Below are 113,904 nucleotides of genomic sequence, written 5' to 3'. Positions count from 1 at the left end.
ATCGTCGGCCCGAACAAGCTGGTGCTGAAGGTGGAGATCGACGTCGCGGCCGAACGCGAGCGCCTGTCGAAGGAAATCACGCGCCTGACGGGCGAGATCGCCAAATGCAACGCGAAGCTCGGCAACGAGGCGTTCGTCGCGAAAGCGCCGCCGGCCGTGGTCGAACAGGAGCAGAAACGCGTCGCGGAATTCCAGAGCACGCTCGACAAACTGCGTGCGCAGCTCGATCGGTTGCCTGCGTAACAAACGGTAAGGTCATTTGCGTTCAATATAATGCGAACGTGAACATAGACCGTCTGACAAGTCGATTACAGGAATAAAGGTTCGATCATGTTGAAAGTCACCAAGGCGGTATTCCCCGTGGCCGGCCTCGGCACGCGGTTCCTGCCGGCAACGAAGGCGAGCCCGAAGGAAATGCTGCCCGTCGTCGACAAGCCGCTGATCCAGTACGCGGTCGAGGAAGCGATCGCGGCGGGCATCACCGAGATGATCTTCGTCACCGGGCGCAGCAAGCGCGCGATCGAGGATCACTTCGACAAGTCGTACGAGGTCGAGGCCGAACTCGAGGCGCGCGGCAAGGAAAAGCTGCTCGAACTCGTGCGCAGCATCAAGCCGAGCCATGTCGACTGCTTCTACGTGCGCCAGCCGGAAGCGCTCGGCCTCGGCCACGCGGTGCTGTGTGCGGAAAAGCTGGTCGCCGACAACCCGTTCGCGGTGATCCTCGCGGACGACCTGCTCGACGGCAACCCGCCGGTGATGAAGCAGATGGTCGACGTGTTCGACCACTATCACAGCTCGGTGATCGGCGTCGAAGAGATCCCGCCGTCGGAGACGAAGTCGTACGGGATCGTCGACGGCAAGGAATGGGAAGAGTCGATCGTCAAGATGTCGGCGATCGTCGAGAAGCCGGCGCCGGAAGTCGCGCCGTCGAACCTCGGCGTGGTCGGCCGCTACATCCTGAAGCCGCGGATCTTCGAGCATCTGCGTGCGCTGAAGCCGGGCGCGGGCGGCGAACTGCAGCTCACCGACGCGATCCAGGCGCTGCTCGCCGACGAACAGGTGCTGGCCTACAAGTATCAGGGCACGCGCTACGACTGCGGCAGCAAGCTCGGCTACCTGAAGGCGACGGTCGAATTCGCGCTGCGCCACCCGGAAGTCGGTGCGGAGTTCGAAACGTACCTGCGCACGCGCGACGGCGGACAACCGACCGTCTGAACGCGGCAAGGGCCCGCCCCGGCGGGCCCGCCCTCACCTCGCGGCCAGCGCTGTCAGTGCGCGTCGGCCGGCTTCACCGAGACGACGCCCGGCATGCCGCCCGCGTCGTCTTTTTTCGTCTTGACGAGCCAGCCGCTGCCGTCGCCGAACGGCACCTTCGCCAGCGCGCTCTTCACGAGCGCCGGCGCGGCCTGCTGCGTGCCCGGATCGCGGTCGCGCAGCGACGCCGACACGCGATAGACGTCGGCGCCCGATTTCGCATCGACGAAGCGCAGCGTCAGCACGTGACGGTACACGCGGCCCATGAACGGCAGCGCGAACGGCGCGGGCCCGTCGACCGTCACGCATGCGCTGCTCGCCGCGCCGCAGCCGGCGGCGCTCGCCGCGACCGCCGCCGGCTGCGTCGCATACGCGATCGACAACCGGTAGCGCGCGTCCTTGAGCGGCTGCGCATCGAAGCCGCGGCGCGCGAGTTCGTCGCGCACGAGCGTCTCGATCTGCCGATACTCGGCGTCGCCCGCCTGCGCAGCCGTCCGCACGAAATCGTAGCCGTGCGCCCCCGATGCAAATGCATTCGGCTGCCCGAGCGCACTCACGCCGCTCGTCACGCCCGCGCAACCCGTCAACAGCGACGCCGCCAGCACGGTCGCCGCCCATTGCTTTCTCATGGCTTTCCCCAAATACCTGCCGTCGCGCCCGGCCCTGTCAGGCGGACGGCTCGTCGATCGCGGGCAGCGACACCGTCACCGCGGTGCCGACACCCACTTCGCTGTCGACCGACACGCTGCCCCCATGGCGCGTGACGACCGTCTTCACGAATGCCATGCCGAGCCCGGAGCCCGAGATTTCGGGCCGCTCGCCGGCATGGAATCGCTTGAAACGCTCGAACAGATGCCGCTGATCTTCCGGCGCAATGCCGTATCCCTGATCGCGAATCGTACAGAACATCCGCTTCGATGCGTGCTCGACCGTCAGCGTACACGTGATCACCGTGTCGGACGGACTGTATTTGACCGCGTTGTTCAGCAGGTTCACGAATGCGCGCGTGATCAGCGAGCGGTCCGCGCGCACCCAGCACATGTCGGCGCCCACGTCGGTCTCGACGCGGATGTGCTTCGCCTGCGCCTGCGGCCACACCTCGTCGCTCGCGTCGATCAGCACGTCGACGAGGCTCGTCACCTCGAGCTGGTACGCCTGCGACTCCGCGCGCGCCAGTTGCACGAACTCGTCGGCGAGCGACAGCGCGCGGTGCGCATAGCGCTCGATCCGCGCGAGCAACCCGCGCATCGCGTCGCTGTCGACGCGGTCGCGCTCGATCTCGACCAGCGCGAGAATCGACGACTGCGGCGAGCGCATGTCGTGCGACAGCAGGTGCAGCGCTTCCTCGCGATGCCGTTCGGCCGCGTGCAGCTCGGTCACGTCGACGAGGCCGGCGATCCAGCCCGTCACGCGCCCTTGCGCGTTCGTACACGCCGCGTAGCGTAGCAGATGGTCGAGCCCGTCGCGATCGCGCACCTCGATACCGCGCGCCATCGCGTCGTGCTCGGCCTCGAGCGTCGGGTCGAGCGCGGCCGGCCAGCGCTCGCGGATCGCCGCGTCGTGCTCGGCGTTGCCGTCGACGGTCTTCATGAACGTCAGCTCGCCGAGCGCCGTGCGCAGCGGCCGCCCTTCCGGCAGCGGCAGCGCGAGCCGCGACCCGTAGCGTTTCGCCGCGTGGTTCGCGATCAGCACGGTGCCGGCGAGATCGGTCACGAAGATCGGCTCGGGCATACTGTCGAGGCTGTCCCACACGAAGCGTTTCATATCCTGCACGCGCTGCGCGGCCTGCGCCATCAGCGCCATCTGCCGCTCCAGCACGTCGCCGCCGACGCTGCGCGTACGCGGCGCCTCGGGCAGCAGGTGCGGCTCGTCGGCGAGCTTCTGCAGCTCGCGGCGCAGGTACGACATCGTCATTTCCAGCCGCCGCCAGTTCCAGATCGGGTAGACGGCGATCAGCCCGAAGATCGCGGGCGCCGGCGTCAGCCAGATGCGCGCCTCAAACAGCAGCGCCAGGCTCGCGACGACGGCGAGCGCGGCGAGGCTCAGCGTCAGCAGCAGCGCACGCCACGGCGACAGCATCAGGAAGCCGCCCAGCAACACGGCGAGCGGCAGCAGCGACGCGACGAACAGCCCCAGGGGCGACGCGGGCGAGATCGCACTGCCGGTCGCCAGCATGTCGAGCACGTTCGCATGGATGTACACGCCGGCGAGCGGGCCGAATTCGCCGGACACCGGCGTCGCGAAGCGATCGTACAGCCCGGACGCCGTCACGCCGACGACGACGATCTTGCCGCGCAGCGCGTCGGGCTTCACGCGCCCTTCGAGCACGTCGTCGAACGACAGCGTCGGATACGCGGGCGTGTTGCGGCTGAACGGAATCAGGTAGCGGCCGTCGCCCGCCGCATCGCGCGACAGGTCGTGCGCGTTCGCGCCGGGCACGCCGCCGACCGGATGCAGCCGGCCGGCCTGGATCGCACGATAGACGGGCACCATCAATTGCGGCCAGCGCACGCGGCCGTCGCTTTCGAACAGCGCGACGCTGCGCACGATGCCGTCGCGATCGACTTCGAGATTGATATGGCCGAGCCCCGTCGCGCGCGCCGCGAGCGCGGCGACCGGCGGATCGACGGAACGCGTGCCGTCCGCCTGCTCGGGGCTCAGCAGCACCGGCAGGAAGGTCGGCACGCGGCTCATCGCGTCCGCGAACGCGCGATCCTCGGGCGACGGTTCGGTAAACAGCACGTCGTAGACGACGGCGGCCGGCTGCGCGCGCGCGAGCGTGTCGAGCAGCCGCGCATGCACGTCGCGCGGCCACGGCCAGCGGCCGAGCGCGGACACGCTCTGGTTGTCGATGTCGACGACCACCACGTCGGGCGACAGCGGCAGGCTGCGCAGCATCAGCAGCCGGTCGTAGATCAGCCCGTCGACGCTCGACGACAGGCGGCCGAGCGCGCACGCGAGGATCACCGCGACCCCGAGGCAGCCGATCGCGATCCATTCGATCAGGAAGCGGCGGCCGAGGTGCCGCCGTGTGGAAACGGAATCGGGTTTCATGCGCCGCGGGTCAGCGCGACAACGTGAACGCGCTGACCGGACTGGTCTTCTCGTAGAACTTGCCGCCTTCGAATTCCTCGACGGTCACCGCCCAGAAATAGTCGCCCGGCGGCAGGTGCGCGACGGTGATCTGGCGCGCGTGCAGGCCGACCTGATCGACGACCGGCGCGCTCAGGTCCTTCGAGCGCGACAGCACGAACCGGTAACGCGCGTTCTTGCCCGCCCCGTTCGGCGACCAGCGGAACTCGTAACCGCCGGCGCCCGGCGACGCGCTCGCGTCGAGCCCCATCACGCGGCGTTCGAACGCATAGGTGCGCGGCAGCCCCTCGAGGCCGTTCGCATCGATCGCGGCGATCCGCACGAAGTAGTTGCCGTTCGGCACGTCGCGGAACACCGCGCGCGGCGAATCGGTGCGTGTCTCGCGGAACAGGTCCATCAGCCCCGCATCGTGCGCGAGCTGCACGCGGTACGCATGCGCTTGCTCGAGCGGCGCGATGTCGAACGCGACGCCGGGCTCGTCCTGCACCTTGTCGGGATGCTCGAGCGCGGGTGCGCCCAGCAGCGCGATCGGCGCGCCGACCGCACCCGACGACGTCGCGACGCTGCCGAAGTTCGCATGCACGAGCGTCGCGCCGGCCGGCTTGCGGCCGCCCGCGACGCCGACGGTGCCGTCGAGCACTTCGACGCGCGTCGACGCCGTGCCGGCCGCGTCGTAGTTCACGCGAAAGCGCGTGCCGCGCACGCCGGCGACGACCGACGGCGAGCGGATCTGGAAGCGGTCGTCGCGTTTCTTCAGGTGGGTGACTTCGCTGTCGACCGAGCCGCGCGTGAGTTCGAACTCGCGATCGAGCGTGCCGGTCAGCACCGTGCGGCGCAGCGACTTCAGGTCGAGCTGGCTGTCGGGCGGCAGGCTCATGTGCGTGCCGTCGGTCAGTTCGATCGTCACGAAGCCGTTCGGACCGGTACGCACGCGGTCGCCTTCGGCGAGCGTCGCATCGTTCGCGAGCGGCGCGAAGGCGGCGCCGGACGCGCGCTCGGCCGTGCCCTGCACCGCGATCACGCGTGCGGTGAGCTTTTCCTTGCGCAGGCGCGCGACCGGCAGCTTCAGCGCGATGCCGGGCTGCAGGCGCTTCGGCGCCGGCACGCCGTTGATCTGCTGGAGCAGTTGCCAGTCGTCCACGCCCTGCAGGTAGCGCGCGGCGACGTCGTACAGCGTGTCGCCCGCCTGCGTGCGATAGACGACCGTCTTGCCCGCGGCGGCGGGCGGCTGCGCCGCGGCCTGCTGCGCGGCGAACGCGAATGCGACCGCGCAGGCCGCGCGCAGCGCCGCCGTGCACAGGCCCGCCGTGCGCCGCGTGATGCGCGCGGTCACTCCGGTTCCCCCTGGCCGACCCGTTCGAGCCGGTAGCCGTATCCGTAGATCGGCGCGAGACGGTAGCCGTTTTCGGGCCGCAGGCCGAGCTTGGTGCGCAGCATCGAAATGTGCGTATCCATCGTGCGCGACGGAATGTCGGTCGCCTGCTTCCATACGAGGTCGAGAATGTGCGCGCGCGACAGCGGCCGGTCGAGATGCTGGAACAGCAGCAGCGCGAGCTCGAATTCCTTTTGCGTGAGGCTCACGGCCTTGTCGCCGACGTACGCCTGCTTCAGGTTCACGTCGAAACGGAACTGGTCGAACTCGCGGACGGTGGCCTCGGCATTGACCGGATACGCGCGGCGCAGCAGCGAACCGATACGTGCGCGCAGGATCGGGCCCGACACGGGCTTGACCACGTAATCGTCGGCGCCGGCGTTGAGGATCTGCGTGATTCCCGCCTCGTCGTCGCGGCTCGTCATGAAGATGATCGGCAGGCTGTGCTCGGTCTGGTTCGCCCGCACCCACTTGAGCACTTCCTCGCCGGACATGTCGGGCACGTTCCAGTCGAGCACCAGCAGGTCGAACGTCTCGCGCTGCAGGCGCTTCTTCAGGGCCTTGCCTTCCTTGAACGCATAGCACGTATGGCCGACGGCCGTCAGCGTTTGACTGACGAAATCCGTCTGGGCCGGATCGTCATCCAGTACAGCAATTCTCATAGCACCCCGCAAATCGAAGTCGACTCGTCCACTCGGCTCCCGCGCCTGCCCCGGCCGCGCCGCCTGTGCGCGGCGTCCGGATACCGGCCGGCGAGCCGTCGTTCGCCGCTCGCGCCTCCTGCGCAAGCCGGCGACCCCGGCTAAATATCTCAAAAACGGGGCACGGACGAACCGGCGATTTCATCATAGTAGTATGAAATTCGCCAAGAAATTGCGCGGACTATCGCCCTTTCTTCGAATAATCCTTTCTCTTGCGCAACCGGACGCCTATTCGGCGCCCGCGATGCCGGCCACCGGCTCGGCGAAATCATCCGTCGGCATGCGCGGCGACGGCCGCTGCGGCGACGGCGGTTGCGCCAACACGGGCTGCCCCAGCACGGGCTGCCCCAGCATCCGCTGCAACTGGTCGCGCACGCGCTCCCACGCGCCAGCCGCGTAGTCGGGCTGGCCCGCCGCCCATGCCTGCGCCAGATCGAACACGCGTTCGATCGTCGCACCGCAGTAGGTCGGGCCCGCGCCGTCGTCCCGCGCGGCGTCGCGCAGCCGTTCGTCCAGCCATTCGGCCAGCCACGGCATCTCGGCCGCGGCCGAATCCGCATAGGCCTCCAGCGCGGCACGCGCGTGGCGGTCCTGTTGCGGATCGAGCTCGATCCGGCTCAATTCCGAGGTGCGCACGGGCGCGATGCTTTCCGCTCCGGACGGACTTCGAAGGGTCCCTGGTCTGAAGGACATGTCCTCTCCCCGTTGTACGACGGTAGCGTCAGGCATGGCCCCCGAGCCCGCCGTGCGACGTACCGTGGCCGGCGCCTCCGCTGGGAGCGGACGACCGGCCGGGTCAGTATACGCAGCCGGTCGCGCAACGAGGTTTAAGAATTGTCAGAGAAGTGTGGCCAGCGCTTTCCAATGGAACAGGCGCCTGGGCAAGGGCACCGGGCCAGGGACAGCCGGCGAGGCGCCCGGCGCGGCGGGACACGTGATGCGCGCCTTCAGCGGCGGCGCATCAGGAATACGAAGGTCTTGTCCTGGGTCGTCGATTCGACGATCTCGTTGCCCGTCTGCTTCGCGAACGCGGCGAAATCGCGCTGCGAGCCCGGATCGGTCGCGAGCACCTTGAGGATCTGCCCGCTTTCCATATCGGCAAGCGCTTTCTTGGCACGCAGGATCGGCAACGGGCAATTGAGCCCGCGCGCGTCCACTTCCTTGTGAATCTGCATCGGCTGTCGACCTTCGAATGACGCGCCATACGTGGCGCGGGAGGAAGCGGCGATTTTACCGCAGCGCCGCCGCGCTTGCCCGGGCCGCCCACGGCCAGGCGCCCGCCGGCACCCGACTCACGCGCCGGAGAAGCCGCCCGCGAGCCGTTCGCGCAGGTGCCGCACGAGCGCGCGCACCGCACTCGGGACGACCGGGCTGTACGGGCGGATCGCGAAAATGTGGTCGCCGAACGCGCCCGACGGCCGCCAGCCGTCGAGCAGCGCGACGAGCCGGCCGGCGTCGAGATCGCGCCGCGCGCTGAAATCGGGCAGCAGCGCGATGCCGAGCCCGCCGAGCGCGGCCTCGCGCATCGCCTCGCTGTTGTTCGCCGCGAAACTGCCGCGCACCGGCACGCTCACGCGCTCGCGGCGGCGGCCGTCCGGCTCGAAGCTCCACGCGGCCGGCTCGTGCTCGCGCAGATAGCACAGGCAGCTGTGATCGACGAGCTCGCTCGGGTGGCGCGGCGCGCCGCGCGCGTCGAGATAGTCGCGGCTCGCGACCAGCAGCGAACGCGTGTCGCACAGCTTCCACGCGACGTGGGTCTGCGGCGCGGTGGTCGTATGGCGGATCGCGAGATCGAAGCCCTCCTGCGTCAGCGAATGCAGGCGGTCCGACAGGTCGAGCTCGATCTGCACGCCCGGATGCTGGCGCAGGAAATCGGGCAGGTGCGGCACGACCTGCTGGCGCCCGAGCGCGACCGGCACCGTCAGGCGCAGCAGCCCGCGCGGCTCGCCGGCGAGATCCTTCACGCGCGCGAAATGCTGGCCGATCGACTCGAACGCATCGCGCGTGCTGTCGACGAGCGTCTGGCCCGCATCGGTGAGCCGCACGCTGCGCGTGGTGCGGCGCACGAGCGGCACGCCGGCCGCCTTTTCGAGATCGGCGATGCGCTGGCTCATCGCGGCCTTGCTGATGCCGAGCCGCTGCGCGGCGGCCGTGAAACTGCCGGCCGCGGCCAGCACCGTCAGCGAATGGATATGCGGCCAGAGCGCCTGGACATTTTGCTGATTCATCCAGTGATTATTCAGAATTCTGAACAGTGAATCAAGCTGCGCGGTCTTCTCCCGCCCCGCCGCTTTGCCTAGACTTGGTTCCGTTCACCCCCTACTCCCAGGAGACACGCATGACCACGGTTCCCGCGTATACGTCCGACGCCGACGTCGGCCACTACATCGACGGCGCGCCCGTCGCCGGCCGCAGCGGCCGCTTCCAGGACGTGCTCAACCCGTCGCTCGGCCGCGCGGTGCGCCGCGCCGCGCTCGCCGGCAACGACGAAGTCGAGCGGGCCGTCGCGTCCGCCCACGCCGCGTTCCCGGACTGGGCCGCGACGCCGCCGATCCGCCGCGCGCGCGTGCTGCACCGCTTCCTGCAACTGATGAACGAGCACCGCGACACGCTGGCTGCGATCATCACGGCCGAGCACGGCAAGGTGTTCTCCGACGCGCAGGGCGAAGTCGCGCGCGGCATCGACATCGTCGAATTCGCGTGCGGCGTGCCGCAACTGCTGAAGGGCGACTTCACCGACCAGGTCAGCACCGGCATCGACAACTGGACGATGCGCCAGCCGCTCGGCGTCGTCGCGGGCATCACGCCGTTCAACTTCCCGTGCATGGTGCCGTGCTGGATGTTCCCGGTCGCGATCGCGACGGGCAACACGTTCGTGCTGAAGCCGAGCGAGCGCGACCCGTCGGCCGCGCTGTTCATCGCCGACCTGCTCACGCAGGCCGGCCTCCCGGCCGGCGTGTTCAACGTCGTGCAGGGCGACAAGGGCGCGGTCGATGCGCTGCTCGACCACCCGGACGTGCAGGCCGTCAGCTTCGTCGGCTCGACGCCGATCGCGGCCTACGTGCAGCAGCGCGCGGTGCAGTCGGGCAAGCGCGTGCAAGCGCTGGGCGGCGCGAAGAACCATCTCGTCGTGATGCCCGACGCGAACATCGAGCAGGCGGTCGATGCGCTGATTGGCGCCGCGTACGGCTCGGCCGGCGAGCGCTGCATGGCGATCAGCATCGCGGTACTGGTCGGCGACGTGGCCGACAGGATCGTGCCGGCGGTCGCCGAGCGCGCGCGCAAGCTGGTGATCGGCGACGGGATGTCGCCGGAAGTCGAGATGGGCCCGATCGTCACCGGCGAAGCGCTCAAGCGCATCGAAGGCTATATCGAGCAAGGCGTGAACGAAGGCGCGCAACTGGTGGTCGACGGCCGCGGGCTGCGCGTGCCGGGCCGCGAGGCCGGCTTCTTCACCGGCGGCACGCTGTTCGATCACGTCACGCCCGACATGCGGATCTACAAGGAAGAAATCTTCGGGCCGGTGCTCGGCTGCGTGCGCGTGAAGGATTTCGGCGAAGCGGTCGACCTGATCAATGCGCACGAGTTCGGCAACGGCGTGTCGTGCTTCACGAGCGACGGCGGGATCGCGCGCGAATTCGCGCGGCGCATCCAGGTCGGGATGGTCGGCATCAACGTGCCGATCCCGGTACCGATGGCATGGCACGGCTTCGGCGGCTGGAAGAAGAGCCTGTTCGGCGACATGCACGCGTACGGCGAGGAAGGCGTGCGCTTCTACACGCGCCAGAAGTCTGTGATGCAGCGCTGGTCGTCGAGCATCGGCAAGGGCGCCGAATTCGCGATGCCGACCGCGAAGTAAGCCGGCCGGTGCGCCGCCCGTCGATCCGTTCGGCGGGCGGCGCACCGGTAGCCGAGATCAACCGGCCTTCGTGCCGTGCGCGCCGTCGGCGGTCGGCAGGTACGACAGCTCGAGCCGGTACGCGAGCGCGACGAACAGGCTCTGCGCAAGGCCCATCGTCGCCGTCAGCGCGCGAAAGCCGAACGTCGCGCTGTCCTGCACCATCAGCGTCACTTCCGCCTCCCGCGCGAGCGGGCTCATCCGGCTGTCGGTGATCGCGATCAGCCGCGCACCGCGCTGCGCGGCCTGCTGCGCGACCTGTACCGTCTCGTCCGCGTACGGCATGAACGAGATCACGATCATCACGTCGCCTTCGCGCACCGATCGGATCTGCCCGAGATGCATGCTGCCGAGCGCGCTGAACAGCCCGATGCGCTTGTCGGTGTGCTGCAGCGCATAGTCCAGATACACGGCGATCGGAAACGCGCGCCGCGACCCGGCGATCCAGATCGCCTGCGTATCGGCGAGCAGGTCGACCGCCTGCGCGAGCGCCTGCGAGTCGAGCGTCTGCCGCAACTGCTGCATCCCGGCAATGCTGCCCTTGATGAATTCGTCGGCGATCTGTTCGGGTTGCAGGCTCGACGAACCCGATTCGATCACGTCGCGCACGCGCAGGTTGTACGCACGGCCCGGCGCGATCTGCTGCGCGAGCCCTTCGCGGAACAGCCGCTGCATCTCGGAGAACCCGGAGAAGCCGAAGTGCTTCGCGAAGCGCACGACGGCCGACGGCTGGACGCCGCAGGCTTCCGCGAGCGACTGGATGCCCTCCAGCCCAAGCTGGTCCCGATGCGTTTCCACGTGGCGCGCGATCACCTTCAGGCGATTGCTGAGGCCGTCGTACTCCTGCGTCAGGTGCTGCAGGAACGCCTCGACGGTGGCGGGAGGTTTCTCGGATGAACTCATCGGATAGCGCGAAGTTGACGGCCCCGGTGCGCGCGCGTGGCTGGCCGGCGCGGCCCGGGGCTCGACTGGATACATGCATGAAGGGCGAATTTAATCACGTTTGCGGCACGGCCCGCGCCGCCTGCTCGCTCCCACGCGCTCGATCATCGCTTGCATACGCTCCACGGCAAGACTGGGAGCGATTGTCCAACGCGTTCGCGGCGGCGTAAAGATCAGGGTGTGTACCGAGGCCGGCCGTCGCGACGAAGCGCGGCGCAGCCGGCCCGCCTCCGTTCAGCGATAGTCGACCCACACGCCGCCCGCGTCGGCCGAACGCACGCAGTTCTCGACCCAGCGCACGCCTTCGACGCCCGCGTGCACGTCCGGAATACGGATCGCCTTCACCGCCACGGCGTCGCCGCGATCGGCCGCGTCCATCGCGAGCGCGAAGCGCGCGTAGAGATTCGACCATGCGTCGAACAGCCCTTCCGGATGCCCGGCGCCGATGCGGTCCTCGCGCAATGCGTGCGGATGCAGGTACGGCATTCCGCGATCGAGCACCTGTGCCGGCTGCCCCTGGACTTCGTAGCGCAACTGGTTCGGGTGTTCATCCCACCATTCGATGCTCGCCTTCGAACCGATCACGCGCACCTTCTGCCCGTGCATCGAGCCGGCGTTCACCGCGCTCGACCACACGTAGCCGATCGCGCCGGTGTCGTATTCCATGATCGTGAACGCGTTGTCCTCGAGCGGCGCGCGGCTCTTCACGAAACTCTGCCGCGAACACATCAGCCGCTTGATCTTCAGTTCCGGCGCCATCACCTCGGAGATGTACAGCGGATGCGTGCCGATGTCGCCGAGCACGTAGCTCGGGCCCGCGAACTTCGGATCGACGCGCCAGCGCGCGGCCGCGCTCGCGGCCTCGACGCCCTCGCTGTGAAAGCCGTGCGCGAACTGCATCTGCACGATGCGGATCTCGCCGAGGTCGCCGCGCGCGATCATCTCGCGCGCCTGCTCGATCATCTGGTGTCCGGAATAACCGTACGCGACGCCGACGATCCGGTTCTTCTCGACCGACAGCCGCTGCAGCGCCTCGGCTTCCTCGGTCGTGAAGCACAGCGGCTTCTCGCAGACCACGTGCAGCCCCGCGTTCAGCGCGGCGCGGCAGATCTCGAAGTGCGTGTTGTTCGGCGTCGCGATCGATACCGCGCGGATGCCGTCCGGCCGCCGCGCCTCCGCGTCGAACATCGCCGCGTAATCGGGATAGCAGCGCTCGGCCGCGACGCCGAGCTTCACGCCGAACTGCCGGCCGCGTTCGGGATCGATATCGAATGCGCCCGCAACCAGCTGGAAGCTGCCGTCGCGCAGCGCGGCCGACCGGTGGCTGTAGCCGATCTGGCTGCCGAGCCCGCCGCCGACCATGCCCCAGCGAATCGAATGTCCAAGCAGAATCTGTCCGTCAATCATGATGGTGTTCCTGGTGCGGGTTCAGAGGGTCATGCAAAACCGGCCGACGCGAGAAACGCGCGGCTCGCGGCGACGTCGCGCAGGCTCGTGCCGGCGTTGCGCGGGTCGCGTTCCTGTTCGATCGTGATGGTGCCGGCGTAGCCGATGTCGGCGAGCGCGTGGCGGATCGCCGGGTAGTCGAGCACGCCGGTGCCGATCGGGCACATCACGCCGCGCGCGCAAGCCGCGAAAAACGCGATGTGCTCGCCCATCACCGCGTCGTACACGGCCGCGTCGATATCCTTGAAATGCACGTAGTCGAGCCGCGCTGCGTGGCGGCGCAACCACGTTTCGGGGTCCATGCCCGAGTAATGCAGGTGGCCGGTGTCGAGGCACAGGCCCGCCGTGTCGGCCGGAATATCGGCGACGATCCGGTCGATCTCGTCCGCGAACTCGATGTACCCGCCCGCATGCGGATGGATCACCGCGCGCACGCCGAACTCGTCGCGCGCGATCGTCGCGATCTGCCGGATATGGCCGACCATCCGCGCCCAGCGCGCGTCGGACAGCCGCGGCGCGCGATCGCCGTGGCCGGCCGCGTAGTCGCGCTCCTCGTGGCCCCAGTCCATCACGACCAGGTACGGCGCCGCGTAACGCTGGCCGTCCTGCGTCGGCAGCCTCGGCAGCCGCGTGATCAGCGCGCAGATGTCGCGGGTCTGGCGCAGCAGGTTCGGCAGTTTCTCCGGCGACACGAGATCGTCGAAGATCGTGCCGGCCGTGATGCTCAGGCGCTGTCGCTCGAGCTCGGCGCTCACCACGTCGAGGTCGAGTGGGATGTAGCCGTACGGCCCGAGCTCGATGCCGGAGTAGCCGGCCTGCGCGGCCTCGGCCAGCACGTGCCGCCATGGCGGCAGATGCGGGTTCTTCACGTCGTCGACGCCCCAGCAGCACGGCGCGCAGCCAATCTTCATCGTCATGTCGGTCGGTCCGGCAAGCAGGCGGCGAACGGCCGCGGGTCAGCCGCGATAGAACGCGGGACGGTCGGCCATCGCGATCGGCTCGACCGCGCCGCTCTGCTGCGCCCGCACGCACGCGTCGGCCCCGACCGCCGCCGCGTAGCCGTCCCATGCGGACGGGCCAGTGAGCGCGCCCTGCCGCACGCCGTCGATGAATGCCTGCAGCTCGACGTCGTACGACGCGATGAAGCGCTCCTTCCAGTCGGTCATGATCTCGACCGACTGCCGCGCCGCATGCTTGAGCCCGACGGCCGGCGGATCGGGCAGCTTCGCGATGCCCTGCTCGCCGACCACCTCGCACTGGATGTCGTAGCCGTACTGGCAGTTCACGAAGATCTCGACGTCGATGCGCACGCCGCTCGCGGTTTCGAGCAGCACGATCTGCGGATCGGCGAGATGCGCGCCCGCATGGCGCGTCTTCTTCGGATAGACGACCTGCGCGCTCGTGTAATCCTCGCCGAGCAGCCAGCGCAGCACGTCGAGTTCGTGGATCAGCGTGTCGGTGATCGCCATGTCGGTCGTGTAGCGCTCGCCGACCGACTGGTTGCGGTGCGCGCAATGCAGCATCAGCGGCGCGCCGATCTGGCCGCTGTCGATCACGCGCTTGAGCGCGCGATAGCCTTCGTCGTACGGGCGCATGAAGCCGACCTGCACGAGCCGCTTGCCGTGCGCGACTTCGGCTTCGACGATCCGCATGCAGCCGTCGGCCGTGACGGCCAGCGGCTTCTCGCAGAACACCGGCTTGCCGTGCGCGATCGCGTCGAGCACGAACGCTTCGTGGGTCGGCCCCCACGACGTGACGAGCACGGCCTGCACGTCGGCGGCCGCGACCACTTCGTGGCCGTCGCCGTAGATCTCGGCGTCGAGCCCGTACTTCGTCACCGCGTCGCGCGCCTGCTGCGGATCGATGTCGTTGACGGCCACGACGCGCGCACCGGACAGCGTGCGGGTCAGTCTGCGGATGTGGTCCTGGCCGATCGCGCCGCAGCCGATCACGCCGATTTGCAAGGTCATGCAGTTCTCTCCAGTCGTTCGTTCATCAGCGGCGCGGCCCATGCCGCGCCGGTCAACAATCGGTCATCGGTCAACGCGCCGCGCGATCGAAATGGCGATCGACGTAGCGCTGGATCGCGTCGCGCATATAGCGCGACGACGCTTCCGCGCGGTCCTCCCACGCGAACACGCACGACGACAGCACGCCGTCGAAGCCGGCGGCGCCGAGTGCGCGGAAAAACACGTCCCAGTCGATCTCGCCCTGCCCGATGTCGAGATGCTGGTGCACGCGGATCTGGTTCGAGCCGGGCGGGTTCACGATGTAGCGCAGCTGGCTGCTCTTGCGGTGGTCGAAGGTATCGGCCACGCGCACGTGCGCGAGGATCGGCGCGGCGGCCGCGATCATCGCGGCCATGTCGTCGCCGTAGTAGAACGTATGCGGCGCGATATACGACAGCTTCAGCGACGGCGAACCGAGGTTCGTGACGATGTCGATCGCAGGCTGCAACTGCTCGATCCAGTCCTCCGGATGCGGCTCGACCGACAGCACGATGCGCTCGCGCTCGAGGATCGGCAGCAGCACGTCCATCGACCGAAACCACGCGGCCTCGCACAGCGCCTGAGGGTTCGCGCCCGGCCGCTCGCCGACCGAGCGCTCCGGCGACGCGCCCGAACTCGGACACCATCAGCGGACACTCCATCTCGACCGCCACCTCGATCGCCTTCTTCCAGCAGCGCACGGCCCATTGCCGCTCGTCGTCGAACGGGCTCGCCCAGCGGTACATCGGTTGCAGCGACGCGAGACCGACGCCGCTCGCGCGCATCGCGTGGCGGAACGCGGCCATCCGCTCACGGGTCGCGCGCGGCATCACCCACCAGTCGAGAAAGTCGCCGCGCGGCGACAGCTCGATCTGGTCGTAGCCGAGCTCGGCCACCGCGTGCGGCAGCCGGTCGAGCGGCAGGTGGCGAATCATGTAGGGGTCCAGCGCGATCTTCATCGTCTTCCCGGGCAGTTTCGTGATTTCGGCAGCGGTGGAATCGATCAGCGGCGCGACTTCTTGTTGCGGTACTGGTCGGCGATCACGGCCGCGACGATGATCGCGCCCTTCACCATCTCCTGGTAATACGCGTCGATGCGAATGAACGTGAAGCCCGACGTCATCACGCCGAGGATCAACACGCCGATCACGGTGCCCGTCACGCGGCCGAGGCCGCCCGACAGCGACGTGCCGCCGATCACGACGGCCGCGATCGCATCGAGCTCGTACATCACGCCCATGCCCGACTGGCCGGAGATCGCACGCGCGGCGGTCACGGTCCCCGCGATGCCGCTCAACAGGCCCGCGATCGCATAGACGAAGATCAGGTGCCGCGTGACGTTGATGCCCGACACGACGGCCGCATGGCGGTTCGCGCCGATCGCATAGGTGTACTTGCCGAAGCGCGTGTAGCGCAGCACGACGTGGAAGATCGCGGCGATCACGACGAAGATGATCACCGGGTTGGCGCCCGCGCCGATCGCCGCGAACGGGTCGGTCAGCATCGACACCGGCATCCCGTTGGTGAACCACTTCGCGAAGCCGCGCGCGGCGACCATCGTGCCGAGCGTCGCGATGAACGGCGGGATGCCCGTCATCGCGATCAGCGTGCCGTTCAGCAGGCCGACCAGCAGCCCGACGCACACGCCGGCCAGCACCGGCCAGATGATCGGCAGGTCGGTGAGGTGCGGAAACACCGCGCGCGGGAAGTCGGACACCTGCGCGAGGCTCGCCGATACGACGGCGGCCGCCGCGACGACCGACCCCGACGACAGGTCGATCCCGCTGGTGATGATCACGAGGTTCACGCCGACCGCGATGATGCCGATCACGGCCATCTGCAGCACGATGATCTCGAGCCGCTCGGCATTGAACAGGAAGCTCTGGCCGACGACGACCCAGCCGACGATCTCGAAGAACAGGCTGATGCCGACCAGCACGAGGAAGATGCTCAGTTCGGGCGGCCACTTCGCATGCCGCGACTTGAGGGTCATGGTCTGCGCATCCGCGACCGGGTTCAGGTTGCCCATTTCAGTGTCTCCAATCTTGTTTCGGCTCAGCGCGACGCGAGATCCATGATGCGGACCTGGTCGGCGTCCTTGCGATCGACGATGCCGGTCATGCGCCCTTCGTGCATCACCATCACGCGATCGCTCATCCCCAGCACTTCCGGCATTTCCGACGAGATCATCAGCACCGCGACGCCCTTGCCGGCGAGCGCGCTGACGAGCCGGTGGATCTCGGCCTTCGCGCCGACGTCGATGCCGCGCGTCGGTTCGTCGAGGATCAGGATGCGCGGTTGCGTGAGCAACCATCGACCGATCAGCACCTTCTGCTGGTTGCCGCCCGACAGGTTCTGGATTTCCTCGTGCAGCCCGGGCGACTTCACGCGTAGCATCCGGCTCATTTCCTCGCAGTCGCGCTTCAGTTGCGCGTGCTGCACGAAGTTGAACTTCACGTAGCGACGGCTGAGCACCGCCGCTTCCATGTTCGCGAGCAGGTCGAGATTCAGGAAGCAGCCGGAATCCTTGCGGTCCTCGGTGAGGAACGCCATCCCGTGCTTCATCGCCTGCGCGGGCGTCGCGATCCGCACCGGCTTGCCGTCGATGCGGATCTCGCCCGACGTGGCCGGCACGACGCCGAACAGCGCCTCCGCGACGTTCGAGCGCCCCGAGCCGACGAGGCCCGCGACGCCGAGAATCTCGCCCGCGCGCAGCTCGAAGCTCACGTCGCGGAACACGCCGTCGACGCAGAGATCCTTCACCGACAGCACGACGTCGCCGATCGGCACCTCTTCCTTCGGGAACATCTGCGTGATCTCGCGCCCGACCATCATGCGGATGATGTCGTCGCGCGTGACGTCGGTCGACGCATGCGTGCCGATGTACTTGCCGTCGCGGAACACCGAGAACTCGTCGGCGATCTCGAACAGCTCGTTCATCTTGTGCGTGATGTAGACGATGCCCTTGCCCTGCTCGCGGAGCTGGCGAATGATCCGGAACAGGTGCGTGACTTCCTTGTCGGTCAGCGCGGAGGTCGGCTCGTCCATGATCAGCACGTCCGAGTCGAACGACACGGCCTTCGCGATCTCGACCATCTGCCGGCTCGCGACCGTCAGCGTGCGCACGTCGGTCTCCGGATCGATGTCGATCGACAGCCGCTCGAACAGCGCGGCCGTGCGGCGGCGCAGCGCCGCGTGATCGATCAGGCCGAAGCGGTTCTTCGGTTCGCGGCGAATCCAGATGTTCTCCGCGACCGTCATGTACGGCATCAGGTTGAGTTCCTGATGGATCATCGCGATCCCGCGATCGAGCGCATCGAGCGGGCCGTTCAGCACGACCGGTTCGCCGTTGATCAGGATTTCGCCCTGGTCGGGCGTGTAGACGCCCGCGATGATCTTCATCAGCGTGGACTTGCCGGCGCCGTTCTCGCCCATCAGCGCATGCACGGTGCCGCGGCGCACGCGGAACTGCACGCCGTCGAGCGCGACGACGCCGGGAAAGGACTTGCCGACGCCGCGCACCTCGAGCACGCAGTCGGCCGTGGGCGCACCGGGCGCGGCGGACGAAGCGGCCGGTGCGCTTTCGCTGGCCGTCGAGCGCGCGATCCTGGCTGTAAACATGGACGTACCTCGAAAATCGCGCGCGAACCCGGCCGCGCCGGGCCCGCGCAGTTCAGCGGAGAAACCGGTCAGTGCTTCGCGTACTGGTTCATGTTCTCCGGCGTCACGAGTTCGAACGGCACGTTCACGTAGCGATCGACCGGCTGCTTCTTCGCGAGCTTGAGCGCCGCGGCTACCGCCTGCGCGCCCTGCCCGGTCGCGTTCTGGTAGACCGACACCTTCAGCTCGCCGGCCTTCATCGCCGCGAGCCCGTCCGGCGTCGCGTCGATGCCGGCGACGACCGTCTTCGGCGTCAGCTTGCGTGCGGCCTTCAGCGCGTTGATCGCGCCGATCGCCATTTCGTCGTTGTTCGAGATGATCGCGTCGAACTTGGTGCCGGAGCTCAGCCAGTTCATCGTGATGTCCTGGCCCTGCGTGCGGCTCCACTTGCCTTCGCGCTTGTCGACGATCTTCATGCCCGCGCAATCCTTCGTCGCGATCACGTCCTCGATGTCCTTGGTGCGGGCGCGCGCCGATTCGTTGGACAGCTCGCCCATCAGCACCAGCAGGTCGCCCTTGCCGCCGAGCAGCTTGCACACCTGGCGCGCCTGCAGCGTGCCCGACTGCTTTTCGTCGGACGCGACGACCGCGACGCCGGCCGGCAGCTTGTCGAAATCGACCGGCTTGCGGTTCACGTAGACGAGCGGGATCTTCGCGGCGGTCACCATCTTCGTGATCTTCGGCGTCGCGTCGGTATCGACCGCGTTCACGATGATCGCGTCGACCTTCTGCGCGATCATGTTCTGGACCTGGCTCAACTGCTTGCCGACGTCGTTGCCGCCGTCCTCGATCTGCACCGTCGCGCCGTCCTTCTTCGCCGAATCGGCGATGCTGTTGCGCAGGATGGTCAGGAATGTGTCGTCGAACGATGCCATCGTCACGCCGATCTTCTCGGCATGCGCGAGCGGCGCAGCCAGGATCGCGGCGGCCGCGACGGCCATCAGCTTGGTCTTCATGATCAATCTGTCTCCTCATCTCCGGGGGGCGGAAGACGGCGCGTTGCGCGCCGCCGGGCCGAGTCCGATCGGGTCCGATCGGGACTGAAGCATCCGGATGAAACTGTAGATCACTTCCTCGACAATTTGGAAATTTATTTCTACGTGATTTCACCTAGGGAACTGGATTTCCAAAAAGTCTAGACTCCGTTCCGTAGCCCGAATCCCGGCGACAGGCCGCCTCGCGTCGTGCAGCACCTGCCGCGACAGCCGCCGCCGGTTCGGTCCCCTAATCTGCCGGCAGCGCCGAACGCCGGCCGCGAGCGTGACACGTGATATGAGCCTGCTGAACTTTCCGAGTGACCGCCCCATCGATCTCGCCTGCCTCGGCCGCGTGGCCGTGGATCTCTATGCGCAGCAGTACGGCAGCCGCCTCGAGGACGCGCGCAGCTTCCAGATGTATCTCGGCGGCTCGTCCGGCAACGTCGCGTTCGGCGTCGCGCGGCTCGGGCTGAAGACCGCGATGATTTCGCGCGTCGGCGACGAGCAGATGGGCCGCTTCCTGCGCGAGACGCTCGAGCGCGAAGGCTGCGACACGAGCCAGTTGCAGACCGACCGCGAGCGCCTCACCGCGCTGGTGCTGCTCGGGCTGAAGGATCGCGATACGTTCCCGCTGCTGTTCGTGCGCGAGAACTGCGCGGACATGGCCGTGCGCGCCGACGAGATCAGCGAGGACTTCATCGCCGGTTGCCGCGCGCTGGCGATCACCGGCACGCATCTGTCGACGCCGGGCACGCGCGAGGCGTCGCTGACCGCGTTGACGTATGCGCGCCGCCACGGCGCCGTGCGGATCCTCGACATCGACTACCGGCCGGTGCTGTGGGGGCTGACCGCGCGCGGCGCCGGCGAAAACCGCTACGTGCCCGACGCGCAGGTGACACGGCAGTTGCAGCAGGTGCTCGGCGAATTCGACCTGCTGGTCGGCACCGAGGAGGAATTCCTGATCGCGGGCGGTGTGCCGGATGATTTGATCGCGTCGTTGCAGGCGGTGCGCGCGATCACGAACGCGACGCTGGTCGTCAAGCGCGGCGCGCTCGGCTGCTGCGTGATCGAAGGCGATGTTCCCGCGCGCATCGACGATGCGCCGACCTTTCTCGGCGAGCGCGTCGACGTGCTCAATGTACTCGGCGCGGGCGACGCGTTCCTGTCGGGGCTGCTGTCCGGGCTGCTGCGCGGGCGCGACTGGGCCGAATCGACGCGCATCGCGAACGCGTGCGGCGCGATCGTCGTGTCGCGCCACGCGTGCTCGGCCGCGATGCCGACGCCGGCCGAACTCGCGCACTGGTTCGACGGCAGCCGCAATCCGCAGGTCGACGCCGACCGCACGCTCGCGCACCTGCATCGCGTGACGGTGCCGCGCCGCGAATGGGACGATCTCTGCGTGATGGCATTCGACCATCGCAGCCAGTTCTACGAGCTCGCGGTGCAGGCCGGCGCCGACGAAGCGCGGATCAAGACGCTGAAGCGCCTGCTCGTGCGCGCGGTCGAACAGGTCGAGCGCGATCGCGGGATCGCCGGCCACGTCGGCGTGCTGATCGACGGCGGTGCGTACGGCAGCGACGCGCTCGCGTCGGCCACCGGGCGCGGCTGGTGGGTCGGCCGTCCGGTCGAACTGCCGGGCTCGCGGCCGCTGCGGTTCGACGACACGCGTTCGGTCGGCTCGTCGCTCACGCACTGGCCGACCGAACAGGTCGTGAAGTGCCTCGTCCACTATCACCCCGACGACCACGTCGACCTGCGCGTCGAACAGGAGCAGCGCGTGCTGGAACTGTGGGAAGCCACGCGCGCGAGCGGCAACGAGCTGCTGCTGGAAATGATTCCGCCGCGCGCGGTCACGCCGGCCGGCACCGAGGACGACGCGGTGCTGCGCACGGTCGCGCGCTTCTACAACCTCGGCGTGAAACCCGAATGGTGGAAGCTCACGCCGCTCACCGCCGACGGCTGGGCGCGGCTCGCCGCGCTGATCGCCGAGCGCGACCCGTACTGCCGCGGCGCGGTGATCCTCGGGCTGAACCAGCCGCTGCAATACCTCGTCGACAGCTTCCGCTCGGCGACCAACCCGATCGTCAAGGGCTTCATGGTCGGGCGCACGCTGTGGGCCGATGCGTCGCTGAACTGGTTCGCGGGCCGGATCGACGACCAGGCGCTGATCGACGAAGTGGCCGGCAACTTCGCGCAACTGGTCGACGCGTGGCTGGGCCGCCGGGCCGCCGCGCGCGCCGCCGCGGCCTGATGCCCGTGTTCGTGACGACCACCCGACCTCTCTCTATCGACCGACGATGACCACCACCGTAAGACTGACCGTCAGCCAGGCGCTCGTGCGCTACCTGGCCGCCCTGCGCGCCGAAGTCGTCCAGCCCGACGGCCGGACCGAGATCCTGCCGTACTGCGGCGGCGTGTTCGCGATCTTCGGCCACGGCAACGTGGCCGGGCTCGGCGAGGCGCTGCATGCGGAGAAGGACCGGCTGCCGACGTTTCGCGCGCACAACGAGCAAGGGATGGCCAACGCGGCCGTCGCGTTCGCGAAAGCGCATTTCCGCCAGCGGATGATGGCCGCGACGTCGAGCATCGGCCCCGGCGCGACCAACATGCTGACCTCGGCCGCGCTCGCGCACGTCGGCCGCTTGCCGCTGCTGCTGCTGCCCGGCGACGTGTTCGTGTCGCGGCTGCCCGACCCGGTGCTGCAGCAGGTCGAGGATTTCGAACAGGGCGACGTCAGCGCGAACGACTGCTTCCGGCCCGTCACGCGCTACTTCGACCGCATCACGTCGCCCGAGCAATTGCTCGTCGCGCTGCCGCGCGCGATCCAGGTGATGACCGATCCCGCGCAGTGCGGGCCCGTGTGCCTCGCGCTGCCGCAGGACGTGCAGACCTTCGCGTACGACTGGCCCGAGGATTTCTTCGCGCCGCCGGTGATCCGGATGCGCCGGCCGCCGGCCGACGCACTCGAGCTCGCCGATGCGCTCGACGTGCTGAAGGCCGCGAAGAAGCCGCTGATCGTCGCGGGCGGCGGCGTGCTGTACAGCCAGGCGTGGGATGCGCTGCGCACGTTCGCCGACACGCACGGCGTGCCGGTCGCCGAATCGCAGGCCGGCAAGGGCAGCCTTGCGTGGGACCACCCGCTGAACCTCGGCTCGATCGGCGTGACGGGCTCGCCCGCCGCGAACCGCGCGGCCGCGCAGGCCGACGTCGTGTTCGCGGTCGGCACGCGGCTGCAGGATTTCACGACCGGTTCGCACGCGCTCTACGGCGACGCGACGCTGCTGAGCCTGAACGTGCAGCCGTTCGACGCGGGCAAGAAACGCGGCCGGCAACTGGTGGCCGATGCGCGCACGGGCCTCGGCCAGCTGTCGGCCGCGCTGGCCGGCTGGCGCGCCGACCCGGCGTGGACCGCCGCGAACCGCGACCAGGCCGCCGCATGGAACGCGCGCGTGACGGACCTGACCACACGGATTCCGAAGGACACGCTGCCGTACGACGCGGAAGTGATCGGCGCGGTGCGCGACTCCGCGGCCGACGCGGGACGCGACAGCGCGCGCGACGATCTCGTCGTCTGCGCGGCCGGCACGCTGCCGGCCGAGTTGCACAAGCTGTGGCGCAGCGGCGTGCCGGGCAACTATCACATGGATTATGCGTATTCGTGCATGGGCTACGAGGTCGCGGGCGGCCTCGGCGCGAAGCTCGCGCGGCCCGAGCGCGAAGTGATCGTGATCGTCGGCGACGGCTCGTACATGATGCTCAACGCGGAACTCGCGACGTCCGTGATGCTCGGCCGCAAGCTCATCGTCGTGATCCTCGACAACCGCGGCTACGGCTGCATCGAGCGGCTGCAACTCAATTGCGGCGGCGCGAGCTTCAACAACATGCTCGACGACTGCGTGCCCGAAGGCGGCGAACGCTCGACGATCGACTTCGCGATGCATGCGCGCGCGATGGGCGCCGAAGCCGTGCACGTGCGCGACATCGGCGAGCTGCGCCACGAAATGAAGCGCGCGCGGGCGGCGACGACGAGCCAGGTGCTCGTGATCGACACCACGCACCAGCGCACGACCGACGACGGCGGCGCGTGGTGGGAAGTCGCGGTGCCGCAGGTGTCCGAACGCGCCGGCGTCGAAGCGGCGCACCGCGCGTATCTCGACGCGAAGACCCGCCAGCGGCGCTGATCCGCGCCCCTTTCCATCGGCCGCGCCGACACAACAACATTCGAACCCAGGAAACCCGTCATGAGCTGGAACGTCCGCATCGGTATCAATCCCATGTCGTGGATGAACGACGACCTGCCGTCGCTCGGCGGCGAGACGCCGCTCGAGACGGCGCTGAAGGAAGGCGCCGAAATCGGCTATGCGGGCTTCGAGCTCGGCAACAAGTTTCCGAAGACGGGCCCCGAACTGAAGGCGAAGCTCGCCGAATTCGGGCTCGTGTGCGTGTCGGGCTGGTATTCGGGCTTCCTCGCGGAAGTCGCGCCGGGCATGACCGATGCCGATGCGGTCGCGGCGGAAATCGAGCGCTGCCGCGCGCATATGACGAAGCTGCAGTACAACGACGTGAAGGTCGTCGTGTACGGCGAATGCGCGGGCACGATCCAGGGCAACATCGACACGCCGGTCGCGAAGCGGCCGCGTTTCGTCGACGATGCAGCGTGGCGGCGCTATGCGGCGCGTCTCGACGCGTTCGGCGCGCACCTGCTCGACACGTACGGCATCAAGCTTGCGTACCATCACCACATGGGCGCGTACGTCGAGTCGCCGGACGACGTCGACCGGCTGATGGCGCTGACCGATCCCGCGAAGGTGTTCCTGCTGTTCGACACCGGCCACGCGTATTTCGGCGGCGCGGCCGACCCGGTGGCGCTGCTGCAGAAGCACGTGTCGCGCGTCGCGCACGTGCATTGCAAGGACGTGCGGCCGCAGGTCGTCAGCAAGGCACGCAACGACGGCTGGAGCTTTTTGAACGGCGTGATCAACGGCACCTTCACGGTGCCGGGCGACGGCGCGCTCGACTACGACGCGACGCTGCGCACGCTGAAGGACGCCGGCTACGAAGGCTGGCTCGTCGTCGAGGCCGAGCAGGACCCGGCCGTCGCGCCGAGCTATGCGTATGCGAAGAAGGGCTACGAATCGCTGCGCGCGATCGTCGACCGGTTGAGCGCGTGAGTTCGCGCGCAAGCGCCTGAGCGTTCGCGCCCTACCCTATTGCGGAGACTTATTTCATGACGATTTCACCCCTGCTGGTCAAGGCATCCGCCGACCGCGAAATCTGCAACGTCACGCCCGAATCGGCCGGCTGGAAGCACGTCGGCTTTCGCGCGCTGCGCCTGAAGGCCAGCGACACCGAAACGCTCGACACCGACACGCGCGAATTGTGTGTGGTCGTGCTGACGGGCACGGTGCGCGCCGAAGTCGACGGCGAGACGTACGACGCGCTCGGCAAGCGCGACAGTGTGTTCGAGGACGTGTCGCCGGACGCGCTGTACGTGCCGGGCGGCAAGACCGTCACGCTGGTCGCGACGCGCGATGCGGAAGTCGCGCTGTGCACCGCGCCGTACGCGAGCGGCGACAAGCGGGTTCAGCGCCTCGACGGCGAACGGATGCGCCGCTCGGTGCGCGGGCAAGGCACCAACACGCGCTACGTATGCGACATCCTGATGGGCGACAACCCGGCCGCCGACCGGCTGCTCGTCGTCGAAGTCGTCACGCCGGCCAGCCATTCGAGCAGCTATCCGCCGCACAAGCACGACCGCGATGCGGCGCCCGACGAGACGTCGCTCGAGGAAACCTATTACCACCGGATCGATCCGCCGCAGGGCTTCGCGTTCCAGCGCGTATACACCGACGACCGCAGCCTCGACGAGGCGTGCGCGGTCGAGAACCACGACGTCGTGATGGTGCCGCGCGGCTATCACCCGGTCGTCGCACCGCACGGCTACAACCTGTACTACCTGAACGTGATGGCGGGCCCGAGCCGCGCGTGGGCGTTCAGGAACGATCCCGCGCACGAGTGGATGCTCGACGCGGCGCCGAAACGTTGAAGCGCTGAAACGCTGAAACGTCGACGTGCCGAAACGCCGAAGCACTGAACGAAAGACGGGCCCGCGCGCGGCCCGTGACGATGCGACGCCCGGCACGCGCGTACAGTGCCGGCAACGCGACGGAGCCGCCATGGTGACGCCCCCCTTTCGCCTCGAACCCCACGCCTTCAACGACGATGCGTCGAACCCGGCGCTGCCGCACTTCAATGCAGCCGTCGCACGCCGCATCGGAGAAATCGCGGTCAACCTCGCGTCGCGCCGCGGGCTGCCGATCGCGGTCGGCATCGTCGGCGGGCAGGCGCCGCTGTTCTACTGCGCGCTCGACGGCAGCGACGCGCACGACAGCGAGGCGATCCGCCGCCGACAGAACACGGTGCTGCGTTTCGGCCAGAGTTCGCTCGCGGTCGGCGCATGCTTTCGGCGTGCCGGCTGGTCGCTGCGCTCGCACGGCCTGTCGGACGACGACTACGCGCTCGACGGCGGCGGCGTGCCGCTGCGGATTGCCGGCGCCGGCATCGTCGGCGCGATGACGATCGCGGGGCTCGGCTCCGAAGCCAATCACGCGCTCGTCGTCGAATGCCTGCGGTGGCACGTCGGCGCGAATGCGCTGGCGATGAGCGCGTAGCGGCCGCTCGCGGCCGGCGGTCGACGGGTCGCGCAGCGCCACGGCATGCGTCTTTCATTCGACGCGAAACGCAAACGGAATCCGAACCGGCCGCAGCGTGTCGAGATTCACGCCGGCGAGCCCCGTTCGCCCTTTTGCCAGCAGCGTATCGTCGCGATAGACCTCCTGCTGGAACGCGATACGCACACGCGTGAGCTCGGTCAGCGTCGTGCGGATCGTCAGCGGTTCGTCGTGACGCGCCGGCGACAGGAACGCCGTCTCGATGCGGCAGACGATGAGTCCGGTTCGCAGTTCGGCCATCATGTGCGCGAGATCGATACCGTTGGCGCGATACCATTCCATCCTGGCCTGATCGAACCAGCGCAGGTAGTTCGCGTGATAGACGACGCCGCCGAGATCGACATCGACGAACGGCACGCGCAACGAAAAATGATGGCTGCGATGGCTGGGAGCAACCTGCATGTCGACACCTCCGGGAGAAATCGGCAGTTCAGGGAAACGCATGCGGCGGCGCGCTATTGCATCTGCGCGCGATAGGCGTTCGTCATGACGAGCGTCGCATTGACCCCGCCGAAACCGAAACTGTTCGTCATCACGGTCGTCAGTTTCCGCTGCGTGGTCGCCGTGACGATGTCGAAGCCGCACGCGCCGTCGTCGAGCTGCCCGATGTTCATGCTCGGCGCAATGAATCCGTCGTTCATCATCAGCACCGCATAGATGAATTCGTGCACACCGGCCGCACCCTGCGCGTGGCCGGTCGTCGACTTGGTCGACGACACCGGCGGCGCGGCCTCGCCGAACACGTTCCGGATCGCGCGTAATTCGCGGATATCGCCGACGGGCGTGGACGTGCCGTGCGTGTTCAGATAGTCGATCGGCAAATCGATACCGCGCAATGCGAGCCTCATGCTGCGCTCGGCGCCTTCGCCGGACGGCACGACCATGTCGATACCGTCGGTCGTCGTGCCGTAGCCGATCACTTCCGCATAGACGGGCGCGCCGCGCTCGATTGCATGATTCATTTCCTCGACCACGACGATCCCTGCGCCGCCTGAAATCACGAAGCCGTCGCGGTCCGCATCGTAGGGGCGCGACGCGCGCACCGGCGTATCGTTGAAGCGGGTCGACAGCGCGCCGATTGCATCGTACTGGCACGCGACTTCCCACCCCAGTTCTTCGGCGCCGCCGGCGAACACGATGTCCTGCGTGCCGGCCCTGATCAATTCGACGGCATGGCCGATGCACTGTGCCGATGCGGCGCACGCACCGCAGATTGCGTAGCTCACGCCGCGCACGCCGAACGCGACGGCAAGGCACGCGGCATGGACGGACGGCATCGAATGCACGATGTCGTACGCGCCGACGCCGCGCAACCCACGCGTGCGCATCGCATCGACCGCATGGACGTAACCGAGCGACACCCCGCACGCGTTGCCGACGATCACGCCGGCGCGCTCGTTCGACACGAGGCGCGAGGGCAGCCGCGCGTCGTCGATCGCTTGTTGCATGCATGCGAATGCTTGCAGCGCGGCAGGGGTCATCCATCGGAGATGCCGGCGATCGACGCGATCCGGCGCGGGCGCCTCGACGGGCGCCCAGACGTGGCTGCGCAGTCCCGCGTCCCTGAATGATTCGGAAAACACGATGGCGCTGCGGCCCGCGCGCAGCGCGTCGCGCACGGTCGGGACATCGCTGCCGATGCTGGACGCAATGCCGATCCCCGTGATGACCGCACGTCTCATGTCCCGCTTCCCCGAAAACGAACCATGCCGGCGTCGGCCGCATGTCGAGCGCCGCACCGCCGATGTTCGCTCGACCGGCCAGCGACGTGCGCCGTTTGCATCCGGCCGCAAACCGTTCAAACCTGCCGGATCACTTCAGAGGAATTAAATATCGAAATTCGCGTTTTCGCAAACCCGACCGAGCTGCGCTGCGGGGATGCCACGACGGCGGGGCCTGCGACGCGGTGATCGCGGGGCACGTTGCCTCGCGCAGGCCCCACTCATGCCGACTCAGCGCAGCCCGCCGCTCGCGACGAGACGCTCGCCGGTCAGCCAGCGTGCATCGTCCGATGCGAGGAACACGGCGACCGACGCGATGTCGTTCGGCTCGCCGAGGCGGCCGAGCGGCGTCTGGCCGAGCACTTGCGCTTCGAGATCGGAGCCGATGATGCCCGCGCTGTGCGTGCCTTCGGTCACGACCATCCCCGGGTTGATCGCGTTCACGCGGATCTTGCGCGGAGCGAGCTCGAGCGCGAGCACGCCGGTGATCGCGTCGACCGCGCCCTTCGTGCCGCTGTACACGGCGCTGGCCGGCGGCGTGATGCTGGTCACGACCGAGCTGATGTTGATGATGCTCGCGCCTTCGCCGAGATGCTTGGCGGCCGCCTGCGTGGTCAGCAGCACGCCAAACACGTTCGTGTCGAACTGCCGGCGGTAGTGTTCTTCGGTGATCGCTTCGATCGGCGCGAATTCGTACACGCCGGAGTTGTTGACGAGCACGTCGAGACGGCCGTACGTGTCGACCGCGGTATCGATGATGCGCTGCGCATCGGCGGCCTTCGACACGTCGCCGCCGACCGCGACCGCGCGGCCGCCCGCTTCGGTGATCGCGCTCACGACCGCATCCGCGCCCGCCTTGCTGCTCGCATAGTTGACGACGACCGCTGCGCCCTCGTCGGCCAGTGCCTTCGCGATCGCCGCGCCGATGCCCTTCGAGGCGCCCGTGACGACCGCTACCTTGCCTGCCAGCTTGCTCATGATTTCATTCCTCAGTCAGAAGACCTTCGATGGATGGCGCCGGTTGCCGCGACGATGTTGCCGCGGCAATCGGCCTGACTGGAAATTTACGTTGCGGCACCGCAGCGATAAAGCGGCTCGACGCGAATTGACTGGCGGAGTTTGCCGAACAATCGACCGGGCGTGGTCAGCCGGCGCTCAGCCACGCGTCGGCCACCTCGCCGTGCAGCCCGTCGAGCCCGCCGTCGTAGACGATCCTTCCCCGCCCCATGACCGCGACGCGCCGCGCGAGCCGCGGCGCGAGCTGCAGCCGCTGCTCGATCAGCGCGATCGCGACGCCGTCGGCCTGCAGCGCGGCGAGACACGCGCCGACTTCGTCGACCGCGAGCGGCGCGAGCCCCTCGGCCGGTTCGTCGACGATCAGCACGCGCGGGCCGCCGGCGAGTGCGCGCACCAGCGCGAGCACCTGCTGCTCCCCGCCCGACAGCCGCCCGGCTTTCACGTCCGCGCGCGCGGCCAGCAGCGGAAAACGGTCGAACAGGCGGTCGAGCGCCGCCCGTTCGGCTGCGCCGCTCAGGCCGCGCAAACCGAGTCGCAGGTTGTCGCGCACGGTCAGCAGCGGGAACACGTCGCGGCTTTCGGCCACGTAAGCGACGCCGCGCCGCGCGATCTCGAACGTGCGCGCCCCCGCGCATTCGGCGCCGGCGATGCGCACCGAGCCGGCCGTGCGCACGAGCCCCATCACGGCCTTCGCGAGCGTCGAGCGCCCGGAGCCGTTGCGGCCGAGCAGCGCGAGCGTCTCGCCCGGCGCGAGCGCGAGATCGACGCCATCGAGTACGGGCTGCATCCCGTACCACGCGCGCAGCCCGCGAATGTCGAGCACCGCGCTCATGCCGCACCCTCGCCCAGATACGCGGCACGCACGCGCGGATCGGCGCGGATCGCGTCGGGCGCGCCGGTCGCGACCACCGTGCCGCGCACGAGCACCGTGATGCGTTCGGCGAAACCGAACACCGCGTCCATGTCGTGCTCGATCATCAGGACCGTGCGGCCCTGCGTCGTCGCGCGGATCAACGCGATCATCCGCGCGGCCTGCGCGCGGCTCATGCCGGCCGTCGGCTCGTCGAGCAGCAGCGTCCGCGCGCCGCTCGCGAGCGCAATGCCGAGATCGAGCGCGCGCTGCTCCGCATAGCCGAGTTCGCCGGCCGGCGTGTCGCGCCGCGCGTCGAGGCCGATGTCGTGCAGCACGCGCGCGGCCGCGAGATCGACCGACGCGGAGTCGCGCAGCCGGTTCCACCAGCGCCGCCGTTCGGCCGGCGCATGCAGCGCCGCGCAGCGCAGGTTGTCGAATACGCTCAGGCGCGCGAACGCGCTCGTCTGCTGGAAACTGCGGCCGATGCCGAGGCGGCTCGCGACGACCGGCCCGCGCCCGCGCAGCGCGACGCCGTGCAGCATGACGCGCCCGCGCGTCGGCCGCGTCGCCCCGGCGATCACGCCGAACAGCGTCGACTTGCCCGCGCCGTTCGGCCCGATCAGCGCGTGGCGCTCGCCGGCTGCGATGCGCAGATCGACACCGTCGAGCACGGTCTGCGCACCGAAGCGCTGCACGATGCCGTGCAGCGCGATCGCGTTGCCGTTCATCGCGCGTCCTCCCGCGTGGCGGCCGCCGCGCCGTGCCCGAGCCGCGCGCGCCAGCCCCACAGCAGGATGCCGATGCCGGCCGCCGAACCCGCGACGGCCCAGCCGATCGGCGTATCGGCGTCGATGCCCCATGCGCCGAACGCGACGCCCGTGCCGTCGTCCCGCGCGAAGCGCCACGCATAGCCGAGCTCGGCCGCGCAGACGATCGCGACGCCCCAGAACGCACACGCGCCGATGGCGCACAGCAGCCGCCACCGCTCGGTCGCCGGGGCCTCGCGCCGCAGCGCATGCGCGAATGCCTGCGCGATGCCCGCGATCCCGCCCGGCGCGGCGACGACGATCGCGACGAACAGCACGCCGAGATACAGCGCCCACGCGCGCGACACGCCCGCGACGACGATGCTCAGCGCGGTCAGCACGGCGGCGCCGGCCGCCGGCCCGAAGAATGCGCCGGTGCCGCCGATCACCGCGGCGATCAGCACGGTCGCCGAGCGCGCCATCGATACGCTGTCGGGCGTCGCGATCTCGACGTCGATCAGCGTCAGCGTGCCGGCGACGCCGGCGAAAAACGATGCGCAGGCGACCATCGCGAGCCGCACGCGGCGCGGATCGGTGCCGAGCGCCGCGACGCGCGCCGGATTGTCGCGCACCGCGTTCGCGAGCCGCGCGAGCGGCGTGCGGCTCAGCGCATGCATCGCCCATGCCGACACGACGCACCACGCGGCGATCAGCGCATACGCGTGCGCCGGCGCGCCGAAATGCGCGTTGCCCCACGGCGCGCCGCTCGCGCGGTCGATCGGCACGCCGCCGATCCCGCCGAACCACGTGGGCACGCTCCATGCAGCCGCCGCGACGCATTCGCCGAGCCCGAGCGTGATCATCGCGAACGCGGTACCGGAACGGCGCGTCGCCAGCAGCCCGGCGACGCACCCGAAGCCCGCGCCGGCCACGCCGCCGACGAGCGGCAACAGCGGCAGCGGGCCGCCGACGTGATTGAACCAGTGCGCGGCCGCGAACGCGCCGAAGCCCGCGAACGCCGCATGCCCGAACGACAGCAGCCCGGTCGTGCCGAGCTGCAGGTTGTACGACAGCGCGAGCACGACGAGTGCGGCCGTCTGCGCCAGATAGCCGAGCACCGCGCCGTGCGGCCACAGCCACGCGGGCAGCGCGAAGCAGGCGGCGAACAGCGCCCAGCGCACGCATCCGGCGAGTGCGCGGCTACGCATCGACACGCTCGCCGAACAACCCGCGCGGCCGCGCGACCAGCACCGCGACGAGCAGCAGGTACGGCACCAGCGGCGCCAGTTGCGCGATCGACACCGCGGCCACGCTGTCGGGCAGCGCGATACCCGTCCATTGCGCGAGATCGCGCAGCGACGTGTCGCTCGCGGCCGCGAAGGTCTGCGCGAAGCCGACCGCGAGCGACGCGACGAATGCGCCGCCGAGCGAACCCAGGCCACCGATCACGACGACCGCGAACACGACCGACCCGACGGTCTCGGCCAGCGCGGGCTCGATCACCGCAAGCGGCGCGCCGATCACGCCGGCCAGCGCCGCGAGCGCGGTGCCCGCACCGAACAGCGCCGTCATCACACGCGGCACGTCGTAGCCGAGCGCCTCGACCGCCGCACGATGCGTGAGCGCCGCGCGCACGACGAGCCCGATGCGCGACGCACGCAGCAGCACGCCGAGCGCGACCAGCATCGTCGCGGACATCGCCATCATGAACAGCCGGTAACGCGGCAACGCAAGACCGAACACGGTCGCGGGCGCGCCGTCGAACAGCGGCGGCACGGGCGCCGGCAGCGGCGCGAAACCCCACACGAGTTTCGCGCCCTCGCCGATCAGGTACGCGAGCCCGAAGGTCAGCAGCAGTTCGCTCGTATGGCCGCGTGCCTGCACGCGGCGCAGCAGCACACGTTCGCAGCCGGCGCCGAGCAGCCCGACCGCGAGCGGCGCGAGCACGAGCGCGGGCCCGAAGCCCGCATGAGCCGCGATGCTGTAGCCGACGTACGCACCGAGCATGTAGAAGCTCGCATGCGCGAAGTTGAGCACGCCCTGCACGCTGAAGATCAGCGTGAGGCCGGCCGACAGCATGAACAGCAGCAAGCCATAGCTGAGGCCGTTGAAGGCCTGGAGCGCGAACGCGTGCACCGCGTCGCGTCAGGCGGCGAGCGGTTCGAGCGCGGCGCGCAGCGCGTCGGGCAGCGGCACCGGGCGGCGCGTGCCGCGATCGACGTACACGTGCACGAAATGCCCCTGCGCGGCGGGCGACGCGTCGCCTTGCGCGAACAGCCCGACTTCGTAGCGCACGCTCGACGTGCCGAGCTTCACGACGCGCAGCCCCGCGTCGACCGATTGCGGAAACACGAGCGGCGCGAAGTAGTTGCACTGCGTCTCGACGACGAGCCCGATCGTCTGCCCGTGCTCGACGTCGAGCACGCCCGCGCGGATCAGGTACTCGTTCACCACGGTATCGAAGTAGCTGTAGTAGACGACGTTGTTCACGTGTCCGTAGACGTCGTTGTCCATCCAGCGGGTCGTGATCGGCAGAAAGTGGCGATAGGCGTCGCGCGGACGCGGCTGCGGCTTGTCGGACATGGCGATGGCGCTCAGGACGAGGGAGGCGAAGGGAACGAAAGAGACGATCGGGACGACGCGCGGCGGCCGCATGAAGCGACGCGCCGGCCAGCAGCGAAGCACCGCGCCGCGATCGCGCGCGGCACGGCGGACGACACCCTGCGGGCAGGCAGGCCCGTCACTGCCCCGGCCGGTCGACGAATTCGAAATCGAGGCCGCGCGCGCGCATCCAGTCGGCGAGCGCGATGCCCGTGCCGGCGCGCCACGGGCGCAGCAGCGGCGGATCGACGAGCTTGTATTCGAGCAGTTCCGGCGACAGCGACACCGTGCCCGACGCCCGCACGTGGTACGCGATGATCAGTTCGTTCTTGCGGATGAATTCGTACACGCCGACGAGCGACACCTGCTCGGCCTTCAGCGCGGTTTCCTCGAACACCTCGCGCGCGATGCCGTCCTCGGGCGTCTCGCCGTTTTCGAGGAAGCCGGTGATCAGCGCGAACATCCCTTCGGGCCACGCGGCGTTGCGCGCGAGCAGGATCTTGCCGTCGAGTTCGACGATCGCGGCGACGACCGGCAGCGGGTTGTTCCAGTGCACGTAGCCGCAGGTGTCGTCGGGACAGGCCTGGCGGATGCGGCCGCCCTCATGGTCGGGATCGGCACGCTCGGTCAGCGGGTTCGCGCAGCGCGGGCAAAAGCGGTAGTCGGCGGTGGTCATCGATGGGGATCTGGCGAGCGCCCGGCCTCGGCCTGAAGGCCGCGTCGCGCGTCCGCTCGGCGCGGAAAAGGCTTCATTCTAGCGAGTTTGCCCGCGCCCGAGACGATCCGGCCCCACCGGCATCAGGGCGACCTGCGCCCGCATGCGGCGGTCGCCGCGAAGCCGGCGGCGCCGATCAGCAGCGCCGCCGCCGCGACCCACAGCGCCGGCGTAAACGACCCGAAGCGCGCGGCCAGCGGCGCCGCGACGAGCGGCCCGAGGATCTGCCCGACGCCGTACGATGCGGTCGCATAGCCCATCAGTCCGGCCGCACGCTCGCCGTGCAGGCGCCGCGCCTCGCGCATCGCGAACAGCGTGATCGCGGTAAACGGCAACCCGAGCAGCGCGCTGCCGATCGAGAAGCCGGCCGCGTTCGGCCACACGATTCCGGCCGCGATACCGAGCGCCTGCGTCGCGCAGCCGGCCGCCAGCAGCAGCCGGTTGTCCCAGTGCCCGGGCAGCCGCGCGGCGGTGATCGCGCCGACGATCAGCGCCGCACCGAACATCGGCCAGAACAAGTCGGGCCACGGCGAGCCGGCCGGCAGCGCGGCGCGCGCGATCACCGGCAGGAACGTCGCGGTGATGATGTAGCCGAAGCCCGGTGCGCCGTACAGCGCGACGAGCCACGCGGCGTCCGCGCGGCGGCTTCGCGTGCCGGCCCGTGCTGCCGGGGACGCCGACGCGCTCGTGACCGTATGCGGCGCGGCGGCCGGTGGCGTCGCCTGCGTGTGCGCCGGTGTCGGAGCCGGCGCCGCACCGAACGTGCGCCAGATCGCGACTGACAGCACGGCCGACAACGCCGCGAAACCGAGCCAGCCCACCGCCGCGTGTCGGCCGGCCAGCGCGCTGCCGATCAGCCCCGTCACCACGATGCCGACGCCCGGCCCCGCATAGATCACCCCGCTCCATTCGGGCGCATGCAGCTCGGCCAGCCGCCGCAGCCCCCATTGCGACACGAACACGAACGTCCATGCGCTGACGACGCCCGCGACGAAACGCACGACGAGCCACACCGGCAGCGCGTGACCGACGCCCATCGCGGCGGTCAGCAGCACGGTCGCCGCGAGCCCGAAGCGCACCATCCGCGCCGGCGCGACGCGCAGCGCCGCGCAACTGACCGCGCCGGCGAAGTACCCCGCATAGTTCGCCGATGCGAGCCAGCTGCCGGCTTTCAGACCGATCGAGCCGTCCGCGAGCATCAGCGGCAACAGCGGCGTGAACGCGAAACGGCCGACGCCGAGCACGACGGCCAGGCCGACCATGCAGGCGAGCGCGGCCGCGCGGGCACGGCGGTCGGCCTGGTCGGACGAAAGGCCGCGGGCGGCGGCGGTCAGGGCATCGAAGCGGGACATGGCGGCAAAGGCCGGCGCTGCGCGCACGCCGGCCGGATCGGAAATCGGAATGGGTTCATCCTAGCTTGACCGACCGTTCTCAAAAAATGAATAATTAAGAATCAACCCATCCTTCGGAGAGAATCATGGACCTGGCGGCGCTGGCGATCTTCCGGGCGGTCGTGCGCGAGAACGGCGTGACGCGCGCGGCGGCCAAGCTCAATCGCGTGCAGTCGAACGTCACGACGCGCATCAAGCAGCTCGAGGAAGAACTCGGCGCGGCGCTGTTCGTGCGCGACGGCCGCCGGCTCGTGCTGACGCCGGCCGGGCATACGCTGCTGCCGTATGCGGAGCGCCTGCTCGCGCTCGCCGACGAGGCGCGCGACGCGGTGCGCGAGGACACGCCGCGCGGCCGGCTGCGGCTCGGCACGATGGAAAGCACGGCCGCGAGCCGCCTGCCGGCCCTCCTCGCGCGCTACCACCATGCGTGGCCGGACGTGTCGCTCGAACTGCTGACGGGCACGACGGGCTGCCTGATCGACCGCGTACGCGACTTCGAGATCGACGCCGCGCTATTCGCGCGCCCGCCCGAGCCGGACGCGCTGCCCGACACGTTCGAGACGATGCCGATCTTTCGCGAGGATCTCGTGCTGCTCACGCCGCGCGGCCATCCGCCGGTACGCACGCCGCGCGACGTGATCCTGCCGACGCTGATCGCGTTCGAGCGTGGCTGCGCCTATCGCAAGTACGTCGAGCAGTGGTATGCGGCGCACGGCGTGAAGCCGGCGCGCGTGCTCGAACTCGGCTCGTATCACGCGATCGTCGCGTGCGTCGCGGCCGGCGCGGGCGTCGCGGTCGCGCCGCGCTCGGTGCTCGATCTGCAGCCTGAAACCGGCAACGTCGCCGCGCACACGATTCCCGAACTCGCGGGCATCGACACGCTGCTCGGGTGGCGGCGCGGTTATGCGTCGGCGGCGCTCGCAGCATTGCGCGATGCGCTCACCGAAGCCACGCCTCAGCCTGACGACGCGGCGAAGCCGGCCGCGACCGTGCCGGCCTGACCTGGATTCGCACGCCGCCGTGGCGATCGACGCGCACAGCCTGCACGGCCCGCACAAACAAAACGACCCGACCGGCATCTGCCGATCGGGTCGTTTTTCGATTCACGCGATACCGTCGGTGGGGCGGCATCGCATCGTTCGTGCAACGATCAGAGCCGTTCTTCGACCCAGCCCTTCACGCCGGCCAGCGCGCCCGGCAGGTTCGCCGGCTCGGTGCCGCCCGCCTGCGCCATGTCCGGACGACCGCCGCCCTTGCCGCCGACCTGCTGCGCGACGAAGTTCACGAGCTCGCCGGCCTTGACCTTCTTGCTCGCGTCCGGCGTGACGCCCGCGATCAGGCTGACCTTGCCGCCTTCGACGGCCGCCAGCACGATCGCCGCGCGCTTCAGCTTGTCCTTCAGCTTGTCGACCGTTTCGCGCAGCGTCTTCGCGTCGGCGCCGTCGAGCGTCGCGGCCAGCACGTACACGCCGCCGACTTCGACGGCCTGCTGCGCGAGCTCGTCGCCCTGGCTCGATGCGAGCTTCGACTTCAGCGCGCCCAGCTCCTTCTCGAGCGATTTCACCTGCTCTTGCACCTGCGCGATGCGCTGCGTGAGTTCCGACGGCTGCGCCTTCAGCGCGGCCGCGGCTTCGTTCACGCGTGCGTCGAGCTCCTGCACGTAGCGCACCGCGTTGTCGCCGGTGATCGCCTCGACGCGGCGGATGCCGGCCGCGACGCCGCCTTCGACGACGATCTTGAACAGGCCGATGTCGCCGGTGCGGTGCACGTGCGTGCCGCCGCACAGTTCGCGCGAGAAGCCGAGATCGAGCACGCGCACTTCATCGCCGTACTTCTCGCCGAACAGCGCCATCGCGCCGCCCTTCACCGCTTCGTCGTACGGCATCACGCGCACGATGCCCGGCGCGTTCGCGAGGATTTCGTTGTTGACGATCTGCTCGACGCGACGGATTTCGTCGTCGGTCATCGGTGCGTTGTGCGCGAAGTCGAAACGGGTCTTTTCCGCGTCGACGAGCGAACCCTTCTGCTGCACGTGCGCGCCGAGCACCTCGCGCAGCGCCTTGTGCATCAGGTGGGTGGCCGAGTGGTTGCGCTGCGTGCGCGCGCGGCGATGCGCGTCGATTTCCGCGCGCAGCACGTCGCCCACCTTAAGCAGGCCCTGCTCCAGCGTGCCGTGATGGCCGATCACGTCGGCCTGCACCTTCAGCGTGTCGGCCACCGCGAAGCGCGTCGCGGCGTTCGCGAGCACGCCCTGGTCGCCGACCTGGCCGCCCGATTCCGCGTAGAACGGCGTGTGGTCGAGCACGACGACCGCATCCTGGCCAGCCTTCACTTCGTTGACGGCCGAGCCGTCGACGTACAGCGCGACGACCTTCGCGTCGTCGAACGCGATTTCCTCGTAACCGTGGAAGGTGGTCTTCGCGCCCGAGTATTCGAGGCCCTGCGTGGCCTTGAACTTGCCGGCCGCGCGCGCCTGCTCGCGCTGGCGCGCCATCGCGTCGTCGAAGGCCGGCTCGTCGACCGTCATCCCGCGCTCGCGGCACACGTCGGCCGTCAGGTCCAGCGGGAAGCCGTAGGTATCGTGCAGCTTGAACGCGAGCTCGCCGTCGAGCACCTTGCCGCCCTTCGCTTCGACATCCGCCAGCGCGGCTTCGAGGATCGACATCCCGTGCTCGATCGTCTCGAAGAAGCGCTCCTCTTCCTGGCGCAGCACGTCGGTCACGCGCTGCTCGGCTTCCTTCAGCTCCGGATAGGCGGTGCCCATCTCGGCGACGAGGTCGACCACCAGCTTGTGGAAGAACGCGCCCTTGCGGCCGAGCTTGTAGCCGTGGCGGATCGCGCGGCGCACGATCCGGCGCAGCACGTAGCCGCGGCCTTCGTTGCCGGGGATCACGCCGTCGACGATCAGGAACGAGCACGCGCGGATGTGATCGGCGATCACCTTCAGCGAGTTGTTCGTGAGGTCGCTGATCTCGGTCACGCGCGCGGCGGCCTTGATCAGGTTCTGGAACAGGTCGATCTCGTAGTTGCTGTGCACGTGCTGCAGCACCGCGGCGAGACGCTCGAGGCCCATGCCGGTGTCGACCGACTGCTTCGGCAGGCGCGTCATGTTGCCCTGCGCGTCGCGGTTGAACTGCATGAACACGAGGTTCCAGATCTCGATGTAGCGGTCGCCGTCTTCTTCAGGCGACCCCGGCGGGCCGCCCCATACGTCCGGGCCGTGGTCGTAGAAGATTTCGGTGCACGGGCCGCACGGGCCGGTGTCGCCCATCGTCCAGAAGTTGTCCGACGCGTAGCGCGCGCCCTTGTTGTCGCCGATCCGGATGATCCGCTCGGTCGGCACGCCGACTTCCTTCGCCCAGATGTCGTACGCCTCGTCGTCTTCCTGGTAGACGGTGACCCACAGCTTGTCCTTCGGCAGCTGGTAGACCGTGGTCAGCAGCTCCCACGCGAACTTGATCGCGTCGTGCTTGAAGTAGTCGCCGAACGAGAAGTTGCCGAGCATCTCGAAGAACGTGTGGTGGCGCGCCGTGTAGCCGACGTTCTCGAGGTCGTTGTGCTTGCCGCCCGCGCGCACGCTGCGCTGCGCCGTCGTGGCGCGCGAGTACGGGCGCGGGTCCGTGCCGAGGAAGACGTCCTTGAACTGGACCATGCCCGAGTTCGTGAACATCAGCGTGGGGTCGTTACCGGGCACGAGGCTCGACGAGCGGACGATCGTGTGGCCCTTCGATTCGAAGAATTTGAGGAATTTCTCGCGGATTTCGGCAGCTTTCATGGCGTGCGGGGACAGTCTGGCAAAGACGGCTTCAAACGCCGGCGCCCCAGGCGGGGCGCGCGGCGGCATGGATTCGGAAACGATCGATTATACGATACAGACCGCCCGCCCAAGCGGCAGCGGCCCGCTGCGACGGGCGACCGGCGTGGGCGACCGGCGTGGGCGACCGGCCTGGGCCACCCGCGCGGCCGATTCGCCTTAAGATGCTCGACATGCCAATCGGCCTTGCCGACAACGCAGGCCCGCCATGAAAGGAGACGATTCGACGATGGGTGCCCTGAGCCATATCCGCGTGCTGGACCTGACCCGCGTGCTCGCGGGCCCGTGGTGCGCGCAGACCCTCGCCGATTTCGGCGCGGACGTGATCAAGGTCGAGCGCCCGGGCGCCGGCGACGACACGCGCCACTGGGGGCCGCCGTACCTGAAGGACGCGGACGGCGCGGATACCGCCGAGGCCGCGTACTACCTCGCGGCGAACCGCAACAAACGCTCGGTGACGGTCGACATCGCGACGCCGGAAGGCCAGCAGATCGTGCGCGAGCTTGCCGCGCAAAGCGACGTCGTGCTCGAGAACTACAAGGTCGGGCAATTGAAGAAGTACGGGCTCGATTACGACTCGCTGCGGGCGGTGAAGCCCGATCTCGTCTACTGCTCGGTCACCGGCTTCGGCCAGACCGGGCCGTACGCGCATCGCGCGGGCTACGACTTCATCGTGCAGGGGATCGGCGGCTTCATGAGCATCACCGGCGAACGCGACGGCGAGCCGGGCGGCGGCCCGCAGAAGGCCGGCGTCGCGATCGCCGATCTCGCGACCGGCCTCTATTCGACGATCGCCGTGCTCGCCGCGCTCGCGCACCGCGACCGCACGGGCGAAGGCCAGTACATCGACATGGCGCTGCTCGACGTGCAGGTCGCGCTGCTCGCGAACATGAACACCAACTTCCTCGCGAGCGGCAAGCCGCCGGTGCGCTGGGGCAACGCGCACCCGAACATCGTGCCGTACCAGACGTTCCAGACGCGCGACGGCTGGATCATCGTGGCGGTCGGCAACGACGGGCAGTTCCGCAAGTTCGTCGAGGCCGGCGGCCAACCCGAGCTGGCCGACGACGAGCGCTTCGCGACGAACCCGTCGCGCGTGCGTCACCGCGATACGCTGGTGCCGATCCTCGCGGAGATGGTGAAGGCGCGCGACAAGGCCGACTGGATCGGCGCGCTCGAAGCGGCCGGCGTGCCGTGCGGGCCGATCAACGATCTCGACGAGGTATTCGACAACGAGCAGGTGGTCGCGCGCGGGATGCAGGTCTCGCTGCCGCATCCGTGCGGCGCGGACGTGAAGCTCGTGCGCAACCCGATCCGGATGAGCGCGACGCCGCCCGACGCGCGCACGGCCCCGCCGCTGCTCGGCGCGCAGACGGAAGACGTGTTGCGCGACATGCTCGGCTACGACGACGAGCGGATTGCCGCGTTGAAGGCGAAGCAGGCGATTTGACGCGGCGCAGCGGCGGGCCGGAACGGGGGGACCCCGGCCGGTCAGCGCCGGGCCAGCGTCTCGCAGCCGCCGGCCAGCGCCGCAAGCGCCGCGCGCGATGGCGAACGCACGACGGCCGCGTAACCACCGTGCCCGACCGACAGACTGTCGACGGTAACGGCGACCGCGTCCGAATCCGCCGCGGCCAGAAAGACGAGCGACAGCGGCGGCTCGGACGCGATGCGATCACGGATGTCCAGCCGCCCGATCTGCCGTGGAAATTCGCGCGCGAGGTCGGCCAGATCGACCTGTCGTTGCGCGACGATCGTCGAAAAGGACCCAAGATGCCCGGCCAGATCCGCCGACGCCATGCATTGCCGGGGGGCACGGCCGTCTGCATAAGTCACCTGCACGGCGAACCGCGCCGCGGGCTGTGAGCGCTGCGCGGCCAGCGTCAGCGCGGCGGTCGTATAGGTCAGCGACATCACCTCGTCGGGCAGCACGCCGAACAGCTCGGTGCCGGGATCGATCCGTATGCGGCTGTCGGTCCAGTCGGCGAGGCTGCGCCAGCCGAAACCGGCGAGCAGACCGACCAGCATCGCCAGACACGGGATCGCGAATCGCGTTGCCAATGCGCTCTTCACGATACCTGCACCACGGTTCCCATCGGAGCCCACTCGTACAGTCGTTTCGCATCGGCCTCGGCCAGACGTACGCAGCCGTGCGATCCGAACCAGTCGCTGACGGTATTGCGCGCCATTCTCACAAGCGACAGCGGCATCGGCCCGTGGTATTGATGAAGCGCTTTGCCGTCTCCCGTGAAGAACATCGCGTAATCCATTTGCACGTTATAGGCACGACTGCGATAGAACCGGTATTTCTGCATGATGCGAAAGGCACCACGATCGGTCGGATGCTCACTATCTCCAGTCACACAATCGAAGCGGAACACCCTCGCCGCCCCGTCAAACGCCTCCACGCTCTGACTCGAGAGGTGAACGACGATTCGTTTCGCCGCCGGCGATCTTATTCCACCGACCTGCTGATTCCGCCTTGCGCCGCTCGACATGGCCCGTCCTTCCGATCGAATTGAATAGACCGTCACTTTATCGGCCCGGCCGATCACGAAGTCATGGGGTTCGTCACACAATGCAGTCGGTTGCCTGTCGCGCCCAAGCCAATCGTACGGGCAGCAAGGCGCACGTACCGCCGCGACGCGTCGCATGAGATTCGCGCTTTGTTAAAAAAGGTGTCCGATTCGTTGAACCACGACCGGCGGTCAGTCCGTGGTCCCCAGCGCATCGAGCCAGCCGCGCGCTTGCGGCCAGTCGCCGAGCCCGCTGTCGGCGTTGATGTGGCCGCGCGGGCCGAGGTTATGGAACGTGCTGCCCCACGCGTTCGCGCAGCCGCGTGCGAACGCGATCGAACCGTACGGATCGTCGCTGCTCGCAACCACGCAGGTCGGAAACGGCAACCGCTCGTGCGGCACCGGGCCGAAGCCGTGCGCGTCAGCCGGAAACACGGGCCAGGCCGGATCGGGCAATGCGACGAGCAGCGCGCCGCGCACTTTCGCGAGCGCGGCCGGCCGCGCGTAGCGGGTCGCCCACCATGCGGTGGTCAGCGTACCGAGGCTGTGGCCGGCGATCAGCACGGGCCCGCGCGCGGCTTCGACCGCCCGGTCGAGCGCGCGACACCAGCCGTTGCGAAACGCGTGGTTCCAGTCCGGCATCGCAATCCGCACGAAACGCGGATCGGCGCGCTCCCAGCGGCTCTGCCAGTGAAGCGGGCCCGAATTGGCGTAGCCGGGCAAGACGAAAACGACGGGGTCGGTCATGGAAGGATTCGTCGACGAATGGAATCGTGTTGTAGCGTCGACGCAGTGTCGCACACCCGCCTCTCCCTGATGGTGCCTGTCAAAATCCGGGGGATGTGCGTGACCTTCGAGCGGTCGTGACGCACTCAGCCAGGCGTCACGACCAGGGGCCGGCGGTCGGGTACGCCCGCCGGCGTGAATCAGCGTACGCCGGCGCCGACCAGGCCGCCTGCCGCCGCGCCGGCGACCGTGCCGACCGGGCCGCCGGTGATCAGGTAGCCGAGCGCGCCACCCGCGGCCGCGCCGATACCGGCGTTACGCTGCGTATGCGTCATCGCGCAGGCGCCGAGTTGCGACAGGGCCGCGACGATCACCGCGGTACGAACGAGAAAAGTGGTCTTCTTCATCATGATTGTTGGCTTCCTCCCGCCTCGCAAAAATCGCGATTGGCGGCATTGAATCGGTGAAGCCATCATAGGAAAAGCCGAACGACGCCCGCAATCCGATTTACGTCGTGTTACAGCCGACACACACTCGATATATTGCGATACGCATCGCGAACCGACGGCGCCCGACCGGCAGCCCGCGCGGGACGGACCCCGGTCAGGTAGAATTACAGGATTAAACCGGCGCGACGCGCCGACACAACCCTGACGCCAACCGCATGAGCACCGAACGCAACGACGCCCCCGCGGCTTCCAATTTCATCCGCAACATCATCGACGACGACAACCGCACCGGCAAATGGGGCGGCCGCGTCGAGACGCGCTTCCCGCCCGAGCCGAACGGCTATCTGCACATCGGCCACGCGAAGAGCATCTGCCTGAACTTCAGCGTCGCGCGCGACTACGGCGGCGTGTGCCACCTGCGCTTCGACGACACGAACCCGGAAAAGGAAAGCGTCGAATACGTCGACTCGATCGTCGACGCGGTGCGCTGGCTCGGCTTCGACTGGCGCAAGGACGCGGTCGATCACCAGTATTTCGCGAGCGACTACTACGACAAGCTGTACGAGTTCGCCGAGTTGCTGATCCAGCGCGGCAAGGCGTACGTCGACAGCCAGAGCGCCGACGAAATGCGCGCGAATCGCGGCTCGCTGACCGAAGGCGGCAAGCCGTCGCCGTTCCGCGACCGCTCGCCCGAGGAAAACCTCGACCTGTTCCGCCGCATGAAGGCCGGCGAGTTCAAGGAAGGCGAGCACGTGCTGCGCGCGAAGATCGACATGGCGTCGCCGAACATGAACATGCGCGACCCGGTGATCTACCGGATCCGCTACGCGCACCACTACCGCACCGGCGACGCCTGGTGCGTGTATCCGATGTACGACTACACGCACTGCATCTCGGATGCGCTCGAAGGCATCACGCACTCGCTGTGCACGCTCGAATTCGAGGATCACCGCCCGCTGTACGACTGGGTGCTGAACGAACTCGCGGAAGCCAGCGTGTTCGCGCGTCCGCTGCCGCAACAGATCGAATTCTCGCGGCTGAATCTCACGTACGCGATCACCAGCAAGCGCAAGCTGCTGCAGCTCGTCACCGAAGGCCACGTCGACGGCTGGGACGACCCGCGGATGCCGACGATCGTCGGCGTGCGCCGCCGCGGCTTCACGCCGGAGAGCATCCACCTGTTCTGCGAGCGGATCGGCGTGACGAAGATCGATTCGTGGATCGACATGAGCATCTTCGAAGGCGCGCTGCGCGACGACCTCGACGACAAGGCCGCGCGCACGGTCGCGGTGCTCGATCCGCTGAAGCTCGTGATCGACAACTATCCGGAAGACCTCGAGGAAGCGTGCACGGCGCCCGTGCATCCGCACCATCCGGACCGCGGCGTGCGCACGTTCCCGATCTCGCGCGAGCTGTGGATCGAGCGCGAGGATTTCGTCGAGAATCCGCCGAAGGGCTATTTCCGGCTGTTCCCGGGCAACAAGGTGCGCCTGCGCTACGGCTACGTGATCGAATGCACGGGCTTCGACAAGGACGCCGACGGCAACGTGACGGCCGTGCACTGCAACTACTTCCCGGACAGCAAGTCGGGCACCGAAGGCGCGAACACGTACAAGGTCAAGGGCAACATCCACTGGGTCAGCGCGAAGCACGCGCAGCCGGCCGAAGTGCGGATCTACGACCGCCTGTTCAAGGAGCCGCACCCGGACGCGGGCGGCGCGAACTTCCTCGAGGCGCTGAACCCCGATTCGAAGAAGATCGTGCAGGCGTACGTCGAGCCGGGCAACGGCGATGTCGCGCCGGAAACGCGCCTGCAGTTCGAGCGCCACGGCTACTTTGTTGCAGACCGTGTCGATTCGAAGCCGGGCAAGCCGGTGTTCAACCGGATCGTCGGGCTGCGCGACAGCTGGGGCAAGCCGGCCTGACGGCCTGCTCCGCGCGGCGGCGGGCGGCTTCGCAAGTCGCCCCGCTGCCTGCCCATGAAAAAACCGGCTCGAGGGCCGGTTTTTTCATGGGCGTGCGCCGAAGGACGGCAGGCGTGGAAGCCGCGGCGCCCGTTCACGCACCCGACAATCGCCGATGCAACTCCACCAGCGACAGCTTCGTACGAAACAGCCGCGCGAGACTGCGGCTCGCATAGGTGTCGACGTCGCCCGGCACGGTCCAGCGGTACGCGTCCATCTCGGGAATCATCGAGCCGTCGCGACGGCTCGGAAACAGCGACGTACACGTGCACTGCGCGGGATCGATCTCGCCGTCGGCCACCTGCACCGCGAACAGGTGCAGATCCTTGTCGTGCCGGTACGCGAAGCGGCCCAGATCGAGCAAGCGCGCCGGCGCGAACTCGATGCCGGTTTCCTCGAGCAGTTCGCGCAGCGCGGCGTCGGCCGGCGTCTCGCCCGGCTCGCCCTGCCCCTTCGGGATGTCCCAGTGCGTGGTGTCCGTCGCGTGCGCGAGGAACACGCGGCCATCCGCATCGAGGATCACGACGCCGCACGACACCGTGCGCGGCGCGCCGCCCCGCTTCGTCACGTGCGTGCTCAGCGCTTCTGCAGCTGCCACTTGCCCGCGGCCGTCTTGCAGTAGACGGGCTTGAGCGTCATCGTCTGGCCCTTCGCGGTGATTTCGGTCGCGATTTCGCGGCAGGTCTTGCCGTCCGTGTCGGTCGTGCTTGGCGTGAGCTTCGCGTCGATCTGCGTGCCGCGGCCGCTGCTCTGCCATGTCGTGGTTTCGCCGTCCTTGCCTTCGTCGCGCGCCTGCACGACCGCCTTGGACAGCGACGCGCGATCGGTCTTGCTGAAATAGCTGATCGGCGTGTCGTTCAGGAAGTTCAGGTTGTTCTGTGCATGGGCGGGCAGCATCGCGGCTGCGCACGCGGCGCCGGCCAGCACGCGCGTGACGACGGAAAGGGATGCACGCATCGACATGTTTTTTCTCCTTGGATGTTCGATCGAACGGCGTGGCGCATGCCGGCGAACCGGGGGCCGGCCCTCCGGCGCGCGCCACGACCGTCAGCGAGCGAGCATAGCATGCGTGCTGCAGTGAACGCCTTCTACGGCTTGGCTAACGCGGCCGTTTGCTGATATCCGTCAGTCAGCGTGCCGAGGAACGCGATCACATCCTTGATCTCGGCCGCGTTCAGCGCCGGCGGGTCGCCGCGCTTGCGGTCGAACGGCGGCTCGCGGTTGATGTTCGGCCAGTAGCGCTTCGGCAAATCGTCGTAGATCTGCACCTTGCCGTGCACGACCGGGTAGAACTTCTCCGGATGGATGTCGCGCTCGACGTAGAAGCGCATCACGTCCTCGAGCGAGTGATAGACGCCGTTGTGGAAGAACGTCTTGCGCAGCGCGACGTTGCGCAGCGACGGCGTGCGGAACAGCCCGCAGAATTCGTCGCGCCCCTTCAGGTCGGTGCGTTCGGGGCCGCAGGCGCCGAGATCGTGGAAGCGCGGGTCGCGATTGACGGGCAGCGCGCGGTTGCGCGGCACCGCGATCGCGATCAGCCCGAAATCGCTGAACTGCGGCGGGCCGCCTTCGAGCGTGCGCTGGCTGATGTGACAGCTCGCACAGTTGCCCTTCTTCTCGTCGTTGAACAGCTGCAGCCCGTGCAGCTCCGCGGGCGTGAGCTGTGCGTGGCCGGCCAGATACGCGTCGTATTTGCTCGTGTACGGATCGAAGAGCGCCGGCTGCTGCTGGAATGCGTCGAGCGCGCGGAGCACCGCACCGAACGTCGCCTGGTCATCGCCGAGCACCGTTTCGCCGAACGCCTTGCGGAATGCATCGGCATACGGCGCGGCGCGAACCGCCTTCGCGACCCGTGCGGGCGAACTGCTCATCTCGAACGGCGACGTGAGCGGAATGCGCGCCTGCGCATCGCGCGTATCGACGCGACCGTCCCAGGTCAATCCGCCGGTCGGACCCGCGTCGATGCTTTCGTCCCCTTCGTCCGGCGAATCGTGGAAGTGCTCGCTGAACGGCGGGATGCCGCGCAGGTACTTCAGCGACGGCACCGCGCGAAAGCCGGTACGGTGCATGTCGTCGCCGCCGAGCTGCACCGACAGCGCGTTCGGCGGCCCGAACGCATGCTCGGCGCTGTGGCACGACGCGCAAGCGAGCTTGCCGGACCCGGACAGCGACGGATCGAAGAACAGCTGCTTGCCGAGCGCCGTCATCTGCTTCACGCCCTCGAACACCTGCGCGCGCGTCTGCGGCTGGCCGGCCGGCGCGACCGCCGGGCTGGCCGGCGCGGCCTGGGCCGCCGGTACGACGGACGCGGCCGATGCAGTCGTGCCGGGCTGCGCATCGCAACCGGCGAGCGCCGCGAGCGCGCCGGCCACCGCGAGCGTCGCCGCGGCAGGGATCAGCGATCGCGCGAACGCGAAGGATTTCAACAGGGTGTGCATTCGTTGTTCGGGTAGCGGTGGGCAATCGGCCGGAGCTTATGTCAGTTCCGTGACCGTTCAATGACGTTCCACCGACAGTCAATTGAAAGCGCCCCTACACCCGGCTGTCAAATCGGTTCCAGATAATGCGCGCAGCCGGGCGGTACCGCGAGGTTCGTGCGCCGGCCCTTCCGCCACCCGGTTCCCACACGCGACCAACGACGAATGAGAGAGAACATCGCATGAAGAAGCACGCCTGGATTCGCTACACGCCGATCGCCCTCGCGGCCGCGCTCAGCCTGACCGCCTGCGGCGGCGACGACGTTACGCAACAGGGCCTGTCGGCCGTCAAGAACGTCGTCGTGATCTACGCGGAAAACCGCAGCTTCGACAACCTGTACGGCAACTTCCCGGGCGCGAACGGTCTGCAGAACGCGACGGCCGCGAACTCGGTGCAGAAGGACCGCGACGGCTCGACGATGGCGACGCTGCCGAAGATCTGGGGCGGCCTGACCGCGACCGGCATCACGCCGGCGGTGACCGAGGCGATGACGGCGAACCTGCCGAACGCGCCGTTCGCGATCGACGATCCGAAAGGCTTCAACCAGTCGATGAGCATCGCGACGCGCGACATCGTGCACCGCTTCTACCAGGACCAGATGCAGATCAACGGCGGCAAGAACGACATGTACGCCGCATGGACCGATGCCGGCGGCCTGACGATGGGCCATTACACGGCCGATCCGTCGAAGCTGCCGCTGTGGAAGATCGCGCAGCAGTACGTGCTCGCCGACAACTTCTTCATGGGCGCGTTCGGCGGTTCGTTCCTGAACCACCAGTACCTGGTCTGCGCGTGCGCGCCGTACTACCCGAACGCCGACAAGAGCCCGGCGGCCGGCAAGATCGCAGTCCTGAACGCCGACGGCAAGTCGCTGAAGGTCGCGACGAACTCGCCGGCCTCCGCGCTGAGCGGCCCGCCGAAGTTCGTCAACGACGGCGCGCTGACGCCCGACTTCTACGGCATCAACACGATGCAGCCGGCGTATCAGCCGAGCGGCAACAAGGCGGCCGCGGGCGGCGACCCGCTGCTCGCAGACCCGGCCAATCCGTCGACGATGCCGCCGCAGACGGCGACCAACATCGGCGACCTGATGACCAACGCGGGCGTGTCGTGGGCGTGGTATTCCGGCGCGTGGGGCCAGGCGCTGCAGGCGAGCCAGAACGGCACGTCGAACGTGATCTACGGCGCCGACCTGTCGACGCCGAACTTCCAGCCGCACCACCAGCCGTTCAATTACTTCGCGAACCAGGCGCCGGGCACCGCGAGCCGTGCGCAGCACCTGCTCGACGGCGGCGCGAACGGCGCCGAGTTCATCAAGGCGATCGATGCGGGCGCGTTGCCGCAGGTCACGTTCTACAAGCCGCAAGGCAACCTGAACGAGCACCCGGGCTACACGGACGTCACGTCCGGCGATCAGCACATCGCCGACGTGATCGCGCACCTGCAGGCCAGCCCGCAATGGAAGAACATGGTCGTGGTCGTCACGTACGACGAAAACGGCGGCTTCTGGGATCATGCGACGCCGCCGAATGCCGATCGCTGGGGCCCGGGCACCCGCATTCCGGCGCTGATCGTGTCGCCGTATGCGAAGAAGGGCTTCGTCGACCACACGCAGTACGACACGGGCTCGATCCTGCGCTTCATCACGCGCCGCTTCTCGCTGCCGCGCCTCGCGGGCCTGCAGCAGCGCGACGACGCGCTGAAGGCGAACGGCGCGCAGCCGATGGGCGACCTGACGAACGCGCTCGCGCTGTCGCCGAACCTGTAACGGCATCGCCGTCACCGCGAACGGGCCGGCCCATGCTACCGGCCCGGACGAACGAAGGGTAGCCCCGCAGTTCACGGGGCTGCCCTTTTTCATGCCGCGTGCGGGTGGCCGCGCGCCGCCGTCACCAGCCGTACTTCAGATCGACGCCGACGTAATCGGCGTTGTGCCCGCCCGCCTGCCGGATCGCGTCGCCGACCTGGAAGTGCACGGCCTCCACCGCGCCGATCAGGTTCGCGGCGATCGTCCAGTCCGCGCGCAACTGCACGTACATCCCCGTCCACAACCCGCCCTTGCCCGCCGTGCCCGGCACCGGGATGTTCGGCTGCTGATAGACGGCGTCGCCGGTCGTCTCGCGCCACTGGAAGCCCAGCGCGCCGAGCAGCGACAGGTTCGCCGACGGTTTCAGCGTCACGGACGGCTTCACGTGAATCAGGTTCGCGTAGCTCGTATAGCCGGCCAGCGTGAAGTAATAGCCGTTCGGAAACAGCGGATTGAAGGTGCCGACGCGGCCGTCGTGCGGATGCCGGTCGCCCGACGCCGCGTCGACCTGCAGCGCGATGCGTGGCGACCACGGCGCGTCGAGCCTGTAGCCGGCGATCGAACCGACGGCCCACGCGCCGATCGTGGCGTTGCCGACCGTGCCGGTCTGAAGCATCGTCTCGAGATCCCAGTCGAAGCGCCCGTGCGTGCCCGTGTAGCGGACGTCCCATACGTCGCGATGCTCGGGGCCGCTCGCATCTAGGAAACGCGCGCTGCTGCGGTTGTAGCGCGACCAGTAGCCGGACAGGTCGCCCGGCCCGACCGACTGTCGCTCGAAGCGCACGCCGCTGAACGTGAGGTCGCGATTCGACACGTCGTCGAAATCGGACGCGTCGCGGTTCTGCACCGGCTGCGTCGCATAGCCGATGAAGCGCCACTTGCCGTATTCGTAATCGGCCCACACCGCATCGAACGCCAGCCGCACGTTCGGGCCGTCGCGCGCGGCGATGAAGCGCTGCAAATCGAACGCCATCTCCTGCCGACCGACGCGGAACTTGACCGTGCCACCGCCGAGCGCGCCCGTGTAGGTCGCGAACGCCTGTTCGAGATCGAGCGGGTTCTTGTCGACCGGCGACACCGTGTTCTTGCCGAACGCGCGTGCGTCCTGCAATTGCGCGAAGAACTGCCAATGCGGGCCGAGATGCGCATCGGCGTGCACTTCGACGCGCTGGATCACGTACGTATCCGATTGCGCGGCGCCGATGCCGAACAGCGGCGCGTCGTTGGTCTCGAGCCGCTCGCGCAGGTTCACGCCGAGCGACAGATAGGACCGCGGATCGTGGCCGAGCGGGATGTATTTGAGCCCGTCGAGCGGCTCGTGCGGCACGCAGGGACTCGCGAGCACCGACCAGTCTTCCTGCCAACGGTTGAACAGGACGGTCGGGCGTTTGGCGGTGCACGTCGATGCGGCGGTCGCCGTGGACGTCGAGGCCGGCGCCGGTTCTTGCGTCGAAGTCGAGGTCGACGCAGCCGCCGTTTCCGCGAACGCCGCGTTGGCGCCCGCGCACAGCAGGCCCGCGACAATCGACGCGCGCGCGGCCCGCTCGAAGCGGCGGCCGTGGCGTCGCCTGCGCCGCTCGATCATGCACGCTCCTGCGTCGGGGTACCGGCCGCTTGCGCGGCGCACAGCGCAAGCGTCGCGAGCGCGCCGACGGGCGCCAGCAGCGCCAGGAACCCGACGTAGCGGAACCCGAGCGCACCGCCCGCCGCGCCGAGCGCGAACGCGACGATCGCCGGCAGCATCTTCGCGAAGCGTGCGCGTGCGGTGGCGCGCACGCTGTCCGCCGTGCCGGGCGACAGCATGTCGACGGCATCGAGAATCGCCTGCGTGACGTTGCCGGTCATCACCGTGTTCGGCACGCCGCCCGTGCGCGCGATCACGCGCGGATGCGCGTTCTGCACGCCCATCGCGAACGTGCCGACGATGCCGGCCACGAGCGCCGCCACGCTGTCGGGCTGCGTGACGGGCGTCGCCCACACGCCGGCCGCGCAGAAGCCGAGCAGCAGCACGGCCTGCACCGTGTGCAGCACGCGCGTGCCCTGCCACGCGGGCCGCGCGGCCATCGACCGCGCGATCAGGCTGCTCGCGATCACGCCGCATACGAACGCCGGAAACACGCTGAGCTTCAGTATGACGCCCTGCCCGAAGCCCGCGAGGCCCGCGCCGATCAGCACGAAGTTGCCGGTCACGTGCGCGGTGAACAGCCCGAACAGCGCGACGAAGCTCAGCGTGTCGACGAAGCCGGCCACCGCGGCGAGAATCGTGTCCTCGTGCTTCATCGCGCTACGCTCGCGTGGATTTCGGCGACGTAGCCGCCCGGGAACTGCACGAGCGCCGCGTCGCGGCCGTCCGACTTGAACGGCGGCACGAGGACCGTCACGCCCGCGCCTTCGGCCTGCTTCAGCGTCGCCGCGAGATCGGCGACTTCGTAGCCGGTCATTTCGCGCCCGAACGGGTAAGGCAGATGGCCGTCGGTCACCAGCACGGTCATCTTGCCGAAGCCGGATTCGATGCGAATCCGGCGGTAGGTATCGTCCGGCCGGCCGATCTCGATGCCCGGCGCCTTCAGGTTGTCGGACACCACCTTGCCTTTCGAGAACTTGACGAAGTCGTGCACGAATTTGCGGACGCTTTGCGGCGACACGTACACGCGGTTTTCGGGGCCGGTCTGCAGCGCGTCGTAATTCGGCGCCTGCGTGTGCCAGTACAGCTGCATGTTCACGCCGCCCGCCCACGTGACGATCGCGTCGCGACCGATCGGATCGGGGAACGTGTCGACGATCACATCGGCACCGTGCTCGCGTGCGGACTTCACGGCGACGTCCATGTCGGTCACGAGATAGCCGGTGCGTTCCTCGCAGAACGGATACGGGATCGGCGTCTTGAAGCCGAACACCGAAATCGTGCCGACCGGCGTCAGCACGAGTTGCGACATCGTCTGGCTCGGCGTCGGCGTGACCTGGAACACGCCCTGCTTCGACTTCTTGCCGCCGAACGTCGCGACGAAGCTGTCGGTGAAGCGATCGAAGTCTTCGGGTGCGACGCACACGTGCGTCGTGTCGTACTGCGGACCGACCGCCACCGTCGGCACGACCGCGGGCGGCGCCGGCGGTTTCGCGAACGTCACGGGGGTGACGGCCAGGCCGCCCGCGAGCATCGCGGCGAGCAGCACGGAACGAACGGATTTCATCACAGGGTTTCCTGGTTGTTGCATCGTCATCGAATGGAACGGCCATCATCGGCCGATTGCCGCGCATCGTCGAGCACGGTCGCGAGCACGAGTGCCGCGATCAGCCCGAGATGCTCGAAAAAGCTGTTGAGCGCCATGAAGTGTTCGGCACCCGAACGGTTCCAGAAATCGTTCGCCACGACCATCGCGACGAGCGTCAGCATGCCGAGGCTGCCGGCGCCCAGCCACGTGAAACGGCGAAACACCACGCACAGCGAGCCCGCGATCTCGACCGCGATCGCGAGCGCCGCCCACAGTGCGGCCGGCTGCAGGCCGAAATGCGCCTGCTCCGCGACCGCGGCGGAGAAGTCGAGCGCCTTCGCGACGCCGCCGAGCAGATAGGCGGACACCAGCGCGACGCGCGCGAGCGGCAGGACCCATGGTTGCGCGAGCAGCGCGCGGATCCACGCGGGGGTGCGGTAGACGGTGCGCGTCGTCATGTCAGATCGCCCAGCACGAACAGCCGAACGCGCCCCAGAAGCCCTTCGCATCCGACGTCGGCAACGTGCTTGCCCATGCGCTCGCGTGCGCATGCTGGTGAAGGTTGCATTCGTTCGCGCAGCCGCACATCGCGGCGGCCGCTGCCGCACGTTGCAGCGGCGCGCCGTTGCGTTGCGTCGCGCCCCAGCCGCCATAGCCGCCGAACTCGCGCACCGGCGACCAGTCCGGCATCGCCGGCGGAATCGGCGCGTCGTGCGACGCGAACGGCCCCGCGCCCCACACGATCTTCCCGTCGACCACCGTCAGCAATGCGGTCGTGGCGGCGATATCGTCCTCCGCGCACCCGAAGAAATCGCGATCGGGGACCACCAGGTCGGCAAGCTGACCCACCGCGATCCGGCCTTTCTTGCCTTCCTCGTTCGAGAACCACGTCACATACTCGGTCCACATCCGCAGCGCGGTTTCGCGATCGAGCAGGTTACGCTGCGGATACATGCGCATGCCGCCGACCGTCTTGCCCGTCACGAGCCACGCAAGCGATACCCACGGGTTGTACGACGCGACGCGCGTCGCGTCCGTGCCGGCCGACACCTTGAGCCCCTTCGCGAGCATCTTCGCGACCGGCGGCGTCGCCTCCGCGGCTTGCGCGCCGTAGCGCTCGACGAAGTATTCGCCCTGGTACGCCATCCGGTGCTGCACCGCGATCCCGCCGCCGAGCGCGGCGATCCGGTCCATCGATTGCTCGGTGATCGTTTCCGCGTGATCGAAGAACCAGTTCAGCCCTTCGAGCGGAATGTCCTCGTTGACCTTCTCGAACACGTCGAGCGCGCGGCTGATCGTTTCGTCATAGGTCGCGTGCATGCGCCACGGCCAGCGGTTTTCCGCGAGCACGCGCACGACGCCTTCGAGATCGTCCTCCATCTGCGCGGGCAGGTCCGGACGCGCGACGCGAAAATCCTCGAAGTCGGCCGCGGAAAACGCCAGCATCTCGCCGGCGCCGTTGTTGCGGAAGTAGTCGGTGCCGTCGTGATACTTGACGCTCTTCGTCCAGTTCACGAAGTCTTCCTTCTCCGCGTTCGGCTTCTGCGTGAACAGGTTGTACGCGATCCGGATCGTCATCTCGCCCGCGTCGTGCAGCTTGCGGATCACTTCGTAATCGTCGGGGTAATTCTGCGACCCGCCGCCCGCGTCGATCACGCCCGTCACGCCGAGCCGGTTCAGCTCTCGCATGAAATGGCGCGTCGAGTTGTACTGATACTCGAACGGCAGCTTCGGCCCCTTCGCGAGCGTCGCGTAGAGGATCGTCGCGTTCGGGTTCGCGAGCAGCAGGCCGGTCGGGTTGCCGGCGGCATCGCGCAGGATCGTGCCGCCCGGCGGCTCCGGCGTGTCCTTCGTATAGCCGACGACACGCAGCGCGGCCGCGTTCAGCAACGCGCGATCGTACAGGTGCAGGATGAACACGGGCGTGTCCGGCGCGACCGCATTGAGTTCGTCGATCGTCGGCAGCCGCTTCTCCACGAACTGATGTTCGGTGAAGCCGCCGACCACGCGCACCCACTGCGGCGCGGGCGTGATCGCGACCTGCTGCTTGAGCATCTCCATCGCGAGCGCAAGCGACGGCACGCCGTCCCAACGCAGTTCCATGTTGTAGTTCAGTCCGCCACGAATCACGTGGCAGTGGTTGTCGATCAGACCCGGCAGCACGCCGCGGCCGCCGAGATCGACCACCTTCGTCGCGCGGCCCGCGAGCGGCATCACGTCCGCTTCGCTGCCGACGGCGACGAAGCGGCCGTCCTTGATCGCGACGGCGGTCGCGACCGGGTTCGCGCGGTCGAGCGTCGTGATGTGCCCGTTGTGCAGGATCAGATCGGGTTGAGTATCGGTTGCGCTCATTGACATCTCCTCGATGCGGTCAGAAGCCGAGCCAGTGACGAACCGGCGCGATGGCCTGCACGCCGACCAGCATGCCGGCGAGGCCCACCAACGCGATCAGCGGCGGCGCAGGCGAGCGTACCTTGATCACGCTGTACACGACGCCGATCAGCACGCCGGCGCCCAATGAAACTAGATAAGATTCCATAACGATTTCTCCCGGCCGGATTAGAATGATCCGCATCGCATCGGCCGCATGCTACGCTCCCCTCGCATCCGTTTCGCTTCCCTGCCATCCGTTCCGACCATGCAACACCTTCCTGATCTCGAGGCCTGGGCCATCTTCGCGCGCGTCGCGGAGACCGGTTCGTTCGCAAAAGCCGCCGAGCTGCTCGGCGTCTCGCAACCGACCGTGTCGAAAGCGATCGCGCGCCTCGAAAAGCGCCTCGGCGCGATGCTGCTGTACCGCACGTCGCGCAAGCTGTCGCTCACGCCGACCGGCGAACTGCTGCGCGACCGCGCGATCCGCCTGCTCGCCGACGCGGAACTGATCGAGAACGAGGCCACCGCGCAAGCGCTCGAACCGCACGGCCTCGTGCGCGTGAACGCGCCGATGTCGTTCGGGCTGCACCATCTGTCGCCGGTGCTGCCCGCGTTTCTCGAGCGCTATCCGCACGTCGACATCGATCTCGTGCTCACCGATCACATCGTCGACATCGTATCCGGCGGCTTCGACGTCGCGATCCGCATCGCCGAGTTGAGCGATTCGACGCTGCGCTCGCGTCGCCTCTGCGCGGTGCGCCGGCCGCTCGTCGCGTCGCCCGCGTATCTCGACCGGCGCGGCCGCCCCACGCATCCGCGCGACATCGAACAGCACGTGTGCCTCACGTATACGAACCTGCCGACGCCCGAGCACTGGCGCTTCCGCCATTCGGCATCCGGCGAGGATGTCGGGGTGAACGTGCACGGTCGCATTCGCACGAACAATGCGGACGTGATCCTCCCCGCGCTCGTCGGCGGTCACGGCCTCGCGCTGCAGCCCGAGTTCCTGGTGTGGGACGAACTGCAGCGCGGCGCGCTCGAGGAAGTGATGAGCGACTGGAAGATCGCCGACATCAACGTGAACCTCGTCACGCCGCCCGGCATGCTGCGCGCCGCGCGCGTGACGGTGCTGCTCGATTTCCTCGCCGAACATTTCTCGCGCGCGCCGTGGGCGCTGCCCGCCGCCTGAACGCGTGACGGCCGACGGCACGCGATCGCCGCAGTAACCGTCGCGGCGATCGCGGCGATCGCGGCCGGCGGCCCGTTACTTCGCCGGCACGGCCGGAATCGACTCGTGCGGCGTCGCGGTACGCTGCTGCGCCTTGTGGACCATCGTGTACGCGTAGTCGATGCCCATCCCGTATGCGCCGGAATGCTCCTTGGCGATCGCAACCACGGCATCGTAGGTGTCACGGCGCGCCCAGTCGCGCTGCCATTCGAGCAGAACCTGCTGCCACGTGACCGGCACGACGCCGGCCTGCACCATGCGCTGCATCGCGAAGTCGTGCGCGGCCTGCGACGTGCCGCCCGATGCGTCGGCGACCATGTAGATCTCGTAGTCGCCTTCGAGCATCGCGCACAACGCGAACGTCGTGTTGCAGACTTCGGTCCACAGGCCCGACACGACGACCTTCTTGCGGCCGTTCGCGGCGAGCGCGTCGCGTACCTTCTGGTCGTCCCACGAGTTCATCGACGTGCGTTCGAGCGTCTTCTGGTTCGGGAACACGTCGAGCAGTTCGGGATACGTGTGGCCCGAGAAGCTCTCGCTTTCGACCGTCGTGATCGTGGTGGGGATGTTGAAGACCTTCGCGGCCTTCGCGAGCCCGACGACGTTGTTCTTCAGCGTCTGGCGATCGATCGACTGCACGCCGAACGCCATCTGTGGCTGCTGATCGATGAAGATCAGCTGGCTGTTCTGCGGCGTCAGTACCTCAAGTTTCGGGTTGCTCATGGCGGATGGGTCCTGTGAACGGAAAAAGGGGGCCCGCCTCGACCGTGAAAACGGGAGGCGCCCGGAATGCGTCGGCGCCGGATCGTCATCATCCGGGCCGACACATTTAAGCCGCAAACGCGCGGCGCGAACACCCAAGGAATGGAATCGATCCGATTCCCGAATGGATGTCCGTTCGGGGCCGCCCGCCCTTTTTTTCTTCACGCAAACCCGATACGCTTTCAAGACTCTGACGGCGCCGTTCCGGTGCCGCTCGGCCATCACGAGGCGCACCACCATGAAACCGTATGTCCTGTCGCTGCTCGCCGGCATCCTCGCCGGCGTCATCTACGGCGCGATCGGCGTGAACTCGCCCGCGCCGCCGGTCATCGCGCTCGTCGGCCTGCTCGGCATGCTGGCCGGCGAACAGATCCTGCCCGTCGCGCGGCGCATGCTGTCCGGCCATCGGCTGAACACCGCATGGCGCGATGCGAAGTGCAGCCAGCACATGTTCGGCGCGCTGCCGGGCGGCGCCGCGAACGACCGCAAGCCTTCTTGATCCACCCCATCGCCGCCGGCCACGCATGACCAACGTCGAGCTGTTCCATTACCTGTTGCTGTTGATCTGCGGCGCGGGCGCCCTCACCTGGCTCGCCGAGCGAATCTCGATTCCGCCGGCCGTCGTGCTGCTGCTCGGCGGCTGCGTGGTCGCCGTCGCCGGCAAGCGCGTGCCCGACATGGACCCGGCGCTGCTGCTCGCGGCCGTGCTGCCGCCGCTGCTGATGTCGAGCGGGTTCTATACCGCCTGGAAGGAATTCCGGCAGGAGCTCGCCTCGATCGCGTCGCTCGCGCTCGGGGCCGTGGCGTTCACGACCGTCGCGGTCGCGCTCGCCGTGCATGCGGCGAATCCCGCGCTGCCGTGGGCCGCGTGCTTCACGCTCGGCGCGATCGTGTCGCCGCCCGACGCGGTCGCCGCGAAGGCGATCCTGCAGCGCCACCCGCTGCCCGCGCGGCTCGTCGCGGTGCTGGAAGGCGAAAGCCTCGTCAACGACGCATCGGGCCTGCTGCTGTACCAGATGGCCGTGTCGGCCGCGCTCGCCGTATCGATCACGGCGGCGAGCGCGACCGGCCTGTTCTTCTCGCTCACGCTGATCGGCATCGCGGTCGGCCTCGCGTGCGGCCATGCGATGTGCTGGGTGCTGCAACGCCTGCGCGAGCCGATGCTCGGCATCGTCGTGACGTTCGCGATGGCATGGGGCAGCTACGGGATCGCGGAAGCCGTCCACGGCTCCGGCGTGCTGTCGGTCGTCACCTGCGGCCTCGTGCTCGGCGTGCGCCAGCACCGCGTGTTCGGCGCCGACATGCGGATCAAGGCGAAGGCGACGTGGGAAGCGATCGTGTTCGTGCTCGACGCGCTCGTGTTCATCCTGATCGGCCTCGCGCTGCACGCGATCCTCGCGGGCGTGAACCACGAAGGCGCGGTGCTGATGGCCGGCCTGCGGGTCGCGCTGCCGGCGACGGCCGCCGCGATCGGCGCGCGCATCGTGTGGGTGTTCGTCGCGATGTGGCTGCCGGGCCGCCTGCGCGCGCGGCGCGCGGGCCGCGCGGCGTGGTCGTGGCGCGAAGCCGTCGTGCTCGGCTGGTCGGGCATGCGCGGCGTCGTGAGCCTCGCGGCCGCGATCGCGCTGCCGGCCAATTTCCCGGGCCGCGACCTGATCCTGTTCAGCACGTTCCTGCTGATCATCGCGACGCTCGTCGTGCAGGGCGGCACGCTCGCGCCGCTGATCCGCGTGCTGAAACTGCGCCCGGCCGCGCGCCGCACGATGTCCGAACACGCGGTGCGCGCGCACACGTTCGGCGCGGCGCTTGCCGAGCTCGACGCGCGCGAGCAGCGCGGCGCCGGCCTCGAACGCGCATCGCTCGACCGGCTGCTGACCGAATACCGCAGCCGCGTCGCGTTCAACGAACGCGCGCACCGCGACGGCGCGGAGCCCGCGGACGTGCGCGCGCGGATGCTGCGCGTCGAGCTCGAACTCGTCGGCGTGTCGCGCGACGCGCTGCTCGGCCTGCATCGCGACGGCCGGGTCGACGACGCGGTGCTGCACCGCATAGAATCCGAACTGGATTTCGAGGAGCTGCGGCTGCAGCGCCTGCTCGAACCCTGACGTCCGGCCTGCCGGCAGGCCCGCCCCCTTTCCCCACCTGGAATTTCAATGAGCGAACTCACCGTCGAAGCGAGCATCGGCCCGGTCGATTACCTCGTCCACTTCACCGACGGCGTCCACCAGTGGCGCGCCGACGAACCCGCGTCGCTCGGCGGCGGCGATACGGCGCCGACGCCCGTCGCCCTGCTGCTGTCGAGCCTCGGCGCGTGCACGGCGATCACGCTGAAGATGGTTGCGCAACGAAAAGGCTGGCCGCTCGCCGAAGTGCACGTGAAGCTCGCGCACGAATCGGGCAGCGCGGGCAGCACGATCGTGCGCCGCATCACGCTCGACGGCAACCTGACCGACGAGCAGCGTGAACGCCTGCTGCAGATCGCGAACGCGTGCCCGGTGCACAAGATCCTCACGCACCCGATCGCGATCGACACGGCGATCGCCTGAGTACCTCCCGTCACCGCCACCGCCCCCGTCACGAGATTCCCGTCATGTCCGCCTCGATCAAGACCCTGCTCACGCCGCGCGAAAGCGACATCGGCAACCTCGTCGTGCGCCGCGTGCTGCCCGCGCGCGCCGCGCGCCTCGTCGGCCCGTTCATCTTCTTCGACGAGATGGGCCCGGCCATGCTGCCGGCCGGCCGCGGCATCGACGTGCTGCCGCATCCGCACATCGGGCTCGCGACCGTCACCTACCTGTTCGACGGCTCGCTGATGCATCACGACAGCCTCGGCTTCCGGCAGAAGATCGTGCCGGGCGACGTGAACTGGATGACGGCCGGCCGCGGCATCGTGCATTCGGAGCGCTCGCCCGACGAGGATCGGCCGCGCGAGCAGCCGGTGCACGGGATCCAGACCTGGGTCGCGCTGCCGGTCGAGCACGAAGACACCACGCCCGCGTTCGTTCACCATGCGGCCGACACGCTGCCGTCGTTCACGCGCGACGGCGTGACCGTGCGCGTGATCGCGGGCACCGCGTTCGGGCACGCGTCGCCGGTCGCCGTGTTCTCGCCGACGCTCTATGCGTATGCGGAATTCGCACCGGGCGGGCAGCTCGCGCTCGATGCGGAGCACGACGAACGCGGCGTATATCTCGTCGACGGCGACCTCGGCATCGACGGCACGCCGCTCGCCCCCGCGACGATGGCCGTGCTCGAACCGGGCGCGACCGTCGCGCTGGCCAGCACGAACGGCGCACGCGTGATGCTGCTCGGCGGCGCGCACCTGCCGGGCGAGCGTTTCATCGAATGGAATTTCGTGTCGAGCGAACGCGCGAAGATCGATGCGGCGCGTGCCGCGTGGGCCGATCAGACGTTCGGCAAGGTGCCGGGCGAAGAAAACGAATGGACGCGGCAGCCGGAACGCAAGGCATGACGCCACGCGCAACGGGCGGCCACGGCCGCCCGGCGATGCGCGCTCAGCATGGCACGAGGCCCACGACCCCGCCACCCGACTGCGTACACCAGCGCTGTTCCTGCCGAGGCTGCGCCTGCGCTTGCGGCGGCGAGTACGGCACGGCCCTCGCCATGGCAAGCGCGTTGGCCAACGCTTTGGACTCTACCTGCCGCTGTTGCTCGATCGACGCGCGCTGCGCGTCGTCCGCCTGCTTCGTCAGCGCAACCAGCCTCGCATACCGGGGATCGCGCGCGTCCTGGAATGGCGGCAGCGGCGGCGGCACCGGCACGGCAGGCGCGGTGCCTCGGTAGCGGGGGATCGACATCTTCGAGGTCTTCCCCCAGATCGCCGCCTCGCCGATATCCCACATCGCCACCCGCATCTCGAGCGCGTGTTCATAGCCGCGATCGACCTCGGCCGTCGTGGGCGTGCCCGTCGGCGCGGGAAGCGGCTGCAGCGACGGCGGCAGCGGCTGCAGCGACGGATGGACGAGCCGCACCCAGCTCACGGCGGCCACCGAGTATTGATACAGGACGCGCTGGTAAGCGTCGAGTATTCTGGCGCGACTGTCGGGCGTGGAGGCCTGGGCGCTCGACACCAGCGCGATGAACGACGTCAGCGTCTGGGTATAGCGTGCGCCGTCTTCCTTCTGCGCCGCCACGCGTTCCGGCTGCGGGCCGGACGATGCGTTCAACATCCCTGCGCACCCCGACAGCGCGGCGACCATGGCCGCGCACAGCCCTGCCGTTCGAAACGCGATCCGAATGTGATACGACATGGCAGCCCCCAACCGATACGAGACAAACACCCAATGAATCTGCGGTGACCGGCACCGGCAGCTGCGACGCGGATCGCCGGACCGCCCTGGCGACGGCGCCGGTCAGAGCCCGACCGTACGACCTTTACGTTCAAGAGAACGGGCCGCCCTGACGCGGCTGCCCCTTGCGATTGCAAACCGGCGGGTTCGTCATGCCGAAAGACAGCAGATTGCCGCCGTTGATCGTGCACGCGAACTCCTTGCCGTCCCTGGCTTTCAGGTTGACGTAGGTATTCGTCCCTTCGGTGCGGCGATTGACGATGACGAGTTCATCGGGCGAGTACCCCAGCGTGCCGGCCGTACTGGACTTGATCTTGTCGTCGGTCAGCATGTTGGTGCTGCCCGCGATACCCGCGCAGCCGGACACCAGCAATACCGTCAGCCCGACGAGAATAGCGCTTGCCGAACGCATAAACCCTCCATTATTTGACTTTTATCGCCTATTTATCGAATAAACATACGCGCTGCTCGCGCGGCTATTCGATGGAATAGCCGAAACAGCCTGGAACGTATGCCCGATGGACTTCGCCAAATGATATAGACCGGTCTAGTTTCGTGTCAACCACGCCTGATTAAAATCGGGGGATCTCCCGCCGGGCCGCTGTTCCTTCAGGCCTTCAATCCCATCAGCTTCGCGAGCGTCGGCCAGCGATCGAGCGACGCGTCGAACGCGCGACGCGCCTGTTCGTCGACGTAGCGCTCGGGATCGAGCGCGGGCAGATGCCGCGCGAGGCCGATCACGTCGTTCGGTTGCGACAGGCGATCGTCGTCGCCTTCGCCGGAAATCGTCACTGTTCGTCGATCCATACGCCGTCCGGAGTTTTCACCGCGTAACCCGCGGCCGTCTGCATCGTCACCGTGCCCTCGTTCTCGCCGATCATCCGCGTGCGCGGCAAATCGGCCGCGTATTGCGCGAGCGTCGCGCCCGGCTTGAACGGGCTGTTCGACACGAGATTCGACAGCAACTGCGCGAGCGCGAGGAAACTGGTCGGCTGGTCGATCACGGTCGTCGCGCCGTGGTTGCCCGTGAAGCCGACGAGCCGCACGCCGACCGGCCCGTGCACGATGCGCGGCGTCGGAATCTCGCGCAGCCCCGCGACCTGGTTCTTGTCGCCGCGCAACGCGGCGCCGTGCTCGGGCACGAACACGATCACCGCACGGCGGCCCGATTGCGCGATCAGGTCGGCGAGACGGTCGAAGTCGGTCATCATTTTCGTCGCGCGCTGCGGGTACGAGTCGATGCTCGTCAGCGCGCTGCCGACGACACGGTTGCCGTCGTGCAGGCTGATCGTGTTGTAGTACAGCGCGACCGGCCCCGGCACCGCCGCGCGCTGCGCGTACCAGTTCGCGAGCGTCGAGTAGTCGTCCTTGATCGCCGAACCGTCGAACGCATGCATCGCGACCGGCGCGGCCGCGTTCGAGATCATCGGCGCATCGGCCACGCCGATGTTGTCGTGGATCACCTGCAGGAAATTGTCGAAATGGCCGTCGTGGTTCAGCAGCGACTGCACCGTGTAGCCGGCGCCCGCCAGTTGCGAGAACAGATGGCACTGCTGCGGCGCGCTCTTGTACAGGTCCGCATGCGCTTCCTGCCCGCAGCTCGCGCGCAGCACGCGGATCGCCGCCGGGCCGCTGTAGCTCGCGGCCGTGCTGAAGTTCGTGAACAGGTAGTCGAAGTGGCTCAGCATCGGATGGTTGCGCACCTTCGCCGCATCGAGGTCGTCCCACGATAGCGAGCAGATGTGCAGCACGATCACGTCGAACTGCGCGGCCGGATCGCTGCCGAGATGGCCGAACGCGACCTGCCGCTGCGACTCCTGCGCGCGGAACGTCGCGAGCGCCGCGTTGTGATCCTCAGGCTGGTCGACGCGCGTGGCGCCCGCCGCGTTCGCCTGCGGCTGCGCTGGCGCGGCGACGCGCGCCATCAGCCCGCTGCCGGCCTGCCACAGCGGCATCACGATCAGCACGGCCACCACGAACGTCGCGACGCGCAGCCAGCGATTGACGATGAAATAGACGATCAGCACGCCGACGATCGTCAGCGCCAGCACGGGCGGCAGCAGCCGCGGCAACAGCTCCATCCAGTAGTCGAGACGGAACGTGCTGACCTCGCGCGCGGCCTCCGCGAGACGGGCGAGCGGCGGCGCATGCAGCTCGCGCGCGAGCAGCGGCACCGCGATCGCGATCGCCACGACCTGCCGGACGATGCGCCACGCGCGCGACCGGATCGGCGCGCTCGCCACGAGCGCCACCGCGAACGCGAGGTTCGCGAGCCAGAACGGCTGCAGGCGCCCGGTCGCGAACAGCGCGAACTTCAGGATGAAATACAGATTCCAGAACGTCATCTAACCCACTCCATGATGCGCGCCGCGTCAGTCGCGCGCGCGATCGAGTTTCGGCGCGAGCATGGCCTGCACGCCGCGCGCCGCACCCTTCCACATTCGTACATAACCGTCCAGCCCGATCCGCAGCACTTCCTTGAGCCCGCCGAGCGGCGTGTCGGGCCGCGCGCTTTCGTGCCAGTCGAGCCACGCATCCGCGCGGCCGAACGTGCATTGCACGAGCTGGCGCTCCTGCTCGAGCGTCAGTTCCTCGAAGCTCACGCCGACATGGGTCGGCGTCGCACGGGTCACGCGCACCGGGAACGGAAACGCGCGGTCGCCCCGCGTCACGCACACCGTCAGCGTGTCGCCGACGGCGAGCGGCAGCCCCGGCACCGCTTCGAGCCCGAGGCCGCCGGTCGAGTAGTCGCTCGTGAAGCACGCGGCGGTCGAGCCGTCGGCGAGCAGCAGCATCGCCGGCACGCGCATCGCGATCCGATGCGTGACGCGCACCTGCCTGGTCTCGCGCGCGACGGCCAGCGCCGCGCCGAGCATCGCGAGGTTGTAGACGGTCCAGCCGAGCGTGATCAGGATCGTCGACGCCTCGTCGCCCTGGTCGGCCACGAGCCGCCACAGGCCGGCGACGATCGCGAGCACGTTCAGCGCGAACAGCACGAGATACGGTTTCGACGTCGACCAGTCGACGTAGCCTTCGTCGATCTTGCCGCCCTTGTCGGTCACGTTGAACTTGCCGTGCTTCGGGCTGAAGAACGCGACGGTGGTCGGCAGCGCGATGTACCACGCGAGCACCGATTCGTAGACCTCGGCCCAGAACGAATGACGGTAGCGCCCCTGCATCCGCGAGTTCGCGACGTTCGCGAGCACGAGATACGGGATCACGTAGCTCGCGAGCGCGAACGACGACGCGTTGATGAAGTACAGGTGGAAGAACAGGTACGCGAGCGGGATCGTCAGGAATACCAGCCGCGGAATCCCGTAGAAGAAATGCAGCATCGCGTTGCCGTAGCAGATCCGCTGGATGAAACCGAGCCCGCGCCCGAGGAACGGGTTGTCGATCCGGAAGATCTGCGCCATCCCGCGCGCCCAGCGCGTGCGCTGCTTCACGTGGCCGGCGAGGCTTTCGGTCGCGAGGCCGGCCGCCTGCACGGTCGGCAGGTACGCCGACGTATAGCCGCGCCGATGCAGCTTGAGCGCGGTGTGCGCGTCCTCGGTCACGGTCTCGACCGCGACGCCGCCCACCTCCTCCAGCGCGCTGCGCTTGAGCACCGCGCACGATCCGCAGAAGAACGTCGCGTTCCACAGGTCGTTGCCCGACTGCACGAGACCGTAGAACAGGTTGCCCTCGTTCGGGACCTCGCGGAACGTGCCGAGATTGCGCTCGAACGGATCGGGCGAGAAGAAATGGTGCGGCGTCTGCACGAGCGCGCATTTCGGGTCGCGCAGGAACACGCCCATCGTCGTCTGCAGGAACGAGCGCGTCGGCACGTGATCGCAGTCGAAGATCGCGATGTAGTCGCCATGCGTCTTCGGCAGCGCGCGGTTGATGTTGCCGGCCTTCGCGTGCAGGTTGTCGTCGCGCGTCAGGTAGTCGATGCCGGCCTCGGCCGCGAATGCCGCGAACTCGGGGCGCCGGCCGTCGTCGAGCAGGTACACGCGCAGCTTCGCGCTCGGCCAGTCGATGCTCTGCGCGGCGAACACGGTCGGCTTCACGACCGACAGCGGCTCGTTGTAGGTCGGGATATAGACGTCGACGGTCGGCCAGGTGTCCGGATCGTCGGGCAGCGGCACGATCGGCCGGTCGAGCGGCCACGCGGTCTGCACGAAGCCGAGCAGCAGGATCATCCACGTATAGGCTTCGGCGCCGTACAGCAGGTAGCCGGCGACGGCCTCGACGGGGCTGCGGAAGTCGAGCGTCTGCGTCGTGCGCCACCACACGTAGCGCAGCGTGGCCAGCAGCGCGAGCGACGCGAGCGCGAGGGTCGGCAGATGGCCCGGCAGGCGGCGCAGCGCGAGCGCGAGCACCGCGACGATCGCGAAGAACGCGAACTGCGCGCCGGGCATCAGCGGCGACATCCCGGCCGCGGCCCACAGCACCGCGCCGGCGACGAGCAGCAGCGGCGCGAGCCACGGGCGCCGGCCGACGCCGTTCGCGCGCGCATCGAGCCAGCCGCCCCAGCGCCCCCACGGCAGGCGCTCGAGCAGCGCATTGAGGCGCCGGCCGACCGCACGGCCGGCCACATAGACGGGCACGACGAACGTGTCGAACCACGCGAGCGGATCGCGCGCGGGCCGGCCGTCGGCCGCACGCGGTGCGCGCACGATCGCGCGCCACAGCCATTCGCGCACGCTGAGCGGCTGCAGCACGCCCCAGTCGTACGCGAGCCGCAGGAACGCGACGCGCACCCAGCGGCGCACATGATCGGGGCGGCCGGGCGGCGGTGCGTGGAAGAACAGCCGCACGAACCAGTCCACCCGCGTGCGTTCCGCCGGCAGCCCGATGCCGCGCGCGCACCAGTCGGCCGCGCGACGGCCGAACGCGCGCAGTCGCGACGCGAGCGCGGCCTTCATCGCACGCCTCCCGCGCGGCCGGCGACGGCCGCCGTCAGCCACGTGTCGACCCAGTTCGCGACGCCGTTCAGGTCGTGCGACGCCTGCGAATACGGCGCATCGTCGAAGATCCAGCTGCCGCGCGCGAGCGCTTCGGGCACCGCCGCGTCGACGTGGATGCGCTGCTCGAGCATCGACGCCGGCCCCGCGACCGCGCGCAGCATCGCCAGCGCGTCGCGCTGCATGTCGCGCGCCGGGTTCAGCCGGTTCACGACGATCTGCAGTTCGCCGCGGCCGGCCCGCAGCGCGCCGAGCCGCGCGGCCGTCGTCGCGCACGCGACCGGCTCCGGCGGCACGACGACGAGCGTCAGGTCCGCGCGGCGAATCGCCTGCTCGGCCTGCGGCGACGGATAGCGCGCGGTGTCGACCAGCACGACGCCGTCGGCCGGCAGCGCGATCTCGTCGAGCGCGCGCGACAGCCAGGCCGGATCGGCAGCGAGCCGCGCATCGCACGCGGCGGCGCCGGCCGCATCGACCTGCCCGTACGGCACGAACAGCACGCCGTCGGCGTTGCGCCACGTGTGCGCGTGCCACGGTTCGGCGCCGCCGAGCAGGCCGTGCGCGAGACCGTGTTCGGCCAGCGTATCGAGGCCGAGCGTCGCGCCCATCAGGTTCTGTGCATCGAATTCGACGGCGACGACCGGCCGGCCGCGGCGCGCGAGCAGCACCGCGAGCGCGGCGGCCAGCGTCGTGCGGCCCGCGCCGCCCGTCGTCGACGTGAGGGCGATCGTCTTCATCGTGCCGCCTTGCTGTCGCGTTCGTGGCGTTCGTAGCGTTCGTCGGCTTCTTCGCCGCCGACATCCGGCAGCAGGCGGCCGCGCAGCGCGACCGGCACGAGTTCGCACGGCACCGCGTCGCGCCGGTCGATGCCGCGCGGCGCGTGGAAGCCGCGGCCGATGCCCAGGTGCTGCGCGACGATCCACACCGGCACCGCGATCGCGACACCGACGATGAAGCCGATGACGAGTTCGGCGATCATGCGTCCTCCTGCTTGCGCAGCGGCATCGCGCTGCGGACGGCGCCGCGCGCACGCGCGGCGGGAATGACGGGTTGCGACGGCGACGCGTCGACGGCGTCGATGACGCCGGACGCGGATGCCTGCGGCACGCCGATCGCGTCGAGCGCGATGACGGTATCGATCGCCTCGATCGCGTCGCTCACCTCGCTCGCGTCGGGCAACGCCGTGCCGGGACCAGCCGGCGCAGGCGCCGCGCGCGCGGCGGCGGCCGGTTGCGGCGCCGCGAACAGGTCGCTGTAGTCGGCGATCGGCGCGCGCCGGTTCTCGGCCTTCAGCGCGTCGAGCTCGGTGTCGATGCTGCCCTGGCCGAGGCACACGACGCGATCGGACAGCGTATCGACCGGCACGTCGAAGATCCGCGCGAGCGCATCGTCGGCGTCCACTGGCTCGCAAGCGAACAGGAACACGAACAGATGCCCTGCATCGGCCGTCACGACGTCGCCCGCGCGGCGCGGCCGGCAGTGCCGCAGCGCGTCGACGTGCGACACGCCCGGCAGCAGCGTGAGCTTCGCGAGCGTGTGCGGCAGCGCGAGCACCGCGCCGCGGTCGAGCACCGCGCGAATCCGCCGGCAGAACGTGCCGACCGGCAGATAGCCGAGCACCGAATCGCCGAGCGCGGCCGCGAGCGCCGCGCGATAGTCGGCCGCGACGGGCCGCGCGTAGAGCTGGCCGCGCAGCGCATGCACGGCGGCCTGCATCCGCGAGACGGGCAAGTCGCGCGCGACGACGCGGTTCGCGCCGACGCTCAGCACGAGCACCTCGAACTGGTGGCGCAGCACCTCGCCACGCTCGACGACCGCGATCTTCAGCGCGCCGCCGCACTGCCGGCGCAGCGCGTGCACGTCCGCGCACAGCGCTTCGAGTTGCGCATGCGAGCGGAACACGAGCACCGCGGTCGCGGCCTGCGCGCTCGCGCACGCGGCGACGACGGCCGCGTTGTCGTCGACGATCTCCCAGCCGTCCGGCACGCGGCTCGCGCCGTCGAGCACCGCGCGGCTGACCACCACGCGATCCTCGTCGCTCGCGAGCTTCATCCGGCGCGCCGGTTCGGTCGCGCCGCCATCGACGCTCGCCGACAGCCGGCCGCCCGGCGCAAAGCGCAGCGGGCGCACCTCGCCGGCCGCGAGCGTGTCGCCCGCGCGCCAGAAATCGACGACCCACAGCAGCTCGCCGTGCGTGCGCTGCAACTGCGCGACGCCCGAGCAGATCCCGTGGAAGCCGCTGCGCGGCGTACGATCCGCGTCGCGCACGAGCGGCGCATCGTCGGCGCGCGCGTCGTCGCCCGCCCGGGTCGCTTCGGGATCGAGCAGCAGCACGAGCGCGATCCGGCGCGTGCGGCACCAGTCGGCCAGCGCGTGCGCTTCATCCGCGAGCGCGACCGGATCGTCCCAACTGAACCAGCGCTGCGCACCTTCGACGAAATACAGCGAACGGGCATGCAGCCCGTAGCGCTTCATCGCGCGCAAGCCGCCGGTCAGCCGCGCGAACGGGCCCGGCGCCACGCCGCGCGGCGCAGCGGCGATCACACCGGCGTCGGCACCGGCGTCGGCCGGCTCGGCCGCCGGCGGCATCGCCAGCACGTTCAGGTTGCGCGGCCAGCCGGCCGGCTGCGCGCCGCCCGCGAAGCCGAGCGATGCCATGTGCGCGGCGACGCGCGCCGGATCGCGCGCGAGCACGATCGTGACGTCGCGCGTGCGCGCCTGGCGCGCGCTTTCCCACACCAGCGCGTCGCATCCCGGCGTGCCGCCGGCCGCGTAGATCGCGTAAAGACCGCCGGCCTCCAGTTGCGTCCAGGTATCGGGCAGGCCGTCGATCGCGAGCCGGCTCAATGCGCCGGCGCGGCCGCGCGCCGACCCCACACGCAGCAGCGCGCGCAGGCGATCGACCAGGCTGACAGCGCCGGACGCGGAGCGGGTGGCATCGAATTCCGTATTCACGGCAGTCCCCTAGTAATCCGAATAAAGCCGCACCGGCGTCGGCGTCACGAGCCAGTTGCGCGGCGCGCGCGCATCGAACGCATAGCGCAGGTACACGAGCGCCGAGCTCGGCGCATAGTCGTGCGACCGGTCGATCTGCAACTGCGCGCCGACGCTCAGGTGCGGGTTCACGCGATATTCGACGATGCCGTTCACGCCGTACGAGAACGACACGCCGCGCGTCGAACTGCCCGCGTACACGAACCCGGCCGCGACCTGCGCGGCGCGCTGGCCGGAGAGCGTCGGGTAATACAGCGAATCCTTCTCGTAGCTGTTGGAGATCCCGCCGGTGACGGTCAGGTCCCACGACAGCGCATCGTGCCGCCCGGCCCATTCGATCGGCACGCCGAGCGACAGATAGCGCTGCGGGCTGTAGTAACCGCCCTGCCCGTACGTGTAGTAGCGCAGGTTCTGCGCGTAGTGCCACGCATTGCCGACGAGCCCGGTGCTGACCTTCATCGTCGCGCGCTCGTAGACGGGCACCGTGAAGCCGGTGCGCAGCGTGACTTCCGCATTGCGTTCGACGTTGCGGCCCGACAGCACGCCCGCGCCGAGTTCCGCGAACAGGTTCGTGCGGCCGACGTCGACCGACGCGCGCAGGTTCACGCCGTCGCGGCGCACGCCGCCCCACACCGCGCCGGTCCATGGGTCGCGCATCCCCGCGTACGACAGCACGCTGCTCGTTTCCGGCCGCCGCGACGCGTTCACCGAGAAGCTCGCGGGGCCCGCGTCGAAGCGGTAGTGCATGCCGCCGACCAGGTAATGCACCGGGAAGCCGAGCGGCGACGTGCCGAGATCGAAGCGCCATGCATCGGACAGGTAACCGGCGCCGAGCGCGACGCCCGTGGTCGACTGGTGCAGCGAGCCCGACGGATTCGCGAGCAGCGCGGCGGCCTGCGGATTCGGCTGGAACGGCGGCGGCAGCCCGTTCGGCGCCCTGAGCCCCGCATACGTGCCGAACGTCTTCAGCGAATACGCGTTCGGGTCGCTCGTATCGAGCGTGCCCGGATCGAGATGCACGGTGTCGATCTGCGCGAACACGTGCCCGTCGTAGCGGATCGGCATCTGCATGTAGATCGGCACCTGCTGCGCGCGATACGACGAGATGCCTTCGTCGCCCGACTTGTACGCGGGTATCCAGCCGGTCTCGATCTCGGGATTGCGTCGCTGTGCGAGGTCCGCGAACGCGGCCTGTGCGGGCGTGAGCCCGTCGCGGCCCGGGCTCACGCCCGTCGCGCGTTCCTGCGACTGCGACAGCCGGTACAGCGACGCCGCATCGTCGTAGCGGCCTTGCGCCTCGGCCACGCGCCCGGCCGCGACCGTCACGTCGGCGCGCGCCGGATACGCGGCCTGCAGCCGGTCGGTCACCTGCGCGGCTTCGTCCGGGCGGCGCAGCGCGTTCAGGCGGCGCACCGCCGACAATTGCGTGTCGACATCGTCGTCCGGCGTGCGCGCCAGCACGGCCTGCACGCGCTCGCGTGCGGCGGCTCGGTTGCCGCTGTCCTCGTCGATCCGGGCGAGCGCGAGCTGCGTATCGGCATCGTCCGGCGTACGCGCGACGACCGGCGCGAGCGCGTCGCGCGCCGCGTCGTAATGGCCCTGCGCGCGTTCGAGATCGGCGCGTTCGAGCGCGTAACGCTTGTCCGCGCGGCCGGCCGGGCTCGCGCGATCGAGCAGCGTGCGCGCCCGTGCATAGTCCTGTCGTGCGATCGCGTCGTCGGTCTGCCGCAGCACGAGCCGCAGCGACTGGTCCTCCAGTCGCGCCGTCTGCGCGGGCGTCAGCGACGGGTCGCGACGCAGCATGTCGAGCCATGCGGCGAGCGCCTCGTCGCGCCCCGCGCTGCCGAGCAGGTCGCCGTAGCGCAAGCGCACGTCCGCGTCGGCTTCGCGCGGATGCGCGGCGATCCAGTCGCGCAGCGGCGCGAGGCCGCGCTCCGGTTCGCCCGCGTCGATCCACTGGGCGCCGATCGCCGCGAGCATGTCGGGATCGTCCGGCGCGCTCGCCTGCGCGTGCGCGAGCGTGGCGGCAAAGGCCGCGCGGTCGCCGCGTGCATGCGCGCTTCGTGCGTCGGCCAGCGCGCTTTGCGCATCGAGCTTGCGCGCCAGCGCCCGCATCCCGTCCGACCGGTGCGCATCGTCGACCGGCGCCAGCGCGGCCTGCGCGCCCGCGACATCGTCGATCGAGTTGCGGTACAGCGCGCTCGCGTAGCGCATCTCGGGCGTGTCGCTGCGCGCGAGCCCGTCGTCCATCACCGTGCGGCCGAGCTGCGGCAGCCCCATGTCGCGATAGAGGCGCGCGAGCGCGAAGCGCGTCCACGGCGCGTCGGGCGCCGCGCGCACGGCCGCCTCGTAGCGTTGCGCGGCCGGCCCGCGCGCGCCCTTGTCGGCCAGCGCACGCGCTTCGTTCGCGAGCACGTCGCCGCGCAGGCCGTCGAGCGTACGGCGATCGTCGGCGCCCGTCACGCGCCCTTGCAGCGCGTCGAGCAGCGGGCCGATCCGGTCCGCGCGGCCGGTGTTTTCATACAGCGTGGCCGTGTCGCGCACGGCCGACACGCTCGGCGAACGCGCGGCCAGCAAGCCGCGCAGCAACGGCTCCGCCTGCGCCCAGTCGCGCTGCGCGAGCAGCGCATCGGCGAGCTGCAGCTTCGCGTCGGGGTTGTCCGGCTGCATCGCGAGCGCCGCACGCGCGGCGCGCTCGGCATCCTGCGCTCGCCCGGCGCTGGCCGCTTCGCGGCCTTGCGCGAGCAGCCCCCAGAACTGCGCGGTCCGCGCGAGGCCCTGCCATTTGCCGCGCTGGTCGGTCGCACGCGCCGCGGCCCGCGCGAACAGCGCGCGCGCTTCGTCGTGCCGCCCTTCGCGCAGACGCAGCAGGCCGAGCCCGCCCAGTGCATCGGCGTCGTCCGAGCGCGCCCGCGCGGCGCGCGCGAGCAGCGGATCGGCGGCGGCCAGGTCGCCGCGCGCGAGCGCCTGCAGCCCGCGCTGCTGCGCGATGTAGTCGGGATCGCGTTCGAGCCGGCGCTGCGCGTCGCGCTGCCGGTCGAGGCCGGCCGCACGATCGCGGAATTCGGTGTCGTCCGGCGCGAGCGCGAGATACGCATGCAGCGCATCGAGATACGCGGGATCGCTGCCGGCCGACTGCAGCACGCGCCGCCACAGCGCCATCGCTTCCGTATGGTCCGCGTCGGCGCGCTTCGCGAGCGACGACGCGATCCGGTTCGCTTCCGCGCGCGTGTCGTCGCGCTGGTTCAACAGCCGCGCGAGCGCGACCGACGCGCTCGTGTCCCGCGGATCGGCGGCGATCGCGCGGCGCAGCGCGGCGATCGCCGGCTCCCGCCCGCCCGGCGCGTTCGACACGATCTGGTAATACTCGGCGCCGAGCGCGCCCGACGGCGCGCCGTTCGGAAACAGCGCGACGATGCGCCGGGCCGCCTCGTCGGCGCGGCCGCTGCGCGCGAGCAGTCGAATCTGCGCCATCTCGCCGCGCCCGCTCGTCGCGACGCGGTATTCGTCGGCCACCCGCCGCGTGGCAGGCGCATTCGGCGATTGCGCCTGCAGCCGCGCGAGCGACGCCTGCGCGCCTTTCGCGTCGCCGAGCCGCAGCAGCACGCGCACCTGTTCGGCCAGCAGTTCGGGGTCGCCCGGCGCGATCAGCAGGCCCTTGCGCAACGCATCGCTGGCGAGATCGTCGCGATGCTTGGTGCCCCACATTCGCGCGGTGTCGAGCTCGCGCCGCGCATCGGCGGCGGCCGAGGTCGCCGGTGTCGCGGGGTTCGCGATCGCCGTGCCCGTCGCAGCGCCCGGCGCCGCCGCGCACACCGACGACGCGAGCCACGCGAATCCCGCGACGTGCGGCGCGGCGCGCTTCAGCGGGCGGCGCACGAACGGCCTCCCCAGCGGGTGTCGAGCGTGCCGTCCGCCCCGAACCGGTAACGGCCGTCGCGCCAGCCGAGGCCGAACAGCGTCAGCACGCTCGTGTAATAGCCGGGCGCCGACTGGCGCGCGAGCGTATCGACGCGGGCCGCCTGTGCCTCCGCGAGCGCATGCTGGCCGCGCGCGTCGAGAAACGGCACGGCCGCCGCGGAGAAACCGCCGTTGCCGTCGTTCGGCCCCGCGACGCCCGTCGTCGTATCGACCTTCTCCGGCGGCGCGCCATGCGCGGCGATATGGTCGGCGAACGGCGCGAACTTCGCGAGCAGCGGCGCGGCAAGCGGATCGGCGCGGTCGAGCGTGCCGGCCCACAGGTACACGCGGATCGCGTTGTACGCACTCTCCGCGTGCGTGTCGGGATCGGGCCCGAAGCCCTTGCCCGCGCGATACAACGCCCAGTCGGGCGAGAAGCCCTTCGGCGCGGTGTCGAGCAGCACGCGAGCGGTGCTGGAGGCGAGCGCGGCCCAGCGCCGGTCGTCGGGCAGCCGCGCGCCGAGCGCGCGAATCACCTGCGGCGGCGAATAGCTCGGATTCACGCGCCATTGGCCGTTCGCGAGCTTGAACCCGGTCGGCCCCGGCAGCAGCGTGAGGCCGAGGCCCGGCACGGTCGCCGTCTCGTCGTCGAGCACGCGCTTCGCGAGCAGCGCACCGCGCGCCGTATAGCTGCGCTCGCGCCACAGCCGCCCGGCCTCGACGAGCGCATACGCGATCCACAGGTCGGCGTCCGACGCCGCGTTCGCGTCGAGCACGCGCCACGCACCGTCGGGCGCACGGCCCCACAGCCACGCGGGCAGGTGCGCGCTCAGGTCGCCCTGCGCGAGGTTGTTCTCGGTCCATGCGAGGATCGTGTCGAACATGCGCCGGTCGTTCGCGACCAGCGCGAAGAACAGTCCATACGCCTGCCCCTCCGATACCGTGCGCGAATCGGCCGAGCCGACGTCGATCACGCGGCCGTCGGCCGAGATGAAATCGCGCTTGAACGCGTCCCAGCGCGGCCACGCCGCGCCGCATCCCGCGCCCGCCGCATCGGCCGCACCGGCCGGCGCGGCGTGCGCGCGCGTAGCCATGCCGGCCGCCGCGCACGTCACCGCAACCGCCAGCGCGAGCATCGCGCCGACACGCCGCGCCGGCTGCGTTGCCCGTCGCTTCGTCATTGCCCGCGCCATCCGTTACATCCCCCGTCGACGCGCGGCGATTCGTTGCAGCACGCTGAACACGCCGAGCGCGAGCAAGAGCCCCGCGACGACGCCGACCGCGCCGAGCACGACCGGATGCCGCGCCGCCTCCGTCCATACGCGCGCATACCACGGCACGAAGCCGACCACGTAAGGCTCGCCGACCCGCAGGCTGTCGACCTGCCCCGGCCGCACCAGCGCGAGGTCGCCCTGCAGTTGCGACACGAGCCCGGCGTTCTCGAACACGTCGAGCAGATCGCCGAGACGCGGCTGGCCGGTCGCGGTCAGCGCGACGACGCTGCGACCGCGGCTGCCCGGCAGCTCGAAACCGGCGAGCGCCGCGAGCGGGCCCGCCTGTTCGATGTGCGCACCGCCGTCGGCGACGCCCACGCCGTTGCGCCAGCGCTCCTTCACCGTGAACGCGACGCGCGTCGTGCCCGCGCCGCCGGCCGCGCCCTGCTCGCCAATCGCGAGCGGCAGCGCCGTGCGCCACTGCGCGAGCAGCGGCGACGCGGGCGAGCCGTCGATCACGAGCAGGTCCTTGTGCCCGGACAGCGCGGCGACGTCGCCGGGCCGCGCGACCTGCACGCGCAGCGCCGGGAAGCCGGTCCATTCGCCCATGTGGCCGAGCATCGTCAGATAGGCCTCGAGCTCCTGCGGCGACGGCCGGTCGGGCATCACGACGGCCGTCTGCGACAGGTCGGCGAAGCGGGTGAACGGGAAGCCGCTGTTCGCGAAGAACGCGAGGTTCGGCAATTGCGCGTAATGGACGAAGTGCGAGAAGTCGATCGTCGAATCGGGATCGATCGCCGCGCGCTGCGGCTCGGTGGCCGTGCTCGAACACAGGCCCGTCTTCTGCGAATCGAGCGTGAAGCGGAACTGCAGCTGGTTGCCGCTTCCGACGCGGAACGCGGGAATGTCGACGTCGCTCGTCACGCGCCCTTCCGGCACCGACAGCAACGGCAACTGCATGCGGCCGTGCGCGTCCTCCGCCTGGGCCGGCCCGAGCCGGTACGACTTCACGAGCTGATCGTTGATCTCGACCGCGAGCGTCGAATTGTCCTGCACGGTCGGCGCCGTGTAGCGGTAGCGCAGCGTGATCGGCACGCCCGCGCCGTTCCACGAATGCAGATCGGCCGGCACGCGCAGGTTCAGCCGGATCGCGTCGGGCGTCGTGCCGCGCACTTCCAGCTGGCGCGGGTCGTTCACGAGTTCGCGGAACGCGATCGGCCGGTTCACCGGCAGCCAGCGCGGCGCGTCGTACGGCTTGCGCGGCGCGCCGAGATCGACGTGCGCGACCGTCGCCGCCGGCCCCGACAGCGCCGCGCGGCCGAGCACGAGCGTCGCGACCGCGTCGTCGACCTCGGCCGCCGTGCGGCCCGTGACGACCAGCAACTTGCGGCCCGACGCGGCCGGGTTGTCGGCGACCGCGAGCAGCGGGCCGTTCACGGGCGGCAGCGCGAGACCGGCCGGCAACGTCGCGACCGTGCCGACCACGACGGCCTGATCGTCGGCCGGCAGCGCGGTCGACACCGGGAAGCGCGCATGCCGGTAGTCGGCCAGCGCGCCGAACCACGACGCGAGCACGCCCGCGCTGCGCAGCGTCGCCGAATCGGGCGTGGCCGGCAGCACGAACGGCAGCCGCACGCGGCCGTTGTCGCGCCGGTCGAAGAACGGCGCGGGCAGCAGCGCGAGATCGTTCGGCAGGCGCACCGGCGATTCGTCGAGGATCAGCTCGCTCGTCGGGCTCACGTCGGCCCACAGCGCCGAGTTCGTCGGATCCTCGCAATGGTCGAGCGTGTAATGCGCGATCAGGCGCAGGCCGATCTGGTTGAAATCGGAAAAGTAGCGCGGATCGATCGGGATCTCTTGCGTGACCGTGCGGCCCGCGCGCGCGGCGTCGAACGGGACGGTCGCAACCACCTCGCCGTTCACCGACACCTTCAGGTGCGACAGCGGAAAGACCAGCGACGGCGAATACGCGTAGGTCAGGCGCAAGCGTGCGCCGGTGATCACGCGGTCGAGCCGCACGCCGGCGTTGATCGTGCGGGCGTCGTCGGCGCCGCGCAGGCGCAGCGGATCGAACGCGCCGAGCGACGCGAACGGCACACGCACGGTCGTCGCCGGCAGGCCGGCGGCCGGGACGCTGGCCGCCGCCGGCGCGGCCGCGGGCACCGCGATTGGCGCCGCATCGGGCGCCGCCGCGTGAGCGGCCGCGGCCGTCGACGCAGCGGCCGGCACCGCCGGCAGCGGCGCGGCCGACAGCGCGGCCGTATGGAAAGCGCCGGTCATCGCGGCCGCCAAGACGAACAGCGACACGGCCGGCTTCATGCGCGGCCCCGCGTCGTCACGATCGTCCGATCATCCTGCGCGTCGCAACCGACGCGCGCAAAGCAGCTATGCCCGTGAGTGCACATCCCCTCTGCTTCCCCTCATATCTGGCTTGATTGCATTTATCGGGACGACGCGGCGGATGCTTCAATGACCGGTTCGTCGCGCTGAGGGACGCCTGGCACCGGCGCCCATCATTCGTCACACTATCTCAAAAATAGAACAAAACTTACCGTGATTCGCGACTGAGAGGCGAAAAAATCTCAATTCGGTCGGAAATGCCGAGCAGGAAGAGTGAATGGCAAGAGTTGCGCCGTTGCCAGCCGGACGGCTGGAACGGCATACTGCCGGCGCGATACGGCTGGCCGGGCATCGCCTGCATTCCGTGCGGACCGCCCGGAATGCGCTGCCGCAAGCGGCGCGTATGCTACCGCAAGTACGCGCCGCACGACGTACTTTCTTCACGGAAAACTGACTTGGATCAAATCGCCGACGCCGCCACCCCGTCCGCCGGGACGCTGCTGCGCATCATCGCCGCTCAAGCCGAAATCGCGAAACTCGGCCTCGACCTCGGCAGCGTGATGGCCTACGTGGCCGAGCAGGTGCCGCAGCTCACCGGCGCGAGCGCCGCCGCGGTCGAATTCGCCGAAGGCGACGACATGGTGTACCGCGCCGCGTCGGGCACGGCCGCCGGGATGCTCGGGCTACGGTTGCGGCGCTCGGGCAGCCTGTCGGGCCTGTGCGTGCAGCAGGGCAAGTTGCTGCACTGCGTCGATTCGGAAGCCGACCCGCGCGTCGATCGCGATGCGTGCCGCCGGGTCGGCCTGCGCTCGATGCTCGTGATGCCGCTCACGCACGCCGACACGACGGTCGGCGTGCTGAAGGTGATGTCGCCGGACGTCGACGGCTTTTCGCCGGCCGACGCGGCCACGCTGCGGCTGATGGCCGACCTGATCGCCGCCGCGATGTTCCACGCGGCCCGCAACGAAGCGAACGAACTCTATCTGCGCGCGACGCACGACGCGCTGACGGGCTTGCCGAACCGCGCGCTGTTCTACGACCGCCTGCGCCAGTCGATGCACACGACGCTGCGCGCGAGCGGCCGGCTCGGCATTCTCAACATCGACATGGACGGACTGAAACCGATCAACGACGAATTCGGCCACCGCGCGGGCGACGCCGCGCTGCGCGAGGTCGCCATGCGGATGCAGGCCGCGGTGCGTCGCTCGGATACGGTCGCGCGCGTCGGCGGCGACGAATTCGCGGTGATCCTGCCGAACCTCGGCACCCGCGACGATGCCCATACGCAGAGCATGCGGCTCTCGCGGCAGGTCGGCGAGCCGTTCGAATTCGACGGGCATCCGCTGCGGCTCGGCGTCAGCGTCGGCATCGCGATGCTGCCGGAGGACGGTACCGACATGAATGCGCTGATCGAGCATGCGGACCAGGCGATGTACGAGGCCAAGCGCACGCGGACGCAACGGACGGCCCGCGCATGACGCATCGCATGCATCGCTAGCCGATCGGCGACACCGCGATCGCGATACCGACGACGAGCCACTGCACGACCGCGACGAGCACGGCGGCCCGGCACAGCCCGACCGCGCCGCGCACGCGCGCGTCGAGCGTGCGCCCGGCCTTCGTCGTATCGATCCAGCCCAGATCGGCGAGCGCGCGGTCGAGCGCCTCCAGCCCGGCATCGACCGACCCGTCGCCGTCCACCGCCCGCGCCAGCGCGGCAAACAGCCGCCGATCGATCTCGACGCGCACCGCGTACCACAGCGCCGCGATCCCCGATCCGGTGCTGACGACGGCCAGCAGCACGCGGGCAAGCGTCGCCGGCGGCCAGCCCGCCGCGAGCCATCCGCCCGCGCCGGCCGCGGCCAGCGCGACCGCGATCGCCCACGCACCCGCATCGAGCGCGCCGCGCGCGGCGGCGATCCTGAACGGGCCGGACGGATCGCGCATCACACGCGCCCCGCATCGCGACGGCGATCGATCCACTGCTGCAGCACGGCCACGCCGTCATCCGACCACACCGCGCGCGGCCGGACCGCGCGCACCGAGGCCAGCGCGTCGCGCGCATCCGTCAGCCCGCGCCGCGCCGCGAGCCACGCGGCCGCGCACAGCACGCTGCGTCCGTAGCCGAGCGCGCAGCAGACCAGCACGTCGCGCCCGTCGCCGTGCAGCCGATCGAGCGCCGCGACGGCCTGCGCGAGCTGCGCCGCCGTCGGCGCGACGAGGTCGAGCTGAGGCACGCACGCATACGCGAGCGACGCATCGGCCGCCGCCCAGCGCGGCATCTCGGCGGTCAGGTCGACCAGCGCGGTGAAGCCGTGGCGCCGGATCTCGCGCGTCGTCGGCGTCCGGCCGATCGACACGCGCTCGTCGATCCGCACCGGCGCCGGCTGCCGGAACGTCCACAGCCGCGAATTGACGAACGCGCCGGCGATCGTCGGCGCGAGCAGCCAGCCCATGAAGACCGGAAACCGCCCGTCCGCATCCTTCTGGAACGCGCCGGGCGCGCCGCGCCGGTACGCCCATGCGACGCAGGCGAGCGCCAGCGCGACCCACCCTGCCGCCAGCGCCCAGCCCGGCGCGCGCGCCACGCACGCCAGCGCCGCGAGCGCGACCAGCGCGGCGCCGAACGCATAGCGGCGCGCGAGCGCGCGACCGGCGGCGGACGGCGACGCATCGGCGCCCGGCAAGCGGCCTGCGGCATCGCGCAGCGGAAACAGGAACAGCGCGAGACAGCCGACGGCCGCCCCGGTCGGCACGTCGATCGCATGATGCTGATAAGTCGTCAGCACCGACACGCCGATCGCCGCGAACCACAGATGCAGCACGACGCGCGCGAACGTGCCACGCAGGTGCTTCGCATAGACGGCCCACAGCACGACGAGCAACCCGATATGCAGCGACGGCGCCTGGTTGAACGGCTTGTCGAAGCCCATCAGCAGCGTGAACAGCGCGCCGGCCACGCCGCCCGCGTCGGGCCGCTCGAAGCCGAAGCGCAGCGGCCACGCGACGAAGCACGCGACCGACACCAGTTGCACGGTCAGCAGCCGCTTCACGTGATCGAGCAGATCGTCGCGGCGCGTCCAGAAGAAGAACGACAGCGCATACAGCAGGTCAATCGACCAGTACGGCACGATCGTCCACGGCACGAACGGGATCGCATGCTCCCAGCCGAACGCGAACGTCGGCACCGCGGCGCGGCGCGCGGCGAGCCAGTTCGCGAAGCCGTACGTCGAGAAGAACACGGCGCCCATCGCCGCGAGCCAGCACAAGCGCAGCGCGAACGACGCGTCGCGCGCGCCGGCTGCCGGCTCGGCCAGACCGCCGCTCGCGTCCGCATCCACACCCGCGCCGCCGCCGAGCGCGCTCATGACGCGTCGACCCGCTGCGCAAGGCTGACCGTGAAGATGCCCATCTCGTCGATGCGCTGGTCGAGCTTGCGGAAACCCGCCCGCGCAACGAGCTCGTCCATTTCGGCTTGCGAACGACGGCGCATCACCCAGGTCGACTCGCCGCGGTGATTGTTCAGCGCGCGCGCGATGAATTCGAGCTGCGGATGCCACGGCTGCCCCGTATAGACGAGATAGCCGCCCGGCGGCACGGCCTGCGCGAGCCCGCGCAGCGAGCGCTCGATCAGCGCGTTCTCGCCGAACAGCTCGTACAGGCCCGACACGATCGCCAGCGTCGGCCGCGGCTCGAGCGTCGCGAGCGACACCTCGTCGAACGCATCGCCGCGCTCGAAGCGCGCGATCGGCTCGAGGCCGCGCTGCGCGATCAGCACGCGGCCGGCCTCGACGTTCGGCGGGCTGTAGTCGCGCAGCGTGATGTCGTCGGGCGCCGCGCCGTCGCGCTCGGCGGCCATCGCGATCGCGTCGAGCACGTAGCGCCCGTGGCCGGCCGCGATGTCGACGATCCGCACCGGCGTGCCGTTCCCGCGCAGGCGGCCGATCGCCGTGCCGATCAGTTCCTGCAGATGCACCTTGCGCTGGCGGATGCCGACCCAGCCCGGCGAATCGAGATACGTGCGGTCGATCAGCGCGCCGATGCCGAACCGCCCCTGCGCGCGATTGCGGTACACGTAGTCGAGCGTCGAGCCCGAATCGAAGCCGAGCCGCAACCCGAGCGCGATGCCGTCGGACAGCGCGCCGCCGGCTTTCAGGCCGGCGCGCGTGAGCGCCCAGTACGCCCGCGCGAACACGTTGGCCGGCGGCCGGCCGAGCGCCGCGTATTCGTCGTGGAACGCGCCGCGGCGGTCGGCATCGGCGAGCGACACGCGCGGGCTCGGCGCATCGAACTCGCGCAGCACGAACGCACGCAGCGGCGCGAGCGCCTGCGCGCGGTCGCGCTCGCCGAGCGTGTCGTGGTAGAAGCCCGGCAGCACGATGCGCTCCTTGCGCGCCGAGCCGAGCCGCTCGAAGAAACGGTCCTGCGGGCCGCGATGCACGACCCAGTCGGCGCCCGAGATCAGCAACTGGGTCGGCACGGTGATCGCGGCCGCGTCGGCGACGATCCGCTGCGCGGTATCGTGCAGGTCGAGCAGCATGTTGACCGCGATCGGCCGCGTGATCAGCGGATCGGACGCGTAGCTCGCGATCCGCTCGGGGTCGTGCGTGAGGAATGTCGGCTTCACGTAGCTGTTCACGTAGAACAGCCCGCGCAGCTTGTGCATCAGCCTCAGCCCTGGCCGCGCGAACGGTACGTAGAGCTTGATGTGGAAGGCCGGCGACGCGACGACGAGCGCGCGGATCGGCGGCGCGTAATCGTGCGCCCAGGTCGCCGCGAGCACCGCGCCGACGCTCTGGCCAATCACCGCGACATCCTCGATCGCGATGCCGTGCGTGTCGCGGATATGCTCGACGAAGGTCTGCAGGTCGCGCACCGACGCGGCCGCGCTCGGGCTGTAGCCGCGCGCGCCCGGCGAGCGGCCGTGGCCGCGTGCGTCCCACGCAAAAAACGCGAAATCCGGCAGGTCGAGCTCGTCGACGAGGTGCGCGACGCGCGCCGAGTGTTCGTGGCCGCGATGCAGCAGCACGATCGCGCCGCGGCAGCGCGGGCCCGTCGCGGGCCAGTGGCGATAGAACAGCGTTGCGCCGTCGTGCGTGATGAAGTCGGCCTCACGGGCCGTGCGTGCGTTCATGCGATCTCTCTCGTTTCGTTATTCGAATCATGTGGCGCCGCCCTCCGGCGCGGCCCGTCAGCGGCCCGCTTCGGCGACGCCGGCCTGCACGCGCCGCACCGCCGTCACGATCGACAGCACGATCAACAGCCGCCACAGCCACGCGGCGACACCGCCGACCGGGAAGCCGAGGCCGATCCACAGCGCGAACGCGCCGAGGGCCAGCGCCCGGTCGCTCTTGCCGAACGGGCCGTCGTAGCGGCGCGTCGCGCCGACGAGCGGGCCGATCAGCCCCGCGCATTCGACGATCACCGCCGTCAGCGCGAACAGCCAGACGTCCGCCGGCGCGAACGCGGGAATCGCGAGGAACGGCAGCACGAGCGCGACGTCGGACACGATGTCGCCCAGCTCGTTCAGGTACGCGCCGAGCGTGCTCTTCTGCCCGTGCTCGCGCGCGAGCATCCCGTCGATCGCGTTGAGCGCCATCCGCGCGAACAGCCACAGCGGAATCAGCAGGAACAGCGCGCGGGCGAATACGCCGAGCCCGGCGAGCGCGCCGACGACGATCGAGCCGCCGGCCGCGAACAGCGTGACCTGGTTGGCCGTGACGCCGCGTTCGGCCAGCGAATTCGCGAACGGGCGCAGACGGTTCTGGAATTTGGGTTTGAGTGCGTAGAGGCTCATCGTTTCGTATTCGTATTATTCGCGCGGCACGGTTGGATGCGTTTCCCGCCGCCATGCCCCGGGCGGCGAAACGGCCGTCGTCGGCCTGGATTGAACGGCCCCCATCGTCGCCGAGCCGCCCCGATGCGTCAAGCAGGCGGCCCGGCCGGCCCGCGTGGCGCCAATCTGGCGTTTTTCGGCGAAACTCGCGATAATCCGCTGGCCCGATCGCCGCGAGATCCATTCGAACTGCAGACGGGCACTCGTGCAACAGCCGATTATCACGCCGCCGACCGGCGCATTCGCCGCGACGCAACCGCGTGCGACGGCGAATCGTCCGATTATCGCGGACCTGCGACAGGCAGCCACGAACTTTGAAAAAATTTAAACAAGAGCCGTCCGGCGCGCATCCTGCCGCGCCGGCATTCCGGGGTTCCGTCCGCCGCGCGTGCGCGGCGGGCCGGGCATGCACGCAGGAGGCCGCGCGCCGATGAACATCTTTAACGTCTGGCAGCGCGACTTCCTGCTGTCCATCGTGCGGCTCGTCGCCGGCGCGTATCCGGTCTGGCATCAGGCGCCGCCGTCCCCGACGCAGAAGATCTATTTCTCGAACCACACGAGCCACATCGACACGCTCGCGATCCTCGCCGCGCTGCCGCGCGACGTGCGCGCGGTCGTGCGGCCGGTCGCCGCGCGCGACTACTGGGACAGCAGCGACCTGAAGCGCCACATCGCGCAGAAGCTGCTGAACGTCGTGCTGATCGACCGTCATCGCGAATCGGGCGGCGATCCGCTCGACCCGGTGCGCGATGCGCTGCGGCAGGGTCATTCGATCATCATCTTCCCGGAAGGCACGCGCGGCGCCGACGTGCTGCCGCAGCCGTTCAAGAGCGGGCTGTTCCATCTCGCGACCGAGTTCCCGGACGTCGCGCTCGCGCCCGTCTATCTCGAGAACCTGCAGCGCATCATGCCGAAGGGCGCGATCTGGCCCGTGCCGCTGATCTGCAAGGTGCATTTCGGCGCGAACGAAGCGCTCGGCGCCCAGGAAGACAAGCCGACATTCCTCGCCCGCATGCGCGACGCGGTCATCGCGCTCGCGCCGCCGCAGCGGCCGGCCGGCTGAACGCGGCGCGCCCCTTCTCCCTTTTCCGGATACCAACCATGCGAACCCTCTTCTGGGAACTGGTCGCGGGCGTCACGGGCGTGCTCGTCGTCGCGACCGTGATCGGCGCGATCCTCGGCGCGCGCAGCGGCGGCACGAGCGCGACCATCGTCAACCTGAACCAGCGCATCCGCGCATGGTGGGCGATGATCGCGATCATGGCCGTCGCGATCGGCCTCGGCAACAACGTCACGTACCTGGTATTCGCGCTGCTGTCGTACCTGACGCTGCGCGAGTTCATCACGCTCACGCCGACCACCGCGAGCGACCATACGACGCTCTTCATCGCGTTCTTCGTCGCGATCCCCGTGCAGTACCTGCTGCTCGGCATCAACTGGTACGGGATGTACTCGATCTTCGTGCCCGTGCACCTGTTCTTCGCGATGTCGCTCGTGTCGGCGCTCACGCAGGACACGCGCGAATTCCTGAGCCGCAACGCGAAGATCAACTGGGCGCTGATGGTGTGCGTGTACGGGCTGAGCCATGCGCCGGCCGTGCTGATCCTCGACATTCCGCGCTACGCCGGGCAGAACGCGCTGCTGCTGTTCTTCTTCCTGTTCGTCGTGCAGATCAGCGACGTGCTGCAGTACGTGGTCGGCAAGCTGTTCGGACGCCGCAAGATCGCGCCGCAGCTGTCGCCGTCGAAGACGATCGAGGGGTTCATCGGCGGCGGCCTGCTCGCCACGCTGTGCGGCGCATCGCTGTATCGCGTGACGCCGTTCAGCTTCGGCGCGGCGTTCGGCATCTCGCTCGCGATCGTGATCGCGGGCTTCGTCGGCGGGCTCGTGCTGTCGGCCGTCAAGCGCTCGCTCGGCACGAAGGACTGGGGCTCGATGATCGCCGGCCACGGCGGGATGCTCGATCGCGTCGATTCGATCTGCTTCGCCGCGCCGGTGTTCTTCCACCTGGTGCGCTACCTGTACGTGTGATGCGCGGGCGGCGCCATGCCGCCCGTTCCCGCGCGGCGGATCAGTATCCGTCGCGCAGCGCCTTCGGCACGACGTAGCGGCCGCGCGCGGCGTCGAACTTCACCGTGTAGCGTGCGTGGATCGCCTTGTCGCCGCGCGTGCCCGTTTCCGTGACCGTCAGCGGGTAGACGTCGCCCGAGCCGGTCGTGTCCGGCGCGATCTCGAAGCGGCGTTCCTCGCAACGCGCGCGAGCATGCGCGCATTCCGTCGACTCGGCATTGTCGAGCGCTTCGTCGATGCGCGCCGCCGCATGCACCAGCGCGTTGCCGTACGGCAGCCAGATCGAACGAAAGCGTTGCGTGTAGCCCTGCCGCGTATCGCTTTCGCCGATCACGAACCCGAACAGGTGCGGCCCGAGCCGCTCGATGCGCACCGTGCCCGGTTCGCCGCGCTCGCCCGATGCGATCTCCGTTTTCTTCGCGACCGGCTCGAGCGTCCTGCCGTCCGGCGAAGGCTTCAGCACGTACAGGTCGATCGCGCCCGGCGTCGCATCCGAATCCATGCCCGGCATCCCGTTCTGCACCGCCGCGTCGGTCTCGCCGCACATCGCGAGCAGCATGCGCGGGCCGTCCGCGGTCGCCACGCGCAGCACGCCGCACGGCGAATGGATGAAATCGCCCTCTTCCGCCTGCCAGCCCTTGCGGTCCGCACGCCAGTCGCCGTACGTGTCGTGGATGAAGGTTTTCAGTTGACGGTCGGGTTGGGCCGGCTCGGCGGCATGAACGGGCGACAGCGCGGCGAGCGCCGTGAACGCGCCAAGGGTGACGAGCGGCTTCAGACGTCGGTTCCGGTTCTGGACAGTCATGACGAGGTTCGGTCGGATGGATGTGTGGCGGATTGTTGCAGACTCGACGGATCAAGGTTGCCGCGGCGATACCGGTGGCGCCGCGGCGGCCTGATGCGGGACCATGACGCGCGCCGCGCCCTTCGCGCCGGCCGGCGTCGCGATCTCGTTCTTCATTCCAGGCATCCGTTCGATGCGCGCGGGAATCGGCCCGCGAGGCCCTAGCGTACACGCACGCGCGACGAACCATCCACCGACACCGCCCGTGACACTGAAGCTCGACATCGTCCAGCTCGACGGCCGCGACGGCGACACGCACGACAACCTGCAGCGCGCGATCCACGACCATCGTCGGGATCAGCGCGTGCACGTCGCCGGCGCGCGCATCGAGCGCGCGGACGGGCGTCGCGAACTGCCGATCCCGTGAGTCCGAATGTGAGCGTGAGCGCGCGCCCGGTTGGCCGCGCACACGGTCGCGCCGTCACGCCGGCTCGGGCACCTCGATCGCCAGCAGCGCCGAACTGACCGACTTGCCGTGCGCGTCGAGCGCGAGCGAGCGCGTCACCCCGCCGCCGAGCGCATCGCGCAGCACGAAGTTGAACGCGCCGAGCGCCGGCAACTCGTAGCGCACGACGTCGCCGTGCACGATGCCCGCGAGCCATCTCTTCACCGCTTGCGCATCCAGATGCGTACGCAGATGGTCGTAATGACGCGGATCGCGGCAGATGACCGACACGTTCAGCGTATTGCCCTTGTCACCGGTGCGCGCATGCGCGAGTTCACGCAGTTGCATCAGGCCTCCACGAATGAAAACGACGGCGTCACGGCCGCGCGCGGCAGCAGCACCGACTGCACCGCGATCACCTCGCGCGTCGACTTGAACGCGCCGCCGCCGCCGGCCGGCCCGTTCGTATAGAGCGTCTCGACTTCGTTGCCGATCCGCGCGGCTTCGGCGGCGTTCGCCGCGCGGCCGGCCACCCGCACGCGCACCTCGGCCGGCTCGCCGCGCACGGCCGGCGTCGCGTCGCCATACAGCGCGTCGACGCCGATCACGTCGAAGCGCAGCTCGCTCGCCGCGATGCCGGTCAGCGCGAGCCGCTCGCGCACGATGTCGAGCGCGAGACGCGCACGCGCGAGCGCGCCCGGTCCGCCGTACGAGATCTGGCCTTCGCCGATCCAGCCGTCGACATACGCGACCGATACCTTCAGCGTATCGGGCCGCGCGGTGCCGCGCCCGCCCGTCACGCGCACGCGATCGGCCGCTTCCTCGGCGACCGCCACGCGCGTGAAATCCGCCACGACGTCCGGCTGCAGATACCGCGCCGGGTCGTGAATCTCGTAGAGCAGCTGTTCCTTGCAGCTCGCCGCGCTCACGCGGCCGCCCGCGTGCGGCACCTTCGTGATCACGACCGTGCCGTCGGCCGCGACCTCGCCGATCGGGAAGCCGAGCCGCGCCAGATTCGGCACGTCCTTGTAGCCGGGATCGGCGAAATAGCCGCCCGTCACCTGCCCCGCGCATTCGAGCAGATGGCCGACGACGGTCGCCGCCCCCAGCGCGTCCCAGTCGTCCATCCGCCAGCCGAACGCATGGATCAGCGGCGCGGCGAACAGCGACGGATCGGCGACGCGCCCGGTCATCACGACGTCCGCGCCGGCCGCGAGCGCGTCGACGATCGGCGCGGCGCCGAGATACGCGTTCGCGGACACGATGCGGTCGCGATACGCGGCGACGTCGTCGCCCGATTCCTCGAAGCGGAACGCGCCGCGCAGCACGACGTCGAGCACGTCGTCGCCTTCGACCGCCGCGACTTTCAGCCCCGCGATGCCGAGCGACTGCGCGATCTGCGCGGTACGCCGCGCGGCCGCGCGCGGGTTCGCCGCGCCCATGTTCGACACGATGCGCACGCGCTTCGCCGCCGCAATCGGCAGCACCGCGTGCATCCGCGCGTCGAGCAGCGGATCGTAGCCGAGCGCCGGATCCTTGCGGCGCGCCTGCTGCGCAATCGCGATCGTGCGCTCGGCCAGGCATTCGAAGACCAGATAGTCGAGCCGCCCGTGTTCGGCCAGCTCGACCGCGGGCTCGATCCGGTCGCCCGAGTAGCCGGCGCCCGCGCCGATGCGCACGCGCCGTTCGTGTGATGGCTTTGCTGTCATGTCCGTACCGTCGTCCGGCGAGCGCATCGCCGGCAAATATCAAAAAACACCGAGCACGACGCACGCGATCGTCATCACGATCGACGCGCCGAACAGCAGCGGAAACGTGAATTTCTGATGCTCGGCCAGCTCGATTCCGCACAGCCCGACGACGAGAAACGTCGCTGGCGTGAGCGGGCTGACCGGAAAGCCCGTCGTCATCTGGCCGAGCAGCGCCGCCTGTCCGACCTGCACCGCCGGCACGCCGAGCTGGCCGGCCACTTCCGCGATCACGGGCAGCACGCCGAAGTAGAACGAATCGGGATCGAACAGCATGCTGAGCGGCATCGACGCGAGGCCGAGCGCGACCGGGATATGGCCTGCCATCGACGGCGGCACGAAGCCGACCGCCGCCTGCGCCATCGCCTTCAGCATCCCGCTGCCCTGCATGATCCCCGTGAACACGCCGGCCGCGAGCAGGATGCCGGCCATCATCAGCGCGGCGCGCGCATGCGCGTCGATGCGCTTGCGTTGCATGTCGACGTCCGGGTAGTTCACCATCAGCGCGATGCACAGCCCGACCATGAACATGATCGCGGGCGGGATCTTCTCGCCCATCACGACCATCGTGCCGAGCACGACGAGCGTCAGCACGAGGTTGAACCAGAACAGGTGCGGCCGGCGCAGCGCCTGCTCGTCGGGCGTCAGTTCGCGCCGGGGCAGCGGGATCGACGCATCGTCGCGCGACAGGCCGAGCCGCTTCTCCTCGCGCCGCCCGAGCCAGTACGCGACGCCGAACACGAACACGAGCCCGATCGCCTGCACCGGAATCAGCGGATTGAACAGCGCCGACACCGGCAGGTGCAGCGACGCCGACGCGCGGATCATCGGCCCCGTCCACGGCAGGAAGTTGATGCCCGCGGCCATCGACACCGCGGCGGCCAGCACGCGCCGGTCCATCTTCAGCCGGTCGTACAGCGGCAGCACGGCCGGAATCGTCACGAGGAAGCAGACGGCGCCCGAGCCGTCGAGGTGGATCAGCAGCGCGAGCAGCGTCGTACCCATCACGATGCGTGTCGGCCGCGTGCCGACCGCGCGCAGGATCCGGTCGATGATCGGGTCGAGCGTGCCGGCGTCGGTGATCGTCCCGAAATAGAGGATCGCGAACACGAACATCCCGACGACGGGCGCGAGCCCCTTCAGCCCGTCGATGACGAACTTGCTGGTGTGCAGCCCGAAGCCGCCGATCAGCGACGCGGCGATCGGCACGATGATCAGCGCGACGAGCGGCGACATCCGCTTCGACAGAATGGCGGCCAGCAGCACGACGATCGTGCCCAGCCCGAGTAACGGCAGCATCCGTGTCTCCTACCTTGTCTTTTGTTGGAGACGAGCGTAAGGTCGGCGCAGCGATAGCACAATTGAAATGATTTGATCGCAGCAATCACGAACCGTTATGGATCTGAATCTTCGCGACATTCGCGCGTTCGTCACCGTCGCGCACGCCGGCAACTTCACGCGCGCGGCCGCACGGCTGCACCTGTCGCAGCCGGCGCTGACCGTGCAGATCCGCCGGCTCGAGGACATCGTCGGCGCGCGCCTGTTCGACCGCAACAGCCGCAGCGTCGCGCTCACGCAGACCGGGCGCGAACTGCTGCCGCTGTTGCAGCGCTCGCTCGACGACATGGAGCGCGTGCTGCGCGATGCGCGTGCGCTCGGCGAAGGCGCGAGCGGCACGGTGCGGCTCGCGTGCCTGCCGACCTTCGCGTCGAGTGTGCTGCCGGAGCTGATCCAGTCGTTCCGGCGCGACGTGCCGCGCGCGGGCTTCGAGATCCGCGACGGCGTCGCGAGCCTCGTCACCGCGCTGATGCGCAACGAGGATGCCGATCTCGGGCTGACCGGCGGCGATACGTTCGATGCGTCGCTGGAGGTGCTGTATGCGGGCGCCGACCGGCTCGTCGCCGTGTGCCCGCAGGATCATCCGCTCGCGCGCAAGCGCCGCGTCACCACCGCCGACGTCGCCGGCGTGCCGCTCGTGCTCACCGCGCAGGGCACGAGCGTGCGCAGCGTCGTCGATGCCGCGCTGGACGCGGCCGGCTGCACGCCCGACATCGCGTGCGAGCCGACCTACATGATGACGGCCGTCGCGATGGTGCGCGGCGGCCTCGGCGTGACGATCCTGCCCGCGACCGCCCGCGAGGTGCGCGCCGAGCCCGAACTGGTCGCGAAGCCGATCGACGATCCCGCGTTCGTGCGGCCGATCGCGCTCGTCGCGAAGCGCGGGCGCACGCTGCCGCGCGTCGCGCAGGCGTTCGTCGACCTCATGCTGGCGGAATTGAAAAAGCGCGCATGAAGCGCGCCCGATTCGGGAAAGGGCGTGCGGCGCTTACTGCGCGTCCGGATCGACGTGCAGCGATTCGCCGATCGCGTAGAAATTGCCGCCCGCGATGTAGTGCAGGCTGCGCAACGCGGGATCGGCCGATTCGAAATACCAGTGGCCGTCGCGAAACACGCGCGTGTCCGACCATGCGCCGATCACCTCGCCGATGAACAGGTCGTAGGTCTGCTGGTTGTGCGGTTCCGGAATCAGCCGGCACGCGAGCCAGCCCGAGCAGCCGGCGACGAACGGCAAGTCGTGACCGTCGACGTCGAACAGCGTGACGCCCGCTTCGCGCAGCTTGTCGGGCCGCTGCGCGAGGCTGTGGCTGCCGACCGCATGCGTGAGCTGCAATTGCGCGGCCGTCGGCACCTGGATCACGAACGTGCCGCTGCGCTCGACGAGCTCGCGCGTCTTCGCGGATTTGTCGAGCACGACCGTCAGCTTCGGCGGCAGGAAATCGAGCGCGCACGCCCACGCGGCGGCCATCACGTTGTCGACGCCGTCGTGGCGGGCCGACACGAGCACGGTCGGGCCGTGATTGAGCAGACGGTAGGCCTTGTTCAGCGCCACCGGCGCGATGTGACTGTCCATACGGGTTCCTTGGAGAACGGCGCGCACGGACGGATGCCGTGCGGCGCGGCGCCGGCCGTCGCACCTGCGCGCGGCCGGGCTGAAGGCCGCATTCTCGCACCCAACGTCAATCGGCGCTGGCGCCCCGGCCGGTCACTTCGCGAACAGCTGGCCGATGTCGCGGAACGCCTTGAATTCGAGCGCATTGCCGCACGGATCGAACAGGAACATCGTCGCCTGTTCGCCGACCTGCCCCTGGAACCGCACGTACGGCTCGATCACGAAAGTCACGCCGAACCCGCGCAGCCGCTCGGCCAGCGCTTCCCAGCTCGCCCAGTCGAGCACGATCCCGAAATGCGGCACCGGTACGTCGTGACCGTCGACCGCATTCGTATGCGCGCCTTCCTGCGACGCGGTTTTCGGATGCTCGTGGATCACGAGCTGATGCCCGTAAAAGTTGAAGTCGACCCACTGCGCACTCGAACGCCCCTCTTCCAGCCCGAACACGCGGCCGTAGAAATCGCGCGCGGCCGGCAGGTCGTAGACGGGAATCGCCAGGTGAAACGGGGAAAGACTCATGATGGATGATGGCCTCGTGAAGAAACGCTCGCGTGGCGCGAGGACGGCACCATGGTAGACAACGCCGAGCAAAAATTAAATCAATATAAAATTGGCTGATTCACAAACGGAATTGATGAATGATCCGCGAACTGAAAACCCTCGTCGCCGTCGCCCGCGAAGGCACCTTTGCCGCGGCCGGCAACCGTATCGGGCTCACGCAGGCGGCCGTCAGCGCACAGATGCAGCGCCTCGAAGCCGAGCTCGGCTTCGCGCTGTTCGACCGGCAAGGGCGATCGGCGCGGCTCAACGAGCGGGGCCATCACGTGCTCGACCAGGCGCAGGCGCTGATCGGCCTGTACGAGAACCTGAGCTCGGCCGCGCCCGGCTCGCCCGCCGCCGTGCGCGTGACGATCGGCGCGATCGCATCGGTGCAGAGCGCGCTGCTGCCGGCCGCGCTGGCCGATTTCCATCGCCGCCATCCCGGGTGCCGCACGCGCGTGATACCCGGGCTGTCGATCGAGCTGGTCAACCGCGTCGACGCGGGCGAAATCGACATGGCCGCGATCATCCGGCCGCCTTTTGCGCTGCAGAGCGACCTGCACTGGACCACGCTCGCACAGGAACCGTTCCGGCTGATCGTGCCGCGCGGCGTGAAGGGCAAGGACTGGGCCGCGCTGCTCGCGAACGAACCGTTCGTGCGCTACGACCGCGCGTCGTTCGGCGGCCGCCAGGTCGACCGCTTTCTGCGCAAGATGCACATCGCGGTGCGCGACACCTGCGAACTCGACGAGCTCGACGCGATCGTCAAGCTGGTCGAGAATGGCGTCGGCGTCGCGATCGTGCCGCAGACCGCCGTGTATCGCCGCTGGCCGGCCGGCGTGCGCGCGATCGACCTCGGGCATCACACGTTTCATCGCGACATCGGGCTCGTGCATCGTGCGCGGCGCACGATGTCGGAGCCCGCGCAAGCGCTGGCGCAACTGATCGAGGCGGCGTCGCGGCGGCGCGCGGGCGCGAGCGTTTCGTAGTCCATCGTCACGCCTTTCTCGTACGCGAAGATCGCGGCATTGTCGGGTTGACCGTACACGGTCGCGATCGTGATCGCGCCGAGCCCCTGCTTGCCACGGCTCATCGGCGCCTGCTTGCCGTACGCATTCGTCGTGCCGGCCGGCAGCCCGGCCGCGATCGGATGCGGCGCGTTGACGAGCCAAGGCGAGTTCGCGGCCCGAGTTTCAACGTGCGGCGGCTACGACGCACCGACAGGCCGTCACCGCTCACGCGCGACGCACATTTATCACATTCATTTCAGCGCAGCCGATTCAATTCGTTAAATAACGATTTGACGGATCGAAAACAATATCGAGATCGCGGTAGTTCACCCGCAAATCACGCCGAATTATCACGACACGCGCAAAACACAATGAAAAACCGGTGGAATGGCAGCCCATTGATACGCGCTTATCAATAATCCTGATCCCTCAACGGTGAATTCCGGGAAACATCGCTGTCTACATCAGGCCACAACGAAGAATTCCACTTTTGCCGTTCAGTGCGGCTCTGTAGTCTCCTGCTCTTCCGGATCACGAACCCACACCTATGCGCAAAGGAGATGAATTGACGTCCTCCTACGCCAGCCTAAAGGCGGAGGATTCCCACACCTGGCGATGCACGTCCGCATCGGAGAATGTTCAGCGCAGCGTTGATATCTCGATCATGCTCGACACCACAGTCACTGCAGGCCCATTCTCTTATTCGCAGCCCTGCGATACCTTTCGGCCGCGTCGTGCTGGCTTGCGACCCGCACGACGAACAGGACTGGGTAGAACCGCTTTCGTCGACTTCCTCGAACGTGGCTCCGTGCGCGATCGCTTTGTAGCGGAGCTTGTTCCGGAAGGACGACCAGGATGCGTCGTAGACGCTTTTCGCCATCCTGGTTCTGGCGAGTTTGACAGCCGACACGTTGCCAACCGCGATGTAATCGAAGCGCTGCACCAGATCGAGCGCGAGCTTGTGCTGGAAGTCGGCGCGGGCATTCGCCGCCTTCGCGTGCAGCTTCGCGATATGCCGCCTGTGCTTTCGCGCCCGCTGCGCTTTCGCCAGCTTTTCCGCCGCGCGTCGGCCGAACCGGTCATTCGGCAGTTTTTCTCCGGTCGAAAGTGTGGCGAAGTCTTTCAGGCCGAGATCGATACCCACACCGGAACGAATCGGGCGGGCCTGCACGTCGGGCATCTCGATCACGATGTTGAGAAACCAGTTGCCGCGTGCATCCTGCGCAAAGTTGGTCCCGTCCTTGATCTTGCCTTCGGGAAGCGGTCGACTGTTGAACACGCGAAACGTGTTGCCGGCAAAGCGGAACGCTTCGCCCTCGCGCTTCAGGTCTCGGCCCTTCAGCGGCACCCAGCCGAGCGACTTCCTGCCGCGATAGCGCAGGTACGGCCGACGGTGCTGGCTGCGCGACTTCGCATATTGCTCGCATGTTGCGTTGACCGTGCCGGAGTGAATACCGAGTTCCTTGCTGCTGCCGGTCGTGAGCACATTCAAGTCGAATCCTGTAGGCCACTTCTTGCCCCAGTTGAGCGCGTGCTTCTGCGTGTCGTTGCAGAAGTTCCAGACGTAGTTCACCGCACGGCTCTGCTTGTTGAGCAGTCCGTTGAGCGATTTCACCCGGTAGCGATAGACAAGGATCATGCCGGCCATTTTAACGGGGGAATGCCGCTGTCAAACAACGGCGCTCCTTTCCTCCCGGTCCTGAAGGACGGGGTTTCTCGGAGCAACTGATGAAACGCACGGCCCTCTCAATGTTCGCCCTCGCGTCGTTCGCGGCGACGTCCGTCGCGCATGCGCAGTCGAGCGTCACGCTGTATGGCGTGATCGACACGTCGATCACCTATGTGAACCACGCCCAAGGCAAGGACAACGCGTGGATGCTCGGCAACAGCAGCGCGGGCAATCTCGCCGGCAGCCGCTGGGGCGTGAAAGGCACCGAGGATCTCGGCGGCGGGCTCAAGGCGCTGTTCCAGTTGGAGAACGGCTTCGACCCGAGCAACGGCCGGCAAGGCCAGGGCGGCCGCCTGTTCGGCCGTCAGGCCTTCGTCGGCCTGACGAGCGACCGCTACGGCACGCTCACGTTCGGCCGCCAGTACGACCCGCTCGTCGACCTCGTGCAGGGCATCACCGCCGACAACTATCTGGGCAGCGCGTTCGCGACGCCGGGCGACGTCGACAACTACGACAACAGCTTCCGCGTCGACAACGCGGTCAAGTACACGTCGGCCGTCTATGCGGGCCTGCAGTTCGCCGCGATGTATTCGTTCGGCGGCATCGCCGGCAGCACCGGCGCCGCGCAGTCTTACTCGGCCGCCGTGTCGTACAACAACGGGCCGTTCAGCGTCGCGGGCGGCTACTTCCACGCGACCAACAGCCCCGCGTCGAACGGCGTGCGCAACGGCTGGACCAGCTCGTCGGACGGCACGTTCGACGGCCCGATCAACAGCGGCTATGCGAGCGCGCACGCGTTCGGCATCGCACGCATCGCGGGCCAGTACGTCGCCGGCCCGTTCACGTTCGGCGTCGGCTACAGCAACGCGCAGTACCGCCGCGACGCAAGCTCCGTGTTCGGTTCGAACGAGCACTACAACACGGGGCAAGGCTTCGTGAACTACCAGGCGACGAACGCGCTGCTCGTCGGCGTCGGCTACAGCTACACGCGCTCGGGCGGCGACACGTCTGCGACCTATCACCAGGTATCGGCCGGCGCCGACTACAACCTGTCCAAGCGCACCGACGTCTACCTGACCGCCGCGTACCAGCACGCGAGCGGCCAGACCGGCGACGGCAACGGCGGCTCGATGGCCGCGCAGGCGTCGATCGGTTCGTACGGTTACGCGGGCACGAGTTCGCAGACGATGGTCAACCTCGGGCTGCGCCACCGTTTCTGACGGCGATACCGGCGGATGGCTTGCCGCGCGCCGCGCGGCAGGCCGAATTCGCATTGCGCAGACGGCGGCTTCGCCACCGATTTTTTATCGTTTTCTTTCGCCCCGCCAATCGCTGCCGGGGAATTTTCCCTTTCGCTCCGCTTATCGCCAGCTTCGCCGCTCGAGTGACGTAATACGTCAGCTTTCGGGTCGTCGCCATTGCACCTGCATTCGCACCAATCTCGGCCATTTTTACCGATCCCGTAGCACGTGGGGCCGTGATCCGGCGCAATAAAAGTGCGCGGCGCACGCACGGGCAAATGCAAAGGAAAGTTTGACGCGAGCCATTTGCCCGCCTGCTATGGCACACTTCGCGTCTGCGTAATTTCCTTGCACCGGGCGGTCGGATTCCGCCCCATCCTGCCATGTCGCGTCATACCACTCGCCCGCTCAGCCGCCACACGCTGACCCTCGCCTCGACGATCGCGCTCTCGTGCGCGCTCTCCGGCGTCGCACGGGCCGATTGCCTGGACGACGCGGCCGCGTTCCAGCACGTGAGCGTCGCGCTGATGCGCGGCATCGCGCAGGTCGAGTCGGGGATGAATCCGAACGCGGTGAACACGAATACCAACGGCACGGTCGACATCGGGCTGATGCAGATCAACAGCACGTGGCTGCCGACGCTCGCGCGCGAAGGGATCACGCGGGAAAGCCTGTTCGATGCCTGCACGAACGCGTATGTCGGCGCGTGGATTCTGTCGCAGAACATCCGCCAACTCGGCCCCAACTGGAACGCGATCGGCGCGTACAACTCCGCATCGCCCGACAAGCGCCTCGCGTATGCGCGCAAGGTCTATGATGCAATCCGGACCATGCCGGATTCGCCGGATACTCCCATGCCCATCCTTCCACCGTCCTTTACGCCGCCGCAACAGGCACAGACGTACAACCCGTTCGCGAGCCTGAGCGTGTCGGCGCCGCCCGTCGCGCGCGCCCGCACGATCTCGCCTGGCTCGCCGCCTGCGGCGCCGCAGGGCGGCCCCGCCGGCCCGGCCGGCACGTACAACTTCGGCTGGACGGTCACCGGCGCCGACCAGGCCAAGCCGACCCAGGTGTTCGACGACGGCGCGCGGGTCTACGTGCAGTTCAGCGACATGAAGCACATGCCGGCGATCTTCACCGAGACGTCGGCCGGGCGCGTGCTGATGTCGTGGGAGCTGCAGTTTCCGTATGCCGTCGTGACGCGTCCCGCGCAAACGTTGATCTTCCAGCTCGGACCGTTCGAAGCGCGGGCGCAGCGCAGTGCGGCGGCCGCGGGCATGACCGCGCAGGCGGGGACGGCGACGGCCGGGGCATCGGCCTCGGCATCGAAGAAGTCGGCCGGAACCGCAATGAACGCGGCGACGAACACGGCGGCCAATACGCCAGCGAAACGCACCGCGTCGGCCGATGCGTTGTGGTACGTGAATACGCCGTCGACGTCGGGCACGGCGACGGCCTCGCCTTCGACCGCGAATATTCCCGCCACGCTGCCGACGGCCATCACGTCGAACACGCCGCCGCCCGCGCCGGCTCAGGCACCCGCCGCTCAGCCGTCGCGCGCCAGCGCGGACGCGCTGTGGTACATCTCGAAGTGACGCACGTCCGAACGCATGCGCATCGCGGCGATTATTTCCGTGCGGTCGTGGGCAGTTCGCGCGCGGCCGTGCCGCGCTTCGTGAAATACGCGCGCAGATAGCGCGACGTCGACGACGCCGGTGGCGGAATCGTCACACCGCCGTCACCCGCGCCGCACCCAGATCACTTTCCCGTCGCGAATGCCGAGATTGCGGCGCTCCTCCCGGTAATCCATCGTGCCCGGCAACGACTTGCCGTCGCGCTCGAGCACGCGCCACAGGCAGCCGTCGAGCAGCGCGCTCGCATCGGCCTCGTTCTTGCCGACCAGCGCTTCGTCCGGCGCGGCGTCCGCCTTGCATGCCTGCGCGGCGCCCGGCTGCAACGGGGCCCTGGCCGCGCCACCGGCGGTGGCGTTGCGGTGCTTCGTGTCCATGTCCGCACATCCTGTAAAGGTTGCGCCCGCAACGAGTGCAACGAGCATCGCGATCGTGTTCTTCATCGGTTTCTCCGTGTCGTGGCCCGGCGGTCGATGTGCGGCATTCGTGCACGACCGGGCATCGCATGCGTGATCGGTTCCGCACGCTGCCGGCCGTTTCCTGCCGGAGCCGGCCCGCGCATGGCGGCCTTTTGCGACCCGGCCGCGCCGCGTCGGCGCCGCCGCGTCGGAGGTCGGCCTGACGCCGAACCCGCCCGCATGTTACCGCACGCGGTTCGCGGCGACGGCGCGACGCCGACGCATCGTGGGCGCGCCGCGCGCGCCGGCCCGCGTCGGCAATCCGCTCAGAACTTGTACGTCACGCCCGCGATGCCGTAGTAGTTGCTGCGCGACTGCACGATCGGGCTGTCGCCCGCGCGGCCGAGCAGCCGCGTCACGCCACCGGTCGCGAGCACCGACCAATGCCGCGACAGCGTCCAGTTCCATGCAACCGCCATCGACGCGCTGTCGATCCCGCCGCTCGCCGAATACGGCCGGAACCGGCTGGTCATCGACTGTGCATCGGTCACGCCGTAGAAAGTCTGCATGTAGCGGCCCGAACCCGCGTGCACGGTGCCCGTCACGATGATCTCGTGCTGCGACGTCTTGAGCACCGGCACCGCGAGATCCACGTGCCCCGACACGCCGCGCGACGTATGCGTCACCGGCGTATCGATCGTGACGCTCAGCTCCGCCGTGTCGAAGAACGTCACGCCGGCGCGCACGCCGACGAGCACCGAGCCCGGAATCCGGCCCATGCCTTTCAGGTAGTCGGAGCCCGGCAGGTCGAAGCGGTTCTCGTCCGCGCGGCCCGCGTCGTAGTTCACCGCCGCCGACACGAACGCCCCATGCGGCAGGTCCAGCCTGTAGCCCGCGCCCTGCGTGCTGTCGACGAAGAAGCCATTGCCGAACGTGGCGGAGAACGACGGCGCAACCACGCCGCGATACTGCTTGCTGCCCGGGTAGCGCGGTGCGACGCCGCCGCCGAGCGACAACGAATACTGGTTTTCCGCGTGGGCGGCGGCGGCGAGGGTCAGGCCGGCGAGCGGCATGCAATAGCGGTAGCGGCGAAGGGATGGGCGCACAATATTGAGATATGAGTGGCGAAGCCCGCAGTCTAGGTGCCGCCCCGCACCGAGACTGTCCTGAATGTGCGGCAAATGTGTGCCCAATTGTGTTCGATTGTTCGCGATTGTCGCCCCGCTGCCCCGGCGGTCGATCCGCCGGATAGAATTCGCGTGCCGCGCCGCGCATCGGTCTGCCGGGTGCGAGATGGCGCGTGCGTCCGAGGAAACCATGAACGAAGTTCCACTCAAATACCGCGTGCTGCTGATCGAGGACGACGACCGCCTCGCGCAGCTCGTGCGCGAATACCTCGACGGCTATGAATTCGCGGTGACGGTCGTGCGGCGCGGCGACCTTGCCGTCGCGGCAGTGCGCGAGCACCAGCCGGCCCTCGTGATACTCGATCTGATGCTGCCGAATCTCGACGGCATGGAGGTTTGCCGGCGCATCCGCGCGTTCACCAACGTCCCCGTGCTGATCCTGACCGCGCGGGCGGACGTGTACGACCAGGTCGCCGGGCTCGAGACGGGCGCCGACGATTACGTCACCAAGCCGATCGAGCCGCGCGTGCTCGTCGCGCGCGCCCGCGCGCTGTTGCGCCGCGCGCAGCCGGCCGCGGCGGAAGCGCCCGCGGCCGCGCCCGACGCGCTCGTATTCGGCGAGCTCGCCATTTCGCCGCCGAACCGCACCGTCACGTGGCGCGGCGAGCCGGTCGAACTGAAAACCGCCGAATTCAATCTGCTGCTGATCCTCGCGCGCGCGGCCGGCACCGTGCTGAGCCGCGACGACATCCTGAAGCAGTTGCGCGGGATCGAATTCGACGGACTCGACCGCTCGGTCGATTCAGGCATCTCGAAGCTGCGCCGCCGCTTCGAGGATGCGTCATCGGAGCCGCACAAGATCAAGACGATCTGGGGTCGCGGCTACCTCTTCAGCCCTTCTGCGTGGGACGAATAAATGCTGCGCCCGTTGCTTCGGTTGTACCTCGTCGTGATCCTGTTCGTCGGCGCGTCGATCATGTTCATCCAGCTGTCGTTCGACCGGATCTTCTACGAGCGCGGCGCGCAGGCGCAACGCGACTCGCTGACGACCTATTCGTTCGTGCTGAACGACTACCTCGAACGCCATCCTGGCGCGCAGCGCGAGCTCGCACTGCGCGAACTCGCGCTGCATGGCCGCGAAGGGTTCGGCTTCATGTCGATGGCCGACGCACGCGCGCAACTGAGCGGCGCGCCGCTGCGCGATCTCGATGCCGGCCGGATCGCGATCAGCTACAACGGCAAGGATTACTACATGCCGCTCGCGGACGGTTCGGTGCTGCATGCGCGCCCGATCGAAGCGCCGGATCTCGACATCCGCATCTATGCGTACATGCTGCTCGCGCTCGCGACGCTGTTCGCGGTGGTGCTGTGGATTCACTATCACTGGCGCGACATTCGCCGGCTGCAGGACGCCGCGCGCGCGTTCGGCGCCGGGATGCTGTCGACACGCGTGAAGGTGTCGGGCAAGTCGAACATCTACGAGCTGTCGCAGCAGTTCAACGACATGGCCGCGCGCATCGAGGCGTCGATCAAGCAGCAGCGCGAAATGATGCACGGCATCTCGCATGAACTGAAAACGCCGCTCGCCCGGCTGGAGTTCGGGCTCGCGCTGCTCGCCGACGCGGACGAAACGGGCCGGATGCGCGAGCGCCGCGACGCGCTGCGGCGCGACGTGCGCGAACTCGACGAGCTCGTCACCGAGCTGCTGACGATCGGCCGGCTCGAACAGGGGGCAAGCGAGCTCGCGCCGATGGAGGTCGTCGTCGACGCGCTGATCGACAGCGTCGCCGGCAACGTCGCGGACGACATCGCCGATCGCGGCATCGCGCTCGACGTGTCGACGCTCGACGCGCCCGCGGCCCACGTCTGCGATCCGAAGCTCGTCGCCCGCGCGCTGCTGAACCTGATCCGCAACGGCGCGCGCTATGCGTCGCGCAAGGTCGTGCTGGCCGCCGCCCGCGACCGCTCCGGCGCGCTCGTGCTGAGCGTCGACGACGATGGCCCCGGCATTCCGCCCGCCGAGCGCGCCCGCGTGTTCGAGCCGTTCCAGCGACTCGACTCGAGCCGCGACCGGCAGACCGGCGGCTTCGGGCTCGGGCTCGCGATCGTGCGGCGCGTCGCGCAGGTGCACGGCGGCGACGTGCGGCTCGAGGATTCGCCGCTCGGCGGCGCGCGCTTCGTGATCACGCTGCCCGTGCGCGCGCTGCCCGACAGCCTCTTCGACGTCGCGCAGCACGTCGCGAACCGGCACGCCGATACGCGCCGCCGCGGCGGCATGACTAGCGTCGTCCCGCTTTGATGAAACGGGCGGCGGGCCCCGCCCGCCGTCGCCGGCCGCGCGTCGTCAGCGCCGGCGCAGCAGCGCGACGAAGAACAGGCTGCCGAACAGCGCGGTCACGATGCCGATCGGCAGATCCTCCGGCGCCGCGAGCGTGCGCGCGGCGACATCGGCCCACACGAGCAGGATCGCGCCCGTCAGCGCGGCGACCGGCAGCAGCCGGCCGTGCTCGGCGCCGACCACGCGACGGCACAGATGCGGCGTCACGAGCCCGACGAACCCGATCGCGCCGCTGACCGCGACCATCCCGCCCGTCGCGAACGACGCGACGACGAACACCTCGCGTCGCATCCGCGCGCTCGGCACGCCGAGCGACGCGGCGGCGACGTCGCCCGACATCAGCGCATTCAGTTCGCGCCGGCGCGCATGGAGCGCGCAGCCGGCAAGCACCGCGCACACGGCCGGCACCGGCAGCAGATCCCAGCGCGCGAGCCCGACGCCGCCGAGCATCCAGAACAGCACCGACGACGCGGCGCGCTGATCGCCGAGATACAGCAGCAGGTTGCCGAACGCGGCCATCATGAACGACACCGACACGCCCGCGAGCAGCAGCCGGTCCGATTCGAGCCGGCCGCTCCGGTAAGCGAGCGCGACCACGCATGCGGTCGCCGCAAGCGCGCCCGCGAACGCGGCGGCCGACAGCGTGAACGGGCCGAACGCGGCGCCGGCCACCACCGTGACCGCGATCGCGCCGAGCATCGCGCCCGCGCTCACGCCGAGCAGGTGCGGATCGGCCAGGCGGTTCGCGGTCGCCGCCTGCAACGCGACGCCGACCGCCGCCAGCGTCGCGCCGACGATCGCGGCCAGCAGCGCACGCGGCATCCGGATCAGCCACACGATGCTGTCGTCGCCCGCGGCCGCCGCGAACGCATCGCCGCCGCCGACCGCCGACGCGACGTGCGCGGCGACGATCCGCACCGCGGCCGGCATCGCGATCGGCGCGGGGCCGAACGCGGCCGATGCGACGATCGACACGATCAGCAGCACGGCCAGTCCCGGCAGCACCACGCGCATACCGGGCCGCGCCGCCTGCCCGCGCACGCTCATCGTGCCGCTGCCGCGAATGCGGCCGGATACAGCGCGCGGGCGAGCGTCTCGACGGCCGCGACGTTCCCGGGCCCCGGCGTCGCCGCATCGTACGGAATCACGACGAAGCGCCGGTCGCGGATCGCGGCCACGCGCGCGAGCGCCGGCTGGCTCGACAGGAACTGCCGCTTCTGCGCGGCCGTGACCGCCGAATAGTCGACGATCACGATCACCTGAGGATCGCGCGCGACCACGCTTTCCCAGCTCACCTGCGTCCAGCTGCGCGGCAGGTCGTCCATCACGTTGCGCGCGCCCGCCGCCGCGAGCAGCGCGGTCGGCATCGCGAGGCCGCCCGCCGTCATCGGCTTGTCGGTGCCGCTGTCGTACACGAACACGCGCAGCGGCGCCGGCCGCCCGATCGCGCGCGACACCGCCGCCAGCCGCGCGCGCATCCCGGCGACGACCTGCGCGGCGCGCGCATCGACGCCGAAGATCCGGCCGAGATTGGTCAGGTCGCGGAACACGTCGTCGAACGACGCGGCCGACTGCTTCATCACGTGCGAACACGATTCGGTCAGTTCGTAGGTGCGGATGCCGAACGGTGCGAGCGTCGCCGGCGTCACCGGCCCGCCGACGTGCATCCCGTAGTTCCAGCCCGCGAGATAGAAGTCGGCGCGCGCAGCGGCCAGCACTTCCAGCGACGGATACTGGCTCGCCAGTTCGGGCACGCCGCGCAATGCGTCGCGCACGCGCGCGGTGCCCGTCTTCCAGCCGCCGATGCCCGTATAGCCGACGAGCCGGTCTTTCAGGCCGAGCGCGAGCATCATCTCGGTGAGGTTCACGTCGTTGCTGACCGCGCGCGTCGGCGCGCGTTCGAACGTCACGTCGCGATCGCAACTGCGCACGGTGACGGGATAGGCGAGCGCGTGAACGGCCGCGCCGCCGAGCACGGCGGCGGCGACCAGGCGGCGGACGACGGAGGACAGATCAGCAAATGGCATGGCGGTCATTCCGGATGAAGCGGCGTGATGCGCGGGCGGCCCGTGACGGGATGGCGATCGACGAGCGCGGCGACGCCGAACACGTCGCGCAGCAGCGCTTCGGTCAGCACGTCGTCCGGCGCGCCGGACGCGACGACGCGGCCGTGCGCGAGCACATGAAGCCGGTCGCAATATGCGGCCGCGAGATTGAGATCGTGAATTGTCGCGAGCGTCGCGATGCCGAGGCGGCGCACGCGCGCGAGCAGTTCGAGCTGGTGACGCAGGTCGAGATGGTTGGTCGGTTCGTCGAGCAGCAACAGTTCGGGCTGTTGCGCGAGCGCACGCGCCAGCAAAGCACGCTGTTTCTCGCCGCCCGACAGCGATGCGAAGCGCTGGGCGCGACGCTCGACGAGGCCGACATCGTGCAGCGCGGCTTCGACGATCCGGCGATCGTCGGCCGACTCCGCATCGAACGGCCGCTTGTGCGGCGTGCGGCCCATGCCGACCAGTTCGTCGACGGTCAGCCCGAAATCGTCCGGCGTTTCCTGCTGCAGCACCGCGATGCGCTGCGCGACCGCGCGCGGCCGCATCCGCCACACGTCCTGCGCATCGAGCGCGACGCGGCCGGCGTCGGGCCGCGCGTAGCGGAACACGCAGCGCAGCAGGCTCGTCTTGCCGCTGCCGTTCGGGCCGACCAGCCCGACGAATTCGCCTTCGGCCACCGTCAGCGTCACCGAATCGAGCACGTCCACCGCGCCGCCGGGAGACCAGCTCACGCGTTCGATGTCGAGCATGTGGGTGATGGAGCGCACTTCGTCTCGCCCTAGAAGCGCATCGTCGCGACGAGCTCCGCCGAGCGCGACGGGCCGAGCAGCCATTGTTCGCCGCCGTTCGACGTCGTCACCGCGTACGTGCGGTTCGCGAGATTGCGCAGATACAGCGCGAGCTCGGTGCGCGACGTCGGCTGCCAGCGCAGCGACGCATCGAACACCGTGTACGACGGCACCTGCACGCGATTCGCGTCGTCGCCGTACGTCGCGCCGACGTAGCGCACGCCCGCATTCGCGTGCCAGCGCTCGGCGAACGCCCAGCCGAGCCACAGGTTTGCCGTCTGTTGCGGCACGCCGGACGGCACGTTGCCGGCCCGCGACACCGTCGCGCCGCCGACCGTCTGGTTGAAGGCGTCGTAGCGTGCGCGCAGCAGCGCGACGTTCGCATCGATCGTCCAGCCGTGCGGCAGCCGCGCGCCGCCGGTCAGCTCGACGCCGCGCGACGACTGCCGGCCGACCTGCTGGCGCAGCGCCGGATTGAACGGGTCGGTGCTGAGCAGGTTGCGCTTCGTGATGTCGTACACCGCGAACGTCCAGTACGCGCGACCGTCGAGCAGCGTCTGCTTGAGCCCGGCTTCCCACTGTTCGCCGGTCGCGAGCCGGTAGCCCGCCTGCGACGCGGACAGCGTCACGAGCGAGCCGACGCCCTCCGCGCCCGTCGTGTACTGCGCATACGCGCTGAACGTCGGCGCGACGTCGAACACGAAACCGGTGCGCCAGCCGACGTTCGCGAACCGCTTGTCGAAGCCCGCGCCGGTCGCCGCCTGCTCGCGGCTGAACGCGATGTGGTCGTAGCGCAGACCGCTCACCCACGCGAGCCGCGGCAGCACGTCGAGCCGGTTCTCCGCGAATACCGCCACCTGCCGCGCGCGCGTGCTGAACTGCGGCACGGTCGGGTCGCGGCTCATGAAGACGCCGGGATCAAAGCCGTGCGCCGGTACCGTCGTTTCGCCGCCGTACGGCGAATTGTTGATGCCGCTGAACGTGATCCGGCTGAATTCCGTGCCGACGACGAAACGGTTCGCGCGACCGAACAGCATCCCGTCGATGCGCGCGCTCAGCCGATCGCCGATCTGCCGCTGATGGTGGCCGATGTCGAGATAGTCGCCGCGCGTGACACGCCCCGTCGCCGCGTCGAGCGCATACGATTCCGCGTTGCGCCAGTGGCGGTTCGACGTCAGGTAGTAGAGCTGATTGTCGATCGTCACGCCGGACGCGGGCCGGTAGCGCGCCGACAGGCGCGTCCACTGGTCGTAGTACGAAATCGTCGCGCCGCCGACCGTGTAGTTCAGCTTGCGCAGCGACGAATCGAGCACGCCGTTCGGCGCGGGCACGCCATAGTACGTCGCGGGCATCTGGCGCCCGTAGTCGTAGTCGAGCGTCAGCGTGAGTCGTGGGCTCACGTCGAATGTCAGCGCGCCGCCGATGGCCGTCGTATGCGTATCGGCCCGCTCGGCGAGACCGTTCGCGCGCGCATCGCTCGCATAAAAACGGTACGACAGCCGCGGGCCGAGCGCGCCCGTCGTATCGAACGCGAAGCGCTTCGCGCCGTCGGGGCCGATGCCGGCCTGCAGCGTCGTCTCGCGCGTGCGCTGCGGCCGCTTCGGCACCACGTTCACGACCCCGCCGATCGCCCCTTCGCCGTACAACACCGATGCCGGGCCGCGCAACACCTCGATGCGCTCGACCGACCACGTGTCGAACGGAAACGTGCTCGTGCCGGCCGCCGGCATCAGCCGCACGCCGTCGAGCAGCGTCATCACCGATTCCTGCCCGCTGAAGCCGCGCACGCTCAACGCGGTGCCGCCGGTGCCCGGCGCGATCGCGCTCGCGAAGCCGGCGGTGCGCGTGACCGCATCGAGCACCGTGCGATCGCCGCGTGCGTCTATCGTATCGGCCGTGACGGCTTCGACGCTCGCGGGCGTGTCGAGGCTCGCGAGCCCGAGCCGCGAGCCGGTTTCGAGCGGTTGCGTCAGCGGGTCGGTCGGTGCGGACGAAGCCGTGACGTTGATCGCCGGCAGCGCGTGCCGGTCGTCCGGCGACGATGCAACGGCTTCGGCGGCCAGCGCGCCGGTGGTCGCGATCGCGCAGCCGACCAGGGTCGTGCAACTGCGTGCCGCGCGCGTGCGCCAGGCGCTCGCGTGCCGGCGCGGCGCGGCATGGCGCCGCTCCCCGCGCGCCGGGGTGGGTCCGATTCTCGTCACGTCGTATCGATCTTCGTTGAATGTCGTCGCACGCGAGCGGCCCGGGCAGCCGGCCGACCGGCGACGAAAACGTCAGATGATACAATATATCAACTTGGTCCGTCAGGATTTTGACAGCTTGCGTTGCCGCGCGCCTCGTCAACGCTGCGCACCCCCTCGCGCGCGGGGCCCCGCAACGCGGCCGCAAGCCGGTTGCATGCTAGCCGCCACCGCGCTCAACCGCCGGTCTTGAACGCCGGCAACTGCTGCCCGAGCCGCGCGCCCATTTCCGCGCCGAGCGCCTGCAGCGCATTGAACGGCCGGATCATCACCTCGAACTCGACGATTCGCCCGTCGTCGTCGAAGCGGATCATGTCGATCCCCTTCAGCGCCTTGTCGCCGATGGTCGCGCCGAATTCCAGCACGACGCTCTTGCCGTCGTCGGCCGCGAACTGGCGGTGATACGTGAAATTCTCGAGGATCGTGATCACCGTGCGCAGCGCCATCAGCAGCGCGGGCGCCGGCCCGTACGACTTGAACGCCATCGGCGAGCGGAACACGGCGTCCGGATGGACGATCGATTCCAGCGCGCCGAAATCCTTGCGTTCGACCATCGCATGCCATGCGTCGAGCGATTTCGCGACGGCGGGATGAAGATGCAGCGGGGAATGTGTCATCGAAGTCTCCAGCATCGTGGTGGGACGGAACAGAAACGAATCGGTATCAAAGGGTCGCGGCCAGCGTCGTGCCCTGGTGAATCGCGCGCTTCGCATCGAGTTCGGCGGCCTCGTCCGCGCCGCCGATCAGGTGCACGCGGCATCCGGCGGCCTGCAGTTGTTCCGCCAGCTCGCGCGACGGCTCCTGCCCCGCGCAGATCACCACGTTGTCCACCGGCAACGTCCAGTCGACGCCGTCGATCGTCACGTGGAAGCCGTCGTCGTCGATGCGCCGGTACGTGACCGACGACGACATCCCGACGCCGCGCGCCTTCAGCGCGGTACGGTGTATCCATCCGGTGGTCTTGCCGAGCCCGTCGCCCACCTTCGAGGCCTTGCGCTGCAGCAGATGCACGTGCCGCGCCGCCGGTTCGGGCCGCGCTTGGCCCAGGCCGCCGGCATTCGCATACGACCGGTCGACGCCCCATTCGCTGAAGAACCGGTCCGCATCGACACGCTCGGCGCCGTCGCGATGAACGAGATACTCGGCGACGTCGAAGCCGATGCCGCCCGCGCCGACGATCGCGACGTTGCGACCGACCGCCTTGTCGTCGCGCAGCACGTCGAGATAGCCGAGCGCCTTCGGATGCCCGATGCCGTCGATCGGCGGCGTGCGCGGCACGACGCCCGTCGCGATCACCACTTCATCGAATGCTTCCTGCAACAGCATCTCGGCGGTCGCACGCGTATTGACGTGCAGCGCGATGCCGCGCAATTCGATCTGCCGGCGGAAATAGCGCAGCGTCTCGTTGAACTCTTCCTTGCCGGGCACCTTCTTCGCGATATTGAACTGGCCGCCGATCTCGGCGCCGGCTTCGTATAGCGTGACCGCATGACCGCGCTCGGCCGCCGTCACCGCGAAGCCGAGGCCCGCCGGCCCGGCGCCGACCACCGCGATCCGCTTGCGGCGCGGCGCCGGCTGGATCACGAGCTCGGTTTCATGACACGCACGCGGATTCACGAGGCACGACGTGATCCGGCCGCTGAACGTATGGTCGAGGCATGCCTGGTTGCAGCCGATGCACGTGTTGATTTCGTCCGCGCGCCCTTCCCGCGCCTTGCGGACGAACTCGGCATCGGCGAGGAACGGCCGCGCCATCGACACCATGTCGCAATAGCCGTCGGCGAGCAGTTGCTCGGCGACTTCCGGCGTATTGATCCGGTTCGTCGCGACGAGCGGGATGCCGACCTTGCCCATCAGTTCCCGCGTCACCCACGCGTATGCTGCGCGCGGCACCTTGGTCGCGATGGTCGGAATGCGCGCCTCGTGCCAGCCGATGCCGGTATTGAGGATCGTCGCGCCGGCCGCCTCGATCGCCTGCGCGAGCCGGATCACCTCGTCGAGCGTCGAGCCGCCTTCGACGAGATCGAGCATCGACAACCGGTAGACGACGATGAAGTTCGCGCCGACACGCTCGCGCACGCGCCGCACGATCTCGACCGCGAAGCGAATGCGGTTGTCGTACGCGCCGCCCCACGCATCGTCGCGATGGTTCGTGCGCGCGGCGATGAATTCGTTGATCAGGTAGCCCTCGGACCCCATGATCTCGACGCCATCGTAGCCCGCATGCTGCGCGAGCGCCGCGCATCGCACGAAACCGGCGATCGTCTCGTCGACCTCGTCGCTCGTCAACGCATGCGGCGTGAACCGGTTGATCGGCGCCCGCAGCGCGCTGGGCGCCGCGAGCGCCGGGTGATACGCGTAGCGCCCGAAATGCAGGATCTGCAACGCGATCCTGCCGCCTTCCGCGTGCACCGCACGCGTCACGACGCGGTGACGTTCGGCTTCCGCTTCGGTCGTCAGCATCGCGCCGCCCGGCGCCGGACGGCCGCGCTCGTTCGGCGCGAATCCGCCCGTGACGATCAGGCCGGCCTCGCCCCGTGCGCGCTCCGCATAGAACGCGGCCATCCGCTCGAAGCCGTTCGGCGCTTCCTCGAGGCCGACGTGCATCGAGCCCATCAACACGCGATTCCTGAGCGACGTGAAGCCGAGTTCGAGCGGGGTCGTCAAATGCGGATAACGGGAGGTCATCGGGGCGTCTCCATCTTTTATGCAACAAGTTGCACGGATGGTAGCGCGTCGACTTCGTTTGTGCAACATGTTGCACAAACATACCTGCGCCGTTTGTGCTGCGGCCCCGATATGGCAAGATTCGGTTCATTGCGCAGCCTTCCTCGATCCGACATGTCCCTGCCTCACGCGCTTCTCACCGCCCTCGCCGAACGCCCTGGTTCGGGGTCCGAGCTCGCCGACCGTTTCGATCGCTCGATCGGCTATTTCTGGCAGGCGACGCATCAGCAGATCTATCGCGAACTCGGGCGTCTCGAGGAAATGGGTTGGGTCGAATCGCTGCCCGCCGAGTCCGGCCGCGGCCGCAAGCGCGCGTACCGGATCCTGCCGGCCGGCAAGAAGGAATTGCGCCGCTGGATCGCCGAACCGGAAGATCCGACGCCGCTGCGCGAGGCGTTGATGGTGCGCCTGCGCGCGGAAGCCGTGCTCGGGCCGGCCGGCCTCGAGCACGAGATCCGGCGGCGCATCGCGCTGCATCAGGAAAAGCTGGACTTGTATTTGCAGATCGAGGCGCGTGATTTTTTGGCGGACGGCGATTCGGCGGACGGCGATTCACGCACGAAGCGCCTGCAGCATCTGGTGCTGCAGGCCGGGATCGCAAACGAACGGTTCTGGGTCGAGTTTTCGCAGCACGCGCTCGACACGCTGCGTTTGCCGAAGGATTGAAGCCGCTGGCGAAGGCCGGCCGGCGGTCGTTTCACCGCCGCTCGGCCTCGTGCGCCCGACTACGTAATCGCGACGCCTTTACAGCAGGTCGCACCGCGCCCGCTTTCGTGAAGCACAGGCCGCGCAGCCTGCGTTGAATCGCCGCGCGGCGAACCCGGATCACGCATCCGGCAAAATCACCACCTTGCCCTTCACCTGCCGGTTCGCTATCCGCGCGATCGCATCGGCCGCGCCGTCCAGCGACACGCGTTCGGTGATCGTGGGCCGCACCTTGCCGGCCGCGAACCATTCGGCGAGCAGCCGCATGTTCGCTGCATGCTGCGCCGGATCGCGACGCACCGCATCGCCCCAGAACACGCCGAGAATGTCGCGCTCCTTCAGCAGCGCGAGGTTCAGCGCGAGCTTCGGGATCTCGCCGGCCGCGAAGCCGACCACGAGGAACCGGCCGCGCCATGCGGTCGCACGCAACGCCGCCTCGCTGTATGCGCCGCCCACCGGATCGTAGACGACGTCGGCGCCGCGCCCGCCGGTCAGTTCGTCGACGCGGCGGCGCAGGTCTTCGGTCGCATAGTCGATCGTCTCGTCGGCGCCCGCTTCGCGGCACAGCGCGAGCTTGTCCGCGCTCGACGCCGCCGCGATCACGCGCGCACCGAGCGCTTTCGCGATCTCGATCGCGGCGATGCCGACGCCGCCGGCCGCCCCGAGCACGAGCAGCGTCTCGCCCGCCTGCAGGCGCGCCCGCTGCTGCAACGCATGCAGCGACGTACCGTACGCAAGCACGAGCGCGGCGCCCTGCTCGAACGTCATGCCCGGCGGCAGCGCGGCGAGTTGGTGCGCGTCGGCCACGCACTGCTGCGCGAACCCGCCGTGGCCGGTAAACGCCATCACCGAATCGCCGGGCCGCCACGCGGTGACGCCGTCGCCGACCGCGTCGATCACGCCGGCAAACTCGGCGCCCGGCGAAAACGGCAGCGCCGGTTTCACCTGATACAGCCCCTGGACGATCAGCGCGTCGGGGAAGTTGAGCGACGCCGCCTTCACCTGGATCCGGACTTGCCCGGCAGCCGGTTCGGGAATCGCGACGTCCTCGATGCGCAAGCGGTCGATCGGGCCGAATGCGGTACACAACAGGGCTTTCATGCGCTTCTGTCTCCTTGCGTGGCGTGGCCGGGCATCGGTACGGTGTGCGGGACATCTCCCCGTGGCCGGTTCACGACGCATATGCGATGCCCTACGGCATCGGCGACACCGTCAGAACGCGAGATCGCGTCGCGACATCAACAGGCTGATCGTGCTGCCTCCCGAGGTGCCGGCCGTGTCAGCCGAATGAAGGGTTGGGTGGCGCCAAGTGCTGGCAGGAATTTAGCACGGTCGTTCACAAACGACAACGATACACACGCCAGCCAGTATGCGTATCCGGGAAGTGGGCCGGGCCGCACGAGGCGGCCCGGCGCGGGACAGCTATCGCGTCAACCCGCCTGCGGCTTCGAAAGCTGATCCGCAATCGGCAGGCTGCGAATGCGCGTGCCGGTCGCCGCGAAGATCGCGTTGGTCAGCGCCGGCGCGACGGGCGGCAGGCCCGGTTCGCCGACGCCGCCGAGCGGCGTCGCGTAGTCGTCCGGCGCGACGAGATGCACGCGGATGTCGCGCGGCGCCTCGTTCATCCGCAGCACCTGGAAGCCGTTGAAGTTGCTCTGCTCGGGGCGGCCGTCCTTGAACGTGATCTCGCCGTGCAGCGCGATGCCGAGCCCCATCACCACCGCCCCCTCGAGCTGCGAGCGCACTCGCTCCGGATTGACCTGCGGCCCGCAGTCGATCGCGATGTCGACGCGCGGCACCGAGATTCTGCCGTCCGCATCGACCTGCACCTCGCACACCGCCGCCGTGTACGACACGAAGCTGCGATGCGCGGCGATCCCGAGCCCATGCCCCTTCGGCAGCTTGCGCCCCCAGCCGGCTTCGCGCGCGACCGCCTCGACCACGCGCCGCAGCCGGCCCGTATCGACCGGATACAGCGCGGGATCCTCGCCGTAGTTCACGTTTTTCACCGTGATGTGCGGCTCGAAACGCCGCGCGGGCCCGATCAGGTCGAGCAGGAAATCCTTCGGATCGCGGCCGGCCGCATGCGCGAGTTCCGACACGAAGCTCTGGATGCCGAACGCATGCGGAATGTTGTACACCGAGCGAAACCAGCCGATCCGCGTATGCGCTTGCGCGGCCGGATTCTCGATCCGCACGTTCGGAATCGCGAACGGCAGGTCCGCGATGCCCTGCGCGAGCTCGCCCGGCTGCTCGTGCACGACGCCGGCGCGGAACGTCGACTGGATCGACGGCGCGACCGTGCGATGCTGCCACGCGACCACCTTCCCCGCCGCATCGATCCCGCCGTCGAACGCTTCGAGCGACACCGCGTGGAAGTAGTCGTGCGCGATGTCGTCCTCGCGCGTGAACGTCAGCTTCACGGGCGCGCCGACCGCCTTCGACAGCAGCGCGGCTTCCACCACGTAATCGGGCTTCGACTTGCGGCCGAAGCCGCCGCCGAGCAACGTCACGTTGACCGTCACACGCTCGGCCGGCACGCCGAGCGCCTTCGCGATCTCGTCGCGCGTGGTCTGCGGCGCCTGCGTGCAGGTCCACACTTCGCAGCGGCCGTCGGCCACCCGCGCGACGGCCGCGGGCGGCTCCATCGTCGCGTGCGCGAGATGCGGAACGTAGTACGTCGCGCGCACGCGTTTCGCGGCGCCGGCGAGTGCGGCCGCCGCATCGCCGTCGTTGCGGATCACGTCGCCCGGCTGCGCGGCGGCCGCTTCGAGCGTCTTGCGATACGCGGCCGAGTCGTAGCCCGCATGCGGCCCGCGCTTCCAGTCGATCTTCAACTGCGCGCGTGCCTGGATCGCCGTCCACGTATCGCGCGCAATGACGGCCACGCCGCCGAGCGGCTGGAAGCCGGACGGCAGCGGCGTCGACACCAGTTGTACGACCTTGACGACACCCGGCAGCTTCTCGGCGGCCGACGCATCGAACGACGCGACCGTGCCGCCGTAGGCCGGCGGCCGCGCAACGACCGCATACAGCATGCCGTCGAGGCGCGTATCGATCCCGTACCGCGCGCGGCCGCCGACGATGTCGCGTCCGTCGATCAGCGCCGTCTTGCCCTTGCCGATATAGCGGAATTCGGCCGGCGCCTTCAACGCCACGCTTTTCGTATCGGGCACCGGCAGCGCGGCCGCCTTCCCGGCCAGTTCGCCGAAGCCGAGCTTGCGTCCGGTTTTCGTGTCGACGACCTCGTGCACCGTCACCTTCACCTGGCGCACGTCGACGCCCCACACGGCAGCGGCCGCCTGCGCGAGCATCGTGCGCGCGGCCGCCCCCGCGCGGCGCAGCGCGGCGAAGCTCTGGCGCAGGCTGCGCGAACCGTCGGTGTTCTGGTTGCCGTAGCGCGGCTCGTCGCCGACCGCTTGCGCGACCTTCACGCGCGCCCAGTCCGCGCCCAGTTCGTCGGCGACCACGAGCGCGACGCTCGTGCGTACGCCCTGGCCCATCTCGGAGCGGATGCAGGTCACCGTGACGGCGCCGTCCGGTGCGATCGCAACGAACAGGTTCGGATCGTCGCGCAAGCCATGCGGCATCCCCGCGCCGCCATACTGCGGATTCGCGCTGACGGGCGGCTGCGCCGGCGTGGCCGCCTGCGCGAGCGACGGCACGCCGAACGCGAGCAGCAGCCCGCCCGATGCGAAGCCGAGCAGCAGCGCGCGACGGCTTTCGTTGTCGACGGAGAGTTCGGGCGCGCTCATGCGTCACCTCCGCGGCGCACGGCCAGCCGGATCGCCGCGCGAATGCGCGTATAGGTGCCGCAGCGGCAGATGTTGCCGGACATCGCATCGTCGATGTCGGCATCGGTCGGATGGGGATGCGTCTTCAGCAGCGACGCGGCCTGCATGATCTGCCCGGACTGGCAGTAGCCGCATTGCGCGACGTTCAGTTCCTGCCACGCCTGCTGCAGCGGGTGCGTGAGATCCGTCGACAGCCCCTCGATCGTCGTCACGCGCCTGGACGCCGCCGCCGCGACCGGCGTGATGCACGCGCGGATCGCGACGCCGTCGAGATGCACGGTGCATGCACCGCACAGCGCCATCCCGCAGCCGAACTTGGTGCCGGTGTGGCCGAGCACATCGCGCAGATACCAGAGCAACGGCATGTCGGGATTGCCGTCGAAGTGCTGCTCGCTACCGTTGACGATCAGCGTGATCATCGTTCACCTCCTGGTTGCGATGCCCGCCGGGCAGGCATCGAGTGGGGATTCGAACGGCGCGGCGCACATTCCGAACGATCAGGCAGGCGTGGCGCCGTTTCGTCGACCGTGTCGCGTGCACGCACGGTCGGGCGGATGCTGCGAACGATGCCGTCGGCCGGTTGCCTGCGCAACCTTTCGCCTTTGCCCGGCCGGCGCTCGTCCGCATGGATCGCCGCCCGCATTATCGAACCATTTCGGATTTGACGTCGGGTCGCGGCGATTCGGGCGTTTCAGGCAAGCGGGGAGAACGCACGGCCGGGGATGGCGCGTGTCATCGACGGGGCTTTAGCGTGCATCGCGAGCGCGCGTTCCGGGTCGCACATAGGCAAACATCCGGCCAACCTCACGGCCGGACCGGATGCTTGATGGTTGCGCCGAACGCGACGCCACGCACTACCGCACGGTCTTCCTCACGGCGAGCGCAACGCCTGCAACCCGAGCGTGAGCGCGTTGAACGGCATCTCCGCGGCGCCCATCGAGAAACTGGTCGTCTTCGTGGGCACGCCGGGCGTACGCATCAGCGCGTGGACGATCCGCTCGCTCGCATGGCCGTCGCCGTATGGATTGCTCGCGCGCGACATTTCCTCGTACGCGCTCTCGCTGTCGAACAGCCGCGACGCTTCCCACACGATCCGGTCCTGATCGGTGCCGACGAGCCGCGCGGTGCCGGCCTGAATCGCCTCGGGCCGCTCGGTCGTCTCGCGCGTGACGAGCACCGGCTTGCCGAGCGCCGGTCCTTCTTCCTGAATGCCGCCCGAATCCGTGATGATGAAATGCGCGCGCGACATCAGGAATACGAACGACAGGTATTCCTGCGGCTCGATCAGGTAGATGTTGGGCACGCCGCCGAGCCGCGCGCGCGCCGGCTCCTGCACGTTCGGGTTCAGGTGCAGCGGATAGACGAACTGCGCATCGCGATAGCGGTTCGCCAGCGTGCACAGCGCGTCGCAGAAATGCCGGAACGGTTCCCCGAAACTTTCGCGGCGATGGCCGGTGATCAGCACGACGCGCCGCGACGGTTCGAGAAACGGAAAGTACGCGGCGATCTTGTCCGACAGCGCGGCGGTGCGATCCAGCATGCGCTTGACCTCGTGCAACGCATCGATCACGGTATTGCCGGTCAGCGAGACGCCCCCGCCCGGCACGCCCTCGCTCAGCAGGTTGTCGCGGGCCTGCCCGGTCGGCGCGAAATGCCATGACGACACCGCA

At 69.1% G+C, this 113,904-nt stretch carries 102 protein-coding genes and 2 pseudogenes (2 of these 104 cut by a window edge); 29 read left to right on the top strand and 75 right to left on the bottom strand.

Translation table 11 applies throughout. The features are described 5' to 3' along the window. Both KR541_RS07140 and galU read left to right on the top strand, forming a co-directional pair. On the top strand, positions 1–243 hold the 3' end of the coding sequence (locus KR541_RS07140) for a valine--tRNA ligase (RefSeq protein WP_050017560.1). The gene continues 2,625 nt to the left of window position 1, outside the view; only the last 243 of its 2,868 coding nucleotides appear in the window; its start codon lies beyond the left edge, outside the window; it ends in the stop codon at positions 241–243. Positions 244–330: 87 nt separating this feature from the next. Next, positions 331–1,215 carry a UTP--glucose-1-phosphate uridylyltransferase GalU gene (galU, locus tag KR541_RS07135; protein ID WP_050017561.1) on the top strand — a complete coding sequence of 295 codons (885 nt, stop codon included), beginning with the start codon at positions 331–333 and terminating at the stop codon, positions 1,213–1,215. A gap of 53 nt (positions 1,216–1,268) precedes the next feature. Here the strand turns inward: galU and KR541_RS07130 are convergent, their stop codons facing one another. From KR541_RS07130 to KR541_RS07100, 7 genes are all read right to left on the bottom strand, one after another. Further along, positions 1,269–1,883 carry a DUF4136 domain-containing protein gene (locus KR541_RS07130; RefSeq protein ID WP_050017562.1) on the bottom strand — a complete coding sequence of 205 codons (615 nt, stop codon included), beginning with the start codon at positions 1,881–1,883 and terminating at the stop codon, positions 1,269–1,271. A gap of 37 nt (positions 1,884–1,920) precedes the next feature. Next, positions 1,921–4,308 (bottom strand): CHASE2 domain-containing protein, encoded by a 2,388-nt coding sequence (locus KR541_RS07125; protein ID WP_050017564.1) that lies wholly within the window; start codon positions 4,306–4,308, stop codon positions 1,921–1,923. Between the two features lie 10 nt (positions 4,309–4,318). Beyond that, on the bottom strand, positions 4,319–5,680 hold the full coding sequence (locus KR541_RS07120) for a FecR family protein (RefSeq protein ID WP_050017565.1): 1,362 nt from the start codon (positions 5,678–5,680) through the stop codon (positions 4,319–4,321). Next, positions 5,677–6,381, bottom strand: a complete 705-nt coding sequence (locus tag KR541_RS07115) for a response regulator transcription factor (protein WP_006490421.1) — start codon at positions 6,379–6,381, stop codon at positions 5,677–5,679. The genes KR541_RS07120 and KR541_RS07115 overlap by 4 nt, the downstream gene beginning before the upstream one ends. A gap of 267 nt (positions 6,382–6,648) precedes the next feature. Further along, complete coding sequence (locus KR541_RS07110) at positions 6,649–7,113, bottom strand: peptidase (protein WP_089488370.1); 465 nt, start codon at positions 7,111–7,113, stop codon at positions 6,649–6,651. Positions 7,114–7,367: 254 nt separating this feature from the next. After that, positions 7,368–7,595: a sulfurtransferase TusA family protein gene (locus KR541_RS07105; RefSeq protein WP_006402122.1), complete on the bottom strand. Its 228-nt coding sequence runs from the start codon at positions 7,593–7,595 to the stop codon at positions 7,368–7,370. A 117-nt stretch (positions 7,596–7,712) separates the two neighbouring features. Beyond that, a complete protein-coding gene (locus KR541_RS07100) occupies positions 7,713–8,648 on the bottom strand; it encodes a LysR family transcriptional regulator (RefSeq protein WP_050017569.1) in 936 nt (311 codons plus the stop codon). 110 nt (positions 8,649–8,758) lie between these two features. On the opposite strand from KR541_RS07100, the gene KR541_RS07095 reads away from it, so the two are divergent. Beyond that, a complete protein-coding gene (locus tag KR541_RS07095) occupies positions 8,759–10,279 on the top strand; it encodes a CoA-acylating methylmalonate-semialdehyde dehydrogenase (RefSeq protein WP_216089472.1) in 1,521 nt (506 codons plus the stop codon). Positions 10,280–10,336: 57 nt separating this feature from the next. Here KR541_RS07095 and KR541_RS07090 read toward each other — a convergent pair whose 3' ends face one another. The 8 genes and pseudogenes from KR541_RS07090 to KR541_RS07055 form a co-directional block, all read right to left on the bottom strand. Continuing rightward, positions 10,337–11,221 carry a MurR/RpiR family transcriptional regulator gene (locus KR541_RS07090; protein ID WP_050017572.1) on the bottom strand — a complete coding sequence of 295 codons (885 nt, stop codon included), beginning with the start codon at positions 11,219–11,221 and terminating at the stop codon, positions 10,337–10,339. A gap of 273 nt (positions 11,222–11,494) precedes the next feature. Beyond that, positions 11,495–12,667, bottom strand: coding sequence for a Gfo/Idh/MocA family protein (locus KR541_RS07085; protein ID WP_050017573.1), 1,173 nt, complete (start codon positions 12,665–12,667; stop codon positions 11,495–11,497). A 29-nt stretch (positions 12,668–12,696) separates the two neighbouring features. After that, on the bottom strand, positions 12,697–13,623 hold the full coding sequence (locus tag KR541_RS07080) for a TIM barrel protein (protein ID WP_216089471.1): 927 nt from the start codon (positions 13,621–13,623) through the stop codon (positions 12,697–12,699). A 39-nt stretch (positions 13,624–13,662) separates the two neighbouring features. Next, positions 13,663–14,676: a bifunctional inositol 2-dehydrogenase/D-chiro-inositol 1-dehydrogenase gene (gene iolG, locus KR541_RS07075; RefSeq protein ID WP_124631708.1), complete on the bottom strand. Its 1,014-nt coding sequence runs from the start codon at positions 14,674–14,676 to the stop codon at positions 13,663–13,665. 70 nt (positions 14,677–14,746) lie between these two features. Continuing rightward, positions 14,747–15,653: pseudogene (locus KR541_RS07070) on the bottom strand (sugar phosphate isomerase/epimerase family protein). A gap of 44 nt (positions 15,654–15,697) precedes the next feature. After that, on the bottom strand, positions 15,698–16,723 hold the full coding sequence (locus KR541_RS07065) for an ABC transporter permease (RefSeq protein ID WP_050017580.1): 1,026 nt from the start codon (positions 16,721–16,723) through the stop codon (positions 15,698–15,700). Between the two features lie 26 nt (positions 16,724–16,749). Continuing rightward, a complete protein-coding gene (locus KR541_RS07060) occupies positions 16,750–18,315 on the bottom strand; it encodes a sugar ABC transporter ATP-binding protein (protein ID WP_124631707.1) in 1,566 nt (521 codons plus the stop codon). A 68-nt stretch (positions 18,316–18,383) separates the two neighbouring features. After that, positions 18,384–19,310 carry a sugar ABC transporter substrate-binding protein gene (locus tag KR541_RS07055; RefSeq protein ID WP_050017638.1) on the bottom strand — a complete coding sequence of 309 codons (927 nt, stop codon included), beginning with the start codon at positions 19,308–19,310 and terminating at the stop codon, positions 18,384–18,386. Between the two features lie 316 nt (positions 19,311–19,626). On the opposite strand from KR541_RS07055, the gene KR541_RS07050 reads away from it, so the two are divergent. The 5 genes from KR541_RS07050 (at position 19,627) to KR541_RS07030 (ending at position 26,002) form a co-directional block, all read left to right on the top strand. After that, positions 19,627–21,582, top strand: coding sequence for a bifunctional 5-dehydro-2-deoxygluconokinase/5-dehydro-2-deoxyphosphogluconate aldolase (locus KR541_RS07050; protein WP_050017583.1), 1,956 nt, complete (start codon positions 19,627–19,629; stop codon positions 21,580–21,582). A gap of 46 nt (positions 21,583–21,628) precedes the next feature. Further along, a complete protein-coding gene (iolD, locus tag KR541_RS07045) occupies positions 21,629–23,512 on the top strand; it encodes a 3D-(3,5/4)-trihydroxycyclohexane-1,2-dione acylhydrolase (decyclizing) (RefSeq protein WP_050017584.1) in 1,884 nt (627 codons plus the stop codon). Between the two features lie 60 nt (positions 23,513–23,572). Further along, positions 23,573–24,502, top strand: coding sequence for a myo-inosose-2 dehydratase (gene iolE, locus KR541_RS07040; protein ID WP_216089470.1), 930 nt, complete (start codon positions 23,573–23,575; stop codon positions 24,500–24,502). A 56-nt stretch (positions 24,503–24,558) separates the two neighbouring features. Next, positions 24,559–25,377, top strand: a complete 819-nt coding sequence (iolB, locus tag KR541_RS07035) for a 5-deoxy-glucuronate isomerase (RefSeq protein WP_216089469.1) — start codon at positions 24,559–24,561, stop codon at positions 25,375–25,377. Between the two features lie 130 nt (positions 25,378–25,507). Continuing rightward, positions 25,508–26,002, top strand: a complete 495-nt coding sequence (locus KR541_RS07030) for a heme-degrading domain-containing protein (RefSeq protein ID WP_204383808.1) — start codon at positions 25,508–25,510, stop codon at positions 26,000–26,002. Between the two features lie 54 nt (positions 26,003–26,056). Here the strand turns inward: KR541_RS07030 and KR541_RS07025 are convergent, their stop codons facing one another. From KR541_RS07025 to KR541_RS06980, 10 genes are all read right to left on the bottom strand, one after another. Next, the gene (locus KR541_RS07025) at positions 26,057–26,464 is read right to left on the bottom strand and encodes a YbgC/FadM family acyl-CoA thioesterase (RefSeq protein WP_050017589.1); all 408 of its coding nucleotides are present in this window, start codon (positions 26,462–26,464) and stop codon (positions 26,057–26,059) included. A gap of 53 nt (positions 26,465–26,517) precedes the next feature. Beyond that, positions 26,518–27,744, bottom strand: a complete 1,227-nt coding sequence (locus KR541_RS07020; protein ID WP_089488362.1) for a beta-ketoacyl synthase N-terminal-like domain-containing protein — start codon at positions 27,742–27,744, stop codon at positions 26,518–26,520. A 270-nt stretch (positions 27,745–28,014) separates the two neighbouring features. Beyond that, a complete protein-coding gene (locus KR541_RS07015; RefSeq protein WP_050017591.1) occupies positions 28,015–28,761 on the bottom strand; it encodes a glucose 1-dehydrogenase in 747 nt (248 codons plus the stop codon). 166 nt (positions 28,762–28,927) lie between these two features. After that, on the bottom strand, positions 28,928–29,632 hold the full coding sequence (locus KR541_RS07010; RefSeq protein ID WP_216089468.1) for an ABC transporter ATP-binding protein: 705 nt from the start codon (positions 29,630–29,632) through the stop codon (positions 28,928–28,930). Then, on the bottom strand, positions 29,629–30,381 hold the full coding sequence (locus KR541_RS07005) for an ABC transporter ATP-binding protein (RefSeq protein ID WP_050017593.1): 753 nt from the start codon (positions 30,379–30,381) through the stop codon (positions 29,629–29,631). The genes KR541_RS07010 and KR541_RS07005 overlap by 4 nt, the downstream gene beginning before the upstream one ends. Continuing rightward, positions 30,378–31,607: a branched-chain amino acid ABC transporter permease gene (locus KR541_RS07000; protein ID WP_050017595.1), complete on the bottom strand. Its 1,230-nt coding sequence runs from the start codon at positions 31,605–31,607 to the stop codon at positions 30,378–30,380. The genes KR541_RS07005 and KR541_RS07000 overlap by 4 nt, the downstream gene beginning before the upstream one ends. Continuing rightward, a complete protein-coding gene (locus KR541_RS06995; RefSeq protein WP_050017596.1) occupies positions 31,600–32,535 on the bottom strand; it encodes a branched-chain amino acid ABC transporter permease in 936 nt (311 codons plus the stop codon). Before KR541_RS06995 ends, KR541_RS07000 begins: the two co-directional genes overlap by 8 nt. A 9-nt stretch (positions 32,536–32,544) precedes the next feature. Continuing rightward, positions 32,545–32,982 (bottom strand): acyl-CoA thioesterase, encoded by a 438-nt coding sequence (locus KR541_RS06990; protein WP_027787751.1) that lies wholly within the window; start codon positions 32,980–32,982, stop codon positions 32,545–32,547. A 157-nt stretch (positions 32,983–33,139) separates the two neighbouring features. Next, positions 33,140–33,676 carry an NUDIX domain-containing protein gene (locus KR541_RS06985; protein WP_124595257.1) on the bottom strand — a complete coding sequence of 179 codons (537 nt, stop codon included), beginning with the start codon at positions 33,674–33,676 and terminating at the stop codon, positions 33,140–33,142. A 122-nt stretch (positions 33,677–33,798) separates the two neighbouring features. Beyond that, a complete protein-coding gene (locus tag KR541_RS06980; RefSeq protein WP_050017598.1) occupies positions 33,799–35,067 on the bottom strand; it encodes a YbfB/YjiJ family MFS transporter in 1,269 nt (422 codons plus the stop codon). A gap of 125 nt (positions 35,068–35,192) precedes the next feature. Here KR541_RS06980 and KR541_RS06975 point away from each other — a divergent pair, with 125 nt between their 5' ends. After that, complete coding sequence (locus KR541_RS06975; RefSeq protein WP_050017599.1) at positions 35,193–36,107, top strand: LysR family transcriptional regulator; 915 nt, start codon at positions 35,193–35,195, stop codon at positions 36,105–36,107. A gap of 149 nt (positions 36,108–36,256) precedes the next feature. Here the strand turns inward: KR541_RS06975 and alaS are convergent, their stop codons facing one another. After that, positions 36,257–38,881: an alanine--tRNA ligase gene (gene alaS, locus KR541_RS06970; RefSeq protein WP_089488356.1), complete on the bottom strand. Its 2,625-nt coding sequence runs from the start codon at positions 38,879–38,881 to the stop codon at positions 36,257–36,259. 268 nt (positions 38,882–39,149) lie between these two features. Here alaS and KR541_RS06965 point away from each other — a divergent pair, with 268 nt between their 5' ends. Continuing rightward, positions 39,150–40,370: a CaiB/BaiF CoA transferase family protein gene (locus KR541_RS06965; protein WP_050017604.1), complete on the top strand. Its 1,221-nt coding sequence runs from the start codon at positions 39,150–39,152 to the stop codon at positions 40,368–40,370. Positions 40,371–40,411: 41 nt separating this feature from the next. On the opposite strand, the gene KR541_RS06960 is transcribed toward KR541_RS06965, so the two are convergent. The 4 genes from KR541_RS06960 to KR541_RS06945 form a co-directional block, all read right to left on the bottom strand. After that, a complete protein-coding gene (locus tag KR541_RS06960; RefSeq protein ID WP_235356307.1) occupies positions 40,412–40,981 on the bottom strand; it encodes a hypothetical protein in 570 nt (189 codons plus the stop codon). 8 nt (positions 40,982–40,989) lie between these two features. Further along, on the bottom strand, positions 40,990–41,574 hold the full coding sequence (locus tag KR541_RS06955; protein ID WP_235356308.1) for a L,D-transpeptidase: 585 nt from the start codon (positions 41,572–41,574) through the stop codon (positions 40,990–40,992). A gap of 54 nt (positions 41,575–41,628) precedes the next feature. After that, positions 41,629–42,183 carry an RBBP9/YdeN family alpha/beta hydrolase gene (locus KR541_RS06950; RefSeq protein WP_216089467.1) on the bottom strand — a complete coding sequence of 185 codons (555 nt, stop codon included), beginning with the start codon at positions 42,181–42,183 and terminating at the stop codon, positions 41,629–41,631. Positions 42,184–42,362: 179 nt separating this feature from the next. After that, positions 42,363–42,572 carry an ornithine acetyltransferase gene (locus KR541_RS06945; protein ID WP_006497729.1) on the bottom strand — a complete coding sequence of 70 codons (210 nt, stop codon included), beginning with the start codon at positions 42,570–42,572 and terminating at the stop codon, positions 42,363–42,365. 254 nt (positions 42,573–42,826) lie between these two features. Here KR541_RS06945 and KR541_RS06940 point away from each other — a divergent pair, with 254 nt between their 5' ends. Continuing rightward, complete coding sequence (locus tag KR541_RS06940) at positions 42,827–44,536, top strand: glutamine--tRNA ligase/YqeY domain fusion protein (RefSeq protein ID WP_216089466.1); 1,710 nt, start codon at positions 42,827–42,829, stop codon at positions 44,534–44,536. 133 nt (positions 44,537–44,669) lie between these two features. Here the strand turns inward: KR541_RS06940 and KR541_RS06935 are convergent, their stop codons facing one another. The 3 genes from KR541_RS06935 to KR541_RS06925 form a co-directional block, all read right to left on the bottom strand. Further along, complete coding sequence (locus tag KR541_RS06935; RefSeq protein ID WP_204383858.1) at positions 44,670–45,143, bottom strand: NUDIX hydrolase; 474 nt, start codon at positions 45,141–45,143, stop codon at positions 44,670–44,672. An 8-nt stretch (positions 45,144–45,151) separates the two neighbouring features. Then, complete coding sequence (locus KR541_RS06930) at positions 45,152–45,538, bottom strand: hypothetical protein (RefSeq protein WP_050017609.1); 387 nt, start codon at positions 45,536–45,538, stop codon at positions 45,152–45,154. Between the two features lie 125 nt (positions 45,539–45,663). Then, the gene (locus tag KR541_RS06925; protein ID WP_050017610.1) at positions 45,664–47,013 is read right to left on the bottom strand and encodes a cytochrome-c peroxidase; all 1,350 of its coding nucleotides are present in this window, start codon (positions 47,011–47,013) and stop codon (positions 45,664–45,666) included. 221 nt (positions 47,014–47,234) lie between these two features. On the opposite strand from KR541_RS06925, the gene KR541_RS06920 reads away from it, so the two are divergent. Further along, the gene (locus KR541_RS06920) at positions 47,235–48,821 is read left to right on the top strand and encodes an acid phosphatase (protein WP_050017611.1); all 1,587 of its coding nucleotides are present in this window, start codon (positions 47,235–47,237) and stop codon (positions 48,819–48,821) included. Between the two features lie 121 nt (positions 48,822–48,942). On the opposite strand, the gene KR541_RS06915 is transcribed toward KR541_RS06920, so the two are convergent. From KR541_RS06915 to KR541_RS06890, 6 genes are read right to left on the bottom strand one after another with little or no spacing between them, the layout of a single operon-like run. After that, complete coding sequence (locus KR541_RS06915) at positions 48,943–50,445, bottom strand: alginate export family protein (RefSeq protein WP_050017612.1); 1,503 nt, start codon at positions 50,443–50,445, stop codon at positions 48,943–48,945. Beyond that, positions 50,442–51,140 carry a YoaK family protein gene (locus KR541_RS06910; RefSeq protein WP_050017613.1) on the bottom strand — a complete coding sequence of 233 codons (699 nt, stop codon included), beginning with the start codon at positions 51,138–51,140 and terminating at the stop codon, positions 50,442–50,444. The genes KR541_RS06915 and KR541_RS06910 overlap by 4 nt, the downstream gene beginning before the upstream one ends. Continuing rightward, positions 51,137–52,051, bottom strand: a complete 915-nt coding sequence (locus tag KR541_RS06905; RefSeq protein ID WP_216089465.1) for a VOC family protein — start codon at positions 52,049–52,051, stop codon at positions 51,137–51,139. The genes KR541_RS06910 and KR541_RS06905 overlap by 4 nt, the downstream gene beginning before the upstream one ends. A 26-nt stretch (positions 52,052–52,077) precedes the next feature. Then, on the bottom strand, positions 52,078–52,530 hold the full coding sequence (locus KR541_RS06900; RefSeq protein ID WP_089488351.1) for a DoxX family protein: 453 nt from the start codon (positions 52,528–52,530) through the stop codon (positions 52,078–52,080). Position 52,531: 1 nt separating this feature from the next. After that, positions 52,532–54,424, bottom strand: a complete 1,893-nt coding sequence (locus tag KR541_RS06895; RefSeq protein ID WP_216090234.1) for an amidohydrolase — start codon at positions 54,422–54,424, stop codon at positions 52,532–52,534. A gap of 19 nt (positions 54,425–54,443) precedes the next feature. After that, on the bottom strand, positions 54,444–54,611 hold the full coding sequence (locus KR541_RS06890) for a DUF1427 family protein (RefSeq protein WP_050018059.1): 168 nt from the start codon (positions 54,609–54,611) through the stop codon (positions 54,444–54,446). A 99-nt stretch (positions 54,612–54,710) separates the two neighbouring features. On the opposite strand from KR541_RS06890, the gene KR541_RS06885 reads away from it, so the two are divergent. Further along, on the top strand, positions 54,711–55,634 hold the full coding sequence (locus KR541_RS06885; RefSeq protein WP_089488349.1) for a LysR family transcriptional regulator: 924 nt from the start codon (positions 54,711–54,713) through the stop codon (positions 55,632–55,634). A 75-nt stretch (positions 55,635–55,709) separates the two neighbouring features. On the opposite strand, the gene KR541_RS06880 is transcribed toward KR541_RS06885, so the two are convergent. Beyond that, entirely contained in the window at positions 55,710–56,396 is a 687-nt protein-coding gene (locus tag KR541_RS06880; RefSeq protein ID WP_124556706.1) for a hydrolase, read from the bottom strand. A gap of 277 nt (positions 56,397–56,673) precedes the next feature. Between KR541_RS06880 and KR541_RS06875 the strand changes: the two genes are divergently transcribed. Genes KR541_RS06875 through KR541_RS06860 form a run of 4 tightly spaced genes read left to right on the top strand, consistent with a single transcriptional unit; the run spans position 56,674 to position 59,907 of the window. Then, positions 56,674–56,934 (top strand): XapX domain-containing protein, encoded by a 261-nt coding sequence (locus KR541_RS06875; protein WP_050018056.1) that lies wholly within the window; start codon positions 56,674–56,676, stop codon positions 56,932–56,934. A 25-nt stretch (positions 56,935–56,959) separates the two neighbouring features. Next, complete coding sequence (locus KR541_RS06870) at positions 56,960–58,540, top strand: cation:proton antiporter (RefSeq protein ID WP_089488347.1); 1,581 nt, start codon at positions 56,960–56,962, stop codon at positions 58,538–58,540. 48 nt (positions 58,541–58,588) lie between these two features. After that, complete coding sequence (locus KR541_RS06865) at positions 58,589–58,981, top strand: OsmC family protein (RefSeq protein ID WP_050018054.1); 393 nt, start codon at positions 58,589–58,591, stop codon at positions 58,979–58,981. 44 nt (positions 58,982–59,025) lie between these two features. Further along, the gene (locus KR541_RS06860) at positions 59,026–59,907 is read left to right on the top strand and encodes a pirin family protein (protein WP_124631955.1); all 882 of its coding nucleotides are present in this window, start codon (positions 59,026–59,028) and stop codon (positions 59,905–59,907) included. A gap of 43 nt (positions 59,908–59,950) precedes the next feature. Here KR541_RS06860 and KR541_RS06855 read toward each other — a convergent pair whose 3' ends face one another. The 11 genes from KR541_RS06855 to bcsB form a co-directional block, all read right to left on the bottom strand. Next, on the bottom strand, positions 59,951–60,706 hold the full coding sequence (locus tag KR541_RS06855) for a hypothetical protein (RefSeq protein WP_050018052.1): 756 nt from the start codon (positions 60,704–60,706) through the stop codon (positions 59,951–59,953). Between the two features lie 130 nt (positions 60,707–60,836). After that, on the bottom strand, positions 60,837–61,157 hold the full coding sequence (locus KR541_RS06850; protein WP_050018051.1) for a hypothetical protein: 321 nt from the start codon (positions 61,155–61,157) through the stop codon (positions 60,837–60,839). 197 nt (positions 61,158–61,354) lie between these two features. Then, the gene (locus tag KR541_RS06845) at positions 61,355–61,552 is read right to left on the bottom strand and encodes a hypothetical protein (protein ID WP_050018050.1); all 198 of its coding nucleotides are present in this window, start codon (positions 61,550–61,552) and stop codon (positions 61,355–61,357) included. Beyond that, positions 61,534–63,090: a cellulose biosynthesis protein BcsG gene (gene bcsG, locus KR541_RS06840; RefSeq protein WP_050018049.1), complete on the bottom strand. Its 1,557-nt coding sequence runs from the start codon at positions 63,088–63,090 to the stop codon at positions 61,534–61,536. Before bcsG ends, KR541_RS06845 begins: the two co-directional genes overlap by 19 nt. A gap of 27 nt (positions 63,091–63,117) precedes the next feature. Continuing rightward, positions 63,118–65,655 (bottom strand): UDP-forming cellulose synthase catalytic subunit, encoded by a 2,538-nt coding sequence (bcsA, locus tag KR541_RS06835; RefSeq protein WP_050018048.1) that lies wholly within the window; start codon positions 65,653–65,655, stop codon positions 63,118–63,120. After that, on the bottom strand, positions 65,652–66,431 hold the full coding sequence (gene bcsQ / locus KR541_RS06830) for a cellulose biosynthesis protein BcsQ (RefSeq protein WP_089488345.1): 780 nt from the start codon (positions 66,429–66,431) through the stop codon (positions 65,652–65,654). The genes bcsA and bcsQ overlap by 4 nt, the downstream gene beginning before the upstream one ends. Further along, the gene (locus KR541_RS06825) at positions 66,428–66,673 is read right to left on the bottom strand and encodes a hypothetical protein (RefSeq protein WP_124631958.1); all 246 of its coding nucleotides are present in this window, start codon (positions 66,671–66,673) and stop codon (positions 66,428–66,430) included. Before KR541_RS06825 ends, bcsQ begins: the two co-directional genes overlap by 4 nt. Further along, positions 66,670–68,649 carry a cellulose biosynthesis protein BcsE gene (gene bcsE, locus KR541_RS06820; protein ID WP_216089464.1) on the bottom strand — a complete coding sequence of 660 codons (1,980 nt, stop codon included), beginning with the start codon at positions 68,647–68,649 and terminating at the stop codon, positions 66,670–66,672. Before bcsE ends, KR541_RS06825 begins: the two co-directional genes overlap by 4 nt. 9 nt (positions 68,650–68,658) lie before the next feature. Next, positions 68,659–72,567 carry a cellulose synthase subunit BcsC-related outer membrane protein gene (locus tag KR541_RS06815; RefSeq protein WP_216089463.1) on the bottom strand — a complete coding sequence of 1,303 codons (3,909 nt, stop codon included), beginning with the start codon at positions 72,565–72,567 and terminating at the stop codon, positions 68,659–68,661. Then, positions 72,552–73,781 (bottom strand): cellulose synthase complex periplasmic endoglucanase BcsZ, encoded by a 1,230-nt coding sequence (gene bcsZ, locus KR541_RS06810; RefSeq protein WP_050018043.1) that lies wholly within the window; start codon positions 73,779–73,781, stop codon positions 72,552–72,554. Before bcsZ ends, KR541_RS06815 begins: the two co-directional genes overlap by 16 nt. A gap of 3 nt (positions 73,782–73,784) precedes the next feature. Continuing rightward, a complete protein-coding gene (gene bcsB / locus KR541_RS06805) occupies positions 73,785–76,121 on the bottom strand; it encodes a cellulose biosynthesis cyclic di-GMP-binding regulatory protein BcsB (RefSeq protein ID WP_216089462.1) in 2,337 nt (778 codons plus the stop codon). 476 nt (positions 76,122–76,597) lie between these two features. On the opposite strand from bcsB, the gene KR541_RS06800 reads away from it, so the two are divergent. After that, positions 76,598–77,620 carry a sensor domain-containing diguanylate cyclase gene (locus KR541_RS06800; RefSeq protein WP_050018041.1) on the top strand — a complete coding sequence of 341 codons (1,023 nt, stop codon included), beginning with the start codon at positions 76,598–76,600 and terminating at the stop codon, positions 77,618–77,620. Positions 77,621–77,636: 16 nt separating this feature from the next. On the opposite strand, the gene KR541_RS06795 is transcribed toward KR541_RS06800, so the two are convergent. From KR541_RS06795 to KR541_RS06780, 4 genes are read right to left on the bottom strand one after another with little or no spacing between them, the layout of a single operon-like run. Then, the gene (locus tag KR541_RS06795; RefSeq protein ID WP_050018040.1) at positions 77,637–78,089 is read right to left on the bottom strand and encodes a hypothetical protein; all 453 of its coding nucleotides are present in this window, start codon (positions 78,087–78,089) and stop codon (positions 77,637–77,639) included. After that, positions 78,089–79,510, bottom strand: a complete 1,422-nt coding sequence (locus KR541_RS06790; protein WP_216089461.1) for a phosphatase PAP2/dual specificity phosphatase family protein — start codon at positions 79,508–79,510, stop codon at positions 78,089–78,091. The genes KR541_RS06795 and KR541_RS06790 overlap by 1 nt, the downstream gene beginning before the upstream one ends. Beyond that, entirely contained in the window at positions 79,507–81,276 is a 1,770-nt protein-coding gene (locus KR541_RS06785) for a bifunctional alpha/beta hydrolase/class I SAM-dependent methyltransferase (protein WP_213346026.1), read from the bottom strand. Before KR541_RS06785 ends, KR541_RS06790 begins: the two co-directional genes overlap by 4 nt. Positions 81,277–81,333: 57 nt before the next feature. Then, positions 81,334–81,939: a CDP-alcohol phosphatidyltransferase family protein gene (locus tag KR541_RS06780; RefSeq protein ID WP_050018037.1), complete on the bottom strand. Its 606-nt coding sequence runs from the start codon at positions 81,937–81,939 to the stop codon at positions 81,334–81,336. Positions 81,940–82,062: 123 nt separating this feature from the next. Between KR541_RS06780 and KR541_RS36665 the strand changes: the two genes are divergently transcribed. From KR541_RS36665 to KR541_RS06765, 3 genes are all read left to right on the top strand, one after another. After that, entirely contained in the window at positions 82,063–82,296 is a 234-nt protein-coding gene (locus tag KR541_RS36665; RefSeq protein ID WP_235356322.1) for a hypothetical protein, read from the top strand. A 112-nt stretch (positions 82,297–82,408) separates the two neighbouring features. Then, the gene (locus tag KR541_RS06770; protein WP_089488638.1) at positions 82,409–83,041 is read left to right on the top strand and encodes a lysophospholipid acyltransferase family protein; all 633 of its coding nucleotides are present in this window, start codon (positions 82,409–82,411) and stop codon (positions 83,039–83,041) included. Positions 83,042–83,079: 38 nt separating this feature from the next. Further along, complete coding sequence (locus KR541_RS06765; protein ID WP_050018036.1) at positions 83,080–84,009, top strand: phosphatidate cytidylyltransferase; 930 nt, start codon at positions 83,080–83,082, stop codon at positions 84,007–84,009. A gap of 40 nt (positions 84,010–84,049) precedes the next feature. Here the strand turns inward: KR541_RS06765 and KR541_RS06760 are convergent, their stop codons facing one another. Further along, the gene (locus tag KR541_RS06760) at positions 84,050–84,853 is read right to left on the bottom strand and encodes a hypothetical protein (protein WP_050018035.1); all 804 of its coding nucleotides are present in this window, start codon (positions 84,851–84,853) and stop codon (positions 84,050–84,052) included. 244 nt (positions 84,854–85,097) lie between these two features. On the opposite strand from KR541_RS06760, the gene KR541_RS06755 reads away from it, so the two are divergent. Beyond that, positions 85,098–85,259, top strand: a complete 162-nt coding sequence (locus KR541_RS06755) for a hypothetical protein (RefSeq protein WP_160300540.1) — start codon at positions 85,098–85,100, stop codon at positions 85,257–85,259. A gap of 54 nt (positions 85,260–85,313) precedes the next feature. Here KR541_RS06755 and KR541_RS06750 read toward each other — a convergent pair whose 3' ends face one another. From KR541_RS06750 to KR541_RS06740, 3 genes are read right to left on the bottom strand one after another with little or no spacing between them, the layout of a single operon-like run. Beyond that, a complete protein-coding gene (locus KR541_RS06750) occupies positions 85,314–85,625 on the bottom strand; it encodes an AtuA-related protein (RefSeq protein ID WP_050018256.1) in 312 nt (103 codons plus the stop codon). After that, positions 85,625–86,986, bottom strand: coding sequence for an acyclic terpene utilization AtuA family protein (locus tag KR541_RS06745; protein WP_089488637.1), 1,362 nt, complete (start codon positions 86,984–86,986; stop codon positions 85,625–85,627). Before KR541_RS06745 ends, KR541_RS06750 begins: the two co-directional genes overlap by 1 nt. 39 nt (positions 86,987–87,025) lie before the next feature. After that, positions 87,026–88,324 carry a CitMHS family transporter gene (locus KR541_RS06740; protein ID WP_089488337.1) on the bottom strand — a complete coding sequence of 433 codons (1,299 nt, stop codon included), beginning with the start codon at positions 88,322–88,324 and terminating at the stop codon, positions 87,026–87,028. 97 nt (positions 88,325–88,421) lie between these two features. On the opposite strand from KR541_RS06740, the gene KR541_RS06735 reads away from it, so the two are divergent. Further along, entirely contained in the window at positions 88,422–89,318 is an 897-nt protein-coding gene (locus tag KR541_RS06735) for a LysR family transcriptional regulator (protein ID WP_216089460.1), read from the top strand. 33 nt (positions 89,319–89,351) lie between these two features. On the opposite strand, the gene KR541_RS06730 is transcribed toward KR541_RS06735, so the two are convergent. Together KR541_RS06730 and KR541_RS06725 are read right to left on the bottom strand one after the other, a co-directional pair. Beyond that, positions 89,352–89,936 carry a flavin reductase family protein gene (locus KR541_RS06730; protein WP_050018259.1) on the bottom strand — a complete coding sequence of 195 codons (585 nt, stop codon included), beginning with the start codon at positions 89,934–89,936 and terminating at the stop codon, positions 89,352–89,354. 132 nt (positions 89,937–90,068) lie between these two features. Further along, positions 90,069–90,494 carry a VOC family protein gene (locus tag KR541_RS06725; protein WP_006481570.1) on the bottom strand — a complete coding sequence of 142 codons (426 nt, stop codon included), beginning with the start codon at positions 90,492–90,494 and terminating at the stop codon, positions 90,069–90,071. A gap of 119 nt (positions 90,495–90,613) precedes the next feature. On the opposite strand from KR541_RS06725, the gene KR541_RS06720 reads away from it, so the two are divergent. Beyond that, positions 90,614–91,504 carry a LysR family transcriptional regulator gene (locus KR541_RS06720; RefSeq protein WP_050018260.1) on the top strand — a complete coding sequence of 297 codons (891 nt, stop codon included), beginning with the start codon at positions 90,614–90,616 and terminating at the stop codon, positions 91,502–91,504. On the opposite strand, the pseudogene KR541_RS36660 reads toward KR541_RS06720, so the two are convergent. Next, a pseudogene (locus KR541_RS36660) lies at positions 91,477–91,689 on the bottom strand (hypothetical protein); the annotation flags it as partial. The gene KR541_RS06720 and the pseudogene KR541_RS36660 sit on opposite strands and share 28 nt — an antisense overlap. Positions 91,690–92,111: 422 nt before the next feature. Next, positions 92,112–93,164, bottom strand: coding sequence for an RNA-guided endonuclease InsQ/TnpB family protein (locus KR541_RS06715; protein WP_060733587.1), 1,053 nt, complete (start codon positions 93,162–93,164; stop codon positions 92,112–92,114). A gap of 89 nt (positions 93,165–93,253) precedes the next feature. Here KR541_RS06715 and KR541_RS06710 point away from each other — a divergent pair, with 89 nt between their 5' ends. Then, positions 93,254–94,414, top strand: coding sequence for a porin (locus KR541_RS06710; protein ID WP_050013743.1), 1,161 nt, complete (start codon positions 93,254–93,256; stop codon positions 94,412–94,414). 404 nt (positions 94,415–94,818) lie between these two features. Next, entirely contained in the window at positions 94,819–96,030 is a 1,212-nt protein-coding gene (locus KR541_RS06705; protein WP_216089459.1) for a lytic transglycosylase domain-containing protein, read from the top strand. Positions 96,031–96,173: 143 nt separating this feature from the next. Here KR541_RS06705 and KR541_RS06700 read toward each other — a convergent pair whose 3' ends face one another. Both KR541_RS06700 and KR541_RS06695 read right to left on the bottom strand, forming a co-directional pair. Next, positions 96,174–96,509 carry a hypothetical protein gene (locus KR541_RS06700; RefSeq protein WP_050013741.1) on the bottom strand — a complete coding sequence of 112 codons (336 nt, stop codon included), beginning with the start codon at positions 96,507–96,509 and terminating at the stop codon, positions 96,174–96,176. A 281-nt stretch (positions 96,510–96,790) separates the two neighbouring features. After that, positions 96,791–97,537, bottom strand: a complete 747-nt coding sequence (locus KR541_RS06695) for a MipA/OmpV family protein (RefSeq protein WP_089488335.1) — start codon at positions 97,535–97,537, stop codon at positions 96,791–96,793. 244 nt (positions 97,538–97,781) lie between these two features. On the opposite strand from KR541_RS06695, the gene KR541_RS06690 reads away from it, so the two are divergent. Beyond that, entirely contained in the window at positions 97,782–98,507 is a 726-nt protein-coding gene (locus KR541_RS06690; protein WP_089488636.1) for a response regulator, read from the top strand. Next, the gene (locus tag KR541_RS06685) at positions 98,508–99,890 is read left to right on the top strand and encodes an ATP-binding protein (RefSeq protein ID WP_050013738.1); all 1,383 of its coding nucleotides are present in this window, start codon (positions 98,508–98,510) and stop codon (positions 99,888–99,890) included. Positions 99,891–99,935: 45 nt separating this feature from the next. Here the strand turns inward: KR541_RS06685 and KR541_RS06680 are convergent, their stop codons facing one another. The 6 genes from KR541_RS06680 to KR541_RS06655 form a co-directional block, all read right to left on the bottom strand. Next, a complete protein-coding gene (locus tag KR541_RS06680; protein WP_050013737.1) occupies positions 99,936–100,976 on the bottom strand; it encodes a FecCD family ABC transporter permease in 1,041 nt (346 codons plus the stop codon). Continuing rightward, positions 100,973–101,965, bottom strand: a complete 993-nt coding sequence (locus KR541_RS06675; RefSeq protein WP_216089458.1) for an ABC transporter substrate-binding protein — start codon at positions 101,963–101,965, stop codon at positions 100,973–100,975. Before KR541_RS06675 ends, KR541_RS06680 begins: the two co-directional genes overlap by 4 nt. Next, positions 101,962–102,738 carry an ABC transporter ATP-binding protein gene (locus tag KR541_RS06670; RefSeq protein ID WP_050013788.1) on the bottom strand — a complete coding sequence of 259 codons (777 nt, stop codon included), beginning with the start codon at positions 102,736–102,738 and terminating at the stop codon, positions 101,962–101,964. The genes KR541_RS06675 and KR541_RS06670 overlap by 4 nt, the downstream gene beginning before the upstream one ends. Positions 102,739–102,758: 20 nt before the next feature. Further along, positions 102,759–104,969 carry a TonB-dependent receptor gene (locus tag KR541_RS06665; RefSeq protein WP_414590640.1) on the bottom strand — a complete coding sequence of 737 codons (2,211 nt, stop codon included), beginning with the start codon at positions 104,967–104,969 and terminating at the stop codon, positions 102,759–102,761. 215 nt (positions 104,970–105,184) lie between these two features. Then, on the bottom strand, positions 105,185–105,625 hold the full coding sequence (locus KR541_RS06660) for a nuclear transport factor 2 family protein (RefSeq protein WP_050013735.1): 441 nt from the start codon (positions 105,623–105,625) through the stop codon (positions 105,185–105,187). A 46-nt stretch (positions 105,626–105,671) separates the two neighbouring features. Then, positions 105,672–107,696 carry an NADPH-dependent 2,4-dienoyl-CoA reductase gene (locus KR541_RS06655; RefSeq protein ID WP_216089457.1) on the bottom strand — a complete coding sequence of 675 codons (2,025 nt, stop codon included), beginning with the start codon at positions 107,694–107,696 and terminating at the stop codon, positions 105,672–105,674. A gap of 153 nt (positions 107,697–107,849) precedes the next feature. Here KR541_RS06655 and KR541_RS06650 point away from each other — a divergent pair, with 153 nt between their 5' ends. Further along, positions 107,850–108,401, top strand: coding sequence for a PadR family transcriptional regulator (locus tag KR541_RS06650; RefSeq protein ID WP_179233129.1), 552 nt, complete (start codon positions 107,850–107,852; stop codon positions 108,399–108,401). Between the two features lie 159 nt (positions 108,402–108,560). Here KR541_RS06650 and KR541_RS06645 read toward each other — a convergent pair whose 3' ends face one another. From KR541_RS06645 to wecB, 4 genes are all read right to left on the bottom strand, one after another. Then, positions 108,561–109,541, bottom strand: a complete 981-nt coding sequence (locus KR541_RS06645; RefSeq protein ID WP_216089456.1) for an NADPH:quinone oxidoreductase family protein — start codon at positions 109,539–109,541, stop codon at positions 108,561–108,563. A 329-nt stretch (positions 109,542–109,870) separates the two neighbouring features. After that, positions 109,871–112,195, bottom strand: a complete 2,325-nt coding sequence (locus tag KR541_RS06640; RefSeq protein ID WP_216089455.1) for a xanthine dehydrogenase family protein molybdopterin-binding subunit — start codon at positions 112,193–112,195, stop codon at positions 109,871–109,873. Continuing rightward, positions 112,192–112,653 carry a (2Fe-2S)-binding protein gene (locus tag KR541_RS06635; RefSeq protein WP_216089454.1) on the bottom strand — a complete coding sequence of 154 codons (462 nt, stop codon included), beginning with the start codon at positions 112,651–112,653 and terminating at the stop codon, positions 112,192–112,194. Before KR541_RS06635 ends, KR541_RS06640 begins: the two co-directional genes overlap by 4 nt. A gap of 452 nt (positions 112,654–113,105) precedes the next feature. After that, positions 113,106–113,904: the 3' portion of a non-hydrolyzing UDP-N-acetylglucosamine 2-epimerase gene (gene wecB / locus KR541_RS06630; protein ID WP_050013729.1), read on the bottom strand. The gene runs 419 nt beyond the window's last position; 799 of the gene's 1,218 nt are visible here — the last part of the coding sequence; the start codon falls outside the window, past its right edge — the gene reads right to left on this strand; it ends in the stop codon at positions 113,106–113,108.

The sequence above is a fragment of the Burkholderia sola genome (assembly GCF_905400185.1).
Taxonomy (GTDB): Bacteria; Pseudomonadota; Gammaproteobacteria; order Burkholderiales; family Burkholderiaceae; genus Burkholderia; species Burkholderia sola.
This window is presented reverse-complemented; position numbering and strand designations above follow the sequence as displayed.

Excerpts from the sequence above, each read along its gene's own strand:
- KR541_RS07085 (WP_050017573.1), bottom strand. The coding sequence starts at position 12,667 with ATGATTGACGGACAGATTCTGCTTGGACATTCGATTCGCTGGGGCATG.
- KR541_RS07080 (WP_216089471.1), bottom strand. The coding sequence starts at position 13,623 with ATGACGATGAAGATTGGCTGCGCGCCGTGCTGCTGGGGCGTCGACGAC.
- KR541_RS06635 (WP_216089454.1), bottom strand. The coding sequence starts at position 112,653 with ATGATCACGCTGATCGTCAACGGTAGCGAGCAGCACTTCGACGGCAAT.
- KR541_RS06725 (WP_006481570.1), bottom strand. The coding sequence starts at position 90,494 with ATGAGTCTTTCCCCGTTTCACCTGGCGATTCCCGTCTACGACCTGCCG.
- KR541_RS07005 (WP_050017593.1), bottom strand. The coding sequence starts at position 30,381 with ATGAACGGCAACGCGATCGCGCTGCACGGCATCGTGCAGCGCTTCGGT.
- bcsZ (WP_050018043.1), bottom strand. The coding sequence starts at position 73,781 with ATGGCGCGGGCAATGACGAAGCGACGGGCAACGCAGCCGGCGCGGCGT.
- KR541_RS06685 (WP_050013738.1), top strand. The coding sequence starts at position 98,508 with ATGCTGCGCCCGTTGCTTCGGTTGTACCTCGTCGTGATCCTGTTCGTC.
- KR541_RS06985 (WP_124595257.1), bottom strand. The coding sequence starts at position 33,676 with ATGACCACCGCCGACTACCGCTTTTGCCCGCGCTGCGCGAACCCGCTG.
- KR541_RS06750 (WP_050018256.1), bottom strand. The coding sequence starts at position 85,625 with ATGCAACTGCGTGAACTCGCGCATGCGCGCACCGGTGACAAGGGCAAT.
- KR541_RS06825 (WP_124631958.1), bottom strand. The coding sequence starts at position 66,673 with ATGATCGCCGAACTCGTCATCGGCTTCATCGTCGGTGTCGCGATCGCG.
- iolB (WP_216089469.1), top strand. The coding sequence starts at position 24,559 with ATGACGATTTCACCCCTGCTGGTCAAGGCATCCGCCGACCGCGAAATC.
- KR541_RS07020 (WP_089488362.1), bottom strand. The coding sequence starts at position 27,744 with ATGAGACGTGCGGTCATCACGGGGATCGGCATTGCGTCCAGCATCGGC.
- KR541_RS06905 (WP_216089465.1), bottom strand. The coding sequence starts at position 52,051 with ATGAAATCCGTTCGTTCCGTGCTGCTCGCCGCGATGCTCGCGGGCGGC.
- iolD (WP_050017584.1), top strand. The coding sequence starts at position 21,629 with ATGACCACCACCGTAAGACTGACCGTCAGCCAGGCGCTCGTGCGCTAC.
- KR541_RS07130 (WP_050017562.1), bottom strand. The coding sequence starts at position 1,883 with ATGAGAAAGCAATGGGCGGCGACCGTGCTGGCGGCGTCGCTGTTGACG.
- KR541_RS07065 (WP_050017580.1), bottom strand. The coding sequence starts at position 16,723 with ATGGGCAACCTGAACCCGGTCGCGGATGCGCAGACCATGACCCTCAAG.
- KR541_RS06920 (WP_050017611.1), top strand. The coding sequence starts at position 47,235 with ATGAAGAAGCACGCCTGGATTCGCTACACGCCGATCGCCCTCGCGGCC.
- KR541_RS06990 (WP_027787751.1), bottom strand. The coding sequence starts at position 32,982 with ATGTCCGACAAGCCGCAGCCGCGTCCGCGCGACGCCTATCGCCACTTT.
- KR541_RS07115 (WP_006490421.1), bottom strand. The coding sequence starts at position 6,381 with ATGAGAATTGCTGTACTGGATGACGATCCGGCCCAGACGGATTTCGTC.
- KR541_RS06760 (WP_050018035.1), bottom strand. The coding sequence starts at position 84,853 with ATGACTGTCCAGAACCGGAACCGACGTCTGAAGCCGCTCGTCACCCTT.
- KR541_RS06720 (WP_050018260.1), top strand. The coding sequence starts at position 90,614 with ATGATCCGCGAACTGAAAACCCTCGTCGCCGTCGCCCGCGAAGGCACC.
- KR541_RS07055 (WP_050017638.1), bottom strand. The coding sequence starts at position 19,310 with ATGAAGACCAAGCTGATGGCCGTCGCGGCCGCCGCGATCCTGGCTGCG.
- KR541_RS06855 (WP_050018052.1), bottom strand. The coding sequence starts at position 60,706 with ATGTCGTATCACATTCGGATCGCGTTTCGAACGGCAGGGCTGTGCGCG.
- bcsQ (WP_089488345.1), bottom strand. The coding sequence starts at position 66,431 with ATGAAGACGATCGCCCTCACGTCGACGACGGGCGGCGCGGGCCGCACG.
- KR541_RS07125 (WP_050017564.1), bottom strand. The coding sequence starts at position 4,308 with ATGAAACCCGATTCCGTTTCCACACGGCGGCACCTCGGCCGCCGCTTC.
- KR541_RS07105 (WP_006402122.1), bottom strand. The coding sequence starts at position 7,595 with ATGCAGATTCACAAGGAAGTGGACGCGCGCGGGCTCAATTGCCCGTTG.
- KR541_RS06790 (WP_216089461.1), bottom strand. The coding sequence starts at position 79,510 with ATGAGCGCGCTCGGCGGCGGCGCGGGTGTGGATGCGGACGCGAGCGGC.
- KR541_RS06780 (WP_050018037.1), bottom strand. The coding sequence starts at position 81,939 with ATGAGCCTCTACGCACTCAAACCCAAATTCCAGAACCGTCTGCGCCCG.
- KR541_RS06880 (WP_124556706.1), bottom strand. The coding sequence starts at position 56,396 with ATGAGCAACCCGAAACTTGAGGTACTGACGCCGCAGAACAGCCAGCTG.
- KR541_RS06715 (WP_060733587.1), bottom strand. The coding sequence starts at position 93,164 with ATGATCCTTGTCTATCGCTACCGGGTGAAATCGCTCAACGGACTGCTC.
- KR541_RS06795 (WP_050018040.1), bottom strand. The coding sequence starts at position 78,089 with ATGCGCGATCCGTCCGGCCCGTTCAGGATCGCCGCCGCGCGCGGCGCG.
- KR541_RS06690 (WP_089488636.1), top strand. The coding sequence starts at position 97,782 with ATGAACGAAGTTCCACTCAAATACCGCGTGCTGCTGATCGAGGACGAC.
- KR541_RS06645 (WP_216089456.1), bottom strand. The coding sequence starts at position 109,541 with ATGAAAGCCCTGTTGTGTACCGCATTCGGCCCGATCGACCGCTTGCGC.
- KR541_RS06705 (WP_216089459.1), top strand. The coding sequence starts at position 94,819 with ATGTCGCGTCATACCACTCGCCCGCTCAGCCGCCACACGCTGACCCTC.
- KR541_RS06770 (WP_089488638.1), top strand. The coding sequence starts at position 82,409 with ATGAACATCTTTAACGTCTGGCAGCGCGACTTCCTGCTGTCCATCGTG.
- KR541_RS06765 (WP_050018036.1), top strand. The coding sequence starts at position 83,080 with ATGCGAACCCTCTTCTGGGAACTGGTCGCGGGCGTCACGGGCGTGCTC.
- KR541_RS06745 (WP_089488637.1), bottom strand. The coding sequence starts at position 86,986 with ATGACAGCAAAGCCATCACACGAACGGCGCGTGCGCATCGGCGCGGGC.
- KR541_RS06940 (WP_216089466.1), top strand. The coding sequence starts at position 42,827 with ATGAGCACCGAACGCAACGACGCCCCCGCGGCTTCCAATTTCATCCGC.
- KR541_RS06730 (WP_050018259.1), bottom strand. The coding sequence starts at position 89,936 with ATGGACAGTCACATCGCGCCGGTGGCGCTGAACAAGGCCTACCGTCTG.
- KR541_RS06950 (WP_216089467.1), bottom strand. The coding sequence starts at position 42,183 with ATGACCGACCCCGTCGTTTTCGTCTTGCCCGGCTACGCCAATTCGGGC.
- galU (WP_050017561.1), top strand. The coding sequence starts at position 331 with ATGTTGAAAGTCACCAAGGCGGTATTCCCCGTGGCCGGCCTCGGCACG.
- KR541_RS06785 (WP_213346026.1), bottom strand. The coding sequence starts at position 81,276 with ATGAACGCACGCACGGCCCGTGAGGCCGACTTCATCACGCACGACGGC.
- KR541_RS06735 (WP_216089460.1), top strand. The coding sequence starts at position 88,422 with ATGGATCTGAATCTTCGCGACATTCGCGCGTTCGTCACCGTCGCGCAC.
- bcsA (WP_050018048.1), bottom strand. The coding sequence starts at position 65,655 with ATGAAGGCCGCGCTCGCGTCGCGACTGCGCGCGTTCGGCCGTCGCGCG.
- KR541_RS06870 (WP_089488347.1), top strand. The coding sequence starts at position 56,960 with ATGACCAACGTCGAGCTGTTCCATTACCTGTTGCTGTTGATCTGCGGC.
- KR541_RS06640 (WP_216089455.1), bottom strand. The coding sequence starts at position 112,195 with ATGAGCGCGCCCGAACTCTCCGTCGACAACGAAAGCCGTCGCGCGCTG.
- KR541_RS06710 (WP_050013743.1), top strand. The coding sequence starts at position 93,254 with ATGAAACGCACGGCCCTCTCAATGTTCGCCCTCGCGTCGTTCGCGGCG.
- KR541_RS06740 (WP_089488337.1), bottom strand. The coding sequence starts at position 88,324 with ATGCTGCCGTTACTCGGGCTGGGCACGATCGTCGTGCTGCTGGCCGCC.
- KR541_RS06655 (WP_216089457.1), bottom strand. The coding sequence starts at position 107,696 with ATGACCTCCCGTTATCCGCATTTGACGACCCCGCTCGAACTCGGCTTC.
- KR541_RS06980 (WP_050017598.1), bottom strand. The coding sequence starts at position 35,067 with ATGTCCCGCTTCGATGCCCTGACCGCCGCCGCCCGCGGCCTTTCGTCC.
- KR541_RS07010 (WP_216089468.1), bottom strand. The coding sequence starts at position 29,632 with ATGAGCGCGGTGCTCGACATTCGCGGGCTGCGCGCGTGGTACGGGATG.
- KR541_RS07090 (WP_050017572.1), bottom strand. The coding sequence starts at position 11,221 with ATGAGTTCATCCGAGAAACCTCCCGCCACCGTCGAGGCGTTCCTGCAG.
- alaS (WP_089488356.1), bottom strand. The coding sequence starts at position 38,881 with ATGAAAGCTGCCGAAATCCGCGAGAAATTCCTCAAATTCTTCGAATCG.
- KR541_RS06885 (WP_089488349.1), top strand. The coding sequence starts at position 54,711 with ATGCAACACCTTCCTGATCTCGAGGCCTGGGCCATCTTCGCGCGCGTC.
- KR541_RS06650 (WP_179233129.1), top strand. The coding sequence starts at position 107,850 with ATGTCCCTGCCTCACGCGCTTCTCACCGCCCTCGCCGAACGCCCTGGT.
- KR541_RS06910 (WP_050017613.1), bottom strand. The coding sequence starts at position 51,140 with ATGAAGCACGAGGACACGATTCTCGCCGCGGTGGCCGGCTTCGTCGAC.
- KR541_RS07100 (WP_050017569.1), bottom strand. The coding sequence starts at position 8,648 with ATGAATCAGCAAAATGTCCAGGCGCTCTGGCCGCATATCCATTCGCTG.
- KR541_RS07110 (WP_089488370.1), bottom strand. The coding sequence starts at position 7,113 with ATGTCCTTCAGACCAGGGACCCTTCGAAGTCCGTCCGGAGCGGAAAGC.
- KR541_RS06865 (WP_050018054.1), top strand. The coding sequence starts at position 58,589 with ATGAGCGAACTCACCGTCGAAGCGAGCATCGGCCCGGTCGATTACCTC.
- KR541_RS06695 (WP_089488335.1), bottom strand. The coding sequence starts at position 97,537 with ATGCCGCTCGCCGGCCTGACCCTCGCCGCCGCCGCCCACGCGGAAAAC.
- KR541_RS06900 (WP_089488351.1), bottom strand. The coding sequence starts at position 52,530 with ATGACGACGCGCACCGTCTACCGCACCCCCGCGTGGATCCGCGCGCTG.
- KR541_RS06850 (WP_050018051.1), bottom strand. The coding sequence starts at position 61,157 with ATGCGTTCGGCAAGCGCTATTCTCGTCGGGCTGACGGTATTGCTGGTG.
- KR541_RS06890 (WP_050018059.1), bottom strand. The coding sequence starts at position 54,611 with ATGGAATCTTATCTAGTTTCATTGGGCGCCGGCGTGCTGATCGGCGTC.
- KR541_RS06925 (WP_050017610.1), bottom strand. The coding sequence starts at position 47,013 with ATGCACACCCTGTTGAAATCCTTCGCGTTCGCGCGATCGCTGATCCCT.
- KR541_RS06895 (WP_216090234.1), bottom strand. The coding sequence starts at position 54,424 with ATGAGCGCAACCGATACTCAACCCGATCTGATCCTGCACAACGGGCAC.
- KR541_RS06975 (WP_050017599.1), top strand. The coding sequence starts at position 35,193 with ATGGACCTGGCGGCGCTGGCGATCTTCCGGGCGGTCGTGCGCGAGAAC.
- KR541_RS07050 (WP_050017583.1), top strand. The coding sequence starts at position 19,627 with ATGAGCCTGCTGAACTTTCCGAGTGACCGCCCCATCGATCTCGCCTGC.
- KR541_RS06915 (WP_050017612.1), bottom strand. The coding sequence starts at position 50,445 with ATGATCGAGCGGCGCAGGCGACGCCACGGCCGCCGCTTCGAGCGGGCC.
- KR541_RS06675 (WP_216089458.1), bottom strand. The coding sequence starts at position 101,965 with ATGACCGCCATGCCATTTGCTGATCTGTCCTCCGTCGTCCGCCGCCTG.
- KR541_RS07095 (WP_216089472.1), top strand. The coding sequence starts at position 8,759 with ATGACCACGGTTCCCGCGTATACGTCCGACGCCGACGTCGGCCACTAC.
- KR541_RS07015 (WP_050017591.1), bottom strand. The coding sequence starts at position 28,761 with ATGAGCAAGCTGGCAGGCAAGGTAGCGGTCGTCACGGGCGCCTCGAAG.
- KR541_RS06965 (WP_050017604.1), top strand. The coding sequence starts at position 39,150 with ATGGGTGCCCTGAGCCATATCCGCGTGCTGGACCTGACCCGCGTGCTC.
- KR541_RS07025 (WP_050017589.1), bottom strand. The coding sequence starts at position 26,464 with ATGCAGGTTGCTCCCAGCCATCGCAGCCATCATTTTTCGTTGCGCGTG.
- KR541_RS06845 (WP_050018050.1), bottom strand. The coding sequence starts at position 61,552 with ATGGATCGACGAACAGTGACGATTTCCGGCGAAGGCGACGACGATCGC.
- KR541_RS06945 (WP_006497729.1), bottom strand. The coding sequence starts at position 42,572 with ATGATGAAGAAGACCACTTTTCTCGTTCGTACCGCGGTGATCGTCGCG.
- KR541_RS06700 (WP_050013741.1), bottom strand. The coding sequence starts at position 96,509 with ATGAAGAACACGATCGCGATGCTCGTTGCACTCGTTGCGGGCGCAACC.
- KR541_RS06930 (WP_050017609.1), bottom strand. The coding sequence starts at position 45,538 with ATGTCGATGCGTGCATCCCTTTCCGTCGTCACGCGCGTGCTGGCCGGC.
- KR541_RS07000 (WP_050017595.1), bottom strand. The coding sequence starts at position 31,607 with ATGCGTAGCCGCGCACTCGCCGGATGCGTGCGCTGGGCGCTGTTCGCC.
- KR541_RS06680 (WP_050013737.1), bottom strand. The coding sequence starts at position 100,976 with ATGAGCGTGCGCGGGCAGGCGGCGCGGCCCGGTATGCGCGTGGTGCTG.
- KR541_RS07030 (WP_204383808.1), top strand. The coding sequence starts at position 25,508 with ATGGTGACGCCCCCCTTTCGCCTCGAACCCCACGCCTTCAACGACGAT.
- KR541_RS36665 (WP_235356322.1), top strand. The coding sequence starts at position 82,063 with ATGCGTCAAGCAGGCGGCCCGGCCGGCCCGCGTGGCGCCAATCTGGCG.
- bcsB (WP_216089462.1), bottom strand. The coding sequence starts at position 76,121 with ATGAAGCCGGCCGTGTCGCTGTTCGTCTTGGCGGCCGCGATGACCGGC.
- KR541_RS06660 (WP_050013735.1), bottom strand. The coding sequence starts at position 105,625 with ATGACACATTCCCCGCTGCATCTTCATCCCGCCGTCGCGAAATCGCTC.
- iolE (WP_216089470.1), top strand. The coding sequence starts at position 23,573 with ATGAGCTGGAACGTCCGCATCGGTATCAATCCCATGTCGTGGATGAAC.
- KR541_RS06875 (WP_050018056.1), top strand. The coding sequence starts at position 56,674 with ATGAAACCGTATGTCCTGTCGCTGCTCGCCGGCATCCTCGCCGGCGTC.
- KR541_RS06860 (WP_124631955.1), top strand. The coding sequence starts at position 59,026 with ATGTCCGCCTCGATCAAGACCCTGCTCACGCCGCGCGAAAGCGACATC.
- bcsG (WP_050018049.1), bottom strand. The coding sequence starts at position 63,090 with ATGACGTTCTGGAATCTGTATTTCATCCTGAAGTTCGCGCTGTTCGCG.
- KR541_RS06955 (WP_235356308.1), bottom strand. The coding sequence starts at position 41,574 with ATGCGACGCGTCGCGGCGGTACGTGCGCCTTGCTGCCCGTACGATTGG.
- KR541_RS07060 (WP_124631707.1), bottom strand. The coding sequence starts at position 18,315 with ATGTTTACAGCCAGGATCGCGCGCTCGACGGCCAGCGAAAGCGCACCG.
- iolG (WP_124631708.1), bottom strand. The coding sequence starts at position 14,676 with ATGACCTTGCAAATCGGCGTGATCGGCTGCGGCGCGATCGGCCAGGAC.